The 112709-nt window shown below is 72.4% G+C and carries 98 protein-coding genes, 1 tRNA gene and 3 pseudogenes (2 of these 102 only partly in view); 58 read left to right on the forward strand and 44 right to left on the reverse strand.

Translation table 11 applies throughout. From position 1 onward, the window contains the following. Positions 1-440: the 5' portion of a TetR family transcriptional regulator gene (locus tag ACZ4VI_RS27370; protein ID WP_468003399.1), read on the reverse strand. It extends 388 nt beyond the left edge of the window; the window shows 440 of its 828 coding nt (coding positions 1-440); its start codon is at positions 438-440; its stop codon lies beyond the left edge, outside the window. Between the two features lie 121 nt (positions 441-561). Next, on the reverse strand, positions 562-2343 hold the full coding sequence (locus ACZ4VI_RS27375; RefSeq protein WP_468003401.1) for a 3-hydroxyacyl-CoA dehydrogenase family protein: 1782 nt from the start codon (positions 2341-2343) through the stop codon (positions 562-564). A 355-nt stretch (positions 2344-2698) separates the two neighbouring features. On the opposite strand from ACZ4VI_RS27375, the gene ACZ4VI_RS27380 reads away from it, so the two are divergent. Then, positions 2699-3295, forward strand: coding sequence for a HEAT repeat domain-containing protein (locus ACZ4VI_RS27380; RefSeq protein WP_468003403.1), 597 nt, complete (start codon positions 2699-2701; stop codon positions 3293-3295). Here the strand turns inward: ACZ4VI_RS27380 and ACZ4VI_RS27385 are convergent. From ACZ4VI_RS27385 to ACZ4VI_RS27395, 3 genes are all read right to left on the reverse strand, one after another. After that, positions 3292-3705, reverse strand: a complete 414-nt coding sequence (locus ACZ4VI_RS27385; protein WP_468003405.1) for a RidA family protein — start codon at positions 3703-3705, stop codon at positions 3292-3294. The two genes, ACZ4VI_RS27380 and ACZ4VI_RS27385, sit on opposite strands and share 4 nt — an antisense overlap. A 49-nt stretch (positions 3706-3754) precedes the next feature. After that, complete coding sequence (locus tag ACZ4VI_RS27390; protein ID WP_468003407.1) at positions 3755-5353, reverse strand: alpha/beta hydrolase; 1599 nt, start codon at positions 5351-5353, stop codon at positions 3755-3757. 82 nt (positions 5354-5435) lie between these two features. Continuing rightward, entirely contained in the window at positions 5436-6464 is a 1029-nt protein-coding gene (locus ACZ4VI_RS27395) for an Rv2578c family radical SAM protein (protein WP_468003409.1), read from the reverse strand. Between the two features lie 151 nt (positions 6465-6615). Between ACZ4VI_RS27395 and ACZ4VI_RS27400 the strand changes: the two genes are divergently transcribed. Further along, the gene (locus ACZ4VI_RS27400; RefSeq protein WP_468003411.1) at positions 6616-7059 is read left to right on the forward strand and encodes an SRPBCC family protein; all 444 of its coding nucleotides are present in this window, start codon (positions 6616-6618) and stop codon (positions 7057-7059) included. A 237-nt stretch (positions 7060-7296) separates the two neighbouring features. Further along, positions 7297-9690 carry an MFS transporter gene (locus ACZ4VI_RS27405; RefSeq protein ID WP_468003412.1) on the forward strand — a complete coding sequence of 798 codons (2394 nt, stop codon included), beginning with the start codon at positions 7297-7299 and terminating at the stop codon, positions 9688-9690. Positions 9691-9724: 34 nt separating this feature from the next. Here the strand turns inward: ACZ4VI_RS27405 and ACZ4VI_RS27410 are convergent, their stop codons facing one another. Beyond that, positions 9725-9931, reverse strand: coding sequence for a hypothetical protein (locus ACZ4VI_RS27410; protein ID WP_468003413.1), 207 nt, complete (start codon positions 9929-9931; stop codon positions 9725-9727). A gap of 170 nt (positions 9932-10101) precedes the next feature. Between ACZ4VI_RS27410 and ACZ4VI_RS27415 the strand changes: the two genes are divergently transcribed. Next, a complete protein-coding gene (locus ACZ4VI_RS27415) occupies positions 10102-10587 on the forward strand; it encodes a hypothetical protein (protein WP_468003414.1) in 486 nt (161 codons plus the stop codon). A 48-nt stretch (positions 10588-10635) separates the two neighbouring features. Continuing rightward, positions 10636-11562 (forward strand): glycerophosphodiester phosphodiesterase, encoded by a 927-nt coding sequence (locus tag ACZ4VI_RS27420; protein ID WP_468003415.1) that lies wholly within the window; start codon positions 10636-10638, stop codon positions 11560-11562. A 25-nt stretch (positions 11563-11587) separates the two neighbouring features. Here the strand turns inward: ACZ4VI_RS27420 and ACZ4VI_RS27425 are convergent. Then, positions 11588-11767, reverse strand: a pseudogene (locus ACZ4VI_RS27425) (hypothetical protein); the annotation flags it as partial. A gap of 239 nt (positions 11768-12006) precedes the next feature. Here ACZ4VI_RS27425 and ACZ4VI_RS27430 point away from each other — a divergent pair. From ACZ4VI_RS27430 to ACZ4VI_RS27445, 4 genes and pseudogenes are all read left to right on the forward strand, one after another. Then, a complete protein-coding gene (locus ACZ4VI_RS27430) occupies positions 12007-14352 on the forward strand; it encodes a collagenase (RefSeq protein ID WP_468003416.1) in 2346 nt (781 codons plus the stop codon). Positions 14353-14695: 343 nt separating this feature from the next. Then, positions 14696-14983 (forward strand): annotated as a pseudogene (locus ACZ4VI_RS27435) (proline racemase family protein); the annotation flags it as partial. A gap of 106 nt (positions 14984-15089) precedes the next feature. Next, positions 15090-15212, forward strand: coding sequence for a hypothetical protein (locus ACZ4VI_RS27440; protein WP_468003417.1), 123 nt, complete (start codon positions 15090-15092; stop codon positions 15210-15212). Positions 15213-15241: 29 nt separating this feature from the next. After that, positions 15242-16144: an ornithine cyclodeaminase family protein gene (locus tag ACZ4VI_RS27445; RefSeq protein ID WP_468003613.1), complete on the forward strand. Its 903-nt coding sequence runs from the start codon at positions 15242-15244 to the stop codon at positions 16142-16144. A gap of 57 nt (positions 16145-16201) precedes the next feature. Here the strand turns inward: ACZ4VI_RS27445 and ACZ4VI_RS27450 are convergent, their stop codons facing one another. The 5 genes from ACZ4VI_RS27450 to ACZ4VI_RS27470 are packed head-to-tail and all read right to left on the reverse strand — an operon-like array spanning position 16202 to position 21852. After that, on the reverse strand, positions 16202-17182 hold the full coding sequence (locus ACZ4VI_RS27450; protein WP_468003419.1) for an ABC transporter ATP-binding protein: 981 nt from the start codon (positions 17180-17182) through the stop codon (positions 16202-16204). Then, positions 17179-18183 (reverse strand): ABC transporter ATP-binding protein, encoded by a 1005-nt coding sequence (locus ACZ4VI_RS27455; RefSeq protein ID WP_468003421.1) that lies wholly within the window; start codon positions 18181-18183, stop codon positions 17179-17181. The genes ACZ4VI_RS27450 and ACZ4VI_RS27455 overlap by 4 nt, the downstream gene beginning before the upstream one ends. After that, complete coding sequence (locus ACZ4VI_RS27460; protein ID WP_468003423.1) at positions 18183-19169, reverse strand: ABC transporter permease; 987 nt, start codon at positions 19167-19169, stop codon at positions 18183-18185. The genes ACZ4VI_RS27455 and ACZ4VI_RS27460 overlap by 1 nt, the downstream gene beginning before the upstream one ends. Beyond that, entirely contained in the window at positions 19166-20092 is a 927-nt protein-coding gene (locus ACZ4VI_RS27465) for an ABC transporter permease (protein ID WP_468003424.1), read from the reverse strand. Before ACZ4VI_RS27465 ends, ACZ4VI_RS27460 begins: the two co-directional genes overlap by 4 nt. A gap of 11 nt (positions 20093-20103) precedes the next feature. After that, a complete protein-coding gene (locus ACZ4VI_RS27470) occupies positions 20104-21852 on the reverse strand; it encodes an ABC transporter substrate-binding protein (RefSeq protein WP_468003426.1) in 1749 nt (582 codons plus the stop codon). Positions 21853-22050: 198 nt separating this feature from the next. Here ACZ4VI_RS27470 and ACZ4VI_RS27475 point away from each other — a divergent pair, with 198 nt between their 5' ends. The 15 genes from ACZ4VI_RS27475 to ACZ4VI_RS27545 all read left to right on the forward strand — a co-directional run bounded on the left by ACZ4VI_RS27475 (position 22051) and on the right by ACZ4VI_RS27545 (position 39822). Continuing rightward, a complete protein-coding gene (locus tag ACZ4VI_RS27475) occupies positions 22051-23217 on the forward strand; it encodes an NAD(P)/FAD-dependent oxidoreductase (RefSeq protein WP_468003428.1) in 1167 nt (388 codons plus the stop codon). Positions 23218-23292: 75 nt separating this feature from the next. Further along, a complete protein-coding gene (locus ACZ4VI_RS27480) occupies positions 23293-23607 on the forward strand; it encodes a (2Fe-2S)-binding protein (RefSeq protein WP_468003429.1) in 315 nt (104 codons plus the stop codon). Continuing rightward, positions 23588-25081 (forward strand): FAD/NAD(P)-dependent oxidoreductase, encoded by a 1494-nt coding sequence (locus ACZ4VI_RS27485; protein WP_468003431.1) that lies wholly within the window; start codon positions 23588-23590, stop codon positions 25079-25081. The genes ACZ4VI_RS27480 and ACZ4VI_RS27485 overlap by 20 nt, the downstream gene beginning before the upstream one ends. A 72-nt stretch (positions 25082-25153) precedes the next feature. Then, on the forward strand, positions 25154-26062 hold the full coding sequence (locus ACZ4VI_RS27490) for a dihydrodipicolinate synthase family protein (RefSeq protein ID WP_468003433.1): 909 nt from the start codon (positions 25154-25156) through the stop codon (positions 26060-26062). 55 nt (positions 26063-26117) lie between these two features. Next, positions 26118-27122, forward strand: a complete 1005-nt coding sequence (locus tag ACZ4VI_RS27495; protein ID WP_468003434.1) for a proline racemase family protein — start codon at positions 26118-26120, stop codon at positions 27120-27122. Continuing rightward, positions 27119-28519 (forward strand): aldehyde dehydrogenase family protein, encoded by a 1401-nt coding sequence (locus ACZ4VI_RS27500; protein ID WP_468003436.1) that lies wholly within the window; start codon positions 27119-27121, stop codon positions 28517-28519. The genes ACZ4VI_RS27495 and ACZ4VI_RS27500 overlap by 4 nt, the downstream gene beginning before the upstream one ends. 47 nt (positions 28520-28566) lie before the next feature. Beyond that, complete coding sequence (locus ACZ4VI_RS27505) at positions 28567-29253, forward strand: GntR family transcriptional regulator (protein WP_468003438.1); 687 nt, start codon at positions 28567-28569, stop codon at positions 29251-29253. Between the two features lie 88 nt (positions 29254-29341). Next, a complete protein-coding gene (locus tag ACZ4VI_RS27510) occupies positions 29342-30607 on the forward strand; it encodes an alpha/beta fold hydrolase (RefSeq protein WP_468003439.1) in 1266 nt (421 codons plus the stop codon). 49 nt (positions 30608-30656) lie between these two features. Then, a complete protein-coding gene (locus tag ACZ4VI_RS27515) occupies positions 30657-31853 on the forward strand; it encodes a M6 family metalloprotease domain-containing protein (RefSeq protein ID WP_468003440.1) in 1197 nt (398 codons plus the stop codon). 69 nt (positions 31854-31922) lie between these two features. After that, positions 31923-32756 carry a M55 family metallopeptidase gene (locus ACZ4VI_RS27520; RefSeq protein WP_468003442.1) on the forward strand — a complete coding sequence of 278 codons (834 nt, stop codon included), beginning with the start codon at positions 31923-31925 and terminating at the stop codon, positions 32754-32756. Then, complete coding sequence (locus ACZ4VI_RS27525) at positions 32749-34083, forward strand: M20/M25/M40 family metallo-hydrolase (protein WP_468003444.1); 1335 nt, start codon at positions 32749-32751, stop codon at positions 34081-34083. Before ACZ4VI_RS27520 ends, ACZ4VI_RS27525 begins: the two co-directional genes overlap by 8 nt. A gap of 41 nt (positions 34084-34124) precedes the next feature. Further along, positions 34125-36128: a S9 family peptidase gene (locus tag ACZ4VI_RS27530; protein ID WP_468003445.1), complete on the forward strand. Its 2004-nt coding sequence runs from the start codon at positions 34125-34127 to the stop codon at positions 36126-36128. Continuing rightward, a complete protein-coding gene (locus ACZ4VI_RS27535) occupies positions 36125-37057 on the forward strand; it encodes a S66 peptidase family protein (RefSeq protein WP_468003447.1) in 933 nt (310 codons plus the stop codon). Before ACZ4VI_RS27530 ends, ACZ4VI_RS27535 begins: the two co-directional genes overlap by 4 nt. Before the next feature lie 145 nt (positions 37058-37202). Next, complete coding sequence (locus ACZ4VI_RS27540) at positions 37203-38981, forward strand: CocE/NonD family hydrolase (protein WP_468003615.1); 1779 nt, start codon at positions 37203-37205, stop codon at positions 38979-38981. 151 nt (positions 38982-39132) lie between these two features. Next, positions 39133-39822: a GNAT family N-acetyltransferase gene (locus ACZ4VI_RS27545; RefSeq protein ID WP_468003449.1), complete on the forward strand. Its 690-nt coding sequence runs from the start codon at positions 39133-39135 to the stop codon at positions 39820-39822. 66 nt (positions 39823-39888) lie between these two features. Here the strand turns inward: ACZ4VI_RS27545 and ACZ4VI_RS27550 are convergent, their stop codons facing one another. Next, positions 39889-40986 (reverse strand): adenosine deaminase, encoded by a 1098-nt coding sequence (locus ACZ4VI_RS27550; RefSeq protein WP_468003451.1) that lies wholly within the window; start codon positions 40984-40986, stop codon positions 39889-39891. Positions 40987-41103: 117 nt separating this feature from the next. Then, a complete protein-coding gene (locus tag ACZ4VI_RS27555) occupies positions 41104-41853 on the reverse strand; it encodes a GntR family transcriptional regulator (protein WP_468003453.1) in 750 nt (249 codons plus the stop codon). Between the two features lie 157 nt (positions 41854-42010). On the opposite strand from ACZ4VI_RS27555, the gene ACZ4VI_RS27560 reads away from it, so the two are divergent. The 4 genes from ACZ4VI_RS27560 (at position 42011) to ACZ4VI_RS27575 (ending at position 44775) form a co-directional block, all read left to right on the forward strand. Continuing rightward, positions 42011-43441: an MFS transporter gene (locus ACZ4VI_RS27560; RefSeq protein WP_468003454.1), complete on the forward strand. Its 1431-nt coding sequence runs from the start codon at positions 42011-42013 to the stop codon at positions 43439-43441. Between the two features lie 123 nt (positions 43442-43564). Next, complete coding sequence (locus ACZ4VI_RS27565) at positions 43565-43807, forward strand: LapA family protein (RefSeq protein WP_468003456.1); 243 nt, start codon at positions 43565-43567, stop codon at positions 43805-43807. Then, on the forward strand, positions 43804-44145 hold the full coding sequence (locus ACZ4VI_RS27570; protein WP_468003458.1) for a hypothetical protein: 342 nt from the start codon (positions 43804-43806) through the stop codon (positions 44143-44145). The genes ACZ4VI_RS27565 and ACZ4VI_RS27570 overlap by 4 nt, the downstream gene beginning before the upstream one ends. A 57-nt stretch (positions 44146-44202) precedes the next feature. Beyond that, positions 44203-44775 (forward strand): GNAT family N-acetyltransferase, encoded by a 573-nt coding sequence (locus ACZ4VI_RS27575; RefSeq protein WP_468003460.1) that lies wholly within the window; start codon positions 44203-44205, stop codon positions 44773-44775. Here the strand turns inward: ACZ4VI_RS27575 and ACZ4VI_RS27580 are convergent. Further along, positions 44763-45095 carry a DUF6204 family protein gene (locus ACZ4VI_RS27580; protein ID WP_468003462.1) on the reverse strand — a complete coding sequence of 111 codons (333 nt, stop codon included), beginning with the start codon at positions 45093-45095 and terminating at the stop codon, positions 44763-44765. The two genes, ACZ4VI_RS27575 and ACZ4VI_RS27580, sit on opposite strands and share 13 nt — an antisense overlap. A gap of 59 nt (positions 45096-45154) precedes the next feature. Here ACZ4VI_RS27580 and ACZ4VI_RS27585 point away from each other — a divergent pair, with 59 nt between their 5' ends. From ACZ4VI_RS27585 to ACZ4VI_RS27600, 4 genes are all read left to right on the forward strand, one after another. Continuing rightward, positions 45155-46060, forward strand: a complete 906-nt coding sequence (locus ACZ4VI_RS27585) for an arginase family protein (RefSeq protein ID WP_468003464.1) — start codon at positions 45155-45157, stop codon at positions 46058-46060. 49 nt (positions 46061-46109) lie between these two features. Then, the gene (locus ACZ4VI_RS27590; RefSeq protein ID WP_468003466.1) at positions 46110-48092 is read left to right on the forward strand and encodes a DUF5107 domain-containing protein; all 1983 of its coding nucleotides are present in this window, start codon (positions 46110-46112) and stop codon (positions 48090-48092) included. Positions 48093-48170: 78 nt separating this feature from the next. Further along, positions 48171-48380: a helix-turn-helix domain-containing protein gene (locus ACZ4VI_RS27595; RefSeq protein WP_315894318.1), complete on the forward strand. Its 210-nt coding sequence runs from the start codon at positions 48171-48173 to the stop codon at positions 48378-48380. Then, the gene (locus ACZ4VI_RS27600; protein ID WP_468003468.1) at positions 48380-48952 is read left to right on the forward strand and encodes a Clp protease N-terminal domain-containing protein; all 573 of its coding nucleotides are present in this window, start codon (positions 48380-48382) and stop codon (positions 48950-48952) included. Before ACZ4VI_RS27595 ends, ACZ4VI_RS27600 begins: the two co-directional genes overlap by 1 nt. A gap of 16 nt (positions 48953-48968) precedes the next feature. Here ACZ4VI_RS27600 and ACZ4VI_RS27605 read toward each other — a convergent pair whose 3' ends face one another. Together ACZ4VI_RS27605 and ACZ4VI_RS27610 are read right to left on the reverse strand one after the other, a co-directional pair. Further along, a complete protein-coding gene (locus ACZ4VI_RS27605; RefSeq protein ID WP_468003470.1) occupies positions 48969-49316 on the reverse strand; it encodes a VOC family protein in 348 nt (115 codons plus the stop codon). Between the two features lie 21 nt (positions 49317-49337). After that, complete coding sequence (locus ACZ4VI_RS27610) at positions 49338-50174, reverse strand: methyltransferase domain-containing protein (RefSeq protein WP_468003472.1); 837 nt, start codon at positions 50172-50174, stop codon at positions 49338-49340. 233 nt (positions 50175-50407) lie between these two features. Between ACZ4VI_RS27610 and ACZ4VI_RS27615 the strand changes: the two genes are divergently transcribed. The 3 genes from ACZ4VI_RS27615 to ACZ4VI_RS27625 all read left to right on the forward strand — a co-directional run bounded on the left by ACZ4VI_RS27615 (position 50408) and on the right by ACZ4VI_RS27625 (position 55732). Further along, the gene (locus ACZ4VI_RS27615) at positions 50408-52258 is read left to right on the forward strand and encodes a transketolase (protein WP_468003474.1); all 1851 of its coding nucleotides are present in this window, start codon (positions 50408-50410) and stop codon (positions 52256-52258) included. Between the two features lie 668 nt (positions 52259-52926). Beyond that, positions 52927-54159 (forward strand): aminotransferase class I/II-fold pyridoxal phosphate-dependent enzyme, encoded by a 1233-nt coding sequence (locus ACZ4VI_RS27620; RefSeq protein ID WP_468003476.1) that lies wholly within the window; start codon positions 52927-52929, stop codon positions 54157-54159. A 514-nt stretch (positions 54160-54673) separates the two neighbouring features. Then, entirely contained in the window at positions 54674-55732 is a 1059-nt protein-coding gene (locus ACZ4VI_RS27625) for an MBL fold metallo-hydrolase (RefSeq protein ID WP_468003617.1), read from the forward strand. On the opposite strand, the gene ACZ4VI_RS27630 is transcribed toward ACZ4VI_RS27625, so the two are convergent. After that, the gene (locus ACZ4VI_RS27630; RefSeq protein ID WP_468003619.1) at positions 55706-56395 is read right to left on the reverse strand and encodes a DedA family protein; all 690 of its coding nucleotides are present in this window, start codon (positions 56393-56395) and stop codon (positions 55706-55708) included. The two genes, ACZ4VI_RS27625 and ACZ4VI_RS27630, sit on opposite strands and share 27 nt — an antisense overlap. 65 nt (positions 56396-56460) lie before the next feature. Further along, entirely contained in the window at positions 56461-57240 is a 780-nt protein-coding gene (locus tag ACZ4VI_RS27635; protein ID WP_468003621.1) for an MBL fold metallo-hydrolase, read from the reverse strand. Between the two features lie 310 nt (positions 57241-57550). On the opposite strand from ACZ4VI_RS27635, the gene ACZ4VI_RS27640 reads away from it, so the two are divergent. The 3 genes from ACZ4VI_RS27640 (at position 57551) to ACZ4VI_RS27650 (ending at position 61636) form a co-directional block, all read left to right on the forward strand. Continuing rightward, positions 57551-57955: a hypothetical protein gene (locus ACZ4VI_RS27640; protein ID WP_468003478.1), complete on the forward strand. Its 405-nt coding sequence runs from the start codon at positions 57551-57553 to the stop codon at positions 57953-57955. Positions 57956-58028: 73 nt separating this feature from the next. Further along, entirely contained in the window at positions 58029-60152 is a 2124-nt protein-coding gene (locus tag ACZ4VI_RS27645) for a phage holin family protein (protein WP_468003479.1), read from the forward strand. Positions 60153-60220: 68 nt separating this feature from the next. After that, on the forward strand, positions 60221-61636 hold the full coding sequence (locus ACZ4VI_RS27650) for an amino acid permease (protein ID WP_468003480.1): 1416 nt from the start codon (positions 60221-60223) through the stop codon (positions 61634-61636). Positions 61637-61656: 20 nt separating this feature from the next. On the opposite strand, the gene ACZ4VI_RS27655 is transcribed toward ACZ4VI_RS27650, so the two are convergent. Together ACZ4VI_RS27655 and ACZ4VI_RS27660 are read right to left on the reverse strand one after the other, a co-directional pair. Further along, the gene (locus ACZ4VI_RS27655) at positions 61657-62862 is read right to left on the reverse strand and encodes a low temperature requirement protein A (protein WP_468003482.1); all 1206 of its coding nucleotides are present in this window, start codon (positions 62860-62862) and stop codon (positions 61657-61659) included. 58 nt (positions 62863-62920) lie between these two features. Next, positions 62921-63595, reverse strand: coding sequence for a beta-glucanase (locus ACZ4VI_RS27660; protein ID WP_468003484.1), 675 nt, complete (start codon positions 63593-63595; stop codon positions 62921-62923). Between the two features lie 263 nt (positions 63596-63858). On the opposite strand from ACZ4VI_RS27660, the gene ACZ4VI_RS27665 reads away from it, so the two are divergent. After that, a complete protein-coding gene (locus tag ACZ4VI_RS27665; RefSeq protein WP_468003486.1) occupies positions 63859-64275 on the forward strand; it encodes a hypothetical protein in 417 nt (138 codons plus the stop codon). On the opposite strand, the gene ACZ4VI_RS27670 is transcribed toward ACZ4VI_RS27665, so the two are convergent. Beyond that, positions 64265-65074 carry a helix-turn-helix domain-containing protein gene (locus ACZ4VI_RS27670; RefSeq protein ID WP_468003488.1) on the reverse strand — a complete coding sequence of 270 codons (810 nt, stop codon included), beginning with the start codon at positions 65072-65074 and terminating at the stop codon, positions 64265-64267. The two genes, ACZ4VI_RS27665 and ACZ4VI_RS27670, sit on opposite strands and share 11 nt — an antisense overlap. Positions 65075-65165: 91 nt before the next feature. Between ACZ4VI_RS27670 and ACZ4VI_RS27675 the strand changes: the two genes are divergently transcribed. Further along, on the forward strand, positions 65166-65471 hold the full coding sequence (locus tag ACZ4VI_RS27675; protein WP_468003489.1) for a 4a-hydroxytetrahydrobiopterin dehydratase: 306 nt from the start codon (positions 65166-65168) through the stop codon (positions 65469-65471). A 118-nt stretch (positions 65472-65589) separates the two neighbouring features. Next, positions 65590-66138 (forward strand): GNAT family N-acetyltransferase, encoded by a 549-nt coding sequence (locus tag ACZ4VI_RS27680; protein WP_468003491.1) that lies wholly within the window; start codon positions 65590-65592, stop codon positions 66136-66138. 28 nt (positions 66139-66166) lie between these two features. Here ACZ4VI_RS27680 and ACZ4VI_RS27685 read toward each other — a convergent pair whose 3' ends face one another. Next, a complete protein-coding gene (locus ACZ4VI_RS27685; RefSeq protein WP_468003493.1) occupies positions 66167-66403 on the reverse strand; it encodes a hypothetical protein in 237 nt (78 codons plus the stop codon). Between the two features lie 938 nt (positions 66404-67341). On the opposite strand from ACZ4VI_RS27685, the gene ACZ4VI_RS27690 reads away from it, so the two are divergent. After that, positions 67342-68088: a class I SAM-dependent methyltransferase gene (locus tag ACZ4VI_RS27690; RefSeq protein WP_468003622.1), complete on the forward strand. Its 747-nt coding sequence runs from the start codon at positions 67342-67344 to the stop codon at positions 68086-68088. A gap of 6 nt (positions 68089-68094) precedes the next feature. On the opposite strand, the gene ACZ4VI_RS27695 is transcribed toward ACZ4VI_RS27690, so the two are convergent. After that, positions 68095-68577, reverse strand: coding sequence for a hypothetical protein (locus ACZ4VI_RS27695; protein ID WP_468003495.1), 483 nt, complete (start codon positions 68575-68577; stop codon positions 68095-68097). A 39-nt stretch (positions 68578-68616) separates the two neighbouring features. On the opposite strand from ACZ4VI_RS27695, the pseudogene ACZ4VI_RS27700 reads away from it, so the two are divergent. Next, a pseudogene (locus ACZ4VI_RS27700) lies at positions 68617-69629 on the forward strand (helix-turn-helix transcriptional regulator). Here the strand turns inward: ACZ4VI_RS27700 and ACZ4VI_RS27705 are convergent. After that, positions 69589-70431, reverse strand: coding sequence for an NAD(P)H-binding protein (locus ACZ4VI_RS27705; RefSeq protein WP_468003497.1), 843 nt, complete (start codon positions 70429-70431; stop codon positions 69589-69591). The pseudogene ACZ4VI_RS27700 and the gene ACZ4VI_RS27705 overlap by 41 nt on opposite strands. An 82-nt stretch (positions 70432-70513) precedes the next feature. Between ACZ4VI_RS27705 and ACZ4VI_RS27710 the strand changes: the two genes are divergently transcribed. Continuing rightward, positions 70514-71446: an AraC family transcriptional regulator gene (locus ACZ4VI_RS27710; RefSeq protein ID WP_468003499.1), complete on the forward strand. Its 933-nt coding sequence runs from the start codon at positions 70514-70516 to the stop codon at positions 71444-71446. Between the two features lie 62 nt (positions 71447-71508). Beyond that, positions 71509-72375: a class I SAM-dependent methyltransferase gene (locus tag ACZ4VI_RS27715; protein WP_468003501.1), complete on the forward strand. Its 867-nt coding sequence runs from the start codon at positions 71509-71511 to the stop codon at positions 72373-72375. Between the two features lie 3 nt (positions 72376-72378). Here the strand turns inward: ACZ4VI_RS27715 and ACZ4VI_RS27720 are convergent, their stop codons facing one another. Together ACZ4VI_RS27720 and ACZ4VI_RS27725 are read right to left on the reverse strand one after the other, a co-directional pair. Then, positions 72379-72855, reverse strand: coding sequence for an RICIN domain-containing protein (locus ACZ4VI_RS27720; protein ID WP_468003503.1), 477 nt, complete (start codon positions 72853-72855; stop codon positions 72379-72381). Further along, on the reverse strand, positions 72852-73877 hold the full coding sequence (locus ACZ4VI_RS27725; RefSeq protein ID WP_468003505.1) for a GlxA family transcriptional regulator: 1026 nt from the start codon (positions 73875-73877) through the stop codon (positions 72852-72854). Before ACZ4VI_RS27725 ends, ACZ4VI_RS27720 begins: the two co-directional genes overlap by 4 nt. A 105-nt stretch (positions 73878-73982) precedes the next feature. Here ACZ4VI_RS27725 and ACZ4VI_RS27730 point away from each other — a divergent pair, with 105 nt between their 5' ends. Beyond that, the gene (locus ACZ4VI_RS27730; protein WP_468003507.1) at positions 73983-74939 is read left to right on the forward strand and encodes an NADP-dependent oxidoreductase; all 957 of its coding nucleotides are present in this window, start codon (positions 73983-73985) and stop codon (positions 74937-74939) included. 11 nt (positions 74940-74950) lie between these two features. Here the strand turns inward: ACZ4VI_RS27730 and ACZ4VI_RS27735 are convergent, their stop codons facing one another. From ACZ4VI_RS27735 to ACZ4VI_RS27760, 6 genes are all read right to left on the reverse strand, one after another. Continuing rightward, positions 74951-75745 (reverse strand): aldo/keto reductase, encoded by a 795-nt coding sequence (locus ACZ4VI_RS27735; RefSeq protein ID WP_468003624.1) that lies wholly within the window; start codon positions 75743-75745, stop codon positions 74951-74953. A gap of 116 nt (positions 75746-75861) precedes the next feature. Continuing rightward, on the reverse strand, positions 75862-76605 hold the full coding sequence (locus ACZ4VI_RS27740) for an ABC transporter ATP-binding protein (RefSeq protein ID WP_468003509.1): 744 nt from the start codon (positions 76603-76605) through the stop codon (positions 75862-75864). Beyond that, on the reverse strand, positions 76602-80012 hold the full coding sequence (locus ACZ4VI_RS27745) for an ABC transporter permease subunit (RefSeq protein ID WP_468003511.1): 3411 nt from the start codon (positions 80010-80012) through the stop codon (positions 76602-76604). The genes ACZ4VI_RS27740 and ACZ4VI_RS27745 overlap by 4 nt, the downstream gene beginning before the upstream one ends. Before the next feature lie 12 nt (positions 80013-80024). Continuing rightward, positions 80025-81272, reverse strand: a complete 1248-nt coding sequence (locus ACZ4VI_RS27750; RefSeq protein ID WP_468003513.1) for an ABC transporter substrate-binding protein — start codon at positions 81270-81272, stop codon at positions 80025-80027. Positions 81273-81382: 110 nt separating this feature from the next. Next, positions 81383-83206 carry an AMP-dependent synthetase/ligase gene (locus ACZ4VI_RS27755; RefSeq protein WP_468003515.1) on the reverse strand — a complete coding sequence of 608 codons (1824 nt, stop codon included), beginning with the start codon at positions 83204-83206 and terminating at the stop codon, positions 81383-81385. 283 nt (positions 83207-83489) lie between these two features. Continuing rightward, complete coding sequence (locus ACZ4VI_RS27760) at positions 83490-84356, reverse strand: LysR substrate-binding domain-containing protein (RefSeq protein ID WP_468003517.1); 867 nt, start codon at positions 84354-84356, stop codon at positions 83490-83492. Between the two features lie 117 nt (positions 84357-84473). On the opposite strand from ACZ4VI_RS27760, the gene ACZ4VI_RS27765 reads away from it, so the two are divergent. From ACZ4VI_RS27765 to ACZ4VI_RS27780, 4 genes are all read left to right on the forward strand, one after another. After that, complete coding sequence (locus ACZ4VI_RS27765) at positions 84474-85523, forward strand: bile acid:sodium symporter family protein (protein WP_468003518.1); 1050 nt, start codon at positions 84474-84476, stop codon at positions 85521-85523. Between the two features lie 19 nt (positions 85524-85542). Further along, positions 85543-85944, forward strand: a complete 402-nt coding sequence (locus ACZ4VI_RS27770; RefSeq protein WP_468003520.1) for a thioredoxin domain-containing protein — start codon at positions 85543-85545, stop codon at positions 85942-85944. Positions 85945-86096: 152 nt separating this feature from the next. Next, positions 86097-88259, forward strand: a complete 2163-nt coding sequence (helR, locus tag ACZ4VI_RS27775; protein WP_468003522.1) for an RNA polymerase recycling motor ATPase HelR — start codon at positions 86097-86099, stop codon at positions 88257-88259. Between the two features lie 175 nt (positions 88260-88434). Further along, on the forward strand, positions 88435-89925 hold the full coding sequence (locus tag ACZ4VI_RS27780) for a SulP family inorganic anion transporter (RefSeq protein WP_468003523.1): 1491 nt from the start codon (positions 88435-88437) through the stop codon (positions 89923-89925). 93 nt (positions 89926-90018) lie between these two features. On the opposite strand, the gene fdhD is transcribed toward ACZ4VI_RS27780, so the two are convergent. From fdhD to ACZ4VI_RS27805, 5 genes are read right to left on the reverse strand one after another with little or no spacing between them, the layout of a single operon-like run. Further along, the gene (gene fdhD, locus ACZ4VI_RS27785) at positions 90019-90867 is read right to left on the reverse strand and encodes a formate dehydrogenase accessory sulfurtransferase FdhD (protein ID WP_468003525.1); all 849 of its coding nucleotides are present in this window, start codon (positions 90865-90867) and stop codon (positions 90019-90021) included. Between the two features lie 4 nt (positions 90868-90871). Further along, complete coding sequence (locus ACZ4VI_RS27790) at positions 90872-91732, reverse strand: 2Fe-2S iron-sulfur cluster-binding protein (protein WP_468003526.1); 861 nt, start codon at positions 91730-91732, stop codon at positions 90872-90874. After that, entirely contained in the window at positions 91729-93663 is a 1935-nt protein-coding gene (locus tag ACZ4VI_RS27795) for an NADH-ubiquinone oxidoreductase-F iron-sulfur binding region domain-containing protein (RefSeq protein WP_468003527.1), read from the reverse strand. Before ACZ4VI_RS27795 ends, ACZ4VI_RS27790 begins: the two co-directional genes overlap by 4 nt. Then, the gene (locus tag ACZ4VI_RS27800; protein WP_468003529.1) at positions 93644-95575 is read right to left on the reverse strand and encodes a molybdopterin oxidoreductase family protein; all 1932 of its coding nucleotides are present in this window, start codon (positions 95573-95575) and stop codon (positions 93644-93646) included. Before ACZ4VI_RS27800 ends, ACZ4VI_RS27795 begins: the two co-directional genes overlap by 20 nt. Continuing rightward, positions 95572-96549 carry a 2-dehydropantoate 2-reductase gene (locus tag ACZ4VI_RS27805; RefSeq protein WP_468003531.1) on the reverse strand — a complete coding sequence of 326 codons (978 nt, stop codon included), beginning with the start codon at positions 96547-96549 and terminating at the stop codon, positions 95572-95574. The genes ACZ4VI_RS27800 and ACZ4VI_RS27805 overlap by 4 nt, the downstream gene beginning before the upstream one ends. 221 nt (positions 96550-96770) lie before the next feature. Between ACZ4VI_RS27805 and ACZ4VI_RS27810 the strand changes: the two genes are divergently transcribed. The 4 genes from ACZ4VI_RS27810 (at position 96771) to ACZ4VI_RS27825 (ending at position 99942) form a co-directional block, all read left to right on the forward strand. Beyond that, on the forward strand, positions 96771-97718 hold the full coding sequence (locus ACZ4VI_RS27810) for a beta-ketoacyl-ACP synthase III (protein WP_468003532.1): 948 nt from the start codon (positions 96771-96773) through the stop codon (positions 97716-97718). 130 nt (positions 97719-97848) lie between these two features. Further along, positions 97849-98526 (forward strand): GntR family transcriptional regulator, encoded by a 678-nt coding sequence (locus ACZ4VI_RS27815; RefSeq protein ID WP_468003626.1) that lies wholly within the window; start codon positions 97849-97851, stop codon positions 98524-98526. Positions 98527-98648: 122 nt separating this feature from the next. Beyond that, positions 98649-99227: a hypothetical protein gene (locus ACZ4VI_RS27820; protein WP_468003534.1), complete on the forward strand. Its 579-nt coding sequence runs from the start codon at positions 98649-98651 to the stop codon at positions 99225-99227. Positions 99228-99300: 73 nt separating this feature from the next. Beyond that, complete coding sequence (locus ACZ4VI_RS27825; protein ID WP_468003536.1) at positions 99301-99942, forward strand: class F sortase; 642 nt, start codon at positions 99301-99303, stop codon at positions 99940-99942. An 18-nt stretch (positions 99943-99960) separates the two neighbouring features. Here the strand turns inward: ACZ4VI_RS27825 and ACZ4VI_RS27830 are convergent, their stop codons facing one another. From ACZ4VI_RS27830 to ACZ4VI_RS27845, 4 genes are all read right to left on the reverse strand, one after another. Then, positions 99961-101346, reverse strand: a complete 1386-nt coding sequence (locus ACZ4VI_RS27830; RefSeq protein WP_468003538.1) for an OFA family MFS transporter — start codon at positions 101344-101346, stop codon at positions 99961-99963. 112 nt (positions 101347-101458) lie between these two features. After that, entirely contained in the window at positions 101459-103606 is a 2148-nt protein-coding gene (locus tag ACZ4VI_RS27835; RefSeq protein ID WP_468003627.1) for an acetate--CoA ligase family protein, read from the reverse strand. A gap of 5 nt (positions 103607-103611) precedes the next feature. Further along, positions 103612-104856: a formyl-CoA transferase gene (gene frc, locus ACZ4VI_RS27840; protein WP_468003540.1), complete on the reverse strand. Its 1245-nt coding sequence runs from the start codon at positions 104854-104856 to the stop codon at positions 103612-103614. 16 nt (positions 104857-104872) lie between these two features. Then, a complete protein-coding gene (locus ACZ4VI_RS27845) occupies positions 104873-106567 on the reverse strand; it encodes a thiamine pyrophosphate-binding protein (RefSeq protein ID WP_468003542.1) in 1695 nt (564 codons plus the stop codon). A 160-nt stretch (positions 106568-106727) separates the two neighbouring features. Between ACZ4VI_RS27845 and sucC the strand changes: the two genes are divergently transcribed. The 3 genes from sucC to ACZ4VI_RS27860 are packed head-to-tail and all read left to right on the forward strand — an operon-like array spanning position 106728 to position 110403. Beyond that, positions 106728-107864: an ADP-forming succinate--CoA ligase subunit beta gene (gene sucC / locus ACZ4VI_RS27850; protein WP_468003544.1), complete on the forward strand. Its 1137-nt coding sequence runs from the start codon at positions 106728-106730 to the stop codon at positions 107862-107864. Positions 107865-107878: 14 nt separating this feature from the next. Next, a complete protein-coding gene (sucD, locus tag ACZ4VI_RS27855) occupies positions 107879-108781 on the forward strand; it encodes a succinate--CoA ligase subunit alpha (protein WP_468003546.1) in 903 nt (300 codons plus the stop codon). 47 nt (positions 108782-108828) lie between these two features. Further along, positions 108829-110403 (forward strand): aldehyde dehydrogenase family protein, encoded by a 1575-nt coding sequence (locus tag ACZ4VI_RS27860; protein WP_468003547.1) that lies wholly within the window; start codon positions 108829-108831, stop codon positions 110401-110403. Between the two features lie 10 nt (positions 110404-110413). Here the strand turns inward: ACZ4VI_RS27860 and ACZ4VI_RS27865 are convergent, their stop codons facing one another. Then, the gene (locus ACZ4VI_RS27865; protein WP_468003628.1) at positions 110414-111682 is read right to left on the reverse strand and encodes a DUF2254 domain-containing protein; all 1269 of its coding nucleotides are present in this window, start codon (positions 111680-111682) and stop codon (positions 110414-110416) included. Positions 111683-111939: 257 nt separating this feature from the next. Here ACZ4VI_RS27865 and ACZ4VI_RS27870 point away from each other — a divergent pair. After that, positions 111940-112024 (forward strand) — tRNA-Leu (locus ACZ4VI_RS27870). A 67-nt stretch (positions 112025-112091) separates the two neighbouring features. Here the strand turns inward: ACZ4VI_RS27870 and ACZ4VI_RS27875 are convergent. After that, a protein-coding gene (locus tag ACZ4VI_RS27875) for a class I SAM-dependent methyltransferase (protein ID WP_468003549.1) crosses the window boundary here: on the reverse strand, positions 112092-112709 show its 3' portion. It continues 90 nt past the right edge of the window; only the last 618 of its 708 coding nucleotides appear in the window; its start codon lies beyond the right edge, outside the window — the gene reads right to left on this strand; the stop codon is at positions 112092-112094.

Genomic DNA, 112709 nt, shown 5'->3' on the forward strand with positions numbered 1-112709 from the left:
GCCACCGAGGCGATCTCGCGCTCGCGCAGGGTGGGCACCTCGCGGGTGAGCCGGTACCGCTCCACGGAGACCGCCGGGGACCCCGCGTACATCTTCATGACTTCCTTGATGCCCCGGCAGACGGTGTCCAGCGGGTGCTCGTGCGGCGGGGCGGCGTTGAGCACCGCCTCCGCCCGCACCAGGGTGTCGTCGTGGTCGGGGAAGATCGCCTCTTCCTTGGACCGGAAGTGGCGGAAGAACGTCCGGCGGGCGACCCCGGCCGCCGCGGCGATCTCGTCGACCGTCGTGGCCTCGTACCCCTTGGTCGCGAAGAGCTCCATCGCCGCCGCCGCCAGCTCGCGGCGCATCTTCAGCCGCTGTGCGGCCGCACGGGTGCCGGCCGCACTCTCCTGAGTGTCGGACGTGGACGTGGCACGGGGTGACTTCGCGGCCTTGGACATGTCCTGAACGTACTGCATCAGTGCGGGAGTGTGCCCAGGTGGGGGAGGGTCGCCGGGGCCCGGGCAGGGGGTGCCGGTGGCACTCCCTGGGCTCAGCAACCCTCCCCAGCCCGCGTAGGGATCAGCGTCGGGCATATTCGCGGAAGCCGCGCCCCGTCTTGCGGCCCAGGCAGCCGGCCGCCACCAGGTGCTCCAGAAGCGGCGCCGGGGCCAGGCCCGGGTCGCGGAACTCGCGGTGCAGCACCTGCTCGATGGCGAGCGAGACGTCCAGGCCGACGACGTCGAGCAGCTCGAACGGGCCCATCGGGTAGCCGCCGCCCAGCTTCATGGCGGCGTCGATGTCGTCCAGGGACGCGTAGTGCTCCTGGACCATCTTGATCGCGTTGTTCAGGTACGGGAAGAGCAGCGCGTTCACGATGAAACCGGCCCGGTCACCGCAGTCCACCGGGTGCTTGCGGATCTTCGCGGTGACCTCGCGGACCGTGGCATGCACGTCGTCGGCGGTCAGGACCGTACGGACGATCTCCACCAGCTTCATCGCGGGCGCCGGGTTGAAGAAGTGCATCCCGATGACGTCCTGCGGGCGCGAGGTGGCGCGGGCGCAGGCGACGACCGGCAGCGAGGAGGTCGTGGTGGCGAGCACCGCGCCCGGCTTGCAGATCTTGTCGAGCCGGGCGAACAGCTCCTGCTTCACCGCCAGGTCCTCGGCGACCGCCTCCACTGCCAGGTCGACCTCGGCGAAGGCGTCGACCGATCCGGCCGGGGTGATCCGGGCCAGCGTCTCGTCGCGGGCCTCGGCGGTCATCCGGCCCTTGTCGACCGAACGGGCGAGGGACTTCGCGATCCGGGCCTTGGCGGTGTCGGCCTTCTCCTGGGAGCGGGCGGCGAGCACGACCTCGTACCCGGCCTTGGCGAAGACCTCGGCGATGCCGGAGGCCATCGTGCCGGAGCCGGCGACGCCGACCGAGCGGACCTCGCGGCCCTGGGCGGTGGCGGCGCTCTCCAGCGGGGTCAGGGCGTCACGGACCACGGTGGCCGAGGCGGGCGCGTCGTACGTGTAGAAACCGCGGCCCGACTTGCGGCCGGTCAGACCCGCCTCGCTGAGCTGCTTGAGGATCGGGGCGGGGGCGTGCAGCCGGTCGCGCGACTCGCTGTACATCGCCTCCAGGACGGTACGGGCGGTGTCGATGCCGATCAGGTCGAGCAGCTCCAGCGGGCCCATCGGGAGACCGCAGCCGAGCTTCATGGCGGCGTCGATGTCCTCGCGGGAGGCGTACTTCGCCTCGTACATGGCCGCGGCCTGGTTGAGGTAGCCGAAGAGCAGCCCGTCCGCGACGAAGCCGGGGCGGTCGCCGACCGCGACGGGCTCCTTGCCCAGGTCGTGCGCCAGGGCCGTGACGGCCTCGACGGCCTGCGGCGCGGTGAGGACGGAGGAGACGACCTCGACCAGCTTCATGGCCTGGACCGGCGTGAAGAAGTGCAGGCCGAGCACGCGCTCCGGGTGGGCCGAGTCGGCGGCGAGCCGGGTCACGGAGAGCGCGTTGGTGCCGGTGGCGATGATCGCGTCGGGCCGGACGATGCCGTCCAGGGCCCGGAAGACCTCCTGCTTCGCCTCGTACGACTCGGGCACGACCTCGATCACGAGGTCGGCGTCGGCCGCCGCGTGCAGGTCGGAGTAGGTGCGGAAGCGGGCGAGGACGTCCTGCCGCTCCTCCTCGGTGATCCGCTCACGGGCCACCGCGCGGGCGGTGGACGCCTCCAGGGCGGCGACCGCCTGTGTGGCGGCGGCTTCGCTGATGTCGATACCGATGACCTCGCGGCCGGCCCGGGCGAGGACATCGGCGATGCCCTTGCCCATGGTGCCGAGACCGACGACGGCGATGGTGGAGAGAGGGGTGTCCATCAGGGGACTCCAGGAGGGAAGAGTGACGACTGAAGGCGGCGATTGCGGAGCGCGGAAAACGCGTCGCTTACGAGGCGAAACAGATCGCGTGCGGGCGAAAGGGATCGCGTGCGGGCGAAACGGGTCGCTTTACGGGCGCGAGAGGAACGCGCGGGAAAGGGGTGACGGACTCTGTCCCGAAGTCACGTCGAAAACTGCCGAACCGACACACTCGATCTCACGACGGCTGCGTCACCAGGCCGTTGTGAGGGTGCGGGGGGTGACCCGCTCACCTGAGATTAACCGGCGGGTAACGAGCGCGCCAGTCCCGGGGAGTTCGGAAAATGTGATCTGGATCGCGGATACGCTGGCCGCCATGGATATCGCCCAGGACCCGGAATTCTGCTCGATGATCGATCGATTGCGGGACGAGATCCACGACGGCGGGGAAGCCGGTCGAAAGCCTTTCGAAGAACTCGTCGCCGCCGACGATCCCGAGGAGTTCGCGCGCGTCCTGACCGCACCCGGCCAACCCCTGTGGGCCCGCGAGATCGCCGCCTTCCGGCTCGGCCTCGCCGGCGACCCGCGCGCCTTCGAGGCCCTGGTCCTCCTCCTCAACCACCGCGACCCGGAGCGCTGCGTCTCCGCCGCGTACGCCCTGACCCGGCTCGGCGACCCCCGCACCGCGCGGGCCGCCGCCGCCCTCGCCACCAACGAACTCCGCGTCGCCTACGCCCTGTTACCGGTCAGGCTGCTCACCGACCTGCGCGCCCCCGAGTCCGTACCGGCACTGCTCGACGTCCTTCAGCGGCGCCTCGCGGCCGACGACCCCCACTGGCGCGTGGGCCTCGCCTGCGTCGAGGGCCTCGGCACCCTCGGCGACCCCCGCGCCCGCCCCGCCCTCGAAGCCGCCCTCCCCCACCCCCGCCTCGGCCCGGCGGCCGCGCAGGCGCTGGCCCGGATCGCCGGCTAGCGGGCGTCGTCCTCCGGGACCAGCGCGAAGGCCTCGATCTCGATCAGCAGGTCCGGGCGGACCAGGGCGGCGACCTGGACCGCCGAGCTCGCCGGGAGCGGCGCGGCGCCGAAGGCCTCGTCGCGCGCCGTGCGGACGGCGGGGAGGTGGGCGATGTCCGTGACGAAGTACGTCAGCTTCACCACGTCCTCGAACCCCGCGCCCGCGGCGGCGAGGCAGCGGCGCAGGTTCGCGAAGACCTGACGGGCCTGCGCCGCCGGGTCGTCCGCTCCGACCACGGCGCCCGAGGCGTCGAGGGAGCACTGGCCGGATATCGCGACGAACCGGCCGGTGCCCCACACGACATGGCTGTACTGGGGGCTGGCGGCGACGCCGTCGGGGGCGGGCACATGGGTCAGGTGCGTACTCATGCCCGACATCCTCGCGCACACCACTGACAGTCCCCGCCCCCATGCCCTGTCAGCGCGCGTGACCGAGGAGCCCGTGCAGGGCCGATCCGCCCGTCGCGGCGGGCTCCGAGGCGTCGCGGCTCGTGCCGACCTTCAGCGGCTCCGGCTCCGGGAGCGCCTCGCAGACCGCGTCCGCCTCCGACTGCCCGTCACCGCGCGGCACGTGCCCCGTCCGGAGATAGGCCGCCAGGTGCGCGTCCATGCAGTCGTTGCCGGCCAGCGTCACCCCGTGGTTCCCGCCGCCCGCCTCGACGATCAGGCTGGAGTCCCGCACCATCCGGTGCAACGCCGCCCCGCCCTCGTACGGAGTGGCTGCGTCGTCCGTCGCCTGGAGGATCAGGACCGGCGGCACCTCGTCGTTCGAGACGTCGGGCGGCGTCAGCGAGTCCACCGGCCAGAACGCGCACGGAGCGTTGTACCAGGCGTTGTTCCAGGTGGAGAAGGGTGCCTTGGCGTGGACGTCCCAGTTGTCCGTGCGCCAGGTGTTCCAGTCGCGCGGCCACTTCGCGTCCCGGCACTGCACGCTCGTGTAGACCGAGTAGCCGTTGTCGGCCGCCGCGTCCGCCGCCCCGAACCTCTCGTACGCCCGGGTCAGCGGGACCGCGTCCTTGTCGTTGACGTACGCCGAGAACGCCTCGGCCAGCTTCGGCCAGTAGCCGTTGTAGTACCCGCCCGGCAGGAAGGTGTCCTCCAGCTCGCCCGGGCCGACCTTGCCGCCGGCCGGGCTCTCCCGCAGCGCGTCCCGCATCCCGTACCAGGCGGCTTCGACCACCGCCGGGTCCGTGCCGAGCGCGTACGTGGCGTTCTGGCGGGCCACCCAGGCCATGAAGTCCTTGTGGCGGGTGTCGAAGGCGTAGTCCTGCGCGATGTTGTCCTCGTACCAGACGCCCCGTGGATTGACGACGGAGTCCAATGCGAACCGGCGCACCCGCTCCGGGAACAGCCGCGCGTACACGGCGCCGAGATAGGTGCCGTAGGAGTACCCCAGGTAGTTGAGCTGGGGCGCGCCGAGCGCCGCGCGGATCGCGTCCAGGTCTCTGGCCGTGCTGACCGTGTCGATGTACGGCAGGACGTCGCCGTGCTTCTCTCCGCACGCCGCCGCGAAGGCCTGTGCCCGCTCGACGCCCCGCTGTTCGCCCTCCGTCCCGATCGGTACCGAGTCGGGCCGCACCGGGGCGAAGTGGCCCGGCCGGCAGTCGAGGGCCGGCTCGCTCCTGCCGACCCCGCGCGGGTCGAAGCCGATGACGTCGTACTGCGCCGCCACCTCCGCCGGCAGCGAGGCGGCCACGTACCCGGCCATGGCTCTGCCGCTGCCGCCCGGTCCGCCCGGGTTGACGACCAGCGGCCCCTGGAACTCCTGCGCGGTGTGCGGGACCCGGGTGAGCGCGATCGTGATGCGCCGGCCGGCCGGATCGTCGTGGTTCAGCGGCACCTTGAGCGTGGCGCACTGGAGCTTCGGGTACGCCGTGGTGGCACAGCCGCTCCAGACGAGCGGCGCGATCGGGCGGGGCGTCGGCTCGGGCCGGGGTGCCGCGGATGCGGGCAGGACGGTGGCCGTCCCGGCGACCAGCGCCCCAGCGGCGATCAGCATTCCTGCACGTGTGGTCATACGGCGTGGGTGCCCCGAACCACAGGCGGAAGGACCCGTTCCGCCGAGAGTTGACCCGATCAGAGGATCCGTCGGACGCGTGTCAGAGCAGGGTGAGCTGCTCGGCGGCGCCCGCGAGCGCCGGCTCCTCCGGTACGGGTATACGGCGCGGCGCGTCCCGGTGCGCCGGTCCCATCCCGAACTCGGCGGCCAGCTCGTGCACCTGACGGGTGATCCGGCGCTGGTACCAGGTCGGCGCGTAGGCCCCGTCCGCGTACATCCGCTCGTACCGCCCCACCAGATGCGGGTGGTGCTGCCGCAGCCAGGCGAAGTACCACTCGCGTGCCCCCGGCCGCAGGTGCAGGACGAGCGGGGTCACGGAGGTCGCGCCGGCCTCGGCGATGGCGCGCACGGTCTCCCGCAGCTGCTCGGGCCGGTCGCCGAGGAAGGGGATCACCGGGGCCATCAGCACCCCGCAGCCGATGCCGTGCTCGCCGAGCGTCCGTACGACGTCCAGGCGGCGCTGCGGGGAGGGCGTGCCGGGCTCGACCGTGCGCCACAGCTCCTGGTCGGTGAAGCCGACGGAGACGGAGATGCCGACCTCGGTCACCTCGGCGGCCTGGACGAGCAGGTCGAGGTCGCGCAGGATCAGCGTGCCCTTGGTGAGGATGGAGAACGGGTTGGCGTGGTCGCGCAGGGCCTCGATGATCCCGGGCATCAGCCGGTAGCGCCCCTCGGCCCGCTGGTAGCAGTCGACGTTCGTGCCCATCGCGATGTGCGCGCCCTGCCAGCGGCGGGAGGCGAGCTGCCGGCGCACCAGCTCCGGTGCGTTGATCTTCACCACGATCTGGGAGTCGAAGCCGAGACCGGTGTCGAGGTCCAGATAGCTGTGGGTCTTGCGGGCGAAGCAGTAGACGCACGCGTGCGTGCAGCCGCGATACGGGTTCACCGTCCATTCGAACGGCATGCGGGAGGCGCCCGGCACCCGGTTCACGATCGAGCGGGCCCGCACCTCGTGGAAGGTGATCCCGCGGAATTCCGGGGTGTCGAACGTACGCGTCGTGACCGCGTCCGTGCCGAACAGCGCGGTCTCGGCGGTGGCGGGGCTGTCGCCCAGATTGTCCCAGCGCATGGACGCCTCCTCGGTAGCGGTGAGCCACAGAATAGAACACCTGTTCCCTTGATCGTCGCAACCCGAGGAGGAACCCCGATTTGGGAGGCCAGGTCCCAGGTGGTTGGCTTGGCGCCACACCCCTGAAGAACCACGTGTTGGAGGAAGTGCCATGGCGCAGGTCGAGGCCACGACGGAGCGGATCATCGCGGCGGACCCGGAGACGGTGTTCGACGCCCTCGCCGACTACAGCGGCACGCGCGCGAAGCTGCTGCCCGAGCACTTCAGCGAGTACGAGGTGCGCGAGGGCGGCGACGGCCAGGGGACGCTCGTCCACTGGAAGCTCCAGGCCACCAGCAAGCGCATCCGCGACTGCCTCCTGGAGGTCACCGAGCCCACCGAGGGCCAGCTCGTGGAGAAGGACCGCAACTCCTCGATGGTCACCACCTGGACCGTCACCCCCGCCGGCGAGGGGAAGTCCAAGGCCGTCGTGACCACCGTCTGGAACGGCGCCGGAGGCATCGGCGGCTTCTTCGAGAGGACCTTCGCGCCCAAGGGACTTGGCCGCATCTACGACGCCATCCTTGCCAAGCTCGCCACCGAGGTGGAGAAGTAACGCTCCCGCGCTCACCGATTCGAGTGGTTTTCCCGCGGCCCCCGCAAGAGCGCCCCGCGCGCCCGGGGGTCGCGCGGCTCTCCGTAAACGCGCTGATGGGCGCCCCAAGTGCGCTGCATCACAGGCCCGTTCACGACCATGAGCCGGGCTGTTCTTCCGTACCGCCCGACTTGCTCCCGCTTCGCACCCAATGCGAAGAATGGCGCGGCGCTGATGTCGTGACGAGGGGAGCAGCACGTGGGTGCGATCACGCTGGTGAAGGACGACGGACCGCGCGTCGCCGACGATCCGCCCTCCGGCCAGGCGTCGCCGCCCCCACCTGAGGAGGCCGCCCTCGGCCCCCGCCGCGTCCGGCTCGTCTTCTTCGGCCTCATGCTCGCGCTGCTGCTCGCCGCGCTGGAGCAGATGATCGTCGCCACCGCGCTGCCGAAGATCGTCGGTGAACTCCAGGGCCTGGACCGGATGTCGTGGGCGATCACCGCCTATCTGCTGACCGCCACCATCGGTCTGCCCGTCTACGGCAAGCTCGGAGACCTCTTCGGCCGCAAGGGGGTCTTCCTCTTCGCCATCGTCGTCTTCGTCATCGGCTCGGCCCTGGCCGGCTGGTCACGGTCCATGGACGAGCTCATCGCCTTCCGCGCCGTGCAGGGTGTCGGCGCGGGCGGCCTGATGATCGGCGTCCAGGCGATCATCGCGGACATCGTCCCGGCCCGGGAACGCGGCCGGTACATGGGTCTCATCGGCGCCGCGTTCGGCCTCGCCTCCGTCGCCGGACCGCTGCTCGGCGGCTTCTTCACCGACCACGTCTCCTGGCGCTGGTGCTTCTACTTCAACGTCCCCTTCGGGCTCGTCACCCTCGCCGTCGTCGCCGTCGTGCTCAAGCTTCCCAAGCCGGAGACCCGGGCCCGGCTCGACGTCCTCGGCGCGATCCTGCTCGCCGCCGCCTCCACCTGCCTGGTCCTGCTGACCAGTTGGGGCGGGACCCAGTATGCGTGGGACTCCAGGGTCATCCTCGGTCTCGGCGCCGGCGCGGCCGGAACGGCCTTGCTCTTCCTCGTCGTCGAGCACGTCGCGCCAGAACCCCTCATCCCGCTGCGGCTGTTCCGCGACTCCGTCTTCACGGTCACCAGCCTTGTCGGCGTGGTCGTCGGCATCGCGCTCTTCGGCGCCGCCAGCTATCTGCCGACCTTCCTCCAGATGGTCGAGGGCGCCACCGCCACCGAGTCCGGCCTCCTCATGCTGCCCCTGATGGGCGGGATCGTCCTCGCCTCGATCGTCTCCGGGCAGCTCATCACCCACACCGGCCACTACAAGGTCTATCCGGTGCTCGGCGGCGCCGTCTCCGTCGTCGGCATGTGGCTGCTCTCCCGGATGGAGACGGACACCCCGCGGTTCCACCACAGCCTCTGGCAGGCCGTCCTCGGCATCGGCATCGGCCTGGTCATGCCCGTCCTGATCCTCGCCGTCCAGAACTCCGTGCGCCCCACCGACCTCGGCACCGCCACCAGCGCCCACAACTACTTCCGGCAGATCGGCGGCAGTGTCGGGGCCGCCGTCTTCGGCACCCTCTTCGCCTCGCGGCTCGACGATGCCCTCGCCGACTCCCTGCCCCGTACGGCCGGAGCCCCGCTGCCCGCCGCCGAATCGATCACTCCGCAGGCGGTGCACGCCCTGCCGCCCGCGCTGCGCGACGCCTACATCCAGGCGTACGCGGACGCGATGCCGCGCATCTTCCTCTACCTCGTGCCGGTCCTCGTGCTCGGACTCGTCCTCGCCTTCTTCCTCAAGGAGAAACCGCTCGTGTCCCACCACACTCCCACCACCGAGGCCCCCGCCGCCGTCCCCAGGGCCAGGAGCGCGGTCCCCACCCTCGCGGGACTCCCGGTCTGCGGCACCGTCCAGCACCACGACGGCAGCCGCGTCCCGCGCGCGGCCCTGACCCTCATCGACGTCCAGGGGCAGCAGATCGGGCGCGGCGGCAGCGGTGAGGACGGGCGGTACGCGCTCAGCGTCCCGGGCCCCGGCTCGTACGTCCTGATCGCGGCGGCCGGCGGCCACCAGCCGCAGGCCGTCTCCGTCACGGTCGGCGAACGGCCCGTCGAGCTCGACGTGGTCCTCGGCGGCGCGGGAAGGCTGGCCGGCTCCGTCGTGACCGCCGACGGAACTCCCGTACGGGACGCGGCGGTCACCCTCACCGACGTACGCGGCGAGGTCGTCGCCTCCACCCGCAGCGGACGCGAGGGCGGCTACGTCATCACGGAGCTGGTGGCCGGGGAGTACACGCTGGCCGCCAGCGCCCCCGCCTTCCGGCCCGCCGCGTTGCCGGTGAGCGTGCAGGCCTCCCGCGAGACCCGCCAGGACATCGAGCTGGCGGGCGGCGCGGTGCTGCGCGGGACGGTGCGCGCGGGGGGAGGACGGCCGGTCGAGGACGCGCGCGTCACGCTGCTCGACGCGGCGGGCAACGTCGTGGACACCCTGACGACCGGCCCTGACGGCACGTTCCGCTTCGTGGACCTGTCCTCGGGCGAGTACACGGTCATCGCGGCGGGCTATCCGCCGGTCGCCACCGTCCTCCAGGTCGCGGGCGGCGGCCGCACCGAACGCGACCTCCAGCTCGGCCACGAGGACTAGTGCTGCGCCGCGGAAGTTCGTGGAGGGGTATTCATCAGATGGCCGATCCGCTGAGGTAGAGGTCTCCTGCGCGGTCGAGGGCTTCCTCCGGGGATCCGGCGGGCAGTCCGCTGGGCAGGATGCTGTCTTCGTAGCTGTCGTTGCCGGCCAGATGGAGGGCGAAGCGCCAGGTGCGCAGCACGCCGGTGAACCGCAGGCGGCACAGCGGGAGGCTCTGCTCACCTGGCAACTCGGCCGCCACATAGGCGAATCCGGCGCGGAAGCGGACCCGTGATGGCCTCCACGTGCGGCCAGCGCTCGCGGGCGCGGCGGTTCTGGCGCCGACGCAGGTGGTGCTGCATCGATTCTGGTGTCTTCTTCGGCACCGGCCCATCCTGCCGGGTGCGGCATCGACCGCCGTGATCGTTGGCCATGCGTGGTGATCAAGGGGCGGGAACGGCGGTTGCGGCCGAGCGGCCGGGGCGGCCGAAGGCCTACGGTCCCGAGGCGCGCCGTCGATCGGCCCGAGGGGGCGGTGGTGCTCTCGATCGACGAGAAGACGCGATCGCCGCCCGCTCACGCCGCCATCCGAGCCGCCCCGCGCGGCCTGGCGAGCCCGCCCGGCAGGAGTTCGAGTGCCGGCGCCACGGCACCGCCTCCCTCGTTGCGGACGCCGATGTCCGCACCGGCGAGGTACTCACCGAGGTCATCACCCGCAACGACGCGGCGACCTTCGCCTCCTGGCTCAACCAGGTCGAACTGTTCTTCTCCGCCCTGACCCGCCGGGTCCTGCAAGACGGCGACTTCGCCAGCCGCGACGACCTGATCGAGAAGCTCGAGGCTTACACGATCGGGTACAACGAGACCGCGAGGCCCCACCGGTGGACCTGCGAAGGCACCCCGCGCAAGGCAGCCTGACCAACCCCCTCCACGAACGTGCGCGGCGCAGCACTAGGGTGGTCTGTCATGAGAGACGCTCCACAACCGGCCCCCCGGTCGCGCCGGCGCCGGACGACCGGTCTCGTCGCGGTGTCCGTCGCCGTGGCGGCGCTCGCGACCGCATTCGTCGTGGCGGCTCCGCCCTCGCGGCCCGCGCCGAGCCCCGCGCGGACCGCCCCGTCTCCGGCCCCGGAGAGTCGGTGGATCCGCCCGGTCGGCGCCCCGCTGACCGTGATCGCCCACCGCGGCGCCTCCGCCGCCGCTCCGGAGAACACCCTGGTCTCCGACGAGGTGGCCCGTCGCGGCGGGGCCACGTGGATCGAGAACGACGTCCAGCCCAGCCAGGACGGCGTGCCGTACATCCTCCACGACACCACCGTCGACCGGACGACCGACGGCACGGGCCCGATCCGCTCGCTGACCTCCGCCGAGCTGAACACCCTGGACGCCGGTTCCTGGTTCGCCCCCGCCTTCGCCGGTGCCCGCGTCCCGACCCTTGCCGCCCAACTGGAGGATCTGCGGGAGCGCGGGGGCCGTCTGCTCCTGGAGATCAAGGGCCGCCACAGCCGTGCCGAGGTGGCCAGGATCGTCCAGGAGGTCCGGGAGCAGGACATGACCGGCCGGGTCTTCGTGCAGAGCTTCGACATTTCCTCGCTGCGGTACGTTCGCGAGTTGGCGCCCGAACTGCCGGTGGGCCTGCTGCGCGGTGTCCTGGACGCCGATCCGGTCGGACTCGCCGAGGAGTTGGACCTCGACGCGTACAACGTCTCGGACACCGCGCTGTCCGCCCGCCCGCGGCTGGTTCAGGAGCTGCACGCGGCGGGCGTGGCCGTGAACGTCTGGACGGTCGACGCCCCGGCCCGCTGGCAGGCCCTGAACAGCCTGGGCGTGGACGGGGTCATCACGAACCGGCCGGCGGAACTCACAGGCTGGAACGCGGGCCGCCGGTCCTAAGTGCTGCGCCGCGGAGGTTCGTGGAGGTGCGGGCGATGGCCCGCGCCATCTCGGTCTGCAGGGCCGGGTCCTCCTTCATCCGGTCGAGCAGCGCGCCGCGCGCGGCCTCCGCCGTGCCCGGGTCGGCCAGGATCGCGGCGCGTAGCGCGGTCGGGTTCTCGGCCACCTCCAGCGCCTTCGTCGGCCGGATGCCCTCGGCCTCCGCCGGGCGGTGATCGCGTGCGGGCTGCCCGCCCGGCCGGACGCTGCGGGCCACCTTCAGCGCGAACGCGAGAGGTCTCCTGCCGGGCGGGGGCAATTGATAGGGCTGTAGGGGTTGTCAGTGCAATTTCACATTACTATGTTACAGCGCACACGGCGTGCTGAACATCCGTCACATGCCGTGCGAACCACAACAGTTCTTGCTCCACTCCCCACAGCCACCCCCCTACAGCAGGAGTTCTGTTGTCCATCCACAGACGTGTGCGCTCGTCCCTGCTCGCCTCCGCGATCGCGATGACCCTCCTGGCCTCCGCCGGTCAGACCGGCGCCTCCGCCGCCACGGACCCCGTCCCGGCCCCGGCGCCCGGCGCGGCGGGACCGCAGGAAGCCGGGCACGGGGCCAATCCGTTCGACGAGGTCGAGCATCTCGGCAGCGCTCCGCGCCAGACCTTCGGACCCGCACCGGCCCCCGGCGGCCTCGCCATCGGCCGCGTTCCCGGCCGGGCCCCGGCGGTCACCACTGCGCGGGCCTATGCCGCCGCCGTCACCACCACAGCCGCCGGTGTCCCCTGCACGCTCGACGGGATCACGGGCCTCGGCCCCGAGCAGTTCGCCGACTTCCTCGCCGACCCGGCCGTCACCGCCGACGGCTGTCTGCGGGGCCTCATCTGGACCTGGGACGCCCGGCTCACGCCCGTCATGTCCGACGCCCACGTGCAGGCCGTCGCCCGCCGAATATCGAGCCTGGCCGCCGCCCACGACGGCCGGAACTCCTCCCACCTGGAGGAGATGTTCACCTACCTGCACGCGGTCGCGTACCACGACTACGGGCGCGACGAGATCGACACCAGCGACGCCCCCACGGTGAACGCGATACGTCAGGCCGTCGCCGATTTCGGCGCGGCCGCCCGCACCTTCGACGTCACCAGGACCAACGCGAACACCCTGCGCGAAGCCCTCTACGCCGCGAGCGCCCCGGGCCTGCGCCAGCACCAACTCGGCCTGATACCAAGGGTCCTGGCCACCATGGACCCGTCCCACACCGCCACCCACCTGGACACCGCCTGGGCGGGAGCCGCGCTCGCCGCGCTCTCGGTCAACTACCTGGGCGTCTACCCGGGCAACCAGGACACGGCCTTCCACGCGGCCGTCGCCGCCGACCCGGCCTACCGCGCCGCCTTCAAGGCCTTCGCGAGCTACGGGCACCTCAAGGGCACCGCCAACAGCTGGGTCGCCCGCGACGCGCTCAGCGAGTACGGCCGCTTCGGCCAGATCGACAGCCTCAGGAACGGCGTCGTCGCCGACCTCGGCATCCTGCTCACCCCGGTCGTGGACACCTTCGGACGCGGTAGCCAGCAGTGGGCCTCGGTGGTCTCCTGGCTCAACTTCTACGAGGCGTGCAAGCCGTACGGGGTGTGCAAGGAGGACATCGAGAAGCAGATCTTCCCCTACACGTACACCTACGACAACGGCGCCATGAAGGTCCGCACCGGTCTCGACCGGGCCACCGTCGACCAGCTGTACTACGCCAGCAAGCAGGTCAAGGCGCAGTTCCACCGCGTCCTCGGCACCGACCGGCCACTCGTCGGGGACCCCAACACGACCCTGAACATCGTGCTCTACGGCTCCCGCGCCGACTACGAGAACTACCACCCCATCCTGACCGGCATGGGCACCAACAACGGCGGCATCTACATCGAGCGGGGCGCCACCTTCTACACGTACCAGCGCCGCGTTCCGCAGGACTCGTCCCTGACGCTGGAGGAGCTGTTCCGGCACGAGTACGTCCACTACCTCAACGGCCGGTTCGCCGTCCCTGGCTTCTTCGGCGAGGGACCCTGGTACCAGGACGACCGTACGACCGCGATGGACGAGGGCACGGCCGAGTTCTTCGACGGGGCCACCCGCGACGACGGCATCGCGGTCCGCAAGTCGCTCGTCCGCAGCATCATCAACGACACCGCGGGCGGCGGCCCCCGGATGACCGTGGAGCAGATCCTCAACGCCACCTACGACGGCGACGGCTTCCGCTTCTACGCGTACGCCGGCACGTTCTTCGAGTACCTGTGGACGGAGCGGCCCGCGCTGCTCCGCGAGATGTACACCCACCTGCGCGCCAACGACGTCCGGGCGTACGACTCCTGGCGCCGGCGGATGAGCTCCGACACCTACCTCCAGCGCGGCTACGACCGCTTCCTCGACGCGCAGATCGCCAAGGTCGACGACCTGTTCGTCCCCAACACCACGTACACGCCCAACGACCAGCTGCGCGACTCGGCGCTCGCGTCCGTGAAGTCCTCCTTCGCCGCCGCCACCTACAGCACCCCCGACTGCGTGGAGAACGGCGACCCGGGCAAGCGCCGCTTCGTCTGCACCGGCCGGATCACCGCCAACCTGACCAACTGGGCGAGTGACGACCAGAACTTCAAGGACATGTCCGAGACGGTCGACTACTTCATCCTGGACCGGGCCGGCGCCGCGTCCACCAACCTGGCCGACATGAACTGCAGCTTCGGACCCGTCGAGATCTGGTCCAACAGGATTGCCGGAACGTCGAGTTACAGCTGCGAGGGTCCGCTGCGCAGCTGACCCGCCCCATCCGTCCGGGCCGGCCTTCACCCACGGGGGGAGGGCCGGCCCCCCGGCACCCTCGAAACACCGTCCCGGAGGCCATACTTCGTGAGCAGCACCCCGCACACCGTCGTCCGTACCACCGACTACCACACGGCGGGCGAACCCTTCCGCATCGTCGCCGAGGACCTGCCCCGATCCCCGGCGACACCTCGCCGAGCGCCGCGCCCTCGCACCACGGCTCGGACCGCTCGACGAGCTGCGCCGCCTCCTGGTCCGGGAACCACACGGGCGGACACGGGGGAATGTACGGCGGGTTCATCGGACGGGAGGCCGCACCACCGGCGTCACCTTCCGCAACATCCCGACCCGCGTCATCGCGCGCAAGGTCCCGGTGACCACCGGACGTGGCACCGTCGAGGCCGACCTCGCCCACTCCGGGGCCTGTTACGTCTCCGTCGCCGCCCGCGACCTCGGCCTGGACGTCAGCCGCGCCTCCCTGCCCGCCCTGGTTTACGCCGGGCGGGAGATCCGTGCCGCGCTCGCCGCGCACGACGTGTACGGGGTCATCCTGTACGAGGACCTGCCCGACACCCCCTCCGGCCCACGCCAGCGCAACGTCACCGTCTTCGCTGACGGGCAGATCGACCGCTCGCCCTGCGGCTCGGGCACCTCCGCACGCCTCGCCCTGCTCGCCGAGGACGGGCGGCTCGCACCCGGGGGACACCCTGCTCCACGAGTCCGTCGTCGGTACGGTGTTCACCGGCCGCCTGCTGCCCGGGAGGATCACGGAGGTGACCGGCACGACGCACCGCACCGGCACCCACACCTTCGTCCTCGACCCCCATGACGACCTCGGGACGGGATTTCTGCTGTGACCCATCTGCTCCAGATCGACGCCGCGACCATGACACGTCTGCTCGACCCGGCGGCGGCCGTCGAGGTGTTGGCCGACGTCCTGCGCGCCGGACTCGACCCCGAGGCCGGACCGCCCCGCACCGCTGTCCCCGTCCCCGCCGGTGAACTCCTGCTCATGCCCGCGGCCTTCGGTTCATACGCCGGCGTGAAGATCGCCGGTGTCGCCCCGGGCAATCCGGCCGCCGGCCTGCCCCGCATCACCGGCTCCTATCTGCTGTTCGACGGCGTGAGCCTGCAGCCGCTCGCCCTCCTCGACGGCGCTGCCCTGACCGAGCTGCGCACGCCGGCCGTCTCCGCCCTCGCCGTACGGCATCTGACACCGGTCGTCAGGCCACTGCGGCTCGTCCTCTTCGGCTCCGGTCCCCAGGCCTATGGGCACCTGGAGGCCGTCCTCGCCGTACGCGAGGTCGCCGAGGCGGTCGTCGTGGCGCGCAACCCGATCGGGGCGCGCGCCCTGGCCGGATACGCGCGGAAGCTCGGCGTCCCGGGCCGCACCGGCACACCCGACGACGTGTCCAAGGCCGACCTCGTCGTCTGCTGCACCACAGCCCGTGAACCCCTCTTCGACGGAACCCTGGTGGCTCCCGACGCCACCGTCGTCGCGGTCGGCTCGCACGAGCCGGCCACCCGCGAGACCGACACCGCGCTTGTGGCCCGGTCCGATGTCTACGTCGAGGCGCGTACCGCCGCCCTGCGCGAGGCCGGTGACCTGATCATCCCGGCCGCCGAGGGGGCGATCGGCGCGGGCCACATCGCGGGCACCCTCGCCGACCTGGTGAACGGCCGCCGGGCGCCGTCGACGGAGCGCCCGCGTCTCTTCAAGAGCGTGGGCATGGCCTGGGAGGACCTCGCCGTCGCAAGCGCCCTGTACCGGGCGGCCCGCGCGGCCTGACGACACACCGATGCCCCGGCCCCGCTCGACGCGCGGGCCCGGGGCATCGGCACGTCGTCAGGCCGCCTCGGGGAAGTGACAGGCGACCTGACGTGACTCGCCGGGCGAGGCGATCCGCAGCAACGGCGCCTCGGCCCGGCAGATCTCCTGGGCCTTCGGGCAGCGCGGATGGAACGTGCAGCCGGGCGGGGGAGCGGCCGGGCTGGGCGGGTCGCCGAGCAGCGTGATCCGCTCCCGGGTCCGCTCGGCCGCGGGGTCCGGCAGGGGCACGGCGGAGAGCAGCGCCCGCGTGTAGGGGTGGGCGGGGGCCGCGTACACCCGTTCCTTCGGACCGATCTCCACGATCCGGCCGAGGTACATCACGGCGACCCGGTCGCAGACCCGCTTCACCACCGACAGGTCGTGGGCGATGAAGAGGTACGCGAGCCCGAGTTCGCGCTGGAGCCGCTCCATCAGGTTGACGATCTGCGCCTGGACCGAGACGTCGAGGGCGGAGACCGGCTCGTCGGCGACGACGAGCCGGGGGCTGGTGGCCAGGGCGCGGGCGATGCCGATGCGCTGGGCCTGGCCGCCGGAGAACTCGTGCGGATAGCGGTCGATGTGCTCCGGGATGAGTCCCACCAGATCCATCAGCTCCACGGCCCGTTTGCGCGCCTCGGTCGCCGAACTCCCTTGCACTAGCAGCGGGTCGGAGATGATCCGGGCCACGGTCTGCCGGGGGTTGAGGGAGGAGTGCGGGTCCTGGAAGACCATCTGCAGATCGCGGCGGAGCGGCTTGAGCTCCCGCTGGGACAGGTGGCTGATGTCCCGTCCGTCGTACGAGACCGAGCCGGCGGTCGGCTCCAGGAGCCGGACGATCATGCGGCCGGTGGTCGACTTGCCGCAGCCGGACTCGCCGACGAGGCCGAGCGTCTCGCCGGCCGCCACGTCGAAGCCGACCCCGTCGACGGCCCGGACCGGGGCCGAGCGGGCCCGGCGCCCCGGGAAGGTCATCGTCAGGTCCTGTACGCGGAGCAGGGGTTGGGGTGTCGTGGTCATCTGGTGACGCCTTCGTACGCGGGGAAGTGGCAGGCGACCTGATGGCCCTCCGGGCCGCCGAGCGGCGGGCGTTCGCTCGTGCAGCGCGCCCGCTCCTCCTCGGAGCCCTGGGCCGCCCGGGGGCAGCGGGGCGCGAACGCGCAGCCCGGTGCCGGGTCGAGCAGGGACGGCGGGCTGCCCGGGATCGCCCGCAGCGGGGCGTCGTCCGGGTCGTCGAGCCGGGGCAGCGAGTCGAGCAGGCCGCGGGTGTAGGGGTGGGCGGGCGCCGCGAACAGGGCGTCCACCGGGGCGTGTTCGGCGGCCCGCCCGCCGTACATCACCAGGACGTCGTGGGCCACCCGGGCGACCACCCCCAGATCGTGCGTGATCATGACGACGGCGAGCCCCCGCTCTTGCTGGAGCCGGGCGATCAGCTCCAGGATCTGGGCCTGGACGGTGACGTCCAGGGCGGTCGTCGGCTCGTCGGCGATCAGCAGATCCGGCTCGCAGACCAGCGCCATCGCGATCATCACGCGCTGGCGCATGCCGCCCGAGAACTGGTGCGGGTACTCGCCGGCCCGGCGCCGCGGCTCGGGGATGCCGACCTCCGCGAGCGCCTCGACGGCCCGCTCACGGGCGGCCCTGCGGCGCGAGCCGAAGTGGACCCGGTGGTGCTCGGCGATCTGCTCCCCGACGGTGTAGTACGGGTGCAGGCTGGAGAGCGGGTCCTGGAAGATCATGGCCATCTTCCGGCCGCGCAGCCCGTTCAGCTCGCGGTCGGACAGGCCGATCAGCTCGCGTCCGTCCAGTGTGACGGAGCCGGTGACCTCGGCGCCGGTGTGCAGGCCCATGACGGCCAACGACGTGACGGACTTGCCGGAGCCGGACTCGCCGACGATGCCGAGGGTCCGGCCGCGCCGCACGTCGAAGGCGAGGGAGTCGACGGCCCGGACCGGGCCGCGCTTCGTCGGGAAGGTGACCGTCAGGTCCCGTACCGACAGGAGAGAGGCGGAGGGGTCCATCAGTACCTCACTCGCGGGTCGACGACGGCGTACAGCAGGTCGACGGCCAGGTTGGCGACGACGATGAAGGTGGCGGCGAGCAGGGTGACCCCGAGGATGACCGGCTGGTCCCCGGTGGACAGGGCGCCGTAGAAGAGCCGTCCTATGCCGGGAAGGCCGAAGATGGACTCGGTGATCACCGCGCCCGCGAGCAGGCCGCCCAGGTCCATCCCGAAGATGGTCAGGATGGGCGTCATGCCCGCCCGCAGGCCGTGCTTGACGACCACCGTGCGACGCGGCAGCCCCTTGGCGCGGGCGGTGCGGATGTACGGCTCCGCCATGCTCTCGATCATCGAACTGCGGCTCTGCCGCGCGTACATGGCCGCATACAGGATCGCGAGCGCGAGCCAGGGGAGCAGCAGGTTGGAGGCCCAGGCGAGGGGGTCGGAGCCGAAGGGCACGTACTGCGGATAGGGGAGCAGCCCGGTCACTCGGATCAGCCCGTAGATCAGGATCACCGAGGTGAAGTAGACGGGCAGCGAGGCGGCGGCGACCGCGCCGACCATCAGGGCGCGGTCGGTGAAGGTGTCCTTGTGCAGGGCGGCGGTGACCCCCGCCGAGAGCCCGAGCACGAGCCAGATCACGGCGGCGCCCAGGGCGAGCGAGGCGGAGACCGGGAGCCGGTCCACGAGCAGGTCCCACACGCCCTGGCTGCTCTCGTACGAGTAGCCCAGGCACGGGAAGTCGCAGGCCAGGGCGTACTGCCCGCTGCCCATGGTGCGGCCCGTGAAGATGCCGGTGACGAAGTCGGCGAACTGCCGCCACAGCGGGTCGTCCAGGCCCATGTGGGCGCGGATCGCCTCCAGGCGTTCGGCGCTGCACGACTTGCCGCAGGCCGCGGCGGCCGGGTCGGAGGGAAGGACGTAGAAGATGGTGAAGGTGACGGCGGCGATGGCGATCAGGACGCCGAGCACGCCGAGGAGCCGGCGCCCGAGGTAGAGGATCACGCGCTGCTTCCTCTCGGGTCGAGGATGTCGCGCAGCGCGTCGCCGAGCAGGGTGAACGCGAGCACCGTGAGGAAGAGACAGAGGCTCGGGACGACGAAGTACATGGGATCCGTGTCGTAGTAGGCGACGCTCTCGGCGATCATCTGGCCCCACGAGGGGGTGGGCGGGCGCACGCCGACGCCGAGATAGCTCAGGGCCGCCTCGGTGGCGATCATCCCCGGGATGATCAGCGTGGTGTACGCGATGACGGGCCCGGCGACCCCCGGCAGGATGTCGCGCACCAGGATCCGCCAGGGCCCCGATCCGCCGACGCGGGCGGCGTCGACGTACTCGCGGTGCTTGAGCGAGAGGGTCTGGCCGCGCACGACGCGGGCGATGCCGGGCCAGCCGAAGAGGCCGATGACGGCGGTCATCAGCAGGATCCGGTTGACGTCCCGGGCCACCGACATCATCGCGATCATGAAGATGAGGGAGGGGAAGGACATGGTCAGGTCCATGAGGCGGGAGAGCACGGTGTCGGTTCGGCCGCCGAAGTACCCGGCGGCGATGCCCGCCGCCGTTCCGGCGAGGACGACGATCGCGGTCGCGGCGAAGGCGATGAGCAGCGAGACCTGGGCGCCGTGCACGACCCGGGCGAACAGGTCGCGGCCGGTGACGGGTTCGACGCCGAGCCAGTGCTCGGCGGAGACCCCGCCGAGCGGGCCGATGGGCTGGCCGCCCAGGTAGGGGTCGACGGCGCTCTTGTCGAACTCCTCGGGGCCCCAGCCGCCCAGCGCGCTGAGCAGCGGGGCGGCCACGGCCATCAGCGCGAAGAGCGCGACCACGGCGAGCGAGAGCTTCACGGAGGAGCGGCGGCGCAGTTCCGCGCGGGCGAGCTGCCAGGGGCCGCTGCCCGTGGCGAGCGGTGCGGTGGTGGTGGACATGTGACGGAGCCTCAGTCGTTGCTCTTGGAGGGGTCCTTGAGGCCGACCGTGGCGTAGTCGATCTGACCGCCGAAGGAGGTGTGGCCGAAGGCTCCGGCGATGTTGGTACCGATCAGCAGGGGCATGCGCTCCACGACGGCCGGCGCGGTCGGGGCCTTGGCGAGGATCTCGCCGTCCAGCTGCTGCCAGGCCTTGTTGGCCTGCGCGGCGTCGGCCATGGCGGCGATCTCGTCCATCCGCTTCATGGTCGCCTCATCGCGGAAGAGCGAGTGGTTGCCGGAGTTGCCTTTCTCCTTGATGTAGCGGCCGTCGAAGACGAAGGGCAGGAAGGTGGAGCCGGAGGGGTAGTCAGGGCACCAGCCGGTGTAGACGAGGTCGGTGCGGTTCTTGGTGTCGCCGATGGTGTCGTAGAACGCGGAGGCGTCGACGGTCTCGATGGTGACCTTGATCCCGGCCCTGCCCAGGGACTGCTGGACGGCCTCGGCGACGCCTTTGTCGCCGTTGGAGACGGTGATGCTGGTGGCGAATCCGTCGGCCTTGCCGGCCTCCTTGAGCAGCTGCTTGGCCTTCTCGACGTCGCCGGTCGCGGGGATCTTGAGGGTGTCGGGCTGCTTCCCGCCGTCGAAGAGGGAGCCCGGCATGAGGGCCGTGGACGGGTCGTTGAGCGCCGGGCCGCCGGAGGCGGTCAGGATCGCCTCGCGGTCCAGGGCGTACTGCACGGCCTGCCGGACCTTGACGTCGTCGAAGGGGGCGCGGCCGGTGTGCATCTGCACCATCTCGGTGCAGTTGGTGGACTCGGCGAGCAGCCGGGCCTTGACCTCGTTCTTGGTGAGCACCTTGGGGGTGGACTCGGGGCGCAGCTTGGCCCAGGGCACGGCGGAGGCGTCGGCGCCCGACGAGCTGATCAGACGGTCGTCGATCTGATTGGCCTTCAGGCCCATCGTCACGACCACCTTGTCGGGGTACGCCTTGCGCACCGTGTCCGTCTTCGGGTCCCAGTGGGTGTTGCGGACCAGGACGAGCTGCTTGTCGCGGGCGTAGGACTCGATCTTGTACGGGCCCGAGGAGAACGGGCGGTTGTCGTACTGGGGGCCGTTGTCCTTCGCCTTCGGCACGGGGGCGAAGGTCGGCAGGACGGTGGCGTACGGGAACTCGGCGAACGGCGTGCGCAGTTCGAAGACGATCGTGCGGTCGTCGGGGGTCTTGATCGAGTCGAGGTGCTTGCCCTGGGCCGGGCCCTGGTAGCCCTCGGCGCCGGCGAGGTAGCGGGCCGCGTAGTCGGGGCCGCCGGGCAGGTCGGGCGAGAAGGACCGCTCGACGTTGTACTTGACGTCCTGGGCGGTGATCGGCGAGCCGTCCTCGTACTTCAGCCCCCGCTTGAGCCGGAAGGTCCAGGTCTTGGCGCCGTTGGAGGAGGTGCCGAGGTCCTCGGCGAGATCGGGGACCAACTCCCCGCCCTTCGCGCCGGGTTCCGCCTTGTACGTCACCAGGGTGCGGTAGAGCAGCCGGGTGCCGAAGTCCATGTCGCCCATGACCCAGTTGCGGGCCGGGTCGAGATGGGTGAAGTCCTGGTTGGACAGGACGGTCAGCGTGCCGCCCTTCTGCGGCGTACCGCCGAGTACCGCGCCGTTGTTGGCAGTAGCGGGGTTCTTGGCTCCCCGGCCGTCGTCGGCCTTGTGCCCGCCGGAACAGGCGGCCGCTCCGAGGGTGAGGGCGGCCACCAGGGCGGTGGCGAGGGCGGTACGGGTGCGCGTGTCCATCAGTGATCACTCCGAGAGCAGAGTCGGACAGCCGGCCGGGCGACGAAGGACGGCCGCTGGAATGTGACCGGTAACATAGTAATGTGAAATTGCACTGACAACCCATCGGGAGTCTCGTTACCCATCCGTGTCCGGCCGGACGCGCCGCTTGGGTCAGGGGTCTTGGCGAGAGGCTGTGCAATGTGAAATATTACTGACGTGCTCACGAGAAACAGCTCGGACGTCATCGTCGTCGGCGCGGGCGTCGTCGGCGCGGCCTGCGCCTACTATGCCGCCCGGGCCGGCCTCAGCGTCACCGTCGTCGACCGTGGCCCCGTCGCGGGCGGCACCACGGGGGCCGGGGAGGGGAACCTCCTGGTCTCCGACAAGGAGCCCGGCCCCGAACTCGAACTCGCCCTGCTCTCCGGAGCGTTGTGGCGGGAGCTGGCCGAACTGCTCCCGCCGGACATCGAGTACGAGCCCAAGGGCGGGGTCGTCGTCGCCTCGGACGAGGACGGGATGCGCGCCCTGCGCGTCTTCGCCGCGGGGCAGGGCAAAGCCGGTGTCGACGCCCGGGAGGTCCCGGCCGAGCGGCTGCACGAGCTCGAACCCCACCTGGCGCCCGGGCTCGCGGGCGGCTTCCACTATCCGCAGGACGCCCAGGTCATGCCCGCCCTCGCCGCCGCCCACCTGCTGCGTGCGGGCGCGGCGCACGGGAGCGCCGTACGCAGCAGGCTCGGCGAGGAGGTCCGGGCCATCCTCACCGGGGCCTCCGGGGAGGTGCGCGGGGTACGTACGACGGCCGGGGAGATCCATGCCCCGTACGTGGTGAACGCCGCCGGAACCTGGGGCGGCGAGCTCGCGCGGCTCGCCGGAGTGGAGCTGCCCGTCCTGCCCCGCCGGGGCTTCGTCCTGGTCACCGAACCCCTGCCGCGCCTGGTGCGCCACAAGGTGTACGCGGCGGACTACGTGGCGGACGTGGCGAGCGGATCGGCGGCGCTGCAGACCTCGGCCGTGGTCGAGGGCACCCCGGCGGGCCCGGTCCTCATCGGCGCCAGCCGGGAACGGGTCGGCTTCGACCGCACCCTCTCCACCGAGGTACTGCGCCGGCTCGCGGCCGGGGCCACCCGGCTCTTCCCGGTGCTCGCCGGGGTGCGGGCGCTCCGGACGTACGCGGGCTTCCGCCCCTATCTGCCGGATCACCTGCCCGCGATCGGCCCGGACCCGCGCGTCCCCGGTCTGCTGCACGCCTGCGGACACGAGGGGGCGGGGATCGGCCTCGCGCCGGTCACGGGGCTGATCGTCGCCGACTGCCTCACCGGGGGCGAACCACCGCTCGACATCGGGCCGTTCAGGCCCGAGCGATTCGCGTCGACGTCCGCCTGACGAGATGCGCGTCGACTTCCGTCTGACGCGATGTGCGTCGACCTCCGTCTGAACCCACCCGAGAGGAGGGGCCCCGTGGCCCGAACCCCCGCCGACCTGGTCGGCGCGCAGTCCGACCCGCCGTTCGAGATCACCTTCGACGGCCGTCGGATCACCGCCCTGCCCGGCCAGTCCGTCGCCGCCGCCCTCTGGGCGGCCGGAATCCTCGCCTGGCGCACCACCCGGATCGGCGGGCGCCCACGGGGAGCGTTCTGCGGCATCGGCCAGTGCTACGACTGCCTCGCCACCGTCAACGGCGAGCCCAACCGCCGGGCCTGCCTCGTCCCCGCCCGGCCAGGCGACGCGATCACCACCCAGGAAGGACACGGCCATGACCGCCTCGGGGTGTGAACCTTTTGAGCCGTACGATCTTCTCGTCATCGGCGCGGGCTCCGCCGGAATCGCGGGAGCCGTCGCCGCGTCCGAACTCGGCCTGTCCGTCGCCTTGGTGGATGCCTCGGCCCAGACGGGCGGGCAGTTCTACCGGCATCCCGCACCGGCTCTGGGGGCCGCACGGCCCGAGGCGCTGCACCACGACTGGTCGGCCTTCCGCGACCTGCGCCGGCGGCTGGCGGCCAGTGACGTGACCCATCTGGCCGGGCACCACGTATGGAGCGTGACCAGGGACGCCGATGCGGCCGTCGACGGCCCGTGGACGGTGCACGCCGTCACCGGGCCGGACGCGGCCGAGGAACGGCCCGTCCGGGTGCGGGGGCGCGCCGTGCTGCTCGCCACCGGAGCGTACGAGCGTCAACTCCCGTTTCCCGGCTGGACCTTGCGCGGCGTCGTGGGTGCCGGGGGAGCGCAGGCCATGCTCAAGTCCGGCCTGGTCCTTCCCGGTCGGCGGATCGTCGTCGCGGGCAGCGGTCCGCTGCTCCTCGCGGTCGCCTCGTCGCTGGCCGCGGCGGGGGCGCGGGTGCCGGCCGTGGTGGAGGCGTCCGGATATCTGCGGTACGCCCGCAGTCCCCGGGCGCTCGTGACCAACCCGCACAAGGCCGCCGAGGCGCTGGTCCACGGCGCGGCGCTGCTGCGGCACGGCGTACGGCTGCGGACCCGCAGCGCCGTCACCGAGGTGCACGGCACCGACCGGGTGGAGGCCGTCACCGTCACGCGTCTCGACCGCGACTGGCGGCCCGTACGGGGGTCGGGCCGGCGGATCGCCTGCGACGCGCTGGCCGTCGGGCACGGACTGGTTCCCCAGATCGAACTGGCCACGACGCTCGGCTGCGCCACTCGCCCCCTGCCGGACGGCACCCTGGCCCTCGCTCTGGACGGTCTTCAGGAGACCTCGGTGCGCGGTCTGTGGGCGGCCGGTGAGACCGGAGGGGTAGGGGGAGCCGAACTGGCTCGCGCAGAGGGTGAGTTGGCCGGGGTCGCGGTGGCGGTCCGGGTGCGGGGGACACACGTTCCCGGCAGCCGGGTACGCGAACTGCGCCGCCGCCGGGACCGGATGCGGGCCTTCGCCGAGGTCATGGCCGCCGCCCACGCGCCCGGGTCCGGGTGGCCGGGTTGGCTGACCGACGACACGGACGTGTGCCGCTGCGAGGAGGTCACCGCCGGGCGGGTCCGCGAGGCGGTCGCCGAGCTGGGGGCGCGCGACGCGCGGACGGTCAAGCTGTTCACCCGGGCCGGCATGGGCTGGTGCCAGGGACGCATGTGCGGGACGGCCGTGGCCTGCCTCGCGGCGCGCGACGGCGCGGCCGTCGAACCCCCGGCCGAGCGGCGTCCGTTCGCGGTGCCGGTCCCACTGTCGGCGCTGGCTGCACTCGGCGAGGCCGACGAGACACCCGAGACACCCGAGACACCCGAGTCCGAACAGTCCTAGGCGCTCCCCACCCCTTGTGGGCGCCGGGGAACCCCCAATAAAATGTCACACGATACAGAAAGGTTCGTCGACATGACCGCCACCTCCTGGACCAGCGCCACCCCCTGGCGCGGCATCATGGTCGCCACCACCCTTCCCCTGCGGGACGACCTCTCCGTCGACCACGACGCCTACGCCGAGCACGTCCGCTGGCTGATCGACAACGGCTGCGACGGAGTCGTCCCCAACGGCTCGCTCGGCGAGTACCAGACCCTCACCGACGAGGAGCGGGCTCACGTGGTCCGCACCGCAGTCGAGGCGGCGGGCGACGGGGCGCGGGTCATGCCTGGCGTCGCCGCCTACGGCAGCGCCGAGTCCCGTCGCTGGGCGGAGCAGGCGGCCGAAGCAGGCTGCGGTTCCGTGCTGCTCCTGCCGCCGAACGCCTACCGCGCCGACGAACCGGCCGTGCGCGCCCACTACGCCGACGTGGCCAGGGCCGGGGTGCCGGTGGTCGCGTACAACAACCCCATCGACACCAAGGTCGACCTCACCCCCGAGCTGCTTGCGCGGCTGCACGAGGACGGCAGCATCGTCGCCGTCAAGGAGTTCAGCGGCGACGTCCGCAGGGCGTACGAGATCGCCGAACTCGCCCCTGAACTCGACCTGTTGATCGGTGCCGACGACGTCCTCCTCGAACTGGCCGTGGCCGGTGCCGTGGGCTGGATCGCCGGGTACCCCAACGCGCTCCCGGCCACTTGCGCCGAGCTGTACCACGCCGCGGTCGCCGGCGACCTGGCCACCGCTCTGCCGCTCTACAAGTCCCTTCACTCGCTGCTGCGTTGGGACTCGAAGACCGAGTTCGTCCAGTCGATCAAGCTGTCCATGGACATCGTCGGCCGCCGGGGCGGCCCCACCCGCCCGCCGCGCCTCCCGCTCACGGGCGAGACCGAGGCCCGCGTACGGACCGCCACCGAGAAGGCCGTCGCCAACGGTCACCACTGACCCCTCAGCCGTCCACCACGGCACACGACCCGGTCCTCCACCGAAAGGAAGCCCCGTGCGTACGCGTCATGTCTTCCACGCCGTCGACTCGCACACCGAGGGCATGCCCACGCGCGTGATCACCGGAGGCGTCGGGGTGATCCCCGGCGCCACCATGGCCGAGCGCAGGCTGCACTTCATCGAGCATCTGGACCACCTCCGGACGCTCCTGATGTACGAGCCCCGGGGGCACGCCGCCATGAGCGGCGCGATCCTCCAGCCGCCCACCCGGCCCGATGCCGACTACGGCGTGCTCTACATCGAGGTCTCCGGGCTGCTGCCGATGTGCGGACACGGCACGATCGGCGTCGCCACCGTCCTCGTCGAGACCGGCATGGTGCCGGTGACCGAGCCGGTCACCACCGTCCGCCTCGACACCCCGGCCGGCCTGGTCGCCGTCGACGTACGGGTGGAGGACGGCGCGGCGAAGTCGGTCACCTTCACCAACGTGCCCGCGTTCTGTGTCGGCCTTGACCGCAAGGTGACCGTTCCCGGCTACGGAACGGTCACCTACGACCTCGCCTTCGGCGGCAACTTCTACGCCTTCGTCGAACTGGACGCCCTGGGGCTGCCGTTCGACCGGGCCCGCAAGGAGGAGCTGCTCGCCGCGGGCCTCGCGATCATGGAGGCGGTCAACGCCTCCCCGGACCGGCCCGTCCACCCGGAGCGGCCGGAGATCGCCGGCGTGAAGCACGTGTACCTCGCGGCCTCCGGCTCCGACGCCCGCCACTCCCGCCATGCCATGGCCATCCACCCCGGCTGGTTCGACCGCTCCCCGTGCGGTACCGGCACCTCGGCCCGGATGGCCCAACTCCACGCCCGCGGCGAGCTGCCGCTCGACCGCGACTTCGTCAACGAGTCCTTCATCGGTACGAGCTTCACCGGCAGGCTCGTCGCCGAGACCGAGGTCGGCGGGGTGCCCGCGGTCATTCCGACCGTCACGGGCCGGGCCTGGATCACCGGTACGGCGCAGTACTTCCTCGACCCGGACGACCCCTTCCCCGGAGGCTTCCTCCTGTGACCACCGACCTCACCGATCCCACGGGCGTCACGACCCTCACCTCCCGCAATCCCGCCGATCCGGCCGACGTACTGCTGCGGATCCCGGCGCCCGGCGCGTTCGCGGCGGCCGACGCCGTCGAACGGGCCCGCGCCGCCCAGACCGACTGGCTGCACGGCGGGGCGGCGGCCCGCTCCGCCGGCCTCGGCGCCGTCGCGGCGGCCGTCGAGGCCGCCGGGCCCGAACTCGCGGCGCTCGCCGTGCGCGAGGTGGGCAAGCCGCTCACCGAGGCGAGGGCGGAGGTTGCCCGGACCGTCGCTGTCTGGCGCTACTACGCCCAGGCCCCCTTCGAGTCCACCGGAGCCGTCCACGACACCGCGGCGGGCCCCGGACTCCTCCTGACCCGGCGCCGCCCGCACGGCGTGGCGGGGCTGATCACACCCTGGAACTTCCCCTTCGCCATCCCGAGCTGGAAGGCGGCCCCGGCGCTCGCCGTCGGCAACACCGTCGTCCTCAAGCCGGCCCCCGAGGCCACCGCGTGCGCGCTGCGCCTCGCCGAGATCGTCGAAAAGGCTCTGCCCCAGGGGGTGTTCACCGTCCTGCCCGGCGGAGCGACCGAGGGCAACGCGCTCGTCTCCGCCGCCGATGTCGTCTCCTTCACCGGCTCGACCGCCGTCGGCCGGGCCGTGGCGGCGTACGCCACGGCCCGGGGCGTCCCGGTCCAGGCCGAGATGGGCGGCCTGAACGCGGCGATCGTGCTGCCGGACGCCGATATCGACCAGGCCGCCGCCCACATCGCCGCCGCCCTCGCCGGGTTCGCAGGACAGAAGTGCACCGCCACGAGCCGGGTGATCGCCGTCGGCAGCGCATTGCCGCCCCTGCGCGAGGCGCTCACCGAGGCGCTCCGCGCCGTCCCGGTCGGCGACCCGGCCGACCCCGCCACCGTGTGTGGCCCGCTCATCGACGCGCGCGCCCGCGACCGGGTCGGCGAAGCGTGGCAGGGGCTGCCGGCGCTCGCCGGCGGCACCCTGCCGTCCGGGCCGGGCTGGTACGCGACCCCGACCCTGGTCGAGAAGGTCTCCCCGGAACACCCGCTCCTTCACGAGGAGGTCTTCGGCCCGATCGCGGCCCTGCTGTCCGCCGACGACCTCGCCCACGCGGTACGGATCACCAACTCGGTGCCGTACGGCCTGGTCGCCTCGGTCCACACGGCCGATCTGAACACGGCCCTGCACGGCCTCGACGCGCTCGACACCGGGATGATCCGGATCAACGCCCCGTCCAGCGGCGTGGACTTCCACCTCCCGTTCGGCGGGGCGAAGGCGTCCAGCCACGGGCCCCGCGAGCAGGGCCGGGCAGCGCTGGACTTCTACACGTCGAGTCGCACGTACACCCTGTCACCTGCGGGAGCAACGTGACATTGTACGGTGGTGGTCGAAGAACGAACGAAGGGACCACCACCGCCATGGGGCACCTGATCCACCGCGACCTCAACGCCTCCGTGGAAAGGCTGCGCGACCAGGTCGCCCATGCCCTGCGCGCCGCCCTGATCTCGGGCGAACTGCGGCCCGGCGTGGTGTACTCCGCGCCGACGCTGGCCGAGGACTTCGGCATCTCCGCCACCCCCGTCCGCGAGGCGATGCTCGACCTGGCGCGCGAGGGCCTGGTCGAGCCGGTCCGCAACAAGGGGTTCCGGGTCACCGAGGTGGACGAGCGCGACCTCGACCAGTACACCGAGATCCGCGCGCTCATCGAGATCCCCGTCGTCGGCCGGGTCACCCGGACCGCCGCCCGTGAGGATCTGGAGGCGCTGCGACCGGTCGCCGAGGAGATCGTGCGCGCGGCACGGGACCACGACCTCATCGGGTACCTCGAGGCCGACCGGCGGTTCCACCTCACGCTCCTCGGCCTCGCGGGCAACGAACGGCTCGTCGAGACCGTGGGTGAACTCCGCAAGCGGTCCCGGCTGTACGGGCTCACCGCGCTGGACGAGCGCGGCGAGCTGATCCCCTCGGCCGAGGAGCACCTGGAGCTCCTCGACCTGATGCTCGCGGGTGACGCCAAGGGCGCGGAGAAGTGCATGAAGAGGCACCTGGGTCACGTCCGTTCCCTCTGGGCCAAGAGCGAGCGGGCGTCGGACACCGCCGGGTGACAGTGGCTCCTCGGAACCGGGGGCCGACTTCGATGAGCTATGCAATGTCACATGCCATAAATGGGCATGCCGTAACGGGAAGGATCGGATGAACCCCGCGTACGCAACCGTCGATCATGTCTTCGCCGCTCCCCTCGATCACCGCGCCCCCGACGGGCCCGCCATCGAGCTCTTCGCACGCGAGGTCGTCGATCCGGCCCGCACGGGCGAGCAACTGCCCTGGCTGCTCTACCTCCAGGGCGGACCAGGCGGCAAGTCGCCCCGCCCGTCAGCCGGTTCACCCGGCTGGCTGGACCAGGCGCTGAAGACCCACCGGGTCCTGCTCCTCGACCAGCGCGGCACCGGCCGCTCAAGCCCGGTCACCGCCCGGTCCGCCGCGCGCTTCACGTCGCCGGGGCAACTCGCCGCCCATCTCGCCCACTTCCGCGCCGACTCGATCGTGGCCGACGCGGAACTCATCCGCCGCAGGCTCTGCGGTGACACCCCCTGGGAGACGCTCGGCCAGAGCTACGGCGGCTTCCTCACCCTCACTTACCTCTCCCAGGCCCCCGAGGGCCTGCGGGCCTGCCACGTCACCGGGGGTCTTCCCGGCCTCACCGCCACCGCCGACGACGTGTACGCCCGCACCTACCCCCGCGTACGCGACCGGGTCCTCGACTTCTACGCCCGCTACCCCGACGACGCGCCCCTCCTCAGGAAGATCGCCGACCTCCTCGCGGCCACTGACGTCCGCCTCCCGGACGGCGACCGGCTCACACCCCGCCGCCTGCGCACCCTCGGCCTCGCGCTCGGCATGGGCGACGGATTCGAGCGCGTCCACTGGCTGCTCGACGAAGCCCTCGACGCGCACGGTGAGTTGACCGACACCTTCCTCCATCAGGTGATGACCCTCACCGGCTTCACCGACAACCCGCTCTTCGCCGTCCTGCAGGAGACCCTGTACGGGCAGGGGGCCGGCCCGACCGGCTGGGCGGCCTCCCGGGCGCTCGCCGACTTCCCCGAATTCTCCGAGGACGCGGACCCGCTCCTCCTCACCGGGGAAATGATGTACCCCTGGATGTTCCGGGACATCAGGGGCCTGCGCCCCTTCGCCGACGCCGCCGACCTGCTCGCCGCACGCACCGACTGGCCACCCCTGTACGAACCGCACCGCCTCGCCGCGAACCGGGTCCCCCTCGCTGCGGTCGTCTACCACGACGACATGTACGTCGACGCGGGCCTCTCCCTGAGCACGGCACGCGCGGTCGGCTCCAGCCGGGTCTGGGTCACCAACGAGTGGGAGCACGACGGCGTCCACGTCTCCGGCGGCCGGGTCCTGTCCCGCCTGATGGACCTGGCCGCCGGCCGCGCGTGACACCCCCTTCAGTCCCCGAGCCCCCGAGCCTCCGACGGGAGACCCGCACATGCCTGCTCCGAAGTCCCGCCTCGCCGCCGCTCTTGTCACCGCCGCCTCCTGCCTCGCCCTCCTGACCACACCCACCGCGCAGGCGGAGCCGCTCCCCGCCCCCGCCGCCGACTGCGCGCTGCCCGGCAGGACCGGCTGGACCGACGAGGGCCACGACACCGACCCCGTACAGTTCCAGCCCTCCACGGGAGCCCGCCGGGTCCTGACCCTCTTCGTGGACTTCCCCGACGCCCAGGCCGACGCCACCACCGACCCCACCCATGCCTACGCCGCCCAGCTCGCCCCCGCCGCCGACTGGATGCGGACGGCCAGCCACGGCCGCGCCGAACTCACCCTCAGCTCCCTGCACCGCTGGATCCGCATGCCGGCGGACTCCGTCTCGTACGGATTCCAGCGCGGCCTCACCTTCGAGGCCCACGAGGCGTACGTGCGCGACGCGATCGAGGCCGCCGACCCGTACGCGGACTTCTCCCGCTACGACATGGTCTACGTCGTCCCCACCCGGGCGGCCACCGCGATCCCGTTCTCCCCGACCTACCTCTACGACCCCGCCGGAACCGGCGTGACCGCCGACGGCACGCGCCTCAAATGGGCCGTCACCTTCGGCCAGGACATGCGGCGTTGGGGCCACAAGGTCGTTGCCCACGAGACCGGCCACACGTTCGGCCTGCCCGACCTGTACTCCTTCACGGGCGCCACGCACCAGTACGCGGGCGGCTGGGACGTCATGGGCAACATCGCCGGCCACGCCCCGCAGTACCTCGGCTGGCACTCCTGGAAGCTCGGCTGGACCCGCGACGACCAGGTCGTCTGCCTGTCCGCGCTGTCCGCACCCGGACAGCGCACAATCCGCCTGACCCCCGTGGAGCGCCCCGGCGGCACCAAGATCGCCGTCCTGCGCACCGGCGAGACCACGGCGTACGTCGTCGAGTCCCGGCGCGCCGAGGGCAACGACCGGTCCGCCTGCTCCACCGGGGTCCTCGTCTACAAGGTCGACTCGTCCACCCCGACCGGCGAGGGCCCGGTCCGGATCCTGAACGGCAACCCGGACGCCACCCCGCCCGCCGGCTGCACCTCGCTCGACCTGGCGGCGTACAGGCCGGGCCGGACCTTCACCGACCCGGACGGCGGAGTCCGGATCGAGGTCCTCGCGGGCGGAACGAAGGGAGACCTGGTGCGACTCCGCCTGTCCTGACCCTGTCGCTCTTTGCCGGGTTCCCCTTCGCACTTAAGGTGGGGCTGCGTCGAGGACACCGGGAGCGAGATGAAGATCCTGATCAGTGCCGACATGGAGGGCGCCACCGGCGTCACCTGGCCCGCCGACGTGCTGCCCGGGACACCCCAGTGGGAGCGGTGCCGGTCCATGTTCACCTCGGACGTCAACGCGGCGGTCCTCGGCTTCTTCGACGGCGGCGCCGACGAGGTGCTGATCAACGAGGCGCACTGGACCATGCGGAACCTCCTCCTCGAACGGCTCGACGAGCGCGCCGAGATGCTCACCGGGCGCCACAAGTCGCTCTCCATGGTGGAGGGGGTGCAGCACGGGGACGTCGACGGCATCGCCTTCGTCGGCTACCACACCGGCGCGGGCGCCGAGGGCGTCCTCGCCCACACCTATCTCGCCAACTCCATCACCGGCGTCTGGCTCAACGGTGAGCGGGCGAGCGAGGGGCTGCTCAACGCGCACGTCGTGGCGGAGTACGGAGTGCCCGTCGTCCTCGTCACCGGCGACGACCTGACCTGCGAGGACGCCCTCGGGTACGCGCCCGAGGCGCACAAGGTCGCGGTCAAGGACCACGTCTCGCGGTACGCGGCGGTGTGCCGGACCCCGAAGCGTACGGCGAGCGAGATCCGGGCCGCGGCGAAGGCCGCCACCGCCCTCGCCGTACGGCACGATCCAGTGCTCGGCGGACCGTTCACGGTCGAGCTGGAGTTCGACGCCGAGCATCTCGCGGCCGCCGCCACCGTCGTGCCCGGACTGGCGCGGAGTGGCGAGCGCCGGGTCGCGTACACCAGCGAGACGATGTGCGAGGGCATTCGTACGTTCAAGGCGGTCACCACGATCGTCTCCGCAGCGGTGGAGGAGCAGTATGGCTGAGCCGATCCAGACGGTGGACGCCACGGCGCTCGACGAGGTGGTGACCTTCACCTCCGAGCTGATCCGGATCGACACCACCAACAAGGGCGGCGGGGACTGCCGGGAGCGGCCCGCCGCCGAGTACGTCGCCGAGCGCCTCGCCGCCGCGGGCCTGGAGCCCACCCTCCTGGAGCGGACCCCCGGCCGCACCAACGTGGTCGCGCGCATCGAGGGCACCGACCCGTCCGCCGACGCCCTCCTCGTGCACGGCCATCTCGACGTCGTCCCCGCCGAGCCCGCCGACTGGGCCGTCCACCCCTTCTCCGGCGAGGTGCGCGACGGCGTGGTGTGGGGCCGCGGCGCCGTCGACATGAAGAACATGGACGCGATGGTCCTCGCCGTCGTCCGCGCCTGGGCGCGCCAGGGCATCCGGCCACGCCGGGACATCGTCCTCGCCTACACCGCCGACGAGGAGGCCAGCGCCGAGGACGGCTCGGGCTTCCTCGCCGGCGAGCACCCCGGGCTCTTCGAGGGCTGTACGGAAGGCATCAGCGAAGCAGGGGCGTTCAGCTTCCACCCGCAGCCGGGGATGACGCTCTACCCGATCGCCGCCGGCGAGCGCGGCACCGCCTGGGTCAAGCTCACCGCGCACGGCCGGGCGGGCCACGGCTCCAAGGTCAACACGGCCAACGCGGTCACCCGCCTCGCCGAGGCCGTCGCCCGGATCGGCGCCCACTGCTGGCCCGTCCGCCTCACCCCGACCGTACGGGCCGCGCTCACCGAACTCGCCGCGCTCCACGGCATCGAGACGGACGTGAGCGCGCCCGGTTTCGACGTCGACGTGCTTCTGGAGAAGCTCGGCCCGGCCGCCGCCCTCGTCGAGCCGACCGTGCGCAACAGCGCCAACCCGACGATGCTGGACGCCGGTTACAAGGTCAACGTCATCCCCGGGCACGCGGTCGCCTATGTCGACGGCCGGATGCTGCCGGGCGGCGAGGAGGAGTTCGCCGAGACGATGGACCGGCTCACCGGGCCGGACGTGGAGTGGGAGTTCCACCACCGCGAGGTCCCGTTGGAGGCCCCGGTCGACTCGCCCACCTTCGCCCGACTGCGGGCCGCCGTCGAGCACTTCGACCCGTCCGGACACGTCGTCCCGTTCGCCATGTCCGGCGGGACCGACGCCAAGCAGTTCTCCCGGCTCGGCATCACCGGATACGGTTTCTCCCCACTGAAGCTGCCCCCGGGCCTCGACTACGGAGCGCTGTTCCACGGAGTGGACGAGCGCGTCCCCGTCGACGCCCTGCACTTCGGCGTCCGCGTGCTCGACCACTACCTGAAGTCCGCGTAAATCTCGTTCGGTTCGTGCAAGTCCGCGTAAAGGAACTCGCGATGGTACCCACGGGCGCCTACGGCACCTGGCCTTCCCCCATCGACGCCGCGCTGGCCGCCCGCCACGACGGGCGCCCCGAGTACGTCGGCGTCGTCGGGGACGAGGTGTGGTGGACCGCGCCCCGCCCCACCGAGGGCGGCCGGCGCGCGCTCGTACGCCGGCGGGCCGACGGCACCGAGGAGTCGGTGCTCCCCGCCCCCTGGAACGTCCGCAGCCGGGTGATCGAGTACGGCGGACAGCCCTGGGGAGGCGTGGCGCGCGCGGACGACGGGCCGCTCGTGGTGTTCAGCCACTTCCCCGACCAGCGGCTGTACGCGTACGAGCCCGATACGGACACTGACCGCCCCGGAACCGCGGCCGGGCCGCGGCCGCTCACCCCGCTCTCGGCCGTCGGCGGCGGACTGCGCTGGGCCGACCCCGTGATCCACCCCGAGCGCGGCGAAGTCTGGTGCGTCCTGGAGGAGTTCACCGGTCCCGCACCCACCGACGTGCGCCGCGTCCTCGCCGCCGTGCCCCTCGACGGATCGGCCGCCGAGGACCGGAGCGCCGTGCGCGAACTCTCCGACGGGCGGCACCGGTTCGTCACCGGACCCCGCCTCTCCCCGGACGGACGCCAGGCGGCCTGGATCGGCTGGGACCATCCCCGGATGCCCTGGGGCGGCACGGAGGTGATCCTCGCCGACGTCGCGCCCGACGGCACATTCCAGGACGCGCGGACCGTCGCCGGCGGCCCCGAGGAGTCGGTGCCGCAGGTCGGCTGGACGGCCGACGGACAACTCCTGTACGTCAGCGACCGCAGCGGCTGGTGGAACCTCTACCGCGCGGACACCGGAGGCGGCGAGCCGGTCGCCCTGTGTCCGCGCCCTGAGGAGTTCGGCGGACCGCTCTGGAAGATCGGCCTCAGCTGGTTCCAGCCCCTGGAGAACGGCCTGGTCGCCGTCATCCACGGCAAGGGCGCCACCGCGCTCGGGATACTCGACCCCGACAGCGGCGAACTCGTCGACGCCGCCGGCCCCTGGACCGAGTGGGCCGCCACCCTCGCCGTGCACGGCGCCCGGGTCGTCGGCGTCGCCGCCAGCCCGCGCAGCGCGTACGAGGTCGTGGAGCTCGACACCTGTACCGGCCGGGCCCGGGTCATCGGCTCGGCCCACGACGACCCGGTCGATCCGTCGTACTACCCCGAGCCTCAGATCCGTACCTTCACCGGGCCCGACAACCGCGAGATCCACGCCCACGTCTACCCGCCGCACAGCCCCGACCGGATCGCACCCGGCCAGGAGCTGCCGCCCTACGTGGTGTGGGCGCACGGCGGACCGACCGGGCACGCCCCGCTCGTCCTGGACCTGGAGATCGCCTACTTCACCTCCCGGGGCATCGGCGTCGCCGAGGTCAACTACGGCGGCTCCACCGGCTACGGACGGGAGTACCGGGAACGGCTGCGCGAGCAGTGGGGCGTGGTCGACGTGGAGGACTGCGCCGCCGTCGCCGAGGCGCTCGCCGCCGAGGGCACCGCCGACCCGGCGCGGCTCGCCGTCCGGGGCGGCAGCGCGGGCGGCTGGACCGCCGCGGCCTCCCTCGTCACCACCGGCGTCTACGCCTGCGGCACGATCATCTACCCCATCCTCGACCTCCTCGGCTGGGCCACCGACGAGACCCACGACTTTGAATCCCAGTACCTGGAGTCGCTCGTCGGCCCGCTGGCCGAGGTGCCGGCCCGCTACAAGGAGCGTTCACCCCTCGCCCACGTCGAGCGGATCTCCGCGCCCTTCCTGCTGCTCCAGGGCCTGGACGACGTGATCTGCCCGCCGGCCCAGGCCGAGCGGTTCCTCGCGCGCATGGCGGGCCGGGGGATCCCGCACGCCTACATCGCCTTCGAGGGCGAGGGCCACGGCTTCCGGCGGGCGGAGACGATGGCCCGCGCTCTCGAGGCCGAACTCTCCCTGTACGCCCAGACCTTCGGCATCGCCCGGGCCGACGTACCCCTCCTGGAGCTGAAGAAGTGACCGCGTCCCCGCTCACCCGGCCCCCGCGACTGAGCCCCGGCGCCCGGGTCGCCGTCGTCGCACCCAGCGGGCCGATCCCGGAGGACCGGCTCGCGGCGGGCCTCGACATCCTGCGCGGCTGGGACCTCGACCCGGTGGTCGCTCCCCATGTCCTGGACGGGCACCCGGAGTTGGGATACCTGTCCGGTACGGACGAGGGCCGGGCCCGGGACCTCCAGGAGGCCTGGTGCGACCCCGGCGTCTCCGCGGTGATCTGCGCCCGGGGCGGCTACGGAGCCCAGCGGATGGTGGACCTCGTCGACTGGGCGGCGATGCGGGCCGCGGGGCCCAAGGTGTTCGTCGGCTACAGCGACGTCACCGCCCTGCACGAGGCGTTCGCCGTCCGCACCGGCCTCGCCACCCTGCACGGGCCGATGGTCGCGGCGGCCACGTTCCTGAAGGACGCCCGCACCCAGGAGTCCCTGCGGGCCACGCTCTTCGAGCCCGAGTCCGTCCGGACCCTCGGCCTGGACACCGCCCGCCCGCTGGCGCCGGGCCGGGCCCACGGCGTCACCCTCGGCGGCTGCGTGAGCCTGCTCGCCGCCGACCTCGGCACCCCGCACGCCCGGCCCTCGGCCGCCGGCGGCCTGCTGCTCCTGGAGGACGTGGGGGAGGAGCCGTACCGCCTCGACCGGATGCTCACCCAACTGCTGCGCTCCGGATGGCTGGACGGGGTCGCCGGCATCGCCCTGGGCTCCTGGGCGGAGTGCGGCCCCTACGACGAGGTCAGGGCGGTGCTCGCCGACCGGCTGGGCGGACTCGGCGTCCCGGTGGTGGAGGAGCTGGGCTTCGGCCACAGCGAGACGGCACTCACCTTCCCGCTGGGCGTGCCGGGCGTCCTGGACGCGGAGTCGGCGACGCTCACGCTGGACATACCTGCGCTGGCCTGAGCGGTCAGGAAGCCGACCGTACCTTCACTGAATCTCCGTCAATGACATCTGTCAGACGCGTTGACGCACTCTGACACGTGTCACACCATGGGCCCCGCTCGGTACTTACCAGTCGGTAATCCTCAGCGTGGAGGTCCCCGTGTCCGTGTCCCGTGCGCTACCGCTGTCCCGCAAGCTCCTTGCCCTGGCCGCGAGTACGGCGGTGGCCGCGCCCCTCGCGCTCGCCGGTCCGGCGCGCGGTGCCGAGACCGTCCCGTACACCGTCACCCCGCTGACCTTCACGGTAGAGGCGGGCGGGCGTACGTGCACGGTCGACGCCGATCTCTACCGACCGGCCGGAGTGGACGCCGCGCACCCGGCTCCCGCCGTGCTCGCCACCAACGGCTTCGGCGGGAGCAAAGCGGACGGGTCCACCGACGCCATTGGCAAGGCGTTCGCCGCCCGGGGCTACGTCGGACTCGTCTACTCCGGGCTCGGCTTCGGCAGGACCGGCTGCCTGATCTCCCTCGACGACCCCCGCATCGACGGTCAGGCCGCCGCCCGGCTCCTCGACTTCCTCGGCGGCACCCGCGCCGCCGACGACGGCACTCGCGCCGACTTCGTCACCCTTGACGGCGCGGGCGACCCGCGCGTCGGCATGATCGGCGGCTCCTACGGCGGCGCGATCCAGCTCGCCACCGCTTCCGCCGACCCCCGGCTCGACGCGCTCGTCCCGCTCATCACCTGGAACGACCTCGCCTACTCCCTCGCCCCCAACAGCGCCGACCGCGCGACCCCGGGGGTCTTCAAATGGCAGTGGGCCAACGGCTTCTACCTGATGGGGGAGGGGCAGCCGCTGCTCGTCCCCTCCCTCGACCCTTCCCGGATCAACAGCCTCGGCTGTCTGCACTTCGTCACCGACGCCTGCGACACCGTCCGGCTGCTCAACTCCGGCCGCTACCCCGAAGCCGACACCAAGAAGATGCTCGACTTCGCCCGGAGCGTCTCGCCGGTCTCGTACCTGGACAAGGTCAAGGCTCCGACCCTCATCGTCCAGGGCCAGTCCGACAGCCTCTTCAACCTCAACGAGGCCCAGGACACCTACGAGCAGCTGAAGGCACGGGGTGTCGACACCCGGATGATCTGGCAGTCCTGGGGCCACAGCGGCGGCATCACCGACCCGGCTGCGGGCGAGCTGAACCTCGGGCAGGGCAATCTGGAGACGAGTTACGTCGGACAGCGCATCCTCGCCTGGTTCGCCCGGTACCTGCGGCGCGACCCGAGCACCGACACGGGGCCCGCGTTCGCCTACTACCGTGACTGGCAGAGCGGCTACGGCACCGCGGGCACGGTCCCGGCGCTCAGCCAGAAGCTCTACCTCTCCGGGGACGGCAAGCTCGTCGACAACCGCGCCAAGGTCGCCCGGGGCTCGCGCGAGTACCTGAACTGGCTGGTCCCGACGAGCCATTCGGAGTCCTCGCTCGTCGGCCTGATCGGCCTGACCGACCCGCGGCCGTACGACCTCCCGGGCACCCACCTCGGCTGGACCAGCGCCCCGCTCGCCGCGCCCGTCGACGTCGTCGGCGCCCCGAAGGCGACGCTCCGGGTCGTCTCCCCGGAGACCGAACGCGTTCAGCACTCCGGCGACGCCGCCGACAAGCTGGTCCTCTTCGCCAAGATCTACGACATCGCGCCGGACGGCACCAAGACGCTGGTCGAACGCCTCGTCGCGCCGGTGCGGGTGCCGGACGTCACCCGGCCCTTCACGGTCGAGCTGCCGGGCATCGTCCACCGGTACGAGACGGGCCACCGCCTCCAGTTCGTGATCGCGGCCAGTGACGACGCGTACGTCGGCAACCGGGGGATCAAGCCGGTGACCGTCACCAGCGCGCCGGAGGACACGGGAACGCTGGAACTGCCCGTTGTCAAGGGCCGGGTGGGGTAGCAGCCGGATGGGTGGATTCACGCGACCTTCGGTCTTTCTTTACCTGTCCTTTTCCCACTCTGCGGGCGGCGGGACGGAGACTATGCCTCCGCCTTCGCGCCGTGACGTCGGTGCGGGGCAGCTCCCCACTCCTAGAAGGACCGAAGGCCCCGTGCCACTTCCCGTTGTGCTGTCCGGCCGCACCGTACGGCTGGAACCCCTCGCACCACAGCACGCCGCCGCCATCGCCGCGGCCGGCACCGAGGACCGTACGACGTACGCGTTCACGCCCGTCCCCCACAGCCTGGACGCGGCAGAGATCTACCTTGAACGGGCCCTGGCCGAACAGGCCGCGGGCCGGGCGATCCCCTTCGCCGTGGTCAGTACCGCCGACGGACGGGTCGTGGGCTCGACACGGTTCCTGGAGCTCCACTACTGGCAGGGACCGCTGGTCTGGCCCTCGGTGCCCGGGGTGCCGTACGGCGATCCGCTCACGGCCGTGCCCGACGCGGCCGAGATCGGCAACACCTGGCTCTCGCCCCGGGCCCAGGGCACGGGGATCAACACCGAGGCCAAGCTGCTCATGCTCCGCCACGCCTTCGAGGTGTGGGGCGTACGGCGGATCTCGTTCCGTGCCGACGCCCGGAACGTGCGCTCCCGGGCGGCCATCGAACGGCTCGGCGCCACCTGCGAGGGCGTGCGCCGTGCGCATTCGCGGGGCCTGGACGGGGCCGTGCGGAACACCGCCTTCTACTCGATCCTGGACGAGGAGTGGCCGGCGGTACGGGCCGTCATCGAGGCCCGGCTCGACCGGGCGGCCCTGTTCGACGGGGTGCCGCGCGGGCCGCTCGTACCGGCGTAGGGCGGCTCAGCAAGGAGCCCCCCGCCCGGCAAGCCGGGCAGGGGGCTCCTTGCTCCTTGAGTACGCCTAGCGGGCCGCGAGCGCCGCGTATCCCGGGCGGATGACGTCGTCGATCAGCCGCTGCCGCTCCGGGAGCGGGAGGAAGGCGGCGTCGAGCGCGGCGACCGTGAACTCCTCGAAGACCTCCGGGCCGTAGCCGAAGGCCTCCGCCATGTGCTGGAACTCCTCGCTCATGGTGGTGCCGGAGACGAGCCGGTTGTCTGTGTTGAGGGTGATCCGGAAGCCGAGGCGGCGCAGCTCGTCGATCGGGTGCGAGGCGTAGTCCTTGGCCGCGCCCGTCTGCAGGTTGGAGGTCGGGCAGACCTCGAGCGCGATCCGGTTGTCGCGGACGTACGCGGCGAGGTGGCCGAGCGTGCCGTCCTCGGCGATGTCGTCCGTGATCCGCACGCCGTGGCCGATGCGCTCGGTGCCGCAGACCTGGACGGCCTCGTGGATCGACTCCGCGCCGACGGCCTCGCCGGCGTGGATCGTGAAGTGGCAGTTGTGCCGCTTCAGGTGCTGGAAGGCGGGCAGGTGGCGGGTCGGCGGGTTGCCGATCTCGCCGCCGGCGATGTCGAAGCCGGCCACGCCCTGGTCGCGGTGGGCCACGGTGAGCTGCGCGATCTCCAGCGAACGGTCGGTGTGGCGCATGCCGGTGAGGAGCGTACGGACGGTGATCCGGCCGCCGGAACGGCGCTCGCCCTCGCGGAAGCCCTCGTTCACCGCCTCGACGACCTCGTCGAGGGTCAGCCCGCCCTCCAGGTGCTGCTCGGGGGCGTAGCGGATCTCGGCGTAGACGACCCCGTCCGCCGCCAGGTCCTCGGCGCACTCGGCCGCGATGCGGTGCAGCGCCTCACGGGTCTGCATCACCGCGCAGGTGTGCGCGAAGGTCTCCAGGTACCGCTCCAGCGAGCCGGAGTCGGCGGCGTCCCGGAACCAGACCGCGAGCGCGGCCGGGTCCTCGGTCGGCAGCGCGGTGTAGCCGCACTCCCGCGCCAGTTCGACGATGGTGGCGGGGCGCAGCCCGCCGTCCAGATGATCGTGCAGGACGGCCTTCGGCGCGCGGCGGATCCACTCGGCGACGGGCGTGCGGAGGGAAGCGGCAGAGTTGTCAGACAAGTGCATGGCGCGGAAGTGTACGCCACGCCGGGGTGCGGGTGCTGTGACGGCGCCGACAGGCGCTGCGGCGCTGGCGGAACGGGACCGCCCCGGAGCGCGGGGCGGCGCCGCAGGCGTCGCGGGTCAGTTCGACTGGAGCACCGGCAAGGCCGGCGCGCCCGTGGGGAGCATGTGTTTGGCGGCCAGGACCGGGGTGTCTCCGACCCGGACGACCTGGGTGACCAGGACCGCCGGGGTGTCGGCCGGGCGGCCGAGCTGTTCGCCGCGGCGCTGGCCGAGCAGCGTCGCGGTCACGCTGCTGTGCGCCGCCAGCGGCACCCCACGCGAGGCCCCGGCGAGCACCGCCAGCATCGAGGTCCGCTCGGGCGAAGGCTCCGTGCGCAGCGCCTCGGCGAAGTCCGGATGCGCCCGCGCCAGTACGTCGTCGGCCGCCGCCCACTCCTGGCTGAGCGCGGCCGCCGCACCCTCCCCGGCCAGCAGCGACTCCCAGAACCGCAGCTCCGCCCGGGCCGGCGCGAGCAGGTGCTGGGTGGTAAAGTCGGTGGGCTCCTCCACCGTCCGGAGCAGCGCCCGTACGCGCAGCGACGCGCCCGCGCCGATCAGCTCCTCCAGGGGCTGGATGTGCTCGAAGCCACGCCGCGGCGGGTGGTCGTTGACGGTCCGGCCGACCCCGCGCCGTACGGACAGCAGGCCGTCCTCCTGGAGCAGCAGCAGGGCCTCGCGCAGGGCGGGCCGGCTGACACCCAGCTCACCGGCGAGCTTCGGCTCCGAGGGGAGCGTCGAGCCCGGGGGATAGGTGCCGTCGTGGATGGCGTCGGCGATCCGCTCGTAGAGCACCACGACCGGTCGCCGCTGCTGTCCGCTGACTGCCACTGCCCCTCCTCCACGTGCTTGTCGGCAAGTGAACGGTATCCGGAATCACAGGTCAAAGGGACTTGACGTGTGACGCGCGTAGAACTCACTCTGTCTGGGCGCTGCTTGTCAGACAAGCAAGATTCATCGACAGGACATCCACGGCAAAGGGGCCCACATGTCAGCCGCATCCGACCTCAAGGGCCGTGGGCCCATGCTCCTGGCGATGGTGCTCGCCGTCCTCGGGTACCAGATCAACGCCACGATGCTCAGCCCCGCACTGCCGGATGTCATCGAGCGCCTCGGCACCACCACGGCCGCCGCCGGTCTCTCCCAGACCCTCTTCTTCCTGATGGCGGCCATCGGCCAGGTCACCCTCGCCCGCCTCAGCGACCAGCGCGGCCGCAAGCCGATGATGATCGTCTGCGCCCTCGTCCTGATCGTCGGCAACCTGCTCTGCGTCTTCGCGCCGAACATCGAGATCTTCATCGCCGGCCGCATCCTCCAGGGCATCTCGGCCGCGATGTTCACCCTCGTCTTCCTCACCCTGAACCAGCTCCTCACCCCGGCCGGCTTCGGCAAGGCCGCGGGCATCATCACGGCCGTGAACGGCGGCCTCGCCGGCGTCGACGCCATCGCGGGCGGACAGATCGCCGACACCATCGGCTTCCGCGGCATCTTCGTCTGCTCCACCCTCATCGCGGTCGCCGGCCTGATCGGGGTACGCCGGTACGTCCCCGACGTCCCGCCCACCGCCGCCGACGGGCGCTTCGACTCCCGTGGCATCGCCGCCCTCGCGCTCGGCCTCACCGGCGTCCTCGTCGGGCTCGCCCAGGGCGCCGCCTGGGGCTGGACCTCCGTCCTCACCCTCGGCTTCCTGCTCGGAGGCCTCGCCTCGCTCGTCTTCTTCGTCGTCTCGCAGAAGAGCGCGGCCAACCCGGTCATCGACATCGAGGTCCTGGCCTCGCGCCGCGCCTGGCCGCTGCTGCTCACCACCATCTGCACCCTGGGCGGCGCCTTCGGGGCCATCGCGCTGACGATCCCGCTCTTCTCGCAGGACGCCCGGGTCGGCCTCGGCCTCTCCGCCGTCACCGCCGCCGTCCTCTTCCTCACGCCGATCCAGCTGATCGGCGTGATCTCCGCCCCGCTGACCGGCCGCCTCGGCCCGAAGATCGGCTGGCGCACGATCGTCGTCACCGGCGCGATCGCCAACTTCGCGATCTTCCTCTTCGCCACGTTCTTCCTGCACAACGAGTGGATCCTGGTCGCCTCGCTCGCGGCGCTCGGCGTCACGTACGGCGGCTTCATGCTGACCGGCCTCAACGGCCTAGCCGTCACCACGGCCCCGAAGGACAAGCCCGGTTCGCTCTCCGGCCTCAACGGCGCCTGCTTCGGCATCGGGGCCTCCCTCGGCATCGCCCTGGCCTCCGCGATGATCACGGCGGGCAGCGACGCGGGCGGTCCGACCGAGGCGGGTTACCAGCACGCGATGTACACGGCGCTCGCCCTGCTCGGCATCGGGGTCGTGACCGCGTTCCTCATCCAGCGGCCCGACCCGGCGGCCGACGCGCCGGACGAAGAGCCGCAGCTGGTGCTCGCCCACCACTGACCGGGTACGACGGGCGGGGCCGCACCCTCACCCGTACGGCCCTCCCACCGCCCCCGTGCGGACCGGATCCCTCCATCCTGGTCCCACGGGGGCGGCCGCGTACGACGGAGGAGAGGTCCGGGCATGAGTCCCACGGAGACATCGAGCACCGGCGGGCCCCGGCGCTCCGGACCCTTCACGCCGGGCCGGATCGCGATGGCGGCCGTCGCCGTGCTGACGCTCGTCCTGATCTTCGAGAACACCCGGCACGTCAAGGTCCGGCTGATCGTCCCCGAGGTGACGATGCCCCTCTATCTGGCGCTGCTCGCGACGACCGTGCTCGGCGGGGCGTGCGGCTACTACGCGGCCGCCCGGCGGCGCTCATGAGGCGGGCGGCGATCCTGGGCGCGGGCGCGGTCCTCGCGCTCGCGGCGATGGCGGTCAGCTCGGGGGAGGAGGCGGTCGCCGCGGACGACGCCGCGCCGATGCCCGCGTTCCTCGGCAAGGGCCTCTGGCGGGTCTTCACCACCCTCGCCCCCCGCACCCGCCTCGACGTCCACGACGTCGGCGGTCGCGACCGCCGGGTGCTCTGGCCGCCGAACTGGCGGGTGTGCACGCAGTACCCGTCCGAGGGCGCGGCGCTCGACGGCCGGACGACGGTCGTGATCGGCGTAACGAAGAACGGCGAAACCTGCCCACCCCGAGTCACCTCAGCCCGCCGCTGACCCCGCCGCTGACCCCGCCGCCCCCCGCCGCTGACCCCGGCGCCGTAGCCTGAGGGCATGGGCGACGATCTTGGTCAGTACCTCACCGCCGGTCCGCGCGTCGGGTTGCGGGCCTACTCACTCGGTGATGCCGAGGAGTTCACCGCGCGGGCGCGCGAGAGTCGTGCCATGCACCGGCCCTGGCTCTTTCCGCCTGACAACCCCGACGCGTTCGCGACCTACGCGCGGGCGATCACCGAGGACCCAGCCAAGACCGGTTTCCTCGTCTGCGAGCGGCGGGAGGGCGGCCGGATCGCCGGGTTCGTCAACATCAACAACATCGTCCGCGGCGCGTTCCTCAGCGGCGCCCTCGGCTACGGGGCCTTCGCGCACGCGGCGGGGCGCGGGCTGATGAGCGAGGCGCTGGGCCTTCTCCTCCCGTACGCCTTCGGGCCCTTGGGGCTCCACCGGCTGTCGGCCGACATTCAGCCCGGCAACGCCGCCTCCCGCGCGCTCGTGCAGCGGGCCGGCTTCCGGCTGGAGGGGTTCTCGCCCGCCCTGCTCTTCATCGACGGCGCCTGGCGCGACCACGAACGGTGGGCGATCACCGCGCCCGCACCGGCACCCGCGTCCGCTGCTCAGCGCCTGTAGTTGATCTTCATCGTGTCCATGTCGGTCACGGACGACTTCAGCTCGCCGTGACCATGCCCCAGCTCCCCGAGCACCGTCTCCACCCGGTCCTCGGCGATCGCCCCGGCCATCTCCTCGCCGTCCGCCGCGTCCGAGACGACGACCAGCCGGTACGAGAAGTGCTTCAGCGTCCTGTCGTAGGCGAGCGAACCCTCCTCCGTGAACCGCAGCGCCGACATCCCGTGCGCGTCGACCTCGGCGAGCAGCCGGGCCCGGCTCTCCTCCGACAGCCCCTCGAACGCGCCGCGCACGATCACCCGGTAGGTGTGCTGGGTGCTCATCTCTCTCCGTACTCCCGTCACCGTTGAAGATCCAGACTACGGCGGAGAGGATGAGGCGCATGCGGAATATCGTGGCCCTCGACGCCCCGTCCAACCTCGGCCTGCGCCCGCCGGCTCCCGGCACCGTCCCCGGCTGCCACAAGCTCGCCGGTGCCCTCCGCGACAACCGGATCGTCGCCCGGCTCGGCGCCCTGGAGGGCGGAGTCGTCGTCCCGCCGCGCTACGACCGCGGCGACTGGCAGGAGGGCGACGGCGTCTTCAACGCCGCCGCCCTCGCGACGTACACCCGCACGCTCGCCGACCGCATCGAACACCACGTACGGGCCGGGGACTTCCCCGTCGTCCTCGGCGGTGACTGCTCCATCCAGCTCGGTGCCTCCCTCGCCCTGCGCCGCATCGGCCGCTACGGGCTCGCCGTGATCGACGCCTCCCCGGACTTCCGCCACCCCGGCAACTCCCACCGGGTCGGCGCCGCCGGAGGTGAGGAACTGGCCCTGGCCACCGGACGCGGCCAGCGCGACCTCACCGACCTGGAAGGCCTCGGGCCCTACCTCCGCGAGGAGGACGTCCGGCTCTTCGGCATCCGTGACGCCTACCACGACGATCCCGAACTCGTCGAGCTGCGCTCCCTGAAGGTCCCCGTCGTCACCGTCGCCGACCTGCGCGCCTGGGGCCCCGCCGAACTCGCCGCCGCCACCGTCACCGCCTTCGCGACACCGGCGCTCGACGGCTTCTGGGTGCACCTGGACGCCGACGTCCTCGACCCCTCCGTGATGCCGGCCGTCGACAGCCCCGACCCCGACGGGCTGCTGCCCGGCGAACTCGCGCCGCTGCTACGGACCTTGGTCCGCTCCGAGCGCTGCGTGGGGCTCAACGTCACGATCTACGACCCCGATCTCGACCCGGACGGCACGGCCGGAGCGCTCCTCACGGACCTCGTCGTCGCCGCCTTTGCCGAAGACTGACGGAGAGACCCACTGGTCAGCCGCGGGCCCGCCGTGTTCCATGGTCGACATGACGACCGTACGACGTGCCGTACTGACCCTGCCCGCGGCCCCGTTGGGCCCGGACAACCCGCTGCCCGCCCTGCGGACCCTCGACGGGACCCCGACGGTCGACCGACGCGACACCCAGGACATGCCGCGCGACATGGCCCGGCAGCTCGGCTTCGCGCCGCTGCGCACCCTGTTGCCGGTCCCCGTCCGCGACGGCTACGGACGCGAGCGCGTGCCCGCCGACCTCGACGCGATCGTGATCGAGAACGACCGGCTGCGCGCGACCGTGCTGCCCGGCCTCGGCGGCCGCGTCCACTCCCTGCACCACAAGCCCACCGGGCGTGAACTCGTCCACCGCAACCCGGTGTTCCAGCCCGCCGCCTTCGCCCTCAACGGCGCCTGGTTCGCCGGCGGCATCGAGTGGAACATCGGCGCCACCGGCCACACCACCCTCGCCTGCTCCCCGCTGCACGCCGCGATCGTCCCGGCGCCCGGCGGCGGGGAGATGCTGCGCCTGTGGGAGTGGGAGCGGCTGCGCGATCTGCCCTTCCAGGTCGACCTGTGGCTGCCCGAGGGCAGCGACTTCCTCCATGTCGGCGTACGGATCCGCAATCCGCACGAGCGGACCGTCCCGGTCTACTGGTGGTCCAACACCGCCGTCCCCGCGGACCGCCGGATCCTCGCCCCGGCGGACACGGCCTGGCTCCACGGCTACGAGGGCGGCCTGCGCCGCGTCCCCGTCCCCGTTCCCCAGGACGGTGTGGACCGTACGTACCCGCTGCGCAGCTCCCTGCCCGCCGACTACTTCTACGACGTCCCGGACACGGGACGGCGCTGGATCGCCGCCCTCGACGAGACCGGTACGGGACTCGTGCAGACGTCGACGGACCTGCTGCGCGGACGCAAGCTGTTCCTCTGGGGCACGGCCCGGGGCGGCCGCCGCTGGCAGGAGTGGCTCACCGCCCCCGGAGCCCCCGGTTACGCCGAGATCCAGGCAGGCCTCGCCCGGACCCAGCTGGAGCACCTGAGCCTGGAGGGCGGCGCGGAGTTCAGCTGGCTGGAGGCGTACGGACCGCTGGCCGCCGTGCCCGGAGTCGTACACGGCGAGGACTGGGCGGCGGCCCGCGCGGACGTGGAGCGGTCCCTGGAGACGGCCCTGCCGCGCGCCGCCGTCGACGCCGCGTACGAGGCGTGGCGCGCGGGCCCCGCCGATGCCGAACCGGTCACCGCCCTCGCGACGGGATCCGGCTGGGGCGCGCTCGAAGTCCTCGCCGGGGCCCATGAGTTGCCCGGAACGCCGTTCCCCGCGTCGACCCTGGGGGAGGAGCAGAAGCCCTGGCTGGAGCTCCTCCGCACGGGTGTCCTGCCGCCCCTGGCCGAAGGCGCCGCACCTGGTACCTCCCTGGTCGCGGACCACTGGCGGGACATGCTGGAGACCGCGCCGGCCGAGCCCCTGACCGAGTACCACCTCGGGATCGCGCAGTGGCACGCGGGCGATCTCGCCCAGGCGGTACGGAGCTGGGAGCGCGGCCTCCAACAGGCGGGCCTGCGCTGGCCGTTGCTGTACTGCCTGGCCGTCGCCGACCAGGAGGGCGGGCATCCGGTGCGGGCCGCCGAACGGTACGCGGAGGCCTTCGAGGCCCTGCCCGCCGACCCCGCCGATCCCGCCGACGGCGACGCCGACCCCGCCGACGGCGACGCCGTGGTGACCGCCGCCCTGGGCCGTGAGGCCGTCACCGCGCTCCTGGCGGCCGGGTGTGTCCCTCAGGCCCGCGCCCTCCTGGACCGACTGCCGGAATCGGTGCGCGCCCGTGGCGCCTTCCGCCTCCTGGAGGCCCGCCTCCTCCTCGCCGAGGGGAGGAAGGCCGAGGCCCGGGCGGTCTTCGACGAGGGCTTCGAGGTGGCGGACCTGCGCGAGGGCGCGGAGACCCTGGGCGAGGTCTGGTCGGCCCTCACCGACGAGCCGCTCCCGGACCGCTACGAGTTCCGGATGCGTCCCTAAGCCCCGGACGGCCGGGCCGGCACCCCTCCCTTGTCAACTTCGGTTGACAAGGGAGGGGTGTCAACGTAGGTTGACATCATGACCGATGCAACCGATCTCGCCGCACGGGCGGGGGACCGCGATCCCAGGGTCGGCCTCCGTGCCGTCTCCGCGCTGAGGCGGCTCCTGGAGCAGTTGGAGGCCGTCCAGGTGCGCAGCGCCCGCGCTCAGGGCTGGTCGTGGCAGGAGATCGCGGCGGAGCTGGGTGTGAGCCGTCAGGCCGTGCACAAGAAGTACGGGAGGCATTGATGTTCGAGCGATTCTCGCGAGGGGCCCGGGCGACGGTGACCGGGGCGGTCGACCAGGCCCGGCGTCAGGGCGCCCCCGTGGTCACCGAGGGGCATCTGCTGCTCGCGCTGCTCGACGCGGAGGGCACCAAGGCGTCCTTCGTGCTGCGGGCGCTGGGGGCGGCGGACACGCGATCCTCGCTGGAGGCGGCGCTCGCCGATGCCCGGCGGAGGGGCGGTCTGTCGAAGGCCGACACCGAGGCGCTCGCGGAGCTCGGCATCGACGTGCCGGAGATCGTCGCCCGCGTCGAGGAGGCGCACGGTCCGGGCGCGCTCGCCGACGACCGTGAGGAGAACGGCCGCGAGGAGAACGACCGGCGCTCCGGACGGCCCTCGTTCAGCCGTGACGCCAAGAGCGTCCTGGAGCGGTCCCTGCGGATCTGCCTCGGCCGCCGCGAGAAGACGATCGGTGACGAACACCTGCTCCTGGCCCTGACCGCCCGCCCGGGTGTCGTGGCCGAGGCGCTGGCGGACCACGGCATCACGTACGAAGCGGTGGAACGGACCCTCGGCCAGGGCGTGTCCGCCACCTGATCCGGAGCGGAGCGGGTCAGGACCGCCGGTCGACGTACTCGAAGACCGAGCCGTCCGGGTGCACCGCGATCAGGTTGCGGCCCACCGGGGTGGGGACCGGGCCGGCCATGATCTTGGCGCCGGCCCCGGTCAGTGCGGTGAACGCCGCGTCCACATCCTCGACGGAGATGGTCGCGGCAACCTTGCGCAGGACCTCCAGCTCCGACTCCGGTCCGCTCATCAGGAGGAAGCAGCCGACGGCCGCCACCGACACCCCGCCCCGCTCGAAACGGAGGGCGGGGGCGCCGGTGAGCCGCTCGTAGAACTCCACCGCGGGTTCGAGCTCGTCGACGCAGACACGAAGCGTGGTCCCGAGAATCTCCATGCGGGCGAGCCTAATTGAGGATCAGGGGACCCGGCACAGGATCTCGCCGTGCGGGACCATGAACCAGGCGTCCTCCTGCCGGCCCCACTCCCGCCACGCCTCGGAGATCTCCGTCAGCGTCTCTGACGTCGTGTGGCCGCCTTCCACCGCCAGCTTCGCGTAGACGGACTCCGTCGTCCGGTCCGCCCACAGCCCGCTCCACCAGGCCCGCTCCTCCGGCGTCGCGAAACACCAGGTGGCGGCCGTCGTGGTGATGTCGGTGAACCCGGCCCGCCGCGCCCACGAGAACAGCCTCCGTCCGGCGTCGGGTTCGCCGCCGTTGGCCCGGGCGACTCGCTGGTACAGCTCCTGCCACCGGTCCAGGGCCGGTGAGGCCGGATACCAGGTGAAGGAGCCGTAGTCGCTGTCCCGGGCGGCGACCACGCCGCCCGGACGGCAGACCCGCCGCATCTCGCGCAGCGCCTGCACGGGATCGCCCACGTGTTGCAGCACCTGATGGGCGTGGACGACGTCGAAGGAGTCGTCGGGGAAGTCCAGGGCGTGGACATCGGCGACCGCGAACTCCACGTTCTCCAGGCCCCGTTCGGCCGCCGCCGCCCGCGCCTTCTCCAGTACGTCCTCGGCGGCGTCGACCGCGGTCACCCGTCCCGGTGCGACCAGCGCGGCCAGATCGGCGGTGATCGTGCCGGGCCCGCAGCCCACGTCCAGGACGTCCAGACCGGGCCGCAGCTCGGGTACCAGATACGCCGCCGAGTTCGCGGCGGTACGCCAACTGTGCGAGCGCAGCACCGACTCGTGGTGCCCATGGGTGTAGACGGCGGTTTCCTGAGGCCTGGACTGTTCGGATGCGTGCGTCATGACCGGACTCCCTCGTGTGGGTGGCTAGGGCAACGGTACGCCCATCTGACACATGGTGAGATCGTGATCTCGCGATGTGGACGGCATAGTCGAGATTCGGCGCATTCTCGGCGGTCGCCGCGCCCCGGCGACCCCATATTGGCGGGCATACGGTTCCGCGGCCTGGGTACCCGGGCGGTGTGGATCCCGCAGCGACCGGACGCGCCGCACAGGCACGTGGAGGAAGGCTCTCGATGCGGTACGAAACGATGTCCTCGCTCGCCCAGCAGCTCCGCGTCGACGCCGTACGCGCCGCCGATGCCGCCGGCTCCGGCCATCCGACCTCCGCGATGTCGGCCGCCGAGATCGGCGCGGTCCTCCTCGCCCGGCACCTCCGCTACGACTTCGACCGCCCCGACCATCCCGGCAACGACCGGCTCGTCCTCTCCAAGGGGCACGCCTCGCTCCTGCTCTACGCCATGTACCGGGCCGCCGGCGTGGTCGGCGAACGGGAGCTGCTGACCTTCCGCCGCGAGGGCAGCCTCCTCGAAGGCCACCCCACACCCCGGCTGCCCTGGGTCGACGTCGCCACCGGCTCGCTGGGGCAGGGCCTGCCCATCGGGGTCGGCATGGCGCTCGCAGGGAAGTTCCTCGACCGCGTCCCGTACCAGGTGTGGGTGGTCAGCGGGGACAGCGAGATGGCCGAGGGGTCCGTCTGGGAGGCCGTCGAGCACGCCGCGTACTGCCGTCTCGACAACCTCACCCTGATCGTCGACGTCAACCGGCTCGGCCAGCGCGGCCCCACCCGCCACCAGCACGACCTGGGCGCCTATGCCGATCGCCTGGAGGCCTTCGGCTGGCACACCGTACGGATCGACGGCCACGACGTGGAGGCCGTCGACGCGGCGATGCGCGAGGCCCGCGCGACCGTCCGCCGGCCCACCGCGATCCTCGCCGCCACCCGCAAGGGCCGGGGCGTGGCCGCCGTCGAGAACCGCGAGGGCATGCACGGCAAGCCCCTCCCGGACGCCGAGGCCGCCATCGCCGAGCTCGGCGGCTACAGCGACCTGAGCGTCCAGGTCACCGACCCGCCCGCCGCCCTGGTGCCGCGCCCGTTCCGGGGCGGCGCGCCACCGCTCCCCACGTACGACCGGGGCGAGAAGGTCTCCACCCGGGACGCCTATGGGGCGGCCCTCGCCGCCCTCGGGCAGACGCGCGGCGAGATCGTCGTGCTCGACGGCGAGGTCAGTGACTCGACCCGGACCGATCGGTTCGCGAAGGAGCACCCCGAGCGCTACTTCGAGTGCTGGATCGCGGAGCAGCAGCTCGTCGGGGCGGCCGTCGGGCTCCAGGCGCGCGGCTACGTGCCGTACGCCTCGACCTTCGCCGCGTTCCTCACCCGCGCGTACGACTTCGTCCGGATGGCGGCCGTGAGCCGGGCCGGGATCAACCTGGTCGGCTCGCACGCCGGCGTCTCGATCGGCGAGGACGGGCCGAGCCAGATGGGCCTGGAGGACCTGGCCATGATGCGCGCGGTCCACGGCAGCACCGTCCTCTACCCGTGCGACGCCAACCAGACGGCGCGGCTCGTCGCGGCCATGGCCGACCTGGACGGGGTCCGCTATCTGCGCACCACGCGCGGCGCCACGCCGGTCGTGTACGGGCCCGACGAGGAGTTCCCGGTCGGCGGGAGCAAGGTGCTCCGCAGCCACGGCGAGGACGACCGGGCGACCGTGGTCGCCGCCGGAGTGACCGTGCACGAGGCCCTGCGGGCCGCCGACCGGCTGGAGGAGGAGGGCCTGCCGGTCCGCGTGATCGACCTCTACTCGGTCAAGCCGGCCGACGCCGCCACCCTCGACCAGGCGGCCGGTACGACCGGATGCGTCCTGACCGTGGAGGACCACCGCCCCGAGGGCGGCCTCGGTGACGCGGTCGCCGACGCCTACGCCAACGGCCACGGCGGGATGCCGCGCCTGGCCCGGCTCGCGGTCCGCTCCATGCCGGCCTCGGCGACCCCGGAGGAACAGCTCCACGACGCGGGCATCGACGCGGACGCGATCATCTCGGCGGTCGAGCTGATGCTGGAACGCGTTCTGGTGCGGTGAGCGGGGGGCGGTACCCGGCGGGGAGCCTACGCGGCAGGCCCGGCTTGGCCCGACTCGGCGTGCCGTGGGCTCCTGGCCCCGCCGGGGCGGGACGCCCGCAGGTCCCTTGTCCCGCCGGGGCGCCACGGCGGTGACCCGTCGGGGCGCCACGCGGCAGGCCCGGCTTGGCGTGTCGCGGCGAGCCGCCAGGGCGGCACGCGGCAGGCCCTCCTGGCCCGTCGCGGCGAGCCGTGGGCTCCTGGCCACGCCGGGGCGGGACGCCCGCAGGTCCCCTGTCCCGTCGGGGCGCAACGCAGGAGGCCTGCGGGGCCCGTCGCGGCGAGCCGTGGGCTCCTGGCCCCGCAGGGGCGGGACGCCCGCAGGTCCCTTGTCCCGTCGGGGCGCCACGCGGCAGGCCCGCGGGGGCCGTCGCGTGGCGTGCCGTGGGCTCCTGGCGTGACGCTGTCGGCTCCGGCCCGCTCCGGACCCTCACCCGGACGGCCCTGGGCGCCCGGGGCGGGGGCTTCGGCGGTGACACCCGGGGCCGGGTGCCGCGCGGCCCCGCCCGAAACCCCCTACCGGCGGCGCGGCCGACGGCCGCTGAAGCGGCGAAGCCCTCCCAACCTTCGTATAAAGGGCAGTGAGGCGCGCCGTGCGGGGCGGCGGCCGGTGTTCGGGAGGTGCGGGAGATGCGGCAGACGGCCCCGGAAGGGCGCGGCCCGGTGAGCTACGGACCACCCGCCCCGGAGCCCGGACTCCCCGTGGTGCCCGGGCTCGCCGCGATCCTCGCCGCCGCCGCGGACCGCACCGACGTCGAGCCGCCCGGTGGCGGACCCGTGCTCCGCGAGGCCGCCGTCGGCTACTTCTGGCGGCGCGGCCTGCGCACCCACGCCGGGGACGTGGTCGCCGCACCCGGCGCCCAGCCCCTGCTGCTCGCGCTGATCGCCGCCCACGGCGGCGACCTCCTGATGCCCCGGCCCTGCCCGGCCTACTGGACCCCGCAGGCCAGACTCCTCGGCCGCCCCGCGTACCACGTGCCCACCCCCGCCGAGTGCGGCGGCGTCCCCGATCCGTACGCCCTGCTCGAAACCGTCCGGCGGATCCGCGCCGAGGGCGGCCACCCCCGGGTGCTCCTGCTCTCCGTCGCCGACGACCCCACCGCCACCGTCCCCCCGCCGGAACTGGTCCGCGAGGCGTGCGAGGCCGCCGTTGCCGAGGGGCTGCACATCATCAGCGACGAGACCTGGCGCGACACCCTGCACCGGCGCCACGACACCGTGCTCCTCAGCCCCGCCGAGATGTGCCCCGACGACGTCACCGTCCTGTACGACCTGGGCGCCGCGCTCGCCCCGGCCGCCTGGCCCTGCGCCGTGGCCCGCTTCCCGCCCACCGCCCCCGACCGCGCGGACCGCTACGCCGACCCGCGCGCCCGCACCCTCGACATCCTCACCGCGCTCGGCGCCTTCGTCGCGGGACCGGTCGCCCCCGCCGCCGCGCACGCCCTCGACGAGCCGGAGGACGTCACCGTACGGGCCGCCCTCGTCGCGGCCCTCCACGCGCGCGTGGGCGCAGCCGCCCACCGCGCCGTCCTCTCCGCCGGCGCCCTCGCCCGGCCGCCCCAGGCCGGCCGCCACCTCTACGCCGACCTCGGACCGCTGCGGGCCGGGCTCGCCGCCCGGGGCGTCACCGACTCCATGGAGCTGGAGAACCACCTCAGCCGGCGGCTCGGCACCGCCGTCCCCGGCGGCCACCGCTTCGGCGACGAACTCGGCGCTCTGCGGGTGCGTTTCGACACCGGCGCGTTCCTGGGTACGACGGAGGAGGAGCTGATGGAATCCCTCACCTCGGCGAACCCGGTGGAATTGCCGCACGTGGCCCGCGCGTTGAGCTCCTTCGGAGCCGCCCTGGAGGAACTCCGGTGACCGAAGGGGCACTTCATCCGCCTGCACGACCGTCCCGACGAACCGCGTAGAACGGAGCCCGCAGATGACGGAACAGACGGCACGGCCGACGCAGGCCCCGCAGGCCGCACGCGACGACCGCACCGCCTCCGCCCGGACCCCGCAGGCCGCACGCGACGACCGCACCGCCCCGGCCCCGCAGGCGGCACGTGACGGCCGGACCGCCTCCCCCCAGGTCCCGCAGACCGTGCGTGACGGCGGGACCGCCTCCCCCCAGGTCCCGCAGACCGTGCGTGACGGCGGGACCGCCTCCGCCCCGGCCCCGCAGGCGGGACGTGACGGCCGGACCGCCCCGGCCCAGGCCGCGCAGGCCGTGCGTGACGGCGGGACCGCCTCCGCTCAGGCCGCGCAGACCGTACGCGATGGCCGCACCGCCCCGGCCCCGCAGATCGTGCGCGAAGGCGGGACCGCCCCGTCCCCGGCTCCGCAAGCGGTACGTGACGGCGGGACCGCCCCGTCCCCGGCCCCGCAAGCCGTGCGCGACGGCCGCACCGCCTCCGCCCCGGCCCCGCAGGCCGTACGCGACCGCCGCACCGCCTCCGCCCCGGCCCCCACCCCGTCGCCCGTCCTCCATCCGCTCGGTCGGACCAGGACCGACTGGCCCCGCTCCTTCGCCGACCGCCTCACCGCGCCGCTTCCCGGCGTTCGCGCCATGGCGCGGCTCGCCCGCGAGGGTGCCGTGCGCCCCGGTGCCGACGGGCTGCGCGACATCCCGCTGCTGCCGTTCGCCCCCGGACCCCTGCCCGACGCCGGGCCCGACACCCTCGCCGTCACCTGGGCCGGCCACGCCAGTTGGATCCTGCGTACCGGCGGCCTCACCGTCCTCACCGACCCCGTCTGGTCCCGCCGTATCCTCGGCACCCCCGCCCGGATCACCCCCGTCGGGGTCCGCTGGGAGGACCTGCCGCCCGTGGACGCCGTCGTCATCAGCCACAACCACTTCGACCACCTCGACGCGCCGACCCTGAAGCGGCTGCCCCGCCACACGCCCGTCTTCGTCCCCGCCGGACTCGGCCGCTGGTTCACCCGGCGCCGCTTCACCCGCGTCACCGAGCTCGACTGGTGGGAGGCAGCCGAACTCGGCGGCGTGCGCTTCGAGTTCGTCCCCTCCCACCACTGGTCCAAGCGGACCCTCCTCGACACCTGCCGCTCGCTGTGGGGCGGTTGGGTGCTCACCGACCGCTCCGGCCGCCAGGTGTACTTCGCCGGCGACACCGGCTACGGCCACTGGTTCGCCGAGATCGGTGCCCGCCACCCCGGCATCGACCTCGCCCTGCTCCCGATCGGCGCCTACGACCCGCGCTGGTGGCTCAGCGACGTCCACACCGACCCCGAGGAGGCCGTCCGCGCGTTCCAGGACCTCGGCGCGCGCCGGATGGCCCCCATGCACTGGGCGGCCTTCGTGCTCTCCGCCGAGCCGGTCCTCGAACCGCTCACCCGGGTCAGGGCCGCCTGGGCGCGGGCCGGGCTGCCCCGCGAGGACCTCTGGGACCTCCCGGTCGGCGCCTCACGCGTGCTCGCTCCCCGACCGTGAGTCCCCCGACCGTGAGTCCCCTGACGGTGAGCCGCCGCGCCGTACGCCCCGTACCCGCCGCCACACCGCCGGAGCCCCGCTGATCAGCAGCGCCAGAGCCACCGCCGCCACCACGCCCTGCCACGGCTCCGGAAACAGCGAGCCGCCCAGGATCCCGATCAGCTGGTACGTCGCCGCCCAGGCCAGGCATGCGGGCACGTCCCCGCGCACGAACCCGCGCAGCGGCACCTCCGCGAGCAGACACGCCAGCATCACCGGGATCCGCCCGGCCGGCACAAGCCGCGACAGGACGAGCACCGACACCTGATGGGTCTCCAGCTGCGCCTGCGCCTGCGCGAGCCGGTCGGGGGCGGCCCGGCCGCGCAGCACCGACAGCCACCGCGACCCGTTCTTCGAACGGACCCCGCGCTGCCCCAGCCAGTACAGCGACACATCCCCCACGAGCGCGGCGAAGGCGGCCACCAGGAAGACGAAGAGCAGGGCGAACGGCGTGCTCTGGTGGAAGGCGACCACAGCCGCCGAGCTGACGATCGCTCCCGTCGGCACGACCGGCACCAGCGCGCCGAGCGCCACGAGGAGGAACAGCGTGGGGTAGCCGACGGCCTGCTGCGTCGACTCGGGCGGCAGCTCCCCGGCCGCGCCCAAGGCGCCAAAGGCGCCCATCGCGCCCACCGCCCCCATGGCGCCCACCGCCCCCACCGCCCCCACCGCGCCCATCAGCCCGTCGATCACCGGGCGACCTCGGGCCGCACCCGCTCGCCGTGGCCGAGCAGATGCACCGCCACCTTCGGCGCGAGCCGCGCCGCGTGCCGGACGAACTCCTCGCCCGGCGCGTGGAACTCGTGCGGCCGCACCGCGTCCATCCCGACCGGCCAGTACGTGCCGTAGTGCACCGGAACCGCCGCCGCCGGGGAGAGCGCCGCGAGCGCCCGCGCCGCCCGCCCCGCGTCCAGATGCCCGTGTCCCAGATACGGCCCCCAGCCGCCGACCGGCAGCAGCGCCACGTCCACCGGCCCCACCGCGTCCGCCATCCCGTCGAAGAGCCCGGTGTCACCGGCGAAGTACGTGCGCGCCTCGCCCTCGACGACGTACCCGAGCGCGGGGGAGCGATGCGGCCCCAGTGGCAGACGACGGCCGTCGTGCAGCGCCGGTACGGCCCGTACGGTCAGGCCCCCCACCGCCACCGTGTCGCCAGGCTCGACCTCGGCCAGCCGCAGCCCCCGGCCGTCGAGCCTGCGCAGCCCCGGCACGGCTCCCGGCGCGCCGCGCGGCACGATCACCAGCGTCCCCGGCGCGAGGCGGGCGAGCGAGGGCAGATGGAGATGGTCGGCGTGCAGATGGGAGACGAGCGCCACCTCGGCGCGCGCGGCCTCGGGCGGCGGCAGCGCGCCGCGCCTGCGCCGCAGATGCGCGAGCCGACGGGCGAAGAGCGGATCCGTGAGGAACCGCACCCCCGAGTCCTCGACCGTGCAGGTGGCATGACCCCACCAGGTGACCTCCACCGGCACGCCGCCTTCCGCTCGCCACGGGGACTGCACTCCACTGCTCACGAGGGTAAATGTCCGAAGCGGGTGACGCGGGGCGTCTACGGTGGTTCGCGGGGGTAGCCATCCATCGGCAAGGGGATGGGAGTCGCGGTGAGCACGATGGGGACGACCTGCAATTCGGCGCAGTGTCCGCGCTGCGGGGGCGTCCTGGCCGTCACCCAGGACGGCTGGAAGATCTGCCACACCTGCGGTTACTCCTCACCGCCGTGAGGTCCGGGGAGCCTAAGGAGGTGCCCTCCTCGGGCGCTGCGGTTCGGAGTAGGGTCGGCCCATGGACGACGTTCGGGTGGCGGCGATCGCCAGCCTCACCCCGCTCGAGGAACTCGACAGCGACCCCTTCCTGGTCGACACGCGCAGCCAGCACGCCATGTGCGCCCGCTGGGCCCTGGACAAGGGTTACGTCGTGACGAGACAGCTGCTCTTCTACGGGATCCGGCCCGACCACGCCGCGCTCTGGGCGGATGTGGACGGCGGCCACGTCGACCTCTTCGTCGCCCCCAACGAACGGGTTCTGGCACGGGCGTTGACCGACGTGTCGGGGTTCTTCGCCGAGTGCGAGCGGCGCGGCGTTCGCCTTGAGACCGCGGGTCTCGACGAGCCGTCCTACGACGCCGCGGGAAAGGCCGACGTGCACCGCCGCCTCTCCATGCCCACCGCCGGCTACGACGGCTGCTAGTCGCCACACCCCCCTGCGCCGTGGGGCGATGTGCCACGCTTGGAACAGGTAACGGGCGAAAGGTGAACCGGGCGTGGGTGACGGGCGATGGCGTACCGCCGGCCGCTGGCGGACCGCGGGGCGCGCCCTGGTGCGGGTGATCGTGGTCTGGGCCGTGTCCACCCTGACGATGCTCGCCCTGGCCGGACTGCTGCCCGACTTCCAACTCCAGTCGGCCGACGGCGACAGCATCACCCGCACCGCCCTCACCGCCGTGTGGGGAGCCGGCGCCTTCGGTCTCCTCGGCGCGCTGGTGTGGCCCGTGATCGTACGCGCGCTGCTGCTCGTACCGGCCCTGGTCCTCGGCCTGTTGGTGTTCTTCCTCAATGGTTCGCTGCTGCTGATCGCGCTCTGGCTGATCCCCGACGGGCGCGGCGCCGCCGACCCCGAGACCGCCGTCGTGGTCGCCGCCGTGATGTCGGCCGTCGCCTCGGCCACCTCCACCGCGCTCGCCGTACGCGACGACGACGCCTACCGCCGCCGTCTCTACCGGCTGGCCGACCGCAAACGCCCCCGACGCGCGGAGATCGGCCCGGAGCCCGTCCCCGGCACGCTCTTCCTGCAACTCGACGGCGTCGGCCACCGGGTGCTCCGCGCCGCCGTCGCCGGCGGACTGATGCCTACCGTCGCCGGCTGGCTCGACACCACCCACCGGCTCACCCCCTGGCGCACCGACTGGTCCAGCCAGACCGGCGCCAGCCAGCTCGGCATCCTGCACGGCTCCAACGAGGACGTGCCCGCCTTCCGCTGGTACGAGAAGGACACCGGCCGGCTGATGGTCTCCAACCGGCCCGCGAGCGCCGTCGAACTCCAGCGGCGGGCGATCGCCCGCACCGGGGACGGCGGGCTGCTCACCGTCGACGGCGCCTCGCGCGGCAACCTGTTCAGCGGCGGCGCCGACCAGCTCGCGCTCGTCCTGTCGATGGCCGCCCGCCGCGGGCGGAGCAACCGCTCCCGCGCCGGGTACTTCGCGTACTTCTCCGACCCCGCCAACGCCGTCCGTACGGCAGGCTCGTTCGTCGCCGAGGCCGTCCGCGAGATGGCCCAGTCGACGCGGGCGCGGCTGCGCAAGGAGTCCCCGAGGGTCTCGCGCGGCGGCGCCTATCCCTTCGTCCGGGCCTTCGCCACCGTCGTGGAACGGGACGTGGTCGTGGCCGCGGTGATCGGGGACCTGCTGGCCGGGCGGACGGCCGTCTACGCCGATCTCGTCGCGTACGACGAGGTGGCGCACCACTCCGGCCCGCACGGCCATGACACCGACCGGGTCCTCGCCCGTCTCGACCGGTCGATCGCGCTGATCGCCAAGGTCGCCGAGCACGCGCCCCGCCCGTACCGGATCGTGCTCCTCTCCGACCACGGACAGAGCCCCGGCGCGACCTTCGAGGGCGTGTACGGGCTGACGCTGCGGGATCTCGTACGGGCCGGCTGCGGGCTGCCCGTGCCGCGCCGGGTCGGGCGCACCCCCAGCGGCTCGGAGGCCAGGGACGCGGCCCGCGACGCGCTGCGCAGCGCGCTGCACCGGCCGGTGGAGGACGAGGACGGGGGGCCGGTGCCCGACAGGGCCGAGCCCCTCGTGCTCGCCTCCGGGAACCTGGGGCTGATCTCCTTCCCGGGCGTTCCGCACCGGATGACGCGCGAGGAGATCGACCGCCGCCACCCCGCGCTGCTCCGCACCCTCGCCAACCACCCGGGGATCGGCTTCCTGCTGGTGGCGAGCGCCGAGCACGGCTCGGTCGTGCTCGGGCGGAACGGCGCGGAAGTGCCGGTCGCCCAGCTCGGCGACGACGGGCCGCTCGCGGCCTTCGGACGGGGCGCGGCGGACGCGGTCCGGCGCACGGACGCCTTCCCCCACGTCGCCGACATCATGGTCAACTCGATGTACGACCCCGAGACCGGGACCGTCCACGCCTTCGAGGAGCAGATCGGCTCGCACGGCGGCCTCGGCGGCGAGCAGACGCATCCCTTCCTGCTGTGGCCCGTGGACTTCTCGGCGCCGCCGGTCGATCTGGTCGGGGCCGAACGGCTGCACCGCGTGCTGCGCAGGTGGCTGCGGGAGTGTCACGGCCCGCAGGTGCCGCTGGAGATTTCGCCGTCGACGGCCGATTCGGAAGCGCTTCTTCCGGTTGATGGGCCTGTCGTACCGGACAAAAACAGCTGATTTGGCGGGGCGTCTCACCTGCCGGACCATGTTCGGGTTTGTACGACGCGAGAGGCGCACCACCCCCCATGAGCACGGCCATATCCGAAGAGCAGAACAAGCACGCCCGGCGGTTCGGACTGCCGATCGCCACCGCCCTGGTCATGGGCAACATCATCGGCGGCGGAATCTTCCTCCTTCCCGCCTCCGTCGCCCCGTACGGAACGATCAGCCTGGTCGCCTTCGGCATCCTCACCCTCGGCGCGATCGCCCTCGCGCTCGTCTTCGGCCGGCTCGCCCACCGCCACCCGCAGACCGGCGGCCCGTACGTCTACGCCCGCGCGGCCTTCGGCGACTTCGCCGGCTTCCTCGCCGCCTGGTCGTACTGGATCACGGCCTGGGTCTCCAACGCGGCCCTCGCCGTGGCCGCCGTCGGCTACCTCGACGTCCTGATCCCCGTCCACGAGTCGAAGGCCGCCACCATCGCCGCCGCGCTCACGCTCCAGTGGCTCCCGGCGCTCGCCAACCTCGCCGGTACCCGCTACGTCGGCGCCGTGCAACTCGTCGCGACCGTCCTCAAGTTCGTCCCGCTCCTCCTGGTCGCCGTCGGCGGACTGTTCTTCTTCGACAGCGCCAACCTCGGGCCCTTCCAGGCGGCCGACGGGGGCGGCGCGCTCGGCGCGGTCTCCGCCTCCGCCGCGATCCTGCTCTTCAGCTACCTCGGCGTCGAGTCGGCGGCCGTCAGCGCCGGCGAGGTCCGCGACCCGCGGCGCAACGTCGGCCGCGCCACCGTCCTCGGCACCCTGGGCGCCGCCGCGATCTACCTCCTCGGCACCGTCGCCGTCTTCGGCACGGTCGCCCACGACCGGCTGGTCGACTCCACCGCCCCGTTCTCGGACGCCGTGAACGCCATGTTCGGCGGCTCGTGGGGCGGTACCGCCATCGCCTGCATGGCCCTCGTCTCCATGGTCGGCGCGCTCAACGGCTGGACGCTGCTCAGCGCCCAGACGCCGTACGCCGCCGCGCGCGACGGGCTCTTCCCGAAGGTCTTCGCCTACAAGCGGCGCGGCGTCCCCACGGTCGGTGTCCTCGTGACCGTCGTCCTCGCCTCGCTGCTGACGGTCTACAACTACACGGTCGGCACCGAGGGCGTCTTCGAGATCCTCGTCCTCGTCACCACCTTCACCGCCACCGTCCCCTACCTCCTGTCCACCGCCGCCCAGATCTACTTCCTGCTCTCCGGCCGCTCCGAGCGCGTCGACCGCGCCCGGCTGATCCGCGACGGCGTCCTGGCCGTGGCCGCGTTCGGCTTCTCCATGTGGCTGGTGGCGGGCTCCGGTTACGCGGCGGTGTACCAGGGCGTGCTGTTCCTCTTCGCCGGCGTGCTCGTGTACGCCTGGATGTCGGCCCGCAAGGCCCGGCGGGGGACGGGGGAGGCGGCGCGGGTACCGGCGCCGACGGCTGAGGACGCGGCCCTGCCGGTGTCCGAAGGCGCGTCCGCATAGGGCGCCCGGGCGGATACCCCTCAGACGGCCGCCTGGTCGCTTCGCGCGGGCGCGGGCCTGCCGTGCAGGACGACGAGCGTCGTCAGACCGGCCGCGAGGGCCACCAGCGACACCAGGGCCGGGACGAGGCCGACGAGCGCGCCGGCCGCCACCGCGCACACCCCGCCGACGGCGAGGACCGTCGGGCGGCGGCCCGAGGTGCGCAGCACGATCGCGGCGCCGCCGAGCAGGAAGACACCGACTCCGCCGGTCAGCGACCAGGCCACGACCCCGTGCAGCGGCTCGGCGAGGTCGTAGTGACCGGTGTCGGCGACCTGCTGCAGGACCTTCTTCATACCGAGGGCGCACAGCACCACGCCCGCCACCAGCGGAAGGTGAAGGAAGGTGTACACGTCCCGGGCGAACCGCGTCCGCTCGTCGCCGTCAAGGCCGGTCAGCCGGTGCTCCGCCCCCTCCGCGAGCCGCCGGAAGTACAGCGCCCACAGCGCCGCCGAGAGCAGCAGCCCGGCGGCCGCCGCGCCCAGGACCGCGACCGTGATGGGGAGGCCGGACACCCCCACGCCCATCGCCACGATCGACTCGCCGAGCGCGATGATGACGATCAGACCGTGCCGCTCGGAGAAGTGCGCGGGGGAGTTGACCCGCCAGCCGGAGCCTCCCGTGACGTAGATCCCGCCGTAGTCGATGACCACCGCGCCCAGCCACAGCAGGAGTTGGACCTTCCCGGTGTACGCGGAGCCGATCAGCAGCAGCACCATCGGCGGCGCCACGGACAGCAGCGCCGTGCGGCGCAAGGTGGCCCGCAGGGCGGCGTCGTCGGGGCTGGAGAGCCAGTACGAGACGAGATGGAGCGTGCGCACGGCGCCGTAGCAGAGCACGAAGAGGAGCGGGGCCGAGAGCCCGCCGGGCGCGTCCGCGAACACCTCGGGAACCACGAGCGACACGATGAAGACGACCGCCATCACGGTGACGAGCACCGCGAACAGCGCGCCGGAGTCCGCCCGGACGACATTGCCCAGCCACGCGAAGCAGCACCAGCACCACCACAGCAGCGCGAGCACGACCATCGCGCCGACCACCCGCATCGGCGAGGGACCGGCCGCCATGAGGGCGGTGACCTGGGTGATCGCGTATACGAACACCAGGTCGAAGAAGAGCTCTGCGGGTGTCACCCGGTGTTCTTCCCCGGCCGCGACCATCCGCGCCCGCTCCTTGCGCCCTGCCATGTGCGCTCCCCGCGTCGACGGCGGCCCCCGCCGCCACTAGCGCGCACCCTACCCCTGGTCAGACGCCCGGCCGGAACACCCGCAGTTCGCGCACCTCGAACGACATCTCGCGCGTCTCCGGGTCCGGCGCCGGGTGGTAACGCCCGGCGCATACCGAGAGGTTGACGATCAGAAAGGCGTGCCAGGACCGCCCGACGCCGCGCCCGTCGGAGAACACCTCCTCGTCGTCGAGCCACCACACCACCGAGCGCGCCCCGAACTCCGTCCGCAGCCGGATCCAGCCGCCTGGCCGCACCGAGGGGGAGCGGTGGTAACGGTGGGCGCCGCGCACGCGGTTCGACAGTTCGAGCAGGTCGGGGTTGTCGGGGTGGTACTCGAAGACGTCCACCTCCTGCCCGCCGTCGCGCCAGGTCCAGATCGCGGGCCAGGCCCCCGTCTCCTCGGGAAGCCGCACCCGCGCCTCCAGCACGTCCCCGGCCCGCACCTCGAACCCCTCCGGGCTGCCCTCCGTCGTGAGCAGTCCGGCGTCCCACAGCCCGTCGCTCCGGCGGGTCGCGCGGAAGAGCCCCGAACGGCTGTAGGAGTCGTCCTCCACCAGGTGGTCCAGCTTGTTGTCCGCCGGGTTGACCGGTCCGCCGTCGGGATACGCCCACGAGCGGCCGGCGATCCACTGCTCCCGCGAGGTGAAGTCCGCGGTGAAGACCGGTTCGGAGGCCGGAGGCAAGGGCGGCATGGGTGGCTCCTCGAGCAGAAAGTGTCGTACGACGGGCTTCCTGCCCGCAGGGGTCGCCGCCACGCGGAACATCTCACTCTGTGTCGAGAACTCGTCACGAGGTGGGGGAATGACCGTTCTGTCCCCGCCCCTCTTACCTCGCAGGTAATCGACCCGCGCCCGGCGCGGCGGCATCGTGGTGTCCACCGGAACCCGGCCGGCGCACTCCGGCCGGGCTCCGGGCCCATGACCAGCAGTTACGTCGCCATGGAGGGTGATCCGTCATGTCCCAGGCCCTGCTCGCCGGTCTCTCCCGCACCACCCAGCCGCAGTCGATGGTGCGCCGGTTCCTCGCCCTCGACGCCCTCGTCACCGGCGGCAACGGCCTCGCCTACCTGGCCGCCTCCGGGCCGCTCGGCGAACTGCTCGGTGTCGACGCCGGTCTGCTGCTCGAACTCGGCGTCCTCCTCACCGCGTACGCCGCGGGCGTCGCCTGGCTGGCGAGCCGCCCCAAGCCGCCGGCCCTCGGCGTCAAGCTCGTCGTCGACATCAACATCCTCTGGGCCGTCCTGAGCATCGTCGCCCTCGTCGCCTGGCTGGAGCCCACCACCGCCTGCCTTGTGTGGACCCCGCTGCAGGCCGCCACCGTCGCCGGGTTCGCCGGACTCCAGTGGGCGGCGCTGCGGGCCGCTACCCCCTGAGCGACCACAGATACGCGACCGTCGCCGGGTCGGCCGGGAGCAGCGTCTCGATGGCCAGCTCGGCGACCGTCACATCCATCGGGGTGTTGAACGTGGAGATCGAGGACACGAACGACAGCACCCGCCCGTCATGCTCGATCCGCAGAGGCAGTGCGAAGTACGGATACGGCTCCGGGTCCTCCCGGTCGTCGGGATCCGAGGCCTCCTCCGGCAGCGGATACGCCGCCACCTCTTCGTACACCGTGCGCAGCGCCTCCGAGCGGGACAGGGCGATCTGCCGCTCCATCTGGGCCAGCAGATGCCCCCGCCACTCCCGCAGGTTGCGGATCCGTGGCGCGAGCCCCTCCGGGTGCAGGGTGATCCGCATCGCGTTCAGCGGAGGGGTGAGCAGATGCTCAGGCAGCCCGGCGAGCAGCATCCCGATGCTGTCGTTGGCCGCCACCACCGTGTACGAACCGTCGACCACGAGCGCCGGATACGGGTCGTAGCCCCGCAGCAGCTGCTCGATGCCCTCCCGCAACGTGCCCAGCTGCGGATCGTCGAGCGTCGACTCCCGGTACCTCGGCGCGTACCCGGCCGCGAGGAGCAGCGCGTTCCGCTCCCGTACCGGCACGTCCAGGTGCTCGGCGAGGCGCAGGATCATCTCCTCGCTCGGCCGGGACCGGCCCGTCTCGACGAAGGAGATGTGCCGGGCCGAGGAATCGGCCCGCAGGGCCAGCTCCAGCTGGCTCAGTCGGCGCCGTTCGCGCCACGCGCGCAGCAGCGGCCCTACTTCCGTGTCGGTCACGACAGTTGTCATGACCTGACGGTATCCCAGGTGTCGGCCCGGGTATCGAGTCCCCGGGACCGTATCGTCACCGTCAGCAACCCCGACCGGAGGGAGTACGGACATGCCCACAGAGCCGCTGTCGCAGAAGGAGATCGAGGACCGCCTGCGAGAGCTCCCCGGCTGGTCCCTCGACGACGACCGGATCACTCGCACCTACCGTCTCGGCGACCACTTCGCGGCCACCGCGATGGTCGTCCATGTGGCCCAGATCCAGCAGGAACTGAACCACCACTCCGATCTGACGCTCGGCTACAACACCGTCGCCGTGTCCGTGAACACCCACTCCGCGGGACCCGCGCTCACCGAGAAGGACTTCGAACTGGCCACGCGCGTCGAGAACATCGCCCCGGGGCACGGCGCGAGCTGACGGACAGGCCCTGACGGTCGCGGCGGAAATCGAGCTCTTCGGGCCGGAGACGATCACCATGTCCGCCGAGGCCGTAAAGCGGTGGACAGCCCTCACGTGCTGGGCGAGCATCTCCGCGATGAACACCGAACCTCTCTCCATCCCCCGACGCGTCCGCTTCGTCGAGCTCAGCGCGAAGGCGCTGCGGGCGCTTGCCGACGGTGACCTCGCCGGCGGCAGCGCCGAGGCCGGGGTCGACCTCGACGAGTACTTCGTCTGCGACCGGGCACGCTCGATCTTCGGCTATCGGGCTGCCCAGCTCGCCGAGGACCCGTCTGCCGCGCCCTGGATCACGCGGGCCGCGGTGTCCGAGCCGGACGGGGCCGTCGTCGGCGACGCCGGGTTCCACGGGCCGCCGGACGAGGCCGGCATGGTCGAGGTCGGCTACAGCGTCGTGCCCGGGTACCGCCGCCAGGGCTATGCCCGCGCCATGCTGACGGCGCTGCTCGTCAGGGCCGCCGCCGAACCCGGTGTCAGGACCGTGCGGGCCAGGATCAGATCCGACAACGACGCCTCCCTGGGCACCATCGCGGGCTTCGGTTTCACGCGCGTCGGCGAGCAGGGGAACGAGCGCGACGGGCTCGTGATCGTCTTCGAGATACCGGCAGACGCGATTCGGGCCGCTTAGCCTCACGGCCTCGACGGACATGAAGTGGTCAGGCCGCGTGGGGTGTCCGGCGGCTCATCCGTTCCTGCATGTGCCCGAAGAACACCTCGGGCAGCGTCACCCCCGCCGTGACTCTGGCGAACTCGTCCCGCGCCGAAGGGCTCTGGGACGCCGCGAGGAGCAGTTGCTGAGTCTCGGGGGGCGGCGGTTCCATCGTCGCGAACTCGGCCGTGAACTCGTACATGCTCATGACCTTGGCGTCCCGTGCCTCCTGCGCTGCCCGCATGGCCTCGTCGAACGGTCGGCGGCCGGCGAGTACGTCGTCGAGCGCACGGGTGACTCGCTCCGCGTCCAGGAAGGCGTCCTGGATGCCCTGGCTGTGATGGGGTCCTTCAGGTATCCCGCGTCGCCGACCAGGACCCAGCCCGGGCCGTAGGGCTTGCGGAAGTAGTGGGGGATGGCCATGCCGACGAACCGCTCGGCCCGGGTCGCCCGGGCGATCCGTTCGGCGAAGGCGGGCGCTCGGGCCGGCGTGGCGTGGTAGTTGCCTTCGATGTCGTCCCCCTTTGCCTCGACCTGATGCCGGTCACCGTCTCCCCGTCGAAGAGGATCTCCTCGACGCCGAACCCCTCGCGCACCTCGGCGCCGGATTCGGCGGCGGCGTCGACGAGGATCTTGTCCAGGACCGTGCGGCGCGGTGCGTACGAGGCCTCGAAGCCCTCGCCGGCCGGGGACCCGATGACGGCGAACGGTCCGAGGTAGAAGGCGTAGGTGTCTCGGATACGTCGCCCGGTCGACGAGGAGGACCAAGTGCCCGAGCCGGGCGAGAAGCATCGCGGTGGGCGCGCCCGCACAGCGCGCGCCGACGACGATCACGTCGTCGTCGTGGGTTCCGCCCCCGGCCGTGCGGGCCGTGCCGGTCATGGATCTCACCTGCCGGTCGCGCCCATCGCCACAGGACGGCGGACCGGACGAACGGAAGGCCCAAGCCGCCGCCGCTGAGCGGTGAATAGCCTCTTCCACGCTGGACGCGATTCGCCTCCCGGTCTCGGCAGCCCGGCGACCCGCAGCTCGTCCTGGTCGGGGGCGGCCGCCCGGACGCGGACCGAACTCGTTCTCGTCCGCGACACCGCGCGCCGATCACCCACCGGTCGAGCCGCCACGCCGGAACGCCCGAAGCTCGATCTCCCGCGAGACCGTAAGCTCTCGCGCGTGACCGAGACCCTGCTGGACTACGACGCCGAGGCGGACCGTTACGACGAGACCCGCGGCGGGGTGCCGCGCGCGCGGGGCGCGGCGGAGGCCGTCCTGCGCCTCGTGCCGCCCGACGCCCGCACGCTCCTCGACCTCGCCTGCGGCACGGGCCTCGTCACCGAGCGGCTCGGCCGCCCAGGCCTGCGGGTGTACGGCGCCGACGCCGCGTACGGCATGGCCCGCAAGGCCGGCCGACGCGTCCCGGGCGGGATCGTCCTCGCCGACGCCCGCCGGCTGCCGCTCCCGGACGCCTCCGTCGACGCCGTGAGCGCGGTGTGGCTGCTGCACCTGGTCCCGTTCTCGGCCGCGATCGTCGCCGAGGCGGCCCGGGTGCTGCGCCCCGGCGGCGTGCTCGTCGTCACGGTCGACAAGGACGCTGCTCACGACGTCGGCAGCGACATCGACCGCGTCCTCGCCCCGTACCGCTCCCACGAGCGGGCCTCCGACCGCGCCGCCCTCATCACGGCGGCCGCCGCCGCCCACGGCCTCGAACCGGCCGGCGCCACCCGCTTCACCGGCCACGGCCAGGGCACCACCCCGGCCCGTACGGCCCGGCTGCTCCGCGAGGGCTACTACGCCTCGTGGTTCGACGGCTCCCCGGAGACGACGGCCGCCCTCGTCGCCGAACTCGCCGGCCTGCCGGACCAGGACCGCCCCCGTGCCGACCCCGACTACCGACTGGCGTCCTACCGGCGGCCGCCCCTCAGCCGCGGCTGAACTCCCTCACCCAGAACAGGATCCTGTGGTGCCGGCGGGAAGGGCGTCGAGGACATAGGCGTCGAGGTCGGGGGAGTCCGGCGCCAGTATGTGCCGTACCCACGCGTTCCGTTCGTGCTGGATCGGCGGCAGCTCCCAGACGCAGCCGATCCAGCGGAGCTCGGTCGTCACGAAGTGGGTGGGGTCGGTGTCCGGGCAGCCGACGACCGGCTGGCCGGCCGCGGCGCCGCCGAAGTGGATCACGTTGTCCCAGACCCAGCTGTACGCGTTCAGGTACGCGCCGCTGTCGCCGCCCCGGTGCAGGACGACGAAGGTCGCGGGCGGGGTGCCGTCCGGCGCGGGGAGGATCTCCGGCAGGATCGCGTACGCCGCCTTCTCCACCTCCGGTTCGATGCCCGCCGGGTCATGGGTGACGTGGTAGCGCTTGACGCGTCGGCCGGCCGCCTCGATCGGCGGCGGCACGAAGAGCAACTTCTCTGCGAAAGCCATGGCTGGACTGTAGGAGCGCTTCACTGACACCTTGTGTCAGTGAAGTCCAGCCGGCTCATCTCGATCCTCCTCCTGCTCCAGACCCGGGGCCGGATGACCGCCGCCCAGCTCGCCGCGGAGCTGGAGGTGTCCGTACGGACGGTCTACCGGGACGTCGAGTCGCTGCACGCGGCCGGTGTGCCGCTCTACGGCGACGCGGGCCACTCCGGCGGGTACCAGCTGCTCGCCGGGCACCGCTTCTCCCGGCTGACCGACCTGTACAGCGGAGAGGCCGAGGCGCTGTTCCTCGCCGGGATCCCCGGGGCGGCGGCCGAACTCGGGCTCGGCGCGCACTTCGTCGACGCCCAGCTCAAGCTGCGCGCCTCCCTGCCGACGCCGCTGCGCGACCATGTCGACCGGCTGCGGGCCCGGTTCCACATCGACGCGCCCGGGTGGTACGCGGAGGACACCGACGCGCCCTTCCTGCCCCAGGTCGCCGAGGCCGTGCGCGCGGGCCGCGTACTGGCCGCCCGCTACCGGCGCTGGAAGGAGCCGACCGACGTCGACCGGCGCCTCGAACCGTACGGACTGGTCCTCAAGGCAGGCCGCTGGTACCTCGTCGCCGGACCCGGGCCGCGCACCTACCGGGTCGACCAGATCCTCGAACTCGACGTCACCGAAGAGGAGTTCGAGATCCCCGAGGACTTCTCCCTGACCGACTACTGGTCCGCCCACCAGGTCGCCTTCCGCGCCCGGCTCCATGGCGGCGACGCGCTCGTCCGGCTCTCCCCGGACGGCGCGAAGCGCCTCACGGGCGAGGCCGCCCGGGTCCTTGAGGAGACCGGGATCCGGGAGCCGGACGGCTGGATCCGCGCCACCCTCCCGATCGAGTCCCTCGACCACGCCCACGCCACTTCCTCGGCCTGGGCGCGGACGTGGAGGTCCTGGAGCCGGTGGAGCTCCGCGCCCGCATCGCCGAGACCGTCGCGCGACTGGCGGCCCGGTACGGTACCGGGCCTACGCCCCCGCCGGTCACGCCCCCGTCGCCCACGCCTCCGCCGCGAAGTCCGTGAAGTCGCGCGGCTCGCGACCGAGCACCCGCTTCACCCCGTCCGTCACCGACGCGTTGTGGCCGTCGAGCAGCATCGCGAACAGCGCGGAGAGCCACTGCGCCTCCGGCTCCGGAAGCCCGAACTCGCCCAGCAGACCGGCGTATTCGGACTCGCTCATCGGCACGTACGTCACCTCGCGGCCCGAGGCCCCCGAGAGCTCCGCCGCCACCTCGGCGAAGGTCAGCAGCCGGGGGCCCGTCACCTCGTGCACCAGGCCCGCATGGCCGTCCTGCGTCAGCGTCTCCAGGACGACGTCCGCCAGGTCGTCGGCGTGAATGAACGGCTCGGCCGTGTCACCCGCCGGGAAGGCGAGCGCGCCCGCCGAGACGCCCTCCGCCAGCGCGCCCTCGGTGAAGTTCTGCGCGAAGAACGAGGCCCGTACGACGGTCAGTTCGGCCCCCGAGCCGTGGAGCGACGCGCGCAGCGCCTCCTCCGCCCGGACCGCCTCCGGCTCGCCGCGCCCCGACAGCAGCGTCAGCCGCCGCACGCCGTTCGCCACGGCCAGTTCGCCGAAGGTGCGCATCGCCTCGACCGCGCCGGGTGCGGCGAGGTCCGGGTAGTAGTTGACGTACGCGGCGTCCGCGCCCCGGAGGGCCGGGGCCCAACTGGACACGTCCTCCCAGTCGAAGCGGGTCGCACCGGAGCGCGAGCCCGCCCGTACGCTCGCGCCGCGGGCCGTCAGCCGCTCGGCGACCCGTCGGCCCGTCTTGCCGGTCGCGCCCGTCACCAGAACCGTCTGCGTGTGGTGCGTGTTCGTTGTCATGGCTCAAGATTCGCGGGCCCGCGGCCTTCTTCCCATGCTCCAGGGACTCACTCCCATACGCGTCCGTCTACGCTTGCTGCTCATGGACGCTCTCGCCGGACTCCTCGACGGACCGCGGGCCAGAGGGGCCTTCCTGCTCCGGATGATCATGGAGCCGCCGTGGTCCGTACGGATCGAGGACCGCGCGCCGCTCTGCCTCATGTGCGTCACCGAAGGCGAGGCCTGGATCGTCCCCGACCGGGGCGACCCCGTGCTGCTGCGGCCCGGCGACGTCGCGATCGCCCGCGGCCCGGAGCCGTACACCGTCGCCGACGCCCCCGACGCCCCGCCCCGCGCGACGATCGGCCCCGGCGGCGTCTGCACCACCCTCAGCGGGGAGCCGCTCGCCGAGTCCATGCACCTGGGCGTACGGACCTGGGGTAACGCCCTCGACGGCGCCACCACCGTGCTCGTCGGCACCTACCAGCTGGACGGCGAGGTCAGCCGCCGCCTCCTCGACGCCCTGCCGCCGCTGCTGCACCTGCCGGCGGAGGCCTGGAACTGCCCGCTGATGCCGTTCCTCGACGAGGAGATCTCCCGCGACGAACCAGGGCAGAGCGTTGTCCTCGACCGGGTCCTCGACCTGCTCCTCATCGCCGTCGTCCGGACCTGGTTCTCCCGGCCGGGAGCGCAGGCGCCGGCCTGGTACCGCGCCATGGCGGACCCCGTCGTCGGCCGCGCCCTGCGCCTTATGGAGAACGACCCCGCCCACCCCTGGACGGTCGCCTCGCTCGCGGCCAAGGCGGGCGCCTCGCGCGCCGGGCTCGCCCGCAGGTTCGCCGAGCTCGTCGGCGAACCGCCGATGGCGTACCTCACCGGCTGGCGCCTCGCACGCGCCGCGGACCTGCTGCGGGAGACGGACGCGACGGTCGAGACGGTGGCCCGGCAGGTCGGCTACAGCAGCGCGTTCGCGCTGAGCGCCGCGTTCAAGCGGGTACGGGGGGTGAGCCCGCAGGAGTACCGGCGGGCGGAGTGAACCTTCTTGCCGGAACGGCAAGAAATCTCGCGTTCCGCGAGTGCCGGACCCAGGCTGGCACCATGACTCACGACCACCACAGCAGCACCCACCTCGACTGGGCCGCGATGGCACCGCTCCTGGAGCGCCAGGCCGAACTCCACAGCCCCCTCTACGCCCGCGCCGCCGCCTGGATCGGCGAGCTCGTCCCGGCCGTCGGCGTCCGCCGAGTCCTCGACGTCGGCAGCGGTCCGGGTGTCGTGTCCACCCTCCTCGCCGAGGCCTTCCCGGCCGCAGAGGTGGTCGCCGTGGACGCGACCCCGGAGCTCCTGGAGCGGGCCCGCGACCGCGCCGAGGCCCGGGGCCTGGCCGGCCGTATCACCACCCTGCGCGCCGAACTCCCGGAGGACTTCGACGCCTTGGGCGAGGCCGACCTGATCTGGGCCGGCAACTCCACGCACCACATCGGCGACCAGCGGGCCGCCCTCACCTCCTTCGCCGGTCTGCTGCGGCCCGGCGGCCTGATCGCCCTCGTCGAGGGCGGGCTGTACGCCCGTCATCTGCCGGCCAACATCGGCTTCGGCCGGCCGGGCCTGGAGACCAGGATCGAGGCCGCGCACGCCGACTGGTTCGCCGAGATGCGGGCCGGACTGCCCGGCAGCAAGGACGAGCCGGACGACTGGCGGGCGCTGCTCGCGGCCGCAGGCCTCACCCCCAGCGGCACCCGCTCGTTCCTCACCGACGTCCCGGCGCCCGTGCCCGACGTCGTACGCGAGCAGATCGTCGCCCACTTCACGCGCCTGCGGCACCCGCTCGACGAACGGATCGACGCCGAGGACCGCGCCACCTTCGACCGGCTGCTCGACCCGGCGGACCCGCTCTCCCTGCACCGGCGCACGGACCTCTTCCAGCTCTCCGCCTCCACGGTCCACACCGCCCGCAAGGGCTGAGCGTCACGGGGAAGGCACGGACACCGGCTCCAACTGCCACCACTGGGAAGGGGAGTCGGTGTCCTCCCACTGCCGCACGTTCCCGCCGTCGTCCATCGAGCCGTCCTCGACCTCGAGCAGCAGCCCGCTGATGAAGCTCACCAGCGCGACCGTGCCCGGCGACTGGAGGTCCTGCTCGATGATCCACTCCTGCGCGCCGAAGTTGTTCGCCCTCCACTGCTGGATGTTGGCGCCGTTCTCCGTCGAGGCGTTCGCCACGTCGAGACGCTTGCCGCTGGCCGCGTTCACCAGGTGGTGGAGGCCGCCGCCGTTGGGCACGGGGAGGATGTGCCAGTGCTGGCCGGGCGTGCCGTTCTCCTTGCCCTGCTGCACGTTGGCGCCGCTGCGGCTCGATCCCTCGTACACCTCCAGAAGCAGCCCGCTGGCCACGTTCCGTACCCGGTAGAGCCCCTCGTCGACCGGCGCGGGCGAACCGCTCACTGGGCGAACTCCTTTTCCTTGACGTCGAGTTCCCTGGACATGAGATGGAAGGTGCGCCGGTAGGCGGCCGGGGAGATCCCGACCAGGGCGCGCATGTGCTGACGCAGCGAGTTCCCGCTGCCGAACCCCGTCCGGTCGGCGATGTGATCCACCGTAAGGTCGCTGGTCTCAAGCAACTGCTTGGCCAGTTCCACCCGTTGGGCGGTGAGCCACTGTCCCGGCGTCGTCCCCGCCTCGTCGCGGAAGCGGCGCGTGAACGTCCGTACGCTCATCCGCGCATGCCCCGCCAGCTCGGCGAGTGTCATGGGCCGGTCGAGCCGTTCCAGGGCCCACGCGCGGGTGGGGGCCGTGGTGGCGGTGGTCGGCTCGGGGACCGGGCGCTTGATGTACTGCGCCTGGCCGCCTTCCCGCCACGGCGGGACGACACAGAGCCGCGCGACCGCGTTGGCGGTGGCGCTGCCGTGGTCCTTCCGTACCAGATGCAGACAGAGATCCAACCCGGCCGCCGCCCCCGCCGATGTCAGGACGTCGCCGTCGTCCACGAACAGCACGTCCTCGTCGAGCCGGACCTCGGGGAACAGGGACCGGAAGTGGGCGGCCTCCCACCAGTGGGTGGTGGCCGGGCGCCCGTCGAGCAGCCCGGCCGCTGCGAGCGCGTACGCGCCCGTGCAGATCGACACCACCCGCGTACCGGGCCTGATGCGCGCCATCGCCCCCTTCAACTCGACGGCCAGGCGGCCGTCCTCGGCGAGGGTCCGCAGCTCGTGCGTCGGCGGTACGACGACGGTGTCGGCCGCCGCCAGCTCCTCGGGCCCGTGTTCGGCGACGATCGAGAAGCCGTCGGAGGTGCGGACCGGGGCGCCGTCGAGGGTGCACACGCGCACGTCGTAGAGGGGTGAGCCGTCCCTGCCGTACGCGCCGCCGAGGATCCGGGACGGGATGCCCAGCTCGAACGGGATCACCCCGTCGAGCGCGAGCACGGCGACGCGATGGGGCGCTGAGGGGGACGCGGGCGGGACCATGGCCGGATTCTGTCACATCATGGCGTTCTGGCCAGTACCGGGGGACGGGCCGCGCACGGAGGCTGGTGGCCTGTCAGGAAACAACGGCACCAGGAGCGCCCCTTCATGAACGACACCGCCACCGCAGCCCCCGCCACCATGCGCGCGATCACCGCTACCGGGTGGGGCGGCCCGGAGGTCCTCACCGAGACCCGGGTCGCCCGCCCCGAGCCGGGCCCGACCGAGATCCTCGTCCGGGTCCACGCGGCCGGCATCAACCCCGTCGACTGGAAGTCCCGCGCCACCGGCGGCTTCGGCATGTGGGGCGAGACCCCGATCCTCGGCTACGACGTCTCCGGCGTCGTCGAGGCCGTCGGACTCGGCGTCACCCTCTACGCGCCCGGCGACGAGGTCTTCGGCATGCCGCAGTTCCCGCAGCAGGCGGGCGGCTACGCCGAGTACGTCGCCGCCCCCGCCCGTCACTTCGCCCGCAAGCCCGCCGCCCTCACCCACGTCGAGGCCGCCGCGCTGCCGCTGGCCGGGCTCACCGCCTGGCAGGCGCTCGTGGAGACCGCTGCCCTGCGCGCCGGGCAGCGGGTCCTGATCCACGCGGCGGCCGGTGGCGTCGGCCACCTCGCCGTCCAGATCGCCAAGGCCCGCGGCGCGTACGTCATCGGCACCGCGAGTGCCGCCAAGCACGGCTTCCTTCGCTCCATCGGCGTGGACGAGCCGATCGACTACACGACGACCGACTTCGCCGAGGCCGTACGGGACGTGGACATCGTCCTCGACTGCTTCGGCGGCGACTACGGCACGCGCTCGCTGCCCGTGCTGCGCGACGGCGGCACGCTGGTGACGCTGCCCTCGCCCGACGCCGTACCCGCCTCGCCGGAGCGCGACATCCGCACCGGCTTCACGCTGGTCGAGCCGGACTACGCCGGACTGCTCGGCCTCGCCGCGCTGGTCGAGGCCGGACAGCTGCGGCCGGAGGTCGACACCGTCCTGCCGCTCGCCGAGGCGGCCAAGGCGCACGAACTCGGCGAGTCGGGCCGGACGCGCGGCAAGCTCGTCCTGACCGTCTGAGGTGGGCGTACTCAGGCGCCGGCGGCGAACTCGGCCGGGTTCGGACCAAGGCGCCGGTTCTCGTCGAGGACGGTGATCGCCGCCATGTCCTCGTCGTCCAGCGCGAAGTCGAACACGTCGATGTTCTCCCGGATACGGGACGGGGTCACCGACTTCGGGATGACCACGTTCCCCGTCTGGAGGTGCCAGCGCAGCACCACCTGGGCCGGGGTGCGGCCGTGCTTCTGCGCGACGGCGACGATCGCCGGGACCTCCAGGAGGCCCTTGCCCTGGCCCAGCGGCGACCAGGCCTCGGTCGCGATGCCGTACCGGGCGTGCGCCTCGCGCGACTCCGTCTGCTGGAGATGCGGGTGCAGCTCGATCTGGTTGACGGCGGGGACGACCGAGGTCTCGCCGATCAGCCGCTCCAGGTGCTCCGGAAGGAAGTTGGAGACACCGATCGCCTTCGCCCGGCCGTCGGCGAGGATCTTCTCGAACGCGCGGTACGTGTCGACGTACGCGTCCTTCGCGGGCACCGGCCAGTGGATCAGGTACAGGTCCACGTAGTCGAGGCCCAGCTTGTCGAGCGAGGCGTCGAAGGCGCGGAGGGTGGTGTCGTGGCCCTGCTCGCTGTTCCACAGCTTCGTGGTGACGAACAGCTCCTCGCGAGGGATCCCGGACGCGGCGATCGCCCGGCCGGTGCCCCTCTCGTTCTGGTAGATCGCGGCGGTGTCGATGGAGCGGTAACCCGCCTCCAGTGCGGTCGCCACCGCGCGCGTCGCCTCGTCGTCGGGCACCTGCCAGACGCCGAAGCCGAGCTGCGGCATGGCCACGCCGTTGTTCAGGGTGAGGGAGGGGACCTTGCTGTCCGTGCTCACGTGCGGTCGGTCCTTACGTCGTCGGAGGGTGGGTACTCCCCAGATCAACACGAGCACGATTGATCTCATTCCCCTTGTACGGGTGCCGAGCCGAGGTACGCCTCCCGCACGGCCGGGTCGGCCCGTACCTCGGCCGCCGTCCCCTCGGCCAGGACCCGGCCGAGGTCGAGCACCACGACCCGTGAGCACAGCTCCATCACGAAGGCCACGTTGTGCTCGACGAGCAGCACCGCGCAGTTCTCCTCGTCGGCCATGTGCCGGATGACGGCGGCGAGTTGACGGCGCTCTTCGGCGGTTGTGCCGGACGCGGGCTCGTCGAGCAGGAGGACCCGGGGCGGGTCGGCGAGGGCGCGGGCGAGTTCGACCATGCGGGCCTGCCCGACGGGCAGGGCGCCTGCGTACGCGCCTGCGAGCGCGTCGAGCCCGCACTCGTGGAGCACGGCGGCGGCCCGCTCCCGGTGCCGCGCGCTCCGGCGCGGGCCGCCCCGCCAGTCCTGAGCCACGACCAGGTTGTCGGTCACCGTCAACTGCCCGAAGAGCTGCTGGCGTTGGAAGGTGCGGTGGATGCCGTGGCGGGCCCGCCAGACGGGGGAGCGGCGGGTGATGTCCGTACCGGCGTACTCGATCCCGCCCGCGTCCGGCCGACGGATCCCGGACAGGACGTCGAAGAGCGTCGTCTTGCCGGCGCCGTTGGGCCCGATGAGGCCGCAGACCTCGCCGGGGCGTACGGAGATCGTCACGTCACGCAGGGCGTGGACGCCGCCGAAGCGGACGTCGATCCCGCGCGCGTGGAGCAACGCACTTGTCATCGGCGGACCCCCGTCCCGAGGTAGGCCTCGGCGAGGCGGTCCGGATCCACCTCGGACCGCGGCCCGGACCAGGCGATCTCGCCCTGTGCGAGGTACGCGACGGTGTCGGCGATGCCGAGCACCTCGGCCGCCTTCTCCTCGACCATGAGCAACGCCGTGCCGCTCGCCCGCAGCTCGCTGACGAGGCGGAAGACCTCGTCCACGACGCGGGGCGCGAGACCGAGGGAGGGCTCGTCGGCGACGAGGACGGCCGGCGGGTGCTGGAGGAGCGGGGCGAGGGCGAGGATCTGCTGCTCCCCGCCCGACAACGACCCGGCGGGGACCGTACGGCGGGCGGCGAGCACGGGGAAGCGGGCGTAGACGGCGTCCCGGTCCTCGGGCGCGGGGAGCTGGAGGGCCAGGTTCTCCTCGATCGACAGCCCGGCGAAGATCCCCCGCCCCTCGGGCGCGAGCCGCACCCCGCGCCGCGCCCGCGCGACGGCCGTGTCCCGCGCGACATCCTCGCCCCGCACGCGTACGCCCCCCTCGTCGGGCCGCAGCAGCCCGGCGGCCACCCGGCACACCGTGGACTTCCCGGCCCCGTTGGGCCCAAGCAGCACAAGCACCTCACCGCCCCGCACCACGAGATCCACCCCGTGCAGCACGCGCGCGCCACCGTACCCGGCGTGCACCCCGCTCAACTCAAGCGCTGGCCCGGCACCCCGCCCCACCCGAGCCCCACTCCGCGAATCCGGCGCGGCGCCCTCGCCCTCGCCGTTCGGCCCCGCCGCCCGCGTCCCGCTCCCCGACCCCGGGGCCGTGCCCCCGCGACCGCCGACGTTCGGCCCCGCCGCCCGAGCCCCGCTCCCCGAATCCGGCGCGGCGCCCTCGCCGTACGCCCCCGCCGCCCGCGTCCCGCTCCCCGACCCCGGGGCCGTGCCCCCGCGACCGCCGACGTTCGGCCCCGCCGCCCGAGCCCCGCTCCCCGAACCCGGCGCGGCGCCCCCGCCGACGTACGGCCCCCCGCTCCCCGTACCCGGGCCCGTGCCCCCGCCGACGTACGGCCCCGCCGCCCGCGTCCCGCTCCGCGAACCCGGCGCGGTGCGCCTGGCGTCGGCGATGTACGGCTCCGCCGGCTCCGGCGGGCGCGACGGGGGCGGGTCGCCGGCCGTCTGCGCGGCGGCGCCGATCGCGCCTCGCGGCGCGGGGACGGCACCCTCGGGGACCGGCACGTCTGCCGACAGCGTGTCTGGGCGGTGATCCGCTCGCGATGCGGGCTCGACCGGCCCGGCGCCCCCGCCCCGCGGCGCGAAGCTGCCGCCCTCCGGGGGTCGGGGGCCCTGCCCTCGATCCTGGTCCCCGGGGGTCCGGGGGCTTGCCCCCGGTTTCGGGAAGGGGCGGGGTGGGGGAACAGTCCCCGGCAGGGCCCCCCGCCCCCGCCCGGGGTCCCGGGGCCCTGCCCCCGGCCCCCCGGCGGGAGCCCCGTGCGGGGCCCGCACCGGCCGCGCACCCGCTCGCGCCCCCGCACCGGCACCCGCCCGCCTCGACGGCCACGCCGCGCAGTACCCGTCCGGGTCGTTCGCCAGCGCGAGGCCCGCCAGGCCGAAGAGGATCACCGGCAGGTGCGCGGACTCCGTGACGTACGTCGCCATCAGGTGCGGGACGACGGCGAAGACCAGCCCCGCCACCACCGCGAACTGCGGCCGCCGCACGCCCGCCGCGACCACCACCGCCAGCCACACCAACCCCGTCATCGCCGTGAAGTCCGTCGCCGTGATCCGGGTGTTGTACGAGGCGTACAGCACGCCCCCGAAGCCCGCGAGCCCCGCCGACACCGTGAAGAGGAGGAGCTTCGTCCGTACCACCGACACCCCCGACGCCGCGGCGGCCTCAGGCGCCGAACGCACCGCGAGGATCGCGCGGCCCCACCGTGAGCCCCGCAGCCAGGTCAGCAGCGCGACGACCGCCCCGGACAGCAGGACGAGCGCGAGCCCCATCGCCCGGTCGTCGCCGAGGTCCACCGGGCCGACGACGGGCCGGGGGATCTCCCACCCGGTGTCGCCGTTGCGCAGCCATCCCAGCTGGAAGAGCACCTGGTCCGCCAGGAAGGCGAGGGCCAGCGTGGCGAGCGCCAACGACCGCCCGCCGAGCCGCAGCGCGGGCAGCGCGACCACCGCCCCGAGCACCGCCGCCGCGGCCGTGCCGACCGCCGCGGCGGCCACGAAGGGCCAGCCGCGGCTCATCAGCAGCCCCGCGACCAGCCCGGCGCCGGTCACGAACGTCGCCTGGGCAAGCGACACCATCGCGCCGAGGCCGGTCACCACCGTGAACGACATGAACACGAGCCCGATCGCGAGCCCTTGGGCCAGGATCCCGCTCCAGAACGGCGTGGTGACCGTGTAGAACGCCGTACCGAGCAGCACGCCGCCCACCACCCAGGCCCCCCACCTGCGGCCCCAGCCCTTCCCCGCCAGGTAGTCGACCGGCGGCGGGTCCGCCGCCGCCGTGCCCGCCGCGCGCCGCCGCCGCGCGAGGACGACGAGTCCGGCGAAGAGGATGAGGAAGGGGACGGCGGTACGGAAGCCGGTGATGTCCTCGGCGAACGAGGCGTACCCGGCGACCAGGTTCTGCACCACCCCGAGCCCGAGCCCGCCCGCGAACGCGAGCGGCACCGACGCGAAGCGCCCGAGCACCGCCGCCGTCGCCGAGACGAACAGGAACAGGGTGTAGTCGTGGGCGGAGAGCCCGAGGAGCGGCGTCGCGAGGACACCGGCGAGGCCCGCGAGGCCCGAGGACAGCATCCACGCGATCGAGGACAGCCGGTCCGCGCTGATGCCCCGCAGCTCGGTCAGCGAACGGTTGTCGACGGCCGCCCGCAGCAGCAGACCGAGCCGGGTGTGCCGCATCAGCACCCACAACCCAGCCGCCGCGAGCGCCGTCGCGACCCACGTGATCAGCTGGTCGGAGTCGATGCCGACACCGTCGAGGGGCTGCCAGGACACCGCCGGGCTGGGCCCGACACCCGGCAGGCCGAACTGGTTCTCGGCCGGCAGGACCGCGGCGCCCGCCCGCTCCAGGAGTTCGACCACCCACAGCCCGGCCGCCGGCAGGGCGACCAGCAGACCGATCGTGGCCACGATCTGCGCGGTCTCGCCCACGCCCGCCAGCTTCCGGAACATCAGCCGGTCCAGGCCCCAGCCGAGGGCAGGGGCGACCACGAACACCAGCAGCAGGGCGGTGGGCACGGCCGGCCATCCCAAGCCGGAGTGGAGCTCGTAGAACGCCAGCGCGCAGAGGTAGGCGGTGGCGCCGTGCGCGAAGTTGAAGAGCCCGGACGCGGAGTACGACAGCACGAGCCCGGTCGCGAGCAGCGCGTACAGCGCGCCCGAGACCAGCCCGCTCAGGACGAAGCCCAGCAGGTCACCCACGCGACGCGCCCCTCAGCCGAAGGGAATCGGCGGATAGCACTTGAACGGCACGGCCACCTCGTAGCGCCCGTTCTTCAGCCGCACCAGCGCCCCGCAGCCGAAGCTCTCCTTCTGCCCCTTGGGCTCGGCCCGGTCGCCCACGAGCGTCCCGGTGTCGGAGAACCCGGACGCGGCCTTCTGGAACGACTCGACGGTGAGGTCCTTGCCCGCCTTCGCAGCGATCGAGAGGAAGAGGTCGGCGGACATGTAGCCGGTCATCATATGAATGTTCAGCGGCACCTCCTTGCCGCCCGCCGCCTTCTTGATGTCCGCCTTGAACTGCCGCATCGCGGGGCTGTCCGCCTCGAACGGCTGGAACTGCAACAGCACGTGCACCCCGTCGAGCGCCTGCCTCGTCGCGTCCTTGGCGAGCAGCCCGGGGTCGTAGTCCGTCGGGTCGGAGATGACGCCCTTGTAGCCGGACCGCTTGAGGGCGGTGAACAGGCCGATGTTGTACGGCGTCTGCATCACGGAGACCACGGCGTCGGGCGCGCCGCCGCCGGGGCCCGAGCGCAGGATCTCCTTGGTGTACGCCGACCAGTCGCTGGGCATCGAGGTCGCCGGCACCACGGCCTTGGCGTACGCGACCTGGAAGCCGGCCGCCTTGAAGCCCTGGGTGAAGGTACGGATGCCGAACTTGCCGGCGTCGTTGTCGCCGGCGATCAGGGCGACCGACTTGCCGCTCGCGCCGCCGAGGACGGCGGCGAGGCCCTCGGGCCAGGTCTGGTTGAGGGTGCCGCCGGGGGTGGGGACGAGGCAGCCGTTGAACCCGTAGATGTACTGCGGCCCGCAGAACGAGGGGAGCGTGCCCCAGCCGACGGTCGGGACCTTCTGGCCGTTGAGGAAGTCGGCCCCGGCGAAGGTGACAGAGCTCATGGGGGAGACGGCGAAGACCTTGTCCTGCTGGACGAGCTTACGGGCCGCCGCCAGGTTCCTCGCCGGGTCCTGGCCGTCGTCCTCGGCGCCCAGATACTCGATCCTGCGGCCGTTGATCCCGCCCTCGGCATTGGCCCGGTCGTAGCGGGCGCGGGCGCCGAGGTCGGTGTCCTTCTTGGAGTAGCCGCTCGCGGTCGTCATGGAGACGATGCCGCCGACCTTGACCGAGTCCGCGGTGACTCCGCGTACCGAGGAGGGGGTACTGCCGCCGCTGGAGGCGGAGTTGCAGGCGGTGACGAGAAGCAGGGCGAAGGCGGCGGCGATGGTGCGCAACGGTCGAGGCATGGGCGATCCCTCCGTCGGGTGACCGCATTCTGTGACCATGCTGATGAACCGTCAATAACTGATTCAGCATCAATTGGTGAAGCGTCAGAGACCTGGGACCCGCTGGGCGATCAGCCGTACAGCGCCTCGACCTCCGCCGCGTACGCCTTCTCGATCGCCTTGCGTTTCAGCTTCAGAGAGGGCGTGAGCAGCCCGTGCTCCTCGCTGAACGGATGTGCCAGGATCCGGAACGTCCGGATGGACTCCGCCTGGGAGACCGAGGTGTTGGCCGCCACCACGGCGCGCCTGATCTCCGTCTCCAGGCTCGGGTCCCGCACCAGTTCCGCCGGTGGGAGTGGCGCCCGCCCCTGCATCGCCAGCCAGTGCTCCACCGCTTCCTGATCCATCGTCACCAGGGCGGCGATGTACGGCCGGTCGTTGCCCACCACGATGCACTGCGCGATCAGCGGATGCGCGCGCACCCGCTCCTCAAGACCGGCAGGCGACACGCTCTTGCCGCTGGTCGTGACCAGGATCTCCTTCTTCCGCCCGGTGATCGTCAGATAGCCGTCCTCGTCGAGGGCCCCGATGTCCCCGGTCGCCAGCCAGCCGGCGTTGAGCACGGCGGAGGTGGCCTGCGGGTTGTTGAGGTACCCCGAGAAGATCTGGCCGCCGTGCAGCCACACCTCCCCGTCCTCGGCGATGTGCACCGTCGTCCCCGGCACCGGCTGCCCGACCGTCCCGTACTTGACGCGCTCGGGCGGATTCGCCGTCGCCGCCGCCGAGGACTCCGTCAGGCCGTAGCCCTCGAAGACCGTCACCCCGGCGCCCTCGAAGAAGAGCCCTAGGCGCCGGGCCATGCCCGAGCCGCCCGACATCGCGTGCCGCACCCGCCCGCCCATCGCCTCGCGGACCTTCCCGTACACGACCTTCTCGAAGAACTGGTGCTGCATCCGCAGCCCGGCCGACGGGCCGGGTCCGGTCCCGAACGCCTTGTGCTCCATCGCCTCCGCGTACTTGACGGCCACGTCGACGGCCTTGTCGAAGGGGCCCGCCTTCCCGTCGCTCTCCGCCCTGCGGCGGGCGGCGTGGAAGACCTTCTCGAAGACGTAGGGCACGGCCAGGATGAACGTCGGCCGGAACGCGGCCAGGTCCGGCAGGAGCGCGGACGCCTGCATGACGGGCTGATGTCCCAGCTTCACCCCGCCCCGTACCGCAGCGACCTCCACCATCCGGCCGAAGACATGGGCGAGCGGCAGGAAGAGCAGGGTCGAGGCCTCGTCGCCGGGCCTGGAGTGGAAGACCGGCTCCCAGCGGCCGATCAGCATGTCCGTCTCGAACATGAAGTTGGAGTGGGTGAGGATGCACCCCTTGGGAGGGCCCGTGGTCCCCGAGGTGTAGATGATCGTGGCCACGGAGTCCGGCGTCACCGCCCGGCGGTGCCGCTGCACGACGTCCTCGTCGATCTCCGTACCCGCCGCCATCAGTTCGTCGACCGCGCCCGCGTCGAGCTGCCACAGTCGCTTCAGCCGCGGCAGCCGGTCGACGACCGAGCCGATGGTCATCGCGTGGTCCTCGTGCTCCACCAGGCAGGCCGTGACCTCGGCGTCGTGCAGCATCCAGTGGACCTGCTCGGCCGAGGAGGTGGGGTATATCGGTACGGGCTGCGCGCCGAGCGTCCACAGCGCGAAGTCGAACAGGGTCCATTCGTAGCGGGTCCTGGCCATGATGGCGACCCGGTCGTTGAACCGCACGCCGTGCGCGATCAGCCCCTTCGCGAGCGCGAGCACCTCGTCCCGGAACTGGGCCGCCGTCACGTCCTGCCACCGCCCGGTCCCGTCCTTGCGGCCGAGCGCGACCCGGTCGGGAGTCTGCTCGGCGCGGTCGAACACGGCGTCCGCCAGACCGCCGACCTGAGGCGCCGCCTCGACGGGCGGCACGGTGAACTCGCGCAATGACCTGCTCCTCGACCGCTCGTTGTCGCGCTCCGTACGGCGCGGGTGACGGTACCCCACCCGACCGGCGGGCGGGAGGGCCTTCACCAAGCCGGGACATTGGGTGTTGTCACAGGTCAGGGGAGGGGGAGGGGGGTAGGTCACGGGCGGCCGGGGGGCGTTACTGACCGTGGAGTAAGCAGGGTGGTCCGGAATCTCCACGGAATCTGTACCGACCGCTCACTTTCGGACGGCCCGACCCGGTCGGCGGCTCAGCGGGCCAGCGGCGCAGCGGGCCGGCAGCTCAGCGGGGCCGGTGCAGTCGGTCGCCGCCCGCAAGGATCGCCGAGGCCAAGGCGTCGGCCGCATCCTGGGTCGTCCCGCGCCGCCGGCCCTTGCGCAGAACGAAGTCGACGTCGCCCAGGTCCGGCAGCCCCGCCCGGGCGGGCAGCTGCGTCAGACCGGGCGGAACCAGCCCACGGGTGTGCGCCATGACCCCGAGCCCGGCGCGGGCCGCCGCGATGTTGCCGCTCAGACTGCTGCTCGTGCACGCGATCCGCCAGGCCCGCCCCTGCGCCTCCAGCGCTTCGAGCGCCCGGGCGCGGGTGATGCCGGGCGGCGGGAAGACGATGAGCGGCACCGGCCGGTCCGGGTCGAGCCGTAGCCGCGGCGCCCCGATCCAGATCAGCGAGTCCTGCCAGACCAGCTCGCCCCCGCTCTCCTCGGCGCGCCGCTTGGCGAGGATCAGGTCGAGCCGCCCCGCCTCGAGGCGCGCGTTCAGGGTCCCGGACAGCTCGACGGTCAGCTCCAGATCCACCTCGGGGTGCTCGCGCCGGAACGACTCCAGGATCTCGGGCAGCCGGGTCACCACGAAGTCCTCCGAGGCGCCGAAGCGCAGCCGGCCGCGCAGCCGGGTTCCGGTGAAGAAGGCGGCGGCCCGCTCATGGGCCTGCAGGATCGTCCGGGCGAAGCCGAGCATCGCCTCGCCGTCCTCCGTCAACTCGACGCTGTGCGTGTCCCGGGTGAACAGCGGACGGCCGGTCGCGTCCTCCAGGCGCCGCACATGCTGGCTCACGGTCGACTGCCGGACGCCGAGCCGGCGGGCGGCCTGGGTGAAGCTCAGTGTCTGGGCGACGGCGAGGAAGGTCCGGAGCTGGGTGGGGTCGTACACGAGAGAAAGGTTATCGCGATATGTGATGACAGTAAGAGCGCTGCACGGGATTCCCGATCGCCGTCGCGGGGAGCAGGATGGGGAGGCACGATCTGTCGCCCGAGAGCAGTGGAGCACATGAGCCGCCGTACCACCCTCCTGCCGTCCTGGCTGCCGGTCGATCCGTACATCCTGGCGCTGCTCGGCACGGTCGGCCTCGCGGCCCTGCTGCCCGCCTCCGGCGCGGCCGCGACGGTCGCCGACGGGGCCTCGACGGCGGCCATCGCCCTGCTGTTCTTCCTCTACGGCGCCCGGCTCTCCACGCGCGAGGCGCTGGACGGGCTCAAGCACTGGCGGCTCCACGTGTCGGTCCTCGCGGCCACCTTCGTCGTCTTCCCGCTCCTCGGGCTCGCGGCGAAGGGACTCGTACCGGCCGTTCTCACGCCGCCGCTCTACAGCGGCCTGCTCTTCCTCTGCCTGGTGCCCTCCACCGTCCAGTCCTCGATCGCGTTCACCTCGATCGCCCGGGGCAACGTCCCGGCCGCGATCTGCGCGGGCTCCTTCTCCTCCCTCGCCGGGATCGTGCTCACCCCGCTGCTCGCCGCTGCCCTGCTCGGCGGCGGCGCCGGCGGCTTCTCGGCCGACTCGCTGCTGAAGATCGTGCTCCAACTGCTCGTGCCGTTCATGGCGGGCCAACTGCTGCGGCCCTGGGTCGGGGGTTTCCTCGTACGGAGGAAGAAGGCGCTGGGGTACGTCGACCGGGGCTCGATCCTGCTCGTCGTCTACACGGCCTTCAGCCACGGCATGGTCGCCGGCATCTGGCACCAGGTCACCCCCGTACGGCTCGGCCTGCTGCTCGTGGTCGAGGCGGTCCTGCTCGCGGTGATGCTGACGCTGACCTGGTACGGCGCGAGGCGGCTCGGCTTCGACCGGGCGGACCGGATCGCGATCCAGTTCGCGGGCTCGAAGAAGAGCCTGGCGGCCGGACTCCCCATGGCGAGCGTGCTGTTCGGAGCGCAGGCCTCGCTGGCGGTCCTGCCGCTGATGCTCTTCCACCAGATGCAGCTGATGGTCTGCGCGGTGATCGCCAGGCGCCGCTCCCGGGACCCGGAGATCAACGAGCCCGCTACCGTTCTCCCATGCCCGCACTCGATCCCAGCTGCACCGCGCTCGTTCTCGTCCACCTGATGACCCTGGGCGGACCCGAGTGACGCGCGTCCCGATACGTTACGGCGCCCGCCCCTGCTCCCTGGTGGTCTGCCGGGGGTGCTGCTGCGGCGACCCGCGCAAGAACCCCGGCGTCGACCACGCGGGCCAACTCGCCCGGCTCCGCAGGGCCGCGGTTGAATCCGGCGGCCGGCTGTCCGTCCGTACGAGCGACTGCCTCGGCCCCTGCGCACAGGCCAACGTCGTCGTGGTCCAGCCCTCGACCGAGGGCCGCCGCCGTGGCGGGCGGGCCGCCTGGGTCGGTTTCACCGTGGACGACGACTGCCTCGACGACATCCTGGCCTGGACCGCCGCGGGTGGTCCGGGAATCGCGGAGCCCCCGGCCACGCTCGCGCTCCAGCTGATCGATCCGCCGGCGGAAACGGCGCGTCGCGCGCGCTAGATGGTGGCGAACCAGATGGTGGCGAACACGTACCCACCCCTCGCCACTCCTAACGTATAGCGCACTGGGGGGCTTGCGGCAAGGCCCCCGTCGTGGCGCAGAATCGCGGGCCTAGGTCACAACTCTGCGGAAAAAAACGGGAGATCCACGAAGTGCGTGATGTGTTGTCGGTCGATTCCACCAGTGCGTTCGAGCTTTCCGACCACCTTTCCCTCAAGTCCGACCCAACGCTGATCGCCGGCGACGAGCGGCACTTCGCGGCCATCGCGGAGAGCCTGGAGCAGTCCATCGCCGAACTGTCCGACCGTCTCGACGCCGTGCGCAGGGCGCCCGGCGGCGTCGGCCGGGAGGCGATGGAGCGGGACATGGAGGTCCACCGGCTGACCGGCCGCCTGCGCGCCCTGCGCCGCTTCGGCCTCGACCTGTGCCTCGGGCGCATCGTCGGCGCGGACGACCCCGAGCCCGTCTACATCGGACGACTCGGCCTGACCGACAGCACGGGGCGCCGGCTGCTGCTCGACTGGCGCTCCCCCGCGGCCGAGCCGTTCTTCGCGGCGACCCACGCCGACCCGATGGGGCTGGCGAGCCGGCGCAGGTACCGCTGGAGCGGCGGCCGGATCAGCGACTACTGGGACGAGGTGTTCACCGCCGACGGGCTCGAAGGGCACGCCGCGCTCGACGACCAGTCCGCCTTCATCGCCAGCCTGGGCAGCAACCGTTCGTCCCGGATGCGGGACGTGCTCGCCACCATCCAGGCCGACCAGGACGCCATCATCCGGGCGGAGTCCCGTGGCGCGCTCGTCGTCGACGGCGGGCCGGGTACGGGAAAGACCGTCGTCGCCCTGCACCGCACCGCCCACCTCCTCTACTCCGACCCCCGTCTCGGTCACCGCCGGGGCGGCGTGCTGTTCGTCGGACCGCACCGGCCCTACCTGGCGTACGTCGAGGACGTCCTGCCCAGCCTCGGCGAGGAGGGCGTGCAGACCTGCACCCTGCGGGACCTCGTCGACGAGGGCGCCACGGCGGCCGTCGAGACCGACCCGGAGGTGGCCCGCCTGAAGTCGTCCGCGGACATGGTGAAGACGGTCGAGATGGCCGTCAGGTTCTACGAGGAGCCGCCCGCCGAGGGGATGACGGTCACGACCGACTGGGCCGACATCCGGCTCAGCGCCGACGACTGGGCCGAGGCCTTCGAGGCGGCGGGGCGGGGCACCCCGCACAACGAGGCGCGCGAGCAGATCTGGGAAGAGCTGGTCACGATCCTGATGGACAAGTTCGACGGCGACGTCCCGCCCGAGGAGTTCCGCAGGTCGCTCATGCGGGACAGGGAGCTGGTCACGACCCTCAACGGCGCGTGGCCGCTGCTCGAAGCGACCGACCTCGTCGGCGACCTGTGGTCCGTTCCCGCCTACCTGCGGATGTGCGCGCCGTGGCTCGACCGCGACGACGTGCGCAAGCTGCAGCGTAAGGAGGCCCCCCAGGCCTGGACGGTGTCCGACCTGCCGCTGCTCGACGCGGCACGGCAGCGGCTCGGTGACCCGGAGGCGTCCCTGCGCAAGCGGCGCCACGACGCCGCGGTCGCCGCCGAACGCGAGCGCATGGCCGGCGTCATCGACAACGTGCTCGCCGCCGATGACGACGGCGAGGGCGCGGTCACGATGCTGCGCGGAAGGGACCTGCAGGACAGCCTGATCGACGATTCCGCACTGCCCACCACCGACCGGGACCTGCTCGCCGGCCCGTTCGCGCACATCGTCGTGGACGAGGCCCAGGAGCTGACCGACGCGGAGTGGCAGATGCTCCTCCTGCGCTGCCCGTCCCGCAGCTTCACCATCGTCGGCGACCGCGCCCAGGCCCGGCACGGGTTCACGGAGTCGTGGGAGGAACGGCTCGAGCGGGTGGGTCTGAACCGGATCACCATGGCCTCCCTGAGCATCAACTACCGGACGCCGGAAGAGGTCATGGCGGAGGCCGCGCCGGTCATCCGCGCCGCGCTCCCGGACGCCAACGTCCCGACGTCGATCCGCAGCAACGGCGTTCCCGTCGCCCACGGATCCGTCTCGGAGCTGGACTCGGTCCTCGACGGCTGGCTCGCCGCGCACGCCGACGGGGTCGCGTGCGTCATCGGTGACCCGACGTTCACGCCGACGTCCCGCGTCCAGTCGCTCACCCCGGGGCTGTCCAAGGGGCTCGAGTTCGATCTGGTGGTCCTCGTCGACCCGGACACGTTCGGCGAGGGCATCGAAGGAGCCGTGGACCGCTATGTCGCGATGACCCGCGCGACCCAGCAGCTCGTCATCCTCACGAGCGACTGACCCCGAGCCGTACGCGCGGGCCGGTAGGGTTGCTGGTCGATCCCCCCAGTTCGATCCCCTCGGGTCGATCCCCCTCGCCCTCCGGCCCCGCATCGGGCCGTCCGCGCCCCGCCCCGCCGTAGGGGCGTGCCCAGCACGACAGGTTCCCCTTCTCTTGTCCTCTTCCGCTCCCGCCGTGTCCCCGGCCGCGTTCCTGCGCGGTCTGAAGCCCGACTGGCTGCGTGACCCGAAGGTCTGGCGTACCGAGATCCTGGCCGGACTCGTCGTGGGCCTGGCGCTCATTCCCGAGGCGATCTCGTTCTCGATCATCGCGGGGGTCGACCCGGCACTCGGCCTGTTCGCCTCCTTCACCATGGCCGTGACGCTCTCGGTCGTCGGCGGACGGCGGGCGATGATCTCCGCCGCGACCGGCGCGGTGGCGCTCGTGATCGCGCCGCTCAACCGCGAGCACGGCCTCGGGTACCTGATCGCCGCCGTCATCCTGGCCGGTGTCTTCCAGATCGTCCTGGGCGCGCTCGGGGTCGCGAGGCTGCTGCGGTTCGTCCCGCGCTCGGTGATGGTCGGCTTCGTCAACTCCCTCGCCATCCTGGTCTTCATGGCCCAGGTCCCCGAGATGCGGAACGTCCCCTGGGCCGTCTACCCGCTGATCGCCGCCGGTCTGGCGCTCATGGTGTTCTTCCCGAAGGTCACCACCGTGGTCCCGGCGCCGCTGGTCTCCATCGGCATCCTTACCGTGATCACCGTGGCGGCCGGGATCGCGGTGCCGACCGTCGGCGACAAGGGCGACCTGCCGTCGTCCCTGCCCGTTCCGGGCCTGCCCGACGTGCCGTACACCGTCGACACGCTGACGACGATTGCCCCGTACGCGTTCGCGATGGCGCTGGTCGGGCTGATGGAGTCGCTGATGACTGCGAAGCTGGTCGACGACATCACCGACACCCGCTCGAACAAGACCCGCGAGTCCATCGGCCAGGGCATCGCCAACATCGTCACCGGCTTCTTCGGCGGCATGGGCGGCTGCGCGATGATCGGCCAGACGATGATCAACGTGAAAGTCTCCGGCGCGCGCACGCGCCTGTCGACGTTCCTGGCGGGCGCGTTCCTGATGGTGCTGTGCATCGTCTTCGGCCCGGTCGTCTCCGACATCCCCATGGCCGCCCTGGTCGCCGTCATGATCATGGTGTCGTTCGCGACCTTCGACTGGCACTCCGTCGCCCCGAGGACCCTCAGGCGGATGCCCGCCGGGGAGATCGCCGTCATGCTGATCACCGTCGTGGCCGTGGTCGCCACGCACAACCTGGCCGTCGGTGTCGTCGTCGGCTCGATCACCGCCGTGGTGATCTTCGCCAAGCGCGTCGCCCACCTCGCGGAGGTCACCTCCGTCGTCGACCCCGACGGCACGACCGTCGTCTACCGGGTCACCGGCGAGCTCTTCTTCGCCTCCTCCAACGACCTCGTCGGCCGGTTCGACTACGCGGGCGACCCGAAGAAGGTCATCATCGACCTGTCCGACACCCACATCTGGGACGCCTCCTCCGTCGCGGCACTCGACGCGATCGAGACGAAGTACGCCCAGCGCGGCAAGACCGTCGAGATCACCGGCCTCGACCACCGCAGCGCCGCGCTACACGGCCGGCTCACCGGCGAACTCACCGCCGGCCACTGAGGCAGGGCGCCCGGGGGAGCGGTGCGGGACCGGCCGGCGCAGGGGGCGCTCCCCGCCGGCCGATGGCCCGACCCGTGCAGCGTGCGGAGCCCGTCAGCCCCGGGACGCCGCGGCCCCGAGGGCGATCCGGTGCTCGCCCGCGTACACGTTCATGTCCTGGCCGCGCAGGAAGCCGACCAGCGTGAGTCCCGTCTCCGCCGCCAGGTCCACGGCAAGCGAGGACGGCGCCGAGACGGCCGCGAGCACCGGGATGCCCGCCATCACCGCCTTCTGCGCCAGCTCGAACGAGGCCCGGCCGGAGACCAGCAGGACCGCCCGCTCCAGCGGCAGCCGGCCGTCGCTCAGGGCCCGGCCCACCAGCTTGTCCACCGCGTTGTGTCGGCCCACGTCCTCCCGTACGTCGAGCAGCTCGCCCTCCTCCGAGAACAGCGCCGCCGCGTGCAGTCCCCCGGTCCGGTCGAAGACCCGCTGCGCGGCCCTCAGCCGGTCGGGGAGGCGGGCCAGGAGCTCGGGCGTCAGCCGCACCGGGGGAGCGTCGGCGATGGGGAAGCGTGCCGTGGTGCGGACGGCGTCCAGGCTGGCCTTGCCGCACAGGCCGCACGACGACGTCGTGTACACGTTCCGCTCCAGCGTGATGTCCGGGACGGGGACCCCGGGCGCCAGCTGGACGTCCACCACGTTGTACGTGTTCGTGCCGTCGTCCTTGGCGCCCGCGCAGTACACGATGTTCCGTACGTCCGAGGCGGCGCCGAGCACTCCCTCGCTGACCAGGAACCCGGCGGCGAGCGCGAAGTCGTCGCCCGGCGTGCGCATCGTGATCGCGAGCGGCTTACCGTTCAGCCGGATCTCCAGGGGCTCCTCGGCCACCAGCGTGTCCGGGCGCTCGTTCACGGCCTCGCCGCGGATCCGGATGACCCGCCGCCGCTCGGTGACCCGTCCCATGTGGTTACACCCGATTCTGTACGTGCTGGAAGCCGAAACGGCCCTTGATACAGAGGTTGCCATGGGTCACCGGGTTGTCGTGCGGGGAGGTGACCTTGACGATCTCGTTGTCCTGCACGTGCAGCGTGAGATTGCAGCCCACTCCGCAGTACGCGCAGACCGTCGTCGTCTCCGTCTGCGCCGCCTCGTCCCAGGTGCCCTCCGCCCGCATGTCGAACTCCCGCTTGAAGCTCAGAGCCCCCGTCGGACAGACCTCGATGCAGTTGCCGCAGTACACACACGCGGACTCGGTGAGCGGCCCGTCGTGCTCGACGGCGATCCGCGCGTCGAAGCCGCGGCCCGTGACAGAGATCGCGAAGGAGTTCTGCCACTGGTCGCCGCACGCGTCGACGCACTTGTAGCAGAGGATGCACTTGTCGTAGTCGCGGACGTAGAGGTCGTTGTCGATCCGGGGCTCCTCGCCCAGTCGGCGCGCCTCCGGGCCGAAGCGGTCGGGCTCCGCCCCGTACTCCTTGATCCACTCGGCGGCACCCGGGGTGGTCGACAGGTCGACGGAGGAGGCGAGCAGCTCCAGGACGATCTTCCGGCTGTGCCGCGTGCGCTCGGTGTCGGTACGGACGACCATCCCGGCCTCGGCTCGGCGCGAGCAGGCCGGGGCGAGGGTCCTGGCTCCCTCGACCTCGACCACACACACGCGGCAGGCGTTCTTCGGGGTGAGCGTGTCGCCGTGGCAGAGCGTCGGCACGTCCGTGCCGGCCGCCCGGCAGGCGTCGAGGATCGTGGCGCCCTCCGGGACGCGCACGGGAGTGCCGTCGAGCGTGAACTCCAGGAGGCGGCGGGGCGGGGCGAGCGGAACGGTGGTCACCTGTAGACCCCCAGACGGTCGATGGCGGATTCGACGGCGTTCCACGCGGTCTGGCCGAGACCGCAGATCGAGGCGTCCCGCAGGGCCTGGCCCACCTCGCGCAGCAGGGCGATGTCGGCGGTGGCGGCGGCGCCCGTACGGTCCTTGATGCGGTGCAGCGCCTCCTCCTGCCGGACCGTGCCGACCCGGCAGGGCACGCACTGGCCGCAGGACTCGTCGCGGAAGAACTCGGCGATGCGCAGCAGGATCCGCGGCAGGTCCACCGACTCGTCGAGCACGAGGACGACCCCGGAGCCGAGCGTGGTGCCGGCGGCGCGGGTGCCCTCGAAGGTGAGCGCGATGTCCAGCTCGTCGGGACGGACGAACCCGCCGGCCGCGCCGCCGAGCAGGACCGCGCGCAGGGTGTCGGGCTTCCCGGCGAGGTCGAGGAGTTCGCCGAGAGTGGCGCCGAACGGCAGCTCGTACACGCCGGGGCGCGTGACGTTCCCTGACACGCAGAAGAGCTTGGTCTCGGCGGCCCGGAAGGCCTCGGCGCCCTGGGTGAGGATCGGGAGCACGTTGACGAGCGTCTCGACGTTGTTGGCGGCGGTGGGTTTGCCGAAGAGCCCCTTCTCGACGGGGAAGGGCGGCTTGGTCCGGGGTTCTCCTCTGTACCCCTCGATGGAGTTGAAGAGGGCGGTCTCCTCACCGCAGATGTACGCCCCGGCGCCGCGCCGGATCTCGATGTCGAAGGCGAAGCCGCTGCCGAGGACGTCCTCGCCCAGGAGCCCACGGGCGCGGGCCTCCCCGATGGCGTGGGTGAGCCGCTCGTACGCACGGGGGTACTCGCCGCGGATGTACAGATACCCGCGGTGGGCACCGACGGCGTACCCGGCGACGGTCATCGCCTCCACGAGCGCGTAGGGGTCGCCCTCCATGACGACCCGGTCCTTGAAGGTGCCCGGCTCCGACTCGTCCGCGTTGCACACGACATAGTGCGGGCCGTCGGGCTGCGCGGCGGTCGCCTGCCACTTCCGCCCGGTGGGAAACGCGGCCCCACCCCGCCCGACGAGCCCGGACTCGGTAACCTCCCGGATCACCCCGGCCGGCCCCAGCGCGAACGCCCGCCGCAACGCGGCGTACCCGCCGTGCGCCCGGTAGTCGTCGACGCTGTACGGGTCGACGACCCCGACACGGGCGAGGAGTTGGAGCTCCCGCGGTTGTGGGCAATCGTCCCGCAGGGCGGGACGGGTGGGCACAACCCGACCACCGGCCCGCACCGGTCGCGCAGCGTGGCCCGCCTGCGGGACGGCCGCAATGGCGGGTGCCTCGGGCGCGGCCTCCTCGGGGTGCCGGCAGACCCCGGCAAGCGTGCCGACCGTCGCGGGCGCGACGACGCGGGCAAGGCGGGTGGGCGCGCCCGTTCCGGACCCTGGCGGCGCCTCGTCGGGGACCTGGCCCCCGTCCCGTGCGCGCTCCACCCCCGCCCGCACCACCAGCGCCGCCGGCGCCCGTTCGCACAGCCCCAGGCACGGACTCGGTTCGAAGGCGACGCCCTCCGCCTCAAGGCCCGCCGTCACCGCACCCGCGCCGCGAGCCGCGCACGTCAGGTCCGTGCAGACGTGCAGGACCTGCGCCGGACGCGGGCGCACCGCGAACATCGAGTAGAACGTGGCCACCCCGTACGCCTCCGCCGGCGGCACCGTGAGCCGCCGGCACAGATAGTCCAGGCCCCCCTTGCTGATCCACCCCACCCGGTCGTTGAGCGCGTGCAGCCCCGGCAGCAGCAGGTCCCTGCGCTCCCGGGCCTCCCGCCCGCCCCGCGCCCACCGCAGATCCGCCGCCGAGCGGTCGTCCGCGCCCTCCCACGCCGACTCCGGCGGACCGAGGACCGCGTCGACCGCCTCCCGTTCCTCGTCCGTCGGCTTGGCGTCACCGAAGCGCAGATCCATCGTCCGCCACCCTTTCGATCCGTATCGCCGACGCCTTGAACTCCGCCGTGCCCGCGATCGGACAGTTCGCCTCGATCGTCAGCTGGTTGGTGTCGACCTCGTCCGGAAAGTGCATCGTCATGAACGCGAGTCCCGGCCGCAGCGCGGGATCGACCCACACCGGCGCCACCACCGACCCGCGCCGTGAGGTCACCCGGACCTCCTGGCCCACCGCGACCCCGTACCGTTCCGCGTCCTCCGGGCACAGCTCCACGTACTCCCCGCGCCGCAGCGGTGAGGCGAAACTCCCGCTCTGCACACCGGTGTTGTACGAGTCGAGCCGCCGCCCGGTCGTCAGCCGGATCGGGTACGACTCGTCCGTGAGGTCGACCGGCGGATCGTGCCGGACGATCCCGAACGGGGCGCGCCTGCCCCGCAGTTCGGGCTCTATCTCCCACAAGCGGCCGTGCAGGAAGGACGGTTCGAGGCGCTCCAGGTCCGGGCAGGGCCACTGGATGCCCTGATGCTCCTCCAGGCGGTCGTACGTCATGCCCCAGTGGTCCGGCGACAGCGCCCGCAGCTCGTTCCAGACGGCCTCGGCGTCCGCGTACTTCCACTCCTCGTGGCCGAGCCGCCGCGCGAGCTCGCAGATGATGTCGATGTCCTCGCGGGCCTCGCCCGGCGGCCGTACCGCCTTCCGTACCCGCTGCACCCGCCGCTCGCTGTTGGTCGTCGTGCCGTCCGTCTCGCACCAGGCCGCAGTCGCCGGCAGGACCACGTCCGCGAACTCGGCGGTCCTCGTCAGGAAGATGTCCTGCACCACCAGGCAGTCCAGCTTGGCGAGCCGCTCCATCGCCTGCCCGCTGTCCGCCTCCGACTGCGCGGGGTTCTCGCCGATGCAGTACACGGCCCGCAGCTCGCCGGTCTCCATCGCCTCGAACATCTCGGTCAGCGTCCGCCCGTACCGGGGCTGGATCTCCGTGCCCCAGAAGGACTCGAACTTCCGCCGCACCTCCGCGTCGAGGATGTCCTGGAAGCCGGGCAGCCGGTTCGGGATCGCGCCCATGTCCCCGCCGCCCTGCACGTTGTTCTGCCCGCGCAACGGCTGCACCCCGGAGCCGTACCGCCCCACATGCCCTGTCAGCAGCGCCAGGTTGATCAGCGCGCGAACGTTGTCGGTGCCGTTGTGGTGCTCGGTGATGCCGAGCGTCCAGCACAGCTGGGCCCGCTCGGCGCGGGCGAAGGCATGCGCCAACTCCCGTATCGCGGCGGCCGGTACGCCGGTCACCTTCGACGCGGCCGTCAGCGTCCACGGCTCGACCAGCTCCCGGTACTCCTCGAAGCCGCTCGTCGCGCGCTCCACGAACGCCCGGTTGTGCAGGCCCGCGTGGATGATCTCGCGGCCGATCGCGTGCGCGAGCGGGATGTCCGTGCCGACGTCGAGCCCGAGCCAGCTCTCGGCCCACTCGGCGGTCGAGGTGCGGCGCGGATCGACCGCGTACATCCGCGCCCCGTTCCGTATCCCCTTCAGTACGTGCTGGAAGAAGATCGGGTGCGCGAAGCGGGCGTTGGAGCCCCACATCACGATCACGTCGGTGTGCTCGATCTCCTCGTACGAGGAGGTGCCACCGCCCGAGCCGAAGACCGCCGAGAGACCGGCGACGCTCGGCGCGTGACACGTACGGTTGCAGGAGTCGACGTCGTTGGTGCCCATCACGACGCGCGCGAACTTCTGCGCCACGTAGTTCATCTCGTTGGTCGCGCGAGCGCAGGAGAACATCCCGAACGCGCCCCGGGCCGCCCGGAATCCGGCCGCCGCCCGGTCCAGAGCCTCGTCCCAGCTCGCCGGCCGCAGCGGCCCGCCCTTCTCGTCCCGTACGAGCGGGTGGGTGAGCCGGGTGTACGTCTTCGGTTCGCGGTTCCGCTTCTTCATGTCGTGTTCCCCAACCGTGCGGCGAGCAGATCCGACAGGGCGTGGACGGTACGGAGCGTCGGCACCGGTACGCCGGTGATGTCCGCGAGCTCCACCACGGCCGCGAGGAGCACGTCCAGCTCCAGCGGCTTGCCGCGCTCCAGGTCCTGGAGGGTGGAGGTGCGGTGGTCCCCGACCCGCTCGGCCCCGGCGAGGCGGCGCTCGACGGAGATGTCGGGACGGCAGCCCAGGGCCGCGGCGACGGCCAGGGTCTCGTGCATCATCTGCTCGATCACCTGTCGCGTGCCGCCGTGCAGACACATCTGGCGCATCGTCGCCCGGGCGAGCGCGCTGATGGGGTTGAAGGAGATGTTGCCGAGCAGCTTGATCCAGATGTCGTGGCGCAGCTCCGCCTCGACCGGGCACTTCAGGCCCCCGGCGCGCATCGCCTCGGCGAACACCTCGCAGCGCTTGGACGCCGAGCGGTCGGGCTCGCCGATGGAGAACCTCGTGCCCTCCAGATGGCGGACGACGCCCGGACCGCTGAGCTCGGTCGCGGCGTAGACGACACAGCCGATGGCCCGCTCGGGGGCGAGGACGGCCGACACCGCGCCGCCCGGGTCGACGCTCTCGACACGATGGCCGTCGTGCGGGCCGCCGTGGCGGTGGAAGTACCACCAGGGGATGCCGTTCTGGGCGGCGACGACCGCCGTGGTGTCGTGCAGGAGCGGCGCGATGAGCGGCCCGCACGCCGCGTAGGCGTTGGCCTTCAGGCCCAGGAAGACGTAGTCGACGGGGCCGATGTCGGCCGGGTCGTCGGTGGCGTGCACGCGGGCGGTGAAATCGCCGCGCGGGCTCTCGATCCGTACGCCGTGCTGCCTCATGGCCGCGAGATGCGGTCCACGGGCGATCAGATGGACATCGGCGCCGGCGCGGTCGAGCGCGGCTCCGACGTAGGCGCCGATCGCACCGGCGCCGAGGACTGCGACCTTCACGTGCGGGTCTCCGTTCGGTCGAGGGAACCGCAAAACTGAGTGTCGACGAAATATTGTCTACAGTATGGAACTGTGAGTGACAAGGGGTTGGGGAACGTCCCTTGTCACGGTCTCCCAACACCTACGGGCGAATCTTGGTGGTTTACGACCCCGGTTACCGATCAGTCGCTGGCAAGACTGGGAGGTCCTGCTTTCCACATGAACCCAAGGGGGTCCCGGGCATGACGGGCACTCGTATCGCCGCGCTCGGGCACTATCAGCCCGCCAAGGTGCTGACCAACGACGACCTGGCCGCGCTCGTCGACACCAGCGACGAGTGGATCAGCAGCCGGGTCGGCATCAGGACGCGCCACATGGCCGGACCCGACGAGCCCGTGGACGAACTCGCCGCGCACGCCGCCGGCAAGGCGCTCGCCGCCGCCGGCCTCGGCGCCGCCGACATCGACCTGGTCCTCGTCGCCACCTCGACGGCGATCGACCGTTCGCCCAACACCGCCGCCCGCGTCGCCGCCCGGCTCGGCATGACCTCGCCCGCCACCATGGACCTCAACGTGGTCTGCGCGGGCTTCACCCACGCGCTCGCCACCGCCGACCACGCGATCCGCGCGGGCGCCGCCCGGCGCGCCCTGGTCATCGGCGCCGACAAGATGACCGAGGTCACGGACTGGACCGACCGCACGACCTGTGTGCTCGTCGGCGACGGTGCGGGCGCGGCGATCGTCGAAGCCGTGGGGGAGGGCGCCGAGCCCGGAATCGGCCCGGTGCTCTGGGGTTCCGTCCCGGAGATGGGTCACGCCGTCCGGATCGAGGGCACCCCGCCGCGCTTCGCGCAGGAGGGCCAGTCCGTCTACCGCTGGGCCACCCAGCGGCTGCCCGCCCTCGCCCGCGAGGTGTGCGAGCGTTCGGGCCTCGCGCCGGAGGACCTGGCCGGGGTCGTCCTGCACCAGGCCAACCTGCGCATCATCGAGCCGCTGGCCGCGAAGATCGGCGCGGTCAACGCGGTCGTCGCCCGTGACGTGGTCGAGTCCGGCAACACCTCCGCCGCCTCGATCCCGCTGGCGCTCGCCAAGCTGGTCGAACGGGGGGAGCTGCCGTCCGGGGCGCCGACGCTGCTCTTCGGCTTCGGCGGAAACCTCTCGTACGCGGGACAGGTCGTCCGCGTCCCGTAGTACCCGGCCTGGGGCCCTTGGGCTCGTTTCGGCCGAGATCGCGGCGGGCCGCATGCCTGGACATGTGCGTCGGTAGACTGTAGACGATAGCCAATCCGTGCTGATCGCTACGGCGTACGAGGGGGCCGCGATGTTGTCCGCAGGACTGCCGCAGGGGGCCGTGCCCAGGCTGGAGCGGCCGGGGCCGCTGCGCGACCGGGTCTACGAGGCGCTGCTCGAACTGATCACGACCCGTGCGCTGCGCCCCGGTCAGCATCTGGTCGAGAGCGAACTGGCCGGACACCTCGGCGTCTCCCGCCAGCCGGTGCGCGAGGCGCTCCAGCGGCTGAACACCGAGGGCTGGGTCGACCTGCGGCCGGCGCAGGGCGCGTTCGTCCACGAGCCGACCGACGAGGAGGCCGACCAGCTGCTCTCCGTCCGTACGCTCCTGGAGGCGGAGGCCGCCCGGCTCGCCGCCGCGAACTCCGGCTCGGCCGGGATCACCGCGCTCGAGGAGCTCTGCGCGCGGGGCGAGCAGGCCGTGGCGGACGACGACGTCGATCTGGCCGTGGCCACGAACGCGGCCTTCCACGCCAAGGTCATGGAACTGGCCGGAAACCTCGTCCTGTCCGAACTGGCGGGCCAGGTCGACCGCCGCGTCCGCTGGTACTACACGCCGGTCGCCCGGCAGCGGGGCGAGCAGTCCTGGAACGAACACCGGGACCTGATCGACGCGATCGCGGCCCGCGACGAGACCCGCGCCACGACGATCATGCGCGCCCACACGGAACACACCCGCACGACCTACCGCGAACACAGCCAGGGCTGACGGTCTGGCATGTGCGTGGTGCACCCGTTCGCCGGAGCCCGGTGGCGGCGGCCCCGAGCCCGTCCTAGCTTCGGACGGGTCGAGGGACAACGGCCCTCGCCTGACCGGGAGGAACGACCGCCATGCGCGCGATACGTGGTGCCGCCACGGCCCTGCTCGCCACCGCCGCCCTCTGCCTGGCCGCGCCGACGGCCGGTGCGGCCGACGACGGCGCGTGGGGTGACGGTGCGTTGGGCGACGGTACGGGCACCGGACAGGGCACCGGACAGGGCACCGGCGACGGCACCGGTCACAACATCACGTCCTTCGGCTTCTCCGTCTCCCCGGAGACGGTCGCCCCCGGCGGCACGGTCACGCTGAAGGCCGACGGCTGCGAGGTCCCCACCGTGACCGTCACCTCCGGGGTCTTCGACAAGGTCACGCTCAACGAGGGCCACGCGGGCACCGCCACGGTCGACGCCGCTGCCAAGGTCGGCGCCGAGTACCAGGTGACCTTCGAATGCAAGGGCCAGAAGGGCACCGCCACCCTCACCATCGCCGGCGGCTCCACCGCCGCGCACAAGGGCGTCAAGGCCGGCTTCGGCGGCGGCGCCGGCGAACTCGGCGTCATGGAGGTCGTCACGGGCACCGCGCTGATCGCGGGCGCCCTCGGGAGCGGCGTGCTGCTTATGCGCCGCCGCGTCGCCGACGACCGCCTCTGATACGGCTCCTCCGCCCCGGGGTGACGAGGTCCGGGGCGGAGGAGCGCCATCACGTACACGGGGAGCACAGAACGTGCGGGAGTCGAACGGGTCCTCCAGGCGCGGCGCGTGGGGCGCCGTCGTCGTCGTCCTGCTCGTCGGCATCCATCTCGTGCGAGGCGGTACGGAGGAGTGGCGCGCGGGAGGCCCCCCTCAGCCGCTCGCCGCCGCGGCCCCGGACCACGCCTCCGTCCTCGCCCCCGCGCAGGTCCCCGACGCGCTGCCCGCCTCCCGTCCCGCCCGCGTCCGCGTCCCCGCCGTCCGTATCGACGCGCCGGTCACGGCCGTCGGGCTCGACGCCGAAGGGTGGATCGACACCCCGGCCGCGTACGAGACGAACCTCGCCGGCTGGTTCACCGGCGCCGTCACCCCCGGCGAAAAGGGCACGGCCGTCGTCGTCGGCCATGTCGACACCCCGCACGGGCGGGCCGTCTTCTACGACCTGGGGGCGCTGAAGAAGGGCCACCGTATCGAGATCGCCCGTCAGGACGGCAGGACGGCCGTCTTCTCCGTGTACGGCATCGAGGTCGTCCCGAAGGACGGCTTCCCGGCCGAGCGGATCTATCGGAGCACCGGCCACCCCGAGCTGCGCGTCCTCACCTGCGGCGGCGGCTTCTCGAAGCAGGGGTACGCCGGCAATGTCGTCGTCTCCGCTCGCCTGATCGAGGTCCGCTGACCCGGAGGCACCGCACGCTCACACGTCCCGGCTGATCGGCCGCGGGTTCGCCGCCACCCGGCGGGCCCGTGGCCGCCCCGGAGGGTGCAGGAACAGCGCCACGAAGCCGGCGAACAGGGAGATCGACCCGGCGAGCAGGAAGGCGCCCGAGTAGTCCCAGGCCGAGACCACGACCGCGCCCATGCCGGAGCCGAGGAGGCCCGACACCAGCTTGGAGCTGTAGACGAGACCGTAGTTGGAGGCGTTGTTGTTCTCCCCGAAGTAGTCCGCCGTCATCGCCGCGAACATGGGGAAGATCGCGCCACCACCGAAGCCGGAGATGCTGGAGAACACCAGGAACAACGGCAGATTGTGGATGTTGCCTGACCACAGGATGCCGTACTGTGCGAGCCCCAGGACGATGCAGACGAAGATCAGACACTGCTTGCGGCCGTAGCGGTCCGAGAGCCAGCCGATCACGCCGCGTCCGGTGCCGTTCACGATGGCCTTCAGTGACATCGCCGTCGCCACGATCCCGCCCGCGAAGCCCGCCTCGTCGCCGAACGGCACCTGGAAGGCGATCCCGAAGATGTTGACGCCCGAGGTGCACAGCAGACAGAACCACATCAGCGCGACCCGCCCGGTCCGCCAGGCCTCGATCGGCGTGTACTGCTTCACGGCGGGCGGGTTCTTCTCCAACGCCCTCCGCGCACGCGGGTCGTCCGGCTTCTTCAGCGGATCCACCTGGGCCGGCCACCAGTTCTTCGGCGGGTCCTGGAAGAAGTACCCGGCGACCGCGACCATCGCGGCCAGGAAGAGCCCGACCGAGACCAGCACCCAACGGAAGTTCGTCAGATCCATGTAGCCGGTGAAGATGAAGACGAACGGCACCGATCCGTAGGCGAAGCCGCCGTTCACGAACCCCGTCTTCCCGCCCTTCCGTTCGGGATACCACTTGCCGACCATGTTGACGCAGGTCGCGTAGACCATGCCCGCGCCCATGCCGCTGAACATGCCGAAGCCGATGTAGGCGACGATCACATGAGGGGCGAAGGCGAGCGAGAGATAGCCGAGCAGCGTGCCGAGCGCGCCCAGCATCATCGCCCAGCGGGCCGGCAACCACCCGCTCTCGCGCAGCTTTCCGGCCGGGAAGGCCACCGCGGCCTGGAAGAACACCCAGACCCCGAGCATCCAGAAGATGTGCGCGCTGCTCCAGCTGTGCGCGGTGTGCAGCGTGTCCTCGGCGGACGCGAACGCGTACTCCGCCGAGCTGATGCCCATCATGCCCACCCAGGGCAGGATGACCATCCACTTGCGTGTGCGGCCCATCAGGTCGACGTCGGTCTCGCCGAGCCGGTACGTACGGCCGTTGGCGTCCGTCACCTCCCTGTAAGGGAGGGTGGCGGTGATGTCGGTTGTCGTCATGGAGATCGAACCCCTCGCGTGGAAGAAGTCTGGCCAGCGCCCCCTGTCCGTTCCCTTCGCACCGGGGCCCGCGGCATGCGGCCGCCGCGAGCCCCGTGGTTCGAGCTGTCGCTCAGCTCACCGCATCACCGCCAAGGAGGCCCGCGGCCCGGGCCCACCGGTACTTCGCGCCGAGCACCGCCACGGGCCGCTCCGTCGTGTATGGGTAGGCCACGACGCCCCGCTCGAACAGGTACTGGCACGCCTCCTCGACCTCGACATCGCCCGCGAGCGAGGCCACCACCGGCTTCTCGATCCCCCGCTCGCGGAACTCCGCCACCACGCGCGCGGTGAGCTCGGCGAACACCATCGGGGGAGTGACGATGGTGTGCCAGTAGCCGAGGACGAGCGCGTGGATCCGCGGGTCCTCCAGGCCGAGCCTGATGGTGGCCTCGTACGTGGACGGCGGCTCGCCGCCCGTGATGTCGATGGGGTTGCCCGAGGCCCCGAAGGGCGGGATGAACGCCTTGAAGGCGGCGTCCAGGTCGTCCGGGATCTCCATCAGCCGCAGCCCGTTGTCGACGATCGCGTCCGACAGGAGCACCCCCGAGCCGCCGGCTCCGGTGATGACGACGACGTTGTCCCCCTGCGGTGCCGGCAGCACGGGCAGGGCCCGCGCGTACTCCAGCATGTCGCTCAGCCCGGGCGCCCGGATGACGCCCGCCTGCCGCAGGATGTCGTCGTACACCGCGTCGTCGCCCGCGAGCGCGCCCGTGTGCGAACCGGCCGCCCGCGCCCCCGCGCTGGTGCGCCCGGCCTTGAGGACGACCACCGGCTTCCTCGGCACGGTCTGCCGGGCCGCCTCGACGAAGGCCCGCCCGTCCTTGAGGTCCTCCAGGTGCATCGCGATGCAGTCGGTACGGGGATCCTCGCCGAACCAGGTCAGCAGATCGTCCTCGTCGATGTCCGACTTGTTGCCGAGCCCGACGATCGCCGACACACCCGTCCGCGTGGTGCGGGCGAAGCCCAGGATCGCCATCCCGATCCCGCCCGACTGCGAGGTCAGGGCCACACCCCCCTTGACGTCGTACGGCGTGCAGAAGGTGGCGCACAGGTCCTGCCAGGTCGAGTAGTACCCGTAGATGTTCGGCCCCAGGAGCCGGATGCCGTACCGCTCCGCCACGGCCACGATCTCGTCCTGCAGGGCGTGTTCCCCGGTCTCGGCGAAGCCGGACGGGATCAGCACCGCGTTGGGAATGCCCTTGCGGCCCACCTCCTCCAGCGCCGACGCCACGAACGGAGCGGGGATCGCGAAGACCGCCACATCCACCTCACCGGGAACGTCCGTGACACTCTTGTACGCCTTGCGGCCCAGGATGTCATCGGCCCGGGGGTTCACCGGATGGATCTCGCCCGGGAATCCGCCGTCGACGAGGTTGCGCATCACCGAATTGCCGATCTTCCCCCGCTCGTTGGAGGCCCCGATCACGGCCACCGCACGCGGCTCCATGAGCCGCCGCATGGACCGGAGGATCTCTTCGCGGGTGAACGTCCGCCGCGGTGCGGGCACTTCGGAGGCGAGGATCACGCGGATGTCGGCCGCGGTGGCACCCTCGGGCGTGGCGATCACGGGGTTGAGGTCGACCTCGGCGATCTCGGGGAAGTCGGTGACCAGTTGGGAGACGCGCCGGATCTGCTCGGCGAGCGCCCACCGGTCCACGGCCGGCGCTCCGCGCACCCCGCGCAGGATCTCCGCCGCCCGGATCGAGTCCAGCATCGACACCGCCTCGTCGGCGGTCACCGGCGCGAGCCGGAACGTGACGTCCTTCAGCACCTCCACGAGCACTCCGCCGAGCCCGAAGGCGACGACCTTGCCGAAGGCCGGATCGGTGACGGCGCCGACGATGACCTCCTGGCCCGGCGGCAGCAGTTGCTGCACCTGCACACCGTCGATGCGCGCGTCCGGGGCGTAGGCCCGGGCGTTCTCGACGATCCGGCAGAACGCCTCACGGACCTCCGCCGCTCCCTCCACCCCGACGACCACACCGCCCGCGTCGGTCTTGTGCAGGATGTCGGGGGAGATGATCTTCAGGACGACCTTTCCGCCGAGCCGGTCGGCCTGCGCCACCGCCTCGTCCACGTCCCGCGCCAGGGCCTCGCCCGGCACGGCGATCCCGTACGCGTCGGCGAGCGCCTTCCCTTCGGGCGCGGTGAGCGCGGTCCGCCCCTCGGCCCGTACGGCGTCGAGAACTTCCCGTACGGCTTCCCGGTCGAATTCGATCGCCACTAGATCACCCCACTCGTCTTCAGCAGCCGCAGCTCCTCGTCGCCGAGCCCCAGCTCGCCGACGTACACCTCTTCGTTGTGCTCGCCGAGCAGCGGTGAGGTCACGACCTCCACCGGTGAGTCGGAGAGCTTGAGCGGGGAGCCGACCGTCGTGAAGCTGCCGCGCTCGGGGTGGGGGACCTCGACCACCATCTCGTTGGCGACCAGCGAGGCGTCCTCGATGATCTCCTTGGTGGACAGGATCGGACCGCACGGGATGCCCCGGGCGTTGAGCTGCTCCAGGACCTCCCACTTGGGCAGCGTCGAGGACCACTCCTCGGTCAGCTGGAACATCTTGGAGAGCTTGGGCAGCCGGGCCTCCGGCGTCGCCCACTCCGGGTCCTCGGCGAGCTCGGGCCGGCCGATGAGCTCCGAGAGCGGGGCCCAGCCGACGGGCTGGACGATGACGTACACGTAGTCGTTCGGCCCGCCGGGGGCGCACCGCACCGCCCAGCCCGGCTGGCCGCCGCCGGAGGCATTACCCGAACGGGGGACTTCCTCGCCGAAATCCTCGTTGGGGTACTCGGAGAGCGGCCCGTGCGAAAGCCTCTGCTGGTCCCGCAGCTTCACCCGGCAGAGATTCAGCACCGCGTGCTGCATCGCGACGTTCACCCGCTGCCCCCGCCCGGTGTTCTCGCGCTGGAAGAGCGCCGCCAGGATTCCGGCCACGGCGTGGATGCCGGTGCCGGAGTCACCGATCTGGGCGCCCGTCGCCAGCGGCGGCCCGTCCTCGAACCCGGTGGTGGCCATCGAGCCGCCCATGGCCTGTGCGACGACCTCGTACGCCTTGAAGTCGGTGTACGGGCCCTCCCCGAACCCCTTGATGGAGGCGTAGACGATTCGCGGATTGATCTCCTGGATGCGATCCCAGGTGAAGCCCATCCGGTCGACGGCCCCTGGGCCGAAGTTCTCGACCATGACGTCACTGCGTCGGATCAGCTCGGTGAGCAGCTCCTTGCCACGCTCGGTCTTGGTGTTGAGGGTGATGCTCCGCTTGTTGCAGTTGAGCATCGTGAAGTAGAGCGAGTCCACGTCCGGGATGTCCCGCAGCTGCTTGCGGGTGATGTCGCCGGACGGGGCCTCCAGCTTCACCACGTCCGCGCCGAGCCAGGCGAGCAGCTGGGTGGCGGAGGGTCCGGACTGCACATGCGTCATGTCGAGGACGCGGATGCCTTCAAGTGCCTTGGTGCCCTGTGCCTTGGTCATGACGGAGACCGGCCTCTCACTTGTACATGGTCTGGTTCATGGTTCCGGGCGCGTACGCGTCGGGGTCGACCCAGACGTTGATCAGCGACGGCAGGCCCGACTCGCGGGCGCGGCGCAGCGCGGGGGCGATGTCGGCGGGGTCCCGCACCTCCTCGCCGTAACCGCCCAGCATCTGCGCGAACTTGTCGTAGTGGACGTCACCGAGGGTGTTGCCGACCCGCTCGCGCTCCAGGCCGTACTTCTGGGCCTGGCCGTAGCGGATCTGGTTCATCGAGGAGTTGTTGCCGACGATGCCGACGAAGGGGAGGTTGTAGCGGACGAGAGTCTCGAAGTCCCAGCCCGTGAGGGAGAACGCGCCGTCGCCGAAGAGCGCCACCACCTCCTTGTCCGGGCGCGCCTGCTTGGCCGCCAGGACGAAGGGGATGCCGACGCCGAGCGTGCCGAGCGGCCCCGGGTCCATCCAGTGCCCGGGTGACTTGGGCTGCACGACCTGGCCGGAGAAGGTCACGATGTCCCCGCCGTCGCCGATGTAGATCGAGTCCTCGGTGAGGAAGTCGTTGATCTCGCTGACCAGGCGGTACGGGTGGATCGGCGAGGCGTCCGAGCGGAGCTGCGGCAGCCGCTTGTCCAGTGCGGTCTGCTCGGCGGTACGCAGCTCCTCCAGCCAGGCCTTCCGCTTGATGGCGCCGCCGTTGAGCCGGCCGCTCGCCGCCTCCGTGACCGACGTCAGGATCAGCCCCGCGTCGCCGACGATCCCGAGGTCGATGTCCCGGTTCTTGCCGACGGTCCGGTAGTCCAGGTCGATCTGGACGACGGTGGCGTCCGGGGAGAGCCGCTTGCCGTAGCCCATCCGGAAGTCGAAGGGGGTGCCGACGACGACGATGACATCGGCGTTGGAGAAGGCGTAGCGCCGGGAGAGCTGGAAGTGGTGCGGATCGCCGGGCGGCAGGGTGCCGCGCCCCGCCCCGTTCATGTACGCGGGGATGTTGAGGGTCCGTACGAGCTCGACGGCCGCGTCCGTGGCCCGGGTCGTCCAGACCTGGCTGCCCAGCAGGATCGCCGGCTTCTCGGCGTGCACCAGCAGATCGGCCAGCCGCTCGACCGCCTCGGGATCGCCGGCGCTGCGGGTGGAGGCGCGGTACTGCCCGGCCTTGGGCACGCGTGCCTTCTCCACCGGGACGGTGGCGTCCAGGACGTCGCGCGGGATCTCCAGGAAGGAGGGCCCGGGCGCGCCGTGGTAGCACTCGCGGAAGGCCATGGAGACCATGTCCGCCGCGCGGGCCGTGTCCGGCACGGTGGCGGCGAACTTGGTGATCGGCATCATCATGTCGACGTGCGGGAGGTCCTGCAGCGAGCCCATCTTGTGCTGGCTGTGGGCCCCCTGACCGCCGATCAGGAGCATCGGCGACTCCGCGCGGAAGGCGTTGGCGACTCCGGTGACCGCGTCGGTGGTGCCGGGGCCGGCGGTGACCACGGCGCAGCCCGGCTTTCCGGTGATCCGGGCGTACCCGTCGGCGGCGTGCGCGGCCACCTGTTCGTGGCGTACGTCGACGACTTCGATGCCCTCGTCGACACAGCCGTCGTAGATGTCGATGATGTGGCCGCCGCAGAGCGTGTAGATGACGTCGACGCCCTCCGCCTTGAGGGCCTTGGCGACCAGATGTCCACCGGAGATGCGTTCCTGCTGAGGCTGCTGGCTGTCGTCGGGCATGGCGAAGTCCTGTCCCTTCGTAGGGGGTTGAGGTGCTGTCGCAGTCGATTGCATACAGTCGACGAATACTGTATGAAGCTTGTTATCCCGCATCGCCCGGACGGTGTCCAGGGGGTGTGCGGCACTTTCGAGTCAGGGAGCTTTCGAGTCAGGAGCCGAGATGGACCTGTACGAGCACCAGGCAAGGGAAGTCTTCAAGGGCTACGGAATCGCGGTCCCCGACGCGGCCGTCGTCGACCACCCCCGCGAGGCTCGGCAGGCCGCCGAACTCCTCGGCGGACGTGTCGTCGTCAAGGCGCAGGTGAAGACCGGCGGACGTGGCAAGGCGGGCGGAGTCAAACTCGCGGCCGACCCGGCGGCCGCCGAGATCACCGCCCGCCAGATCCTCGGCATGGACATCAAGGGCCACACCGTCCGTAGGGTCATGCTCGCCCAACCGGTCGACATCCAGGACGAGTTCTATGTCAGCTACGTTCTCGACCGGGCGGCCGGCGCCTTCCTCGCCATCGCCTCCGCCGAGGGCGGCATGGACATCGAGGAGGTCGCCGCCACCCGGCCCGAGGCCGTCGCGCGCATCCCCGTCGACCCGGCCGAAGGGGTGACCGAGGCCAAGGCCGCCGAGATCGCCACCGCGGCGGGGCTCCCCGCGGAGACCGCCGACGTACTGGTCCGCCTCTGGCAGGTCCTCGTCGGCGAGGACGCCCTCCTCGTCGAGGTGAACCCCCTCGTCCGTACCGCCGACGGCGCGATCCTCGCCCTCGACGGCAAGGTCACCGTCGACGACAACGCCCGCTTCCGCCAGGCCCGTTGGAGTGAGGTATCCGAGGCGGGCCGGACCGACGGCGACCCGCTGGAGGCCGCCGCCGCGGCCAAGGGCCTCACCTACGTCAAGCTCGACGGAGAGGTCGGCATCATCGGCAACGGGGCCGGACTCGTCATGTCCACCCTCGACGTCGTCGCCGGCCGAGGCGCCCGCCCCGCCAACTTCCTCGACATCGGCGGCGGCGCCTCCGCCCAGGTCATGGCCGACGGCCTCGACGTCATCCTCTCCGACCCCGACGTCAGAGCCGTACTCGTCAACGTCTTCGGCGGCATCACCGCCTGCGACGCCGTCGCCGAAGGCATCGTCCGGGCCCTGGAGTCCGTCCACCTCACCCGGCCACTCGTCGTACGCCTCGACGGCAACAACGCCGCCCGCGGCCGGGCCATCCTCGACGCCCGCGCCCACCCGCTCGTCGAGCAGGTCACCACGATGGACAGCGCCGCCGCCCGCGCCGCACAACTCGCCACCCGCTGAAGGGATGTGAACCCATGGCCATCTTCCTGACCAGGCAGAGCATGGTCCTCGTCCAGGGCATGACGGGCGCCGAGGGCATGAAGCACACCCGCCGTATGCTCGCCGCCGGCACCGACGTCGTCGGCGGAGTCAACCCGCGCAAGGCGGGCGCCACCGTCGACCTCGACGGGCGCGCGATCCCCGTCTTCGGCTCCGTCCGCGAGGCCATGGACGCCACCGGAGCCGACGTGACGGTCGTCTTCGTCCCCCCGCCCTTCGCCAAGGCGGCCGTCCTCGAAGCCGTCGACGCCCGCATCGGCCTCGCCGTCGTCATCACCGAGGGCATCCCCGTCCACGACACCGTGGCCTTCCAGGCGTACGCCCGCACCCACGGCACCCGCGTCATCGGCCCCAACTGCCCCGGCCTGATCAGCCCGGGCCAGTCCAACGCCGGCATCATCCCCTCCGACATCGCGCCCGAGCCCGGCGGTATCGGACTCGTCTCCAAGTCCGGCACGCTCACCTACCAGCTCATGTACGAGCTCCGGGAGCACGGCTTCTCTTCGGCCGTCGGGATCGGCGGCGACCCGGTCGTCGGCACCACCCACATCGACTGCCTCAGCGCGTTCGAGGCCGACCCCGACACCGATCTGATCGTGATGATCGGGGAGATCGGCGGCGACGCCGAGGAGCGCGCCGCCGACCACATCGCGGCCCACATCACCAAGCCCGTCATCGCCTACATCGCCGGGTTCACCGCCCCTGAGGGCAAGACCATGGGCCACGCCGGAGCCATCGTCTCCGGAACGTCCGGTACGGCCGAGGGGAAGAGGAAGGCCCTGGAAGCAGCGGGCGTCCAGGTCGGCGCCACCCCGACCGAGACGGCCGCGCTCGTCCTCGCCCGGCTGGCGGCCCCGCAGGACCCCACCCACCACTGACGCTCCTGCCGCAGCGCTCCCCAGCCACCGAGAGCGGAGAACACCCCATGGCCCCGACCCCGAACCCGACCACGACCCCGACCCTCACCCTCAAGCCAGGCACCGCCTGGGCCGATGCCTGGCGGCGCTGCCTCACCGCCGCCCCCGAGGCGTTCCGTGACGACACCGTCCTCAACCTCTGGGCCGGCACCTGGCAGCCCGACGGACGGGCGCTCCCCGCCACCAGCCCCGTGGACGGCAGCCCCGTCGCCGGCCCGCCGCGCCTCGACGCCGCCACCGCCCACCAGGCCGTCCGCGCCTCGCTCGACCAGCACCGGGCCTGGCGGCACATCCCGCCGGCCGAGCGCCGCGCCCGCGTCTCCGCCACCCTCGACGCGCTCGCCGCCCACCGCGAGCTGCTCGCCCTCCTCCTCGTCTGGGAGATCGGCAAGCCGTGGCGGCTCGCCCAGGCCGACGTCGACCGCGCGATCGACGGCGTGCGCTGGTACGTCGACGGCATCGACACCATGCTCGCCGGCCGCACCCCGCTGCCCGGCCCCGTCTCCAACATCGCCAGCTGGAACTACCCGATGTCCGTCCTCGTCCACGCCCTGCTCGTCCAGGCGCTGGCCGGAAACGCCGTCATCGCCAAGACCCCGACCGACGGCGGCCTCGCCTGCCTCACCCTCGCCGCCGCGCTAGCCGCCCGCGAGGGCATCCCGATCACTCTGGTCAGCGGAAGCGGAGGCGAGCTCTCCGAGGCCCTCGTCCGGGCCCCCGAGATCGGCTGCGTCTCCTTCGTCGGCGGCCGCGACACCGGCGCACGCATCGCCACCGCAGTCGCCGACCTGGGCAAACGCCACATCCTCGAACAGGAGGGCCTCAACACCTGGGGCATCTGGAACCACACGGACTGGCCTGCACTCACCGCCGTGGTCCCCACACTCTTCGACTACGGCAAACAGCGCTGCACCGCCTACCCCCGCTTCGTCGTCCAGCGCACCCTGTTCGCCGACTTCCTCGCCGCCTACCTCCCACCCGTCCGAGCCCTCCGCTTCGGGCACCCGCTCGCCGTCGAACACCCGGAGGACGAGCTTCCCGACCTCGACTTCGGCCCGCTCATCAACGCCGCCAAGGCCAAGGAGCTCGGCGACCAGGTCGCCGAGGCCATCGACCGGGGCGCGATCCCGGTCCACCACGGCTCCCTCGCCGACGGCCGCTTCCTGCCGGGCCAGGACACCTCGGCCTATCTCCCGCCCGTCACCCTCCTCAACCCGCCCCCGTCCTCACCCCTCCACCACGCCGAACCCTTCGGCCCGGTCGACACGATCGTCCTCGTCGACACCGAGGCCGAACTCCTCGCCGCGATGAACGCGTCCAACGGCGCCCTCGTCGCGACGCTCGCCACCGACGACCCGGAGACGTACGCCCGACTCGCCCCGCAGATCCGGGCCTTCAAGACGGGCCACGGAAAGCCCCGCTCCCGAGGCGACCGCGACGAGCTCTTCGGCGGCTTCGGAGCCTCCTGGCGCGGCGCGTTCGTCGGCGGCGACCTGCTGGTCAAGGCCGTCACCGAAGGCACCGAGGCCCCCGAAAGGGAGCGGCTCCCGGGCAACTTCCCCGACTACCACCTGATGCCGTGACAGGAACCGTTCATCCGATCCCCTGACGGTCCGGCTCCAGGGCGAAGGCCCGGTCGGCCGCTTCCGGCACCGCGCGCTCGACCTGTTGTGTCAGCAGCGCGCGATGCCGGAGCAGCGGTTCCCTGCGTTCCTCCGGGGCCAGCGAGAGCAGGTCTTCCAGCCCCGCCAGCATCCGCCGGGACACCTGCGGGCTGTCCGCCGCGCAGCCCCGGACCTCGGTGAACCCGAGATCCACCAGGTCGGTCCACCCGGGTCCGTCCTGCACCAGCCGGACCGCGCCCGCGCGGTCCCGGTGATGGACGGACCCCAGCGGCCGGTTCGCGAGCGACGCGAGGATCTGGACGATCCGGTCCAGGCACTGCACGGCCGTCGTCGGGTCGTTGACGGCGGGGGAGAGGGCCCGCAGAGCGATGTCGGAGAGTTGCCGCAGCCCGAAGCCGAGGTCCTGATGGAACGTCCGCTCGACCCCGACGGAGACCGCCGCGGCCAGCCGGCGCGGCACCTGCCCCCCGTGTACGGCGAGGATGCGGGTCCCGGGCACCACGAAGTCCCCGATCCGGGGCAGCAGCCGCAGCACGACCCCGTGCCGTTGCGCGCCCCGCACCAGCCACGCCACGTTCACGTCCCGCAGCACCCCGGAGCGCCCCCGGTGCACCAGGAGCGCCGTGGGATCCCCGAGTTCGCCGACCTCGCCCCCGTACTGCGGCTGCTTCGCCAGCACGGACAACGACTCGGTCGTGATCCGCTCCACCACGTGCCCCACGCGCATCAGCCGCAGCGTCGTGTTCACGTACGCCACGAAGAGCAGCAGGCTCAGCCCCACCAGGAGCAGCGTCAGCAACGACTGCACCAACGGCACGTTCGTCACGAACCGGGGATCGGTCTCGCTCTCGTACGAGGTCAGCACGAGCAGCGACAACAGGAAGGTCGACAGGAAGACGGAGAACGTCGCCTTGGTGATCCGGCTCCGGATGAAGATCCGCACCACGCGCGGACTGAACTGGCCGCTCGCCATCTGCACCGCGACCAGCGAGATCGAGAACACCACACCGATGAAGGTCATCATCGCCGAGGAGATCGTCGTCACGATCGTCTTGGCGTCGTCGGAGATCCCGATCAGATCGGAGATCTCCTCGTACGCCTCCTCATCGCGGAGATACCCGACGATCGCCTCGTCCAGCGCCGTCGCGCCCGTCCACAGCGCGAAGACGACCACCATCGACACGACCGGGGCGAACCAGAAGGTGTCCCGCAGATGCTCCCGTAGCGGCGACAGCATCCGGGGCCTGCGGTACGCCGACCTTCGGTACACGGAGAGGTAGCTCACCCCGCGCAGGCTAGGCGGCACCGGCCTCCACTCCTCGTATCCGAGCGACGACACTCTGTGTACGCAGCGGCTCGGCGCGAACTGGATCAAGGACATCGCACCCGCCGCACCCCACTGACCACGGGAAACGTGGGTGAAAGCCACGTCGAACCCCTGGTAGAGTTATCCATGTCGCCGCGGGGAACACCCCGGGACGACAACAACACCTGGTCCGGGTGGCGGAATGGCAGACGCGCTAGCTTGAGGTGCTAGTGCCCTTTATCGGGCGTGGGGGTTCAAGTCCCCCCTCGGACACTGAACGAGTGCTGGTTGAGATTCTCTCAACCAGCACTTTTCGTTTCCCGGCACCTCGGACCCACGGTCACTTCCGCGCAAGCACCACCCTGCACCGCGGGCTCCCGTCCGCCCGCACCCCCAGGGACTCGACCGGCAGCGTCCCCACGGTGAACCCGGCCCGCTCCAGGTCGGCACGCACGTCCGCCAGGCGGAACGTCCGGTAGTACATGACGAACCGAGGCCGCCACAGCGCGTTCCGCACCCGCATCACCGCGTCGAAGCCCAGCAGCGTCCAGTACGGCAGCGAGCCCACGCGGGGCGGGGCCGGCAGCGGGAAGGCGAAGAGGCCGCCGGGCCGGAGGGAGGCGTGGGCCTGACGGAACAGCCTCAGCCGCTCCTCCGGGAGGAAGTGACCGAAGGCGCCGAAGCTGACCGCCAGATCGAAGGCGGGGGTGAAGGGCAGAGCGAGGACGTCCGCGCGGACCAGCGTCGCCGCGGGGTCGGCCCGGCGGGCCTCCGCCAGCATGCCCGCGCTGAAGTCGACGCCCGTGACCCGGCCCGTGCACAACGACCGGAGGACGGAGAGGCCGGCGCCCGTGCCGCAGCAGAGGTCGAGGCCCGCGTCGAAGGGGCCCAGCGGGCGCAGGGTGTCCGTCACCGCGGACAGAAGGCGGTCCGGGGTCCGAAAGGGGGTCTCGTCGAA

Source organism: Streptomyces sp. NPDC029169 (assembly GCF_055563935.1).

Excerpts from the sequence above, each read along its gene's own strand:
- ACZ4VI_RS27375 (WP_468003401.1), bottom strand. The coding sequence starts at position 2,343 with ATGGACACCCCTCTCTCCACCATCGCCGTCGTCGGTCTCGGCACCATG.
- ACZ4VI_RS27380 (WP_468003403.1), top strand. The coding sequence starts at position 2,699 with ATGGATATCGCCCAGGACCCGGAATTCTGCTCGATGATCGATCGATTG.
- ACZ4VI_RS27385 (WP_468003405.1), bottom strand. The coding sequence starts at position 3,705 with ATGAGTACGCACCTGACCCATGTGCCCGCCCCCGACGGCGTCGCCGCC.
- ACZ4VI_RS27390 (WP_468003407.1), bottom strand. The coding sequence starts at position 5,353 with ATGACCACACGTGCAGGAATGCTGATCGCCGCTGGGGCGCTGGTCGCC.
- ACZ4VI_RS27395 (WP_468003409.1), bottom strand. The coding sequence starts at position 6,464 with ATGCGCTGGGACAATCTGGGCGACAGCCCCGCCACCGCCGAGACCGCG.
- ACZ4VI_RS27400 (WP_468003411.1), top strand. The coding sequence starts at position 6,616 with ATGGCGCAGGTCGAGGCCACGACGGAGCGGATCATCGCGGCGGACCCG.
- ACZ4VI_RS27415 (WP_468003414.1), top strand. The coding sequence starts at position 10,102 with ATGCGTGGTGATCAAGGGGCGGGAACGGCGGTTGCGGCCGAGCGGCCG.
- ACZ4VI_RS27420 (WP_468003415.1), top strand. The coding sequence starts at position 10,636 with ATGAGAGACGCTCCACAACCGGCCCCCCGGTCGCGCCGGCGCCGGACG.
- ACZ4VI_RS27445 (WP_468003613.1), top strand. The coding sequence starts at position 15,242 with ATGACACGTCTGCTCGACCCGGCGGCGGCCGTCGAGGTGTTGGCCGAC.
- ACZ4VI_RS27450 (WP_468003419.1), bottom strand. The coding sequence starts at position 17,182 with ATGACCACGACACCCCAACCCCTGCTCCGCGTACAGGACCTGACGATG.
- ACZ4VI_RS27455 (WP_468003421.1), bottom strand. The coding sequence starts at position 18,183 with ATGGACCCCTCCGCCTCTCTCCTGTCGGTACGGGACCTGACGGTCACC.
- ACZ4VI_RS27465 (WP_468003424.1), bottom strand. The coding sequence starts at position 20,092 with ATGTCCACCACCACCGCACCGCTCGCCACGGGCAGCGGCCCCTGGCAG.
- ACZ4VI_RS27470 (WP_468003426.1), bottom strand. The coding sequence starts at position 21,852 with ATGGACACGCGCACCCGTACCGCCCTCGCCACCGCCCTGGTGGCCGCC.
- ACZ4VI_RS27485 (WP_468003431.1), top strand. The coding sequence starts at position 23,588 with ATGACCGCCTCGGGGTGTGAACCTTTTGAGCCGTACGATCTTCTCGTC.
- ACZ4VI_RS27490 (WP_468003433.1), top strand. The coding sequence starts at position 25,154 with ATGACCGCCACCTCCTGGACCAGCGCCACCCCCTGGCGCGGCATCATG.
- ACZ4VI_RS27505 (WP_468003438.1), top strand. The coding sequence starts at position 28,567 with ATGGGGCACCTGATCCACCGCGACCTCAACGCCTCCGTGGAAAGGCTG.
- ACZ4VI_RS27510 (WP_468003439.1), top strand. The coding sequence starts at position 29,342 with ATGAACCCCGCGTACGCAACCGTCGATCATGTCTTCGCCGCTCCCCTC.
- ACZ4VI_RS27515 (WP_468003440.1), top strand. The coding sequence starts at position 30,657 with ATGCCTGCTCCGAAGTCCCGCCTCGCCGCCGCTCTTGTCACCGCCGCC.
- ACZ4VI_RS27520 (WP_468003442.1), top strand. The coding sequence starts at position 31,923 with ATGAAGATCCTGATCAGTGCCGACATGGAGGGCGCCACCGGCGTCACC.
- ACZ4VI_RS27525 (WP_468003444.1), top strand. The coding sequence starts at position 32,749 with ATGGCTGAGCCGATCCAGACGGTGGACGCCACGGCGCTCGACGAGGTG.
- ACZ4VI_RS27530 (WP_468003445.1), top strand. The coding sequence starts at position 34,125 with ATGGTACCCACGGGCGCCTACGGCACCTGGCCTTCCCCCATCGACGCC.
- ACZ4VI_RS27550 (WP_468003451.1), bottom strand. The coding sequence starts at position 40,986 with ATGCACTTGTCTGACAACTCTGCCGCTTCCCTCCGCACGCCCGTCGCC.
- ACZ4VI_RS27560 (WP_468003454.1), top strand. The coding sequence starts at position 42,011 with ATGTCAGCCGCATCCGACCTCAAGGGCCGTGGGCCCATGCTCCTGGCG.
- ACZ4VI_RS27565 (WP_468003456.1), top strand. The coding sequence starts at position 43,565 with ATGAGTCCCACGGAGACATCGAGCACCGGCGGGCCCCGGCGCTCCGGA.
- ACZ4VI_RS27570 (WP_468003458.1), top strand. The coding sequence starts at position 43,804 with ATGAGGCGGGCGGCGATCCTGGGCGCGGGCGCGGTCCTCGCGCTCGCG.
- ACZ4VI_RS27575 (WP_468003460.1), top strand. The coding sequence starts at position 44,203 with ATGGGCGACGATCTTGGTCAGTACCTCACCGCCGGTCCGCGCGTCGGG.
- ACZ4VI_RS27580 (WP_468003462.1), bottom strand. The coding sequence starts at position 45,095 with ATGAGCACCCAGCACACCTACCGGGTGATCGTGCGCGGCGCGTTCGAG.
- ACZ4VI_RS27585 (WP_468003464.1), top strand. The coding sequence starts at position 45,155 with ATGCGGAATATCGTGGCCCTCGACGCCCCGTCCAACCTCGGCCTGCGC.
- ACZ4VI_RS27590 (WP_468003466.1), top strand. The coding sequence starts at position 46,110 with ATGACGACCGTACGACGTGCCGTACTGACCCTGCCCGCGGCCCCGTTG.
- ACZ4VI_RS27595 (WP_315894318.1), top strand. The coding sequence starts at position 48,171 with ATGACCGATGCAACCGATCTCGCCGCACGGGCGGGGGACCGCGATCCC.
- ACZ4VI_RS27600 (WP_468003468.1), top strand. The coding sequence starts at position 48,380 with ATGTTCGAGCGATTCTCGCGAGGGGCCCGGGCGACGGTGACCGGGGCG.
- ACZ4VI_RS27605 (WP_468003470.1), bottom strand. The coding sequence starts at position 49,316 with ATGGAGATTCTCGGGACCACGCTTCGTGTCTGCGTCGACGAGCTCGAA.
- ACZ4VI_RS27610 (WP_468003472.1), bottom strand. The coding sequence starts at position 50,174 with ATGACGCACGCATCCGAACAGTCCAGGCCTCAGGAAACCGCCGTCTAC.
- ACZ4VI_RS27615 (WP_468003474.1), top strand. The coding sequence starts at position 50,408 with ATGCGGTACGAAACGATGTCCTCGCTCGCCCAGCAGCTCCGCGTCGAC.
- ACZ4VI_RS27620 (WP_468003476.1), top strand. The coding sequence starts at position 52,927 with ATGCGGCAGACGGCCCCGGAAGGGCGCGGCCCGGTGAGCTACGGACCA.
- ACZ4VI_RS27630 (WP_468003619.1), bottom strand. The coding sequence starts at position 56,395 with ATGGGCGCCTTTGGCGCCTTGGGCGCGGCCGGGGAGCTGCCGCCCGAG.
- ACZ4VI_RS27640 (WP_468003478.1), top strand. The coding sequence starts at position 57,551 with ATGGACGACGTTCGGGTGGCGGCGATCGCCAGCCTCACCCCGCTCGAG.
- ACZ4VI_RS27650 (WP_468003480.1), top strand. The coding sequence starts at position 60,221 with ATGAGCACGGCCATATCCGAAGAGCAGAACAAGCACGCCCGGCGGTTC.
- ACZ4VI_RS27655 (WP_468003482.1), bottom strand. The coding sequence starts at position 62,862 with ATGGCAGGGCGCAAGGAGCGGGCGCGGATGGTCGCGGCCGGGGAAGAA.
- ACZ4VI_RS27660 (WP_468003484.1), bottom strand. The coding sequence starts at position 63,595 with ATGCCGCCCTTGCCTCCGGCCTCCGAACCGGTCTTCACCGCGGACTTC.
- ACZ4VI_RS27665 (WP_468003486.1), top strand. The coding sequence starts at position 63,859 with ATGTCCCAGGCCCTGCTCGCCGGTCTCTCCCGCACCACCCAGCCGCAG.
- ACZ4VI_RS27670 (WP_468003488.1), bottom strand. The coding sequence starts at position 65,074 with ATGACAACTGTCGTGACCGACACGGAAGTAGGGCCGCTGCTGCGCGCG.
- ACZ4VI_RS27675 (WP_468003489.1), top strand. The coding sequence starts at position 65,166 with ATGCCCACAGAGCCGCTGTCGCAGAAGGAGATCGAGGACCGCCTGCGA.
- ACZ4VI_RS27680 (WP_468003491.1), top strand. The coding sequence starts at position 65,590 with ATGAACACCGAACCTCTCTCCATCCCCCGACGCGTCCGCTTCGTCGAG.
- ACZ4VI_RS27685 (WP_468003493.1), bottom strand. The coding sequence starts at position 66,403 with ATGCGGGCAGCGCAGGAGGCACGGGACGCCAAGGTCATGAGCATGTAC.
- ACZ4VI_RS27695 (WP_468003495.1), bottom strand. The coding sequence starts at position 68,577 with ATGGCTTTCGCAGAGAAGTTGCTCTTCGTGCCGCCGCCGATCGAGGCG.
- ACZ4VI_RS27705 (WP_468003497.1), bottom strand. The coding sequence starts at position 70,431 with ATGACAACGAACACGCACCACACGCAGACGGTTCTGGTGACGGGCGCG.
- ACZ4VI_RS27710 (WP_468003499.1), top strand. The coding sequence starts at position 70,514 with ATGGACGCTCTCGCCGGACTCCTCGACGGACCGCGGGCCAGAGGGGCC.
- ACZ4VI_RS27715 (WP_468003501.1), top strand. The coding sequence starts at position 71,509 with ATGACTCACGACCACCACAGCAGCACCCACCTCGACTGGGCCGCGATG.
- ACZ4VI_RS27725 (WP_468003505.1), bottom strand. The coding sequence starts at position 73,877 with ATGGTCCCGCCCGCGTCCCCCTCAGCGCCCCATCGCGTCGCCGTGCTC.
- ACZ4VI_RS27730 (WP_468003507.1), top strand. The coding sequence starts at position 73,983 with ATGAACGACACCGCCACCGCAGCCCCCGCCACCATGCGCGCGATCACC.
- ACZ4VI_RS27735 (WP_468003624.1), bottom strand. The coding sequence starts at position 75,745 with ATGCCGCAGCTCGGCTTCGGCGTCTGGCAGGTGCCCGACGACGAGGCG.
- ACZ4VI_RS27740 (WP_468003509.1), bottom strand. The coding sequence starts at position 76,605 with ATGACAAGTGCGTTGCTCCACGCGCGCGGGATCGACGTCCGCTTCGGC.
- ACZ4VI_RS27750 (WP_468003513.1), bottom strand. The coding sequence starts at position 81,272 with ATGCCTCGACCGTTGCGCACCATCGCCGCCGCCTTCGCCCTGCTTCTC.
- ACZ4VI_RS27765 (WP_468003518.1), top strand. The coding sequence starts at position 84,474 with ATGAGCCGCCGTACCACCCTCCTGCCGTCCTGGCTGCCGGTCGATCCG.
- fdhD (WP_468003525.1), bottom strand. The coding sequence starts at position 90,867 with ATGGGACGGGTCACCGAGCGGCGGCGGGTCATCCGGATCCGCGGCGAG.
- ACZ4VI_RS27795 (WP_468003527.1), bottom strand. The coding sequence starts at position 93,663 with ATGGATCTGCGCTTCGGTGACGCCAAGCCGACGGACGAGGAACGGGAG.
- ACZ4VI_RS27800 (WP_468003529.1), bottom strand. The coding sequence starts at position 95,575 with ATGAAGAAGCGGAACCGCGAACCGAAGACGTACACCCGGCTCACCCAC.
- ACZ4VI_RS27810 (WP_468003532.1), top strand. The coding sequence starts at position 96,771 with ATGACGGGCACTCGTATCGCCGCGCTCGGGCACTATCAGCCCGCCAAG.
- ACZ4VI_RS27815 (WP_468003626.1), top strand. The coding sequence starts at position 97,849 with ATGTTGTCCGCAGGACTGCCGCAGGGGGCCGTGCCCAGGCTGGAGCGG.
- ACZ4VI_RS27820 (WP_468003534.1), top strand. The coding sequence starts at position 98,649 with ATGCGCGCGATACGTGGTGCCGCCACGGCCCTGCTCGCCACCGCCGCC.
- ACZ4VI_RS27830 (WP_468003538.1), bottom strand. The coding sequence starts at position 101,346 with ATGACGACAACCGACATCACCGCCACCCTCCCTTACAGGGAGGTGACG.
- frc (WP_468003540.1), bottom strand. The coding sequence starts at position 104,856 with ATGACCAAGGCACAGGGCACCAAGGCACTTGAAGGCATCCGCGTCCTC.
- ACZ4VI_RS27845 (WP_468003542.1), bottom strand. The coding sequence starts at position 106,567 with ATGCCCGACGACAGCCAGCAGCCTCAGCAGGAACGCATCTCCGGTGGA.
- sucC (WP_468003544.1), top strand. The coding sequence starts at position 106,728 with ATGGACCTGTACGAGCACCAGGCAAGGGAAGTCTTCAAGGGCTACGGA.
- sucD (WP_468003546.1), top strand. The coding sequence starts at position 107,879 with ATGGCCATCTTCCTGACCAGGCAGAGCATGGTCCTCGTCCAGGGCATG.
- ACZ4VI_RS27860 (WP_468003547.1), top strand. The coding sequence starts at position 108,829 with ATGGCCCCGACCCCGAACCCGACCACGACCCCGACCCTCACCCTCAAG.
- ACZ4VI_RS27865 (WP_468003628.1), bottom strand. The coding sequence starts at position 111,682 with ATGCTGTCGCCGCTACGGGAGCATCTGCGGGACACCTTCTGGTTCGCC.